Raw genomic sequence first — 115,343 nt, forward strand, 5'->3', positions numbered from 1 at the left:
GACACAAAACCAGCGTGCTGGTGTTAGACATACATTTAGAAGGATTGGGGGCGATAAACCGTCGTTTGGGCTATGAAGCTGGCGATACCTTACTACAAAACTTCGCATTCATTGCACAAGAGCTCATTCGTCAGTCTGATTTGATTGCCAGAGGAACACGTGGAAACTTTTATTTCGTCTTGGAAGACACCACGAACAGGGATGGGAAAGCAATCTGTGAACGCCTCATTTCCGCCGTAGACGGCTCATCAGAATTACCGATTACGTTACAAATTGGCGGAGCGAGTTATTCATCAGATAGTGACATTGACGGTGATGAGTTGTTAGGTCTAGTTCATGAGCACATGGAACTGGCGAGAGCACGTTCACTCATCAACCATCGCCATGAATACAGCGTCCATTTTGATAGCAAAGATAATTTGATCCAATTGATAAAAGGATAAAGCCCGCAAGGTACGGGCTTTATTTTAGAGCATTTCTTTAGCGATCATATGTAGCAAAAACGTCTCGCGCTCAATACTCATGCCTTTCTTCGGGCTCTCTGCAATAGTCTTTTCATTGTGGGCAATCGCTTGATGGATGTTCATCCATACGGCCTTCATGCCATTTTTGATTTCATAATCTTCGTACGCAGTTTCACCTAACTCACGATCGACTTTACAGGTGTAGCAATAAGAGTGCATGTGCATGACATCAGCGTCGTCTTTGTACCAAGGGCGAAACTCTTCGTAGATACCATATGGCTTGATATTGTGAATGTTTTGCGCACCTGTTTCTTCCTGAAGCTCCCGTACCATACCTGCGATAATGTCCTCGCCATCATCAATACCACCACCGGGGATGGTGTAATCATGATAACGCTCGGTGTATAACAAAAGGATGTCTTCGCCATCTATAACAATGGCTCTTGCAGCATTACGTTGGAAGACCGTTTTGTCATCAAGATGGCTGATATCAGGGTGAATAGCAGTTTTTAGGTGTCGCATTCAATGTTCACGATTAAAAAATTTGCCGCGATTCTACCATATCACCCCGAGGCCTCAAGCTAAGCCAGTTTGAAACGATTAATCATGGCCATTAGGTCATCTGAAACTCGGCCAAGCTCCTTGCTAGAACTCGCCATCTGGGTAGACTCTCCAGACACCGTAGATGCCATATCACTCAGGCTCACCACATTGCGGTTAATATCATTCACCGTCACGGTTTGCTCTTCTGCAGCAGTAGCGATGTGCTGGTTCATTTCCTCAATGGTGTGAACCTCTTTGTTAATCTTGTTCAGAGCCTCACCGGCCTGACTTGAGAGCTCTGATGCATTAGTCGCTTTGGCTGTGCCCTGGTCCATAACTTTCACCACGTTTTCAGCGCCGACCTGAAGTTTCTCAACAATGTTCTGAATCTCTAAAGTAGACTCGTGAGTACGAAGAGAGAGGCTTCTTACTTCATCCGCAACCACTGCAAAGCCGCGTCCTTGTTCACCTGCCCTTGCCGCTTCAATTGCTGCATTTAGAGCGAGTAGATTGGTCTGTTCAGCAACGCCGCGAATAACTTCAAGAACCGTGTCAACGTTACGAGCATCTGATGCGAGCTTCTGAACAACCTGACTAGCAGACTGTATTTGCTCCGCAAGTTCATTGGCTTCTTGAACGTTTTTGTCAATGATCTTATGGCTGTGGTTGGCTTCCTGAGCAGCTAAACGACTAGCGTCATTCGCTTCGACAGTGCGAGCGGCTACTTCTTCAACCGTTGCTAGCATTTCGGTCATAGCCGTCGCGAGCATATCCACATCGCTTTGCTGTTGGTTAAGGCTGTCGTCGATATGATGAACAGAATTAGAAAGCTGATTAGCAGCACTAGAGACTTGGCTACCCGCATCGCTGATGCTGAGCATGATTCCTTGCACGGAAGCAACAAATTGGTTGAAGTAACGAGAGAGAAGTACGAGTTCTTTACTGCCCTCTTCTGGAAGCCTTTGGGTCAGATCACCTTCACCTTTAGATAAGGTTTGCATAGCTCGAACGGTACGCTTAATAGGAGATGTGATTGTTTTGATGAAAAAACCGATTGTGATAGAAAGAACAGCAAGAATACTAATGGCGTAACCCGCAGATGCAACCTCAGAGCGGTGCATGTCAGCCTGAAGCGCGACCATATTCATGCCAGAGCCAATCATCCAACCCCAAGGCTGAAACATTAACGCATAACTGGTTTTAGGATCCAATTTCTCACTATCTGGGTTCTTCCAGCTGTAGTCGACAAAGCCACCACCATTTCTGGCCACCTGATAAAGTTCCTGAACAAAAAACTTACCTTCGCTGTCTTTCAAACCAAGGATATTTTTTCCAAGTAAAGACAACACACCACTGGCTAACTGCACACCATCAGAATCACCGACAAATATATAGTTGTCACCATCAAATCGCATTGCGGAAATGGTTTGTAGCGCTCTACCTTGAGCTTCGCTTTCTGAGATTTGACCCGATTGATAGAGCTGGTAGTAGTGTTTAGCAACACCTGATGCAGATTCGACCAGAGTTGACACACCTCGCTCATAGTTTTCACGCATGTGCTCGCGGGACTGGGCAATGTTGAGGAGAGTATTCGCAAATAAACCAATAGCAAACAAGCCTAATATAGACCACGCTCGTGCTGCTATGGACACTTCAGAAAGCTTTTGTTTAATCATATCCATATTTCCTAGCCAGAGAACAAAATTCCATCTGCCCTTAGCCTCACCTCCACTTAAGTCGATGATTAATAAGCTAAGAGCTATTTAATTTATAAATACCACTTTAGCAGTAAAAAAGTGATCTTGAGATGAAAATTGAGCTAATTTTGCGAGGCACTTTATTAATAATAAAAACATCACTGTAAATAATTGAGGAATATAAGTGTTTAATTTTCCACAGCAAATTTGTGGTTTAATTTTTTCTTGAATCACGGTTCAATAGAGCCCGTTCTATTTCCTCCCGTAATATTTTGAGAGAGGCCTACCATGTTAGATGTCGCTGTGTTTAGTGCTAAGTCTTATGACGAAGCGTCCTTCGCGAAAGTAAATAAAGAGTATGGATTTGAACTGCATTTCCATGAATTCCAGTTAACCAAAAAGACCGCCAAAATGGCCCATGACTGCCAGGTGGTTTGTGCGTTTGTTAATGACGACTTATCTGCACCCGTGCTAGAAGCACTTGCAGAACAAGGCGTGAGACTGATTGCAATGCGTTGTGCTGGTTTTGATCGCGTAGATTTAGACGCGGCTAAGCGCCTTGGTCTTCAGGTGGTTCGTGTCCCCGCTTACTCACCAGAATCCGTCGCAGAGCACACTGTTGGCTTAATGATGAGCCTAAACCGCCGTTTTCATAAAGCTTATCAGCGTACCAGAGATGCAAACTTCTCGTTAGACGGTTTAGTTGGCTTTAACTTTCACGGTAAAACAGTGGGTGTAATCGGCACAGGTAAAATTGGTATCGCTACTATGCGTATCCTCAAAGGCCTAGGCATGAACATCCTTTGCTTTGATCCATTTGAGAACCCTCTAGCCATCGAGCTGGGAGCAATCTACTGCTCAAAAGAGGAGTTGTTTGAGAAAAGTGACATCATCACGCTGCACTGTCCGATGTCTGAAGAAAACTACCACCTCCTAGATGAAAAAGCCTTCAGTAAGATGAAAGATGGCGTAATGCTCATCAACACAAGCCGTGGCGGATTGTTGGATGCTGCCGCTGCCATTGAAGCCTTAAAAACTGGGCGAATCGGTGCCCTTGGGCTAGATGTCTATGAAAATGAGAAAGAACTCTTTTTCCGTGATAAGTCTAATGACGTCATTGTCGATGATGTATTCCGTCGCTTGTCCGCTTGTCACAATGTTCTCTTCACTGGTCACCAAGCTTTCTTAACCGATGAAGCACTTGGCAACATAGCTGACACTACCCTAGGCAATATTGACGCTTTTGGGAAAAGCCAAACATCTGGTAATGAACTGGTAGAACTATAAAATTAAAAAGGGCTTTCATCTGAAAGCCCTTTTTGGTTATTTTCTTAATGCATTGAGCTTGGCTTGAGCAATACCAAATACCGTATCAATTGGGTAACTGCCCTCATCACTTGGCTCACCCGCAGGTTTACCCATGAATAACTCAATGGCTTCAGTCACATGGTCAATAGCCCAGATTTGAAACTCGCCTCGTTCAACCGCCTTTACAACATCAGGGCGTAGCATGAGGTTGTGCATGTTGGCTCTTGGTATGATCACGCCTTGATTTTCACTTCGACCTTTAATCGTACACACATCGAAGAAGCCTTCAATTTTCTCGTTAACACCACCGATAGGCTGTGCTTCACCAAACTGGTTCATTGAGCCTGTAATTGCAATATCTTGACGGTTAGCTTGTTTAGAAAAGGCCGATACCACCGCACAGAACTCCGCCATACTTGCGCTATCACCATCAACACCACCGTAGGACTGCTCAAACGTGATGGTGGTTGTTAACGGCACTTTGGCCGTTTTACCAAATACTGAAGAGAGGTAAGCGGTTAAGATCATGACACCTTTTGAGTGAATGCTGCCACCTAAGTCAACACTACGCTCAATGTCGATCACTTCACCGCCACCATAACAAGTCGTCGCTGTAATACGGTTTGGGGCACCAAACATGTACTCACTGGTGCTCAAAACAGATAACGCGTTAACCTGGCCAATGGCTTCCCCTTCGGTTTGGATCAGGGTGGTTCCGTTGATGAAACCTTCCATCACACTATCTTTAAGGCGACTGACTCGCATCTCCTGATTAGCTAATGCCTCTTCAACATGGCTAGAGCGAATCATGTTCGAGTTTGCCTGACGAGCAACGTAATTTGACTCGCGGATCAGGTTAGCGATGTTGGCTGAGTGCAATGAGAGCTTGGTCTGATCGCCGGACAATCGAGAACTATGCTCGATAATCCGAGCGATGGCCTTCTTATCACAATGGAGCATATTGTTGTCGTTGACGACACTGGAAATAAAACGCGCATATTGCAGTTCAGACTGCGGACTACGTGTCATTTCATCTTCGAAGTCAGCCGTTACGCGGAACAGTTCGCTAAACTCCGGATCGTAATGTTGAAGTAGTTGATAGGTGCGGTAATCACCAAATAGGATAATCTTAACATCCAGTGGGATGGCTTCAGGGTCCAGCGAAACCGCACCTGTTAACGTGACTTCTTTCTCAAGCGAGGTAAAGCTTAGTTTGCGAGCTCGCAGTGCACGCTTCAATCCATCCCAGACATAAGGCTGTTCCAACACTTTTTGAGCGTCCATCAATAGCACGCCGCCATTAGCTTTATGCAGACTACCTGGGCGAATCAATGAGAAGTCCGTAAACACGGTACCTTTGAAAGTGGCTGTTTCAATGTAACCAAACAAACTGTGATAGTTCGGGTTCTCTTCAACCACAATAGGAAACTCATCATCTTTGCGGCTTACAAGAACGTTAACTTTGTACCGACGTGGCAGTTTCTTATCTAAAGATGCTGTAGCAACCTCTCCTTGCTCTGCACTTTGCTCTAAAAAGATGTCAGCGTTTTCAACAATATCTTGCTGAAGTTCTGTCAGATAAGCTTTGATTTCTGCGTAACCGGAGTAGTCCTTTTTCAGCTGTTTGATGAAGTGGGTGATGACATCCAATGTAACGTCGTCGTTCAGTTTCTTAATTTTTTCACTGTACGCTTCTTCCCACTCCGTCAACTGACGAACCATATCTCTCAACTTGATTTCAAGTTCATCAATGGTAGAGCCAAAATACTCTTGCTCTTTCTTTGTCAGCTCCTCAAAAGACTCTTCAGTGTGCATCTCCTCACCATTCATCGCGACAAACTGGTAGTCACCCTGAGTAGTAATCGTAAGACTGATGCCTTTGGTTTTTGCTTCTTTGGTGATGACGGCTAACTCTGCTTCCTGCTTTTGCGCCAGTTGGTTTTTAAGCTTATCGGCTCGGCTGTAGTAGAGCTCATTGTCGAATGCCAGAGGAATCGCATTGACCAGTTTTGACATCAATTTCTCGATGTCTTGTTTAAGTTGACTGCCGATACCGCATGGGAGTGCCAGTACTTTGGGCGTCCTGATATCTTCAAAATTTGCGACATAACACCAGTCGTAAAGTGCTTTCGCATCGTGCTGGTGGCGATTGAGGTAACGCAAAATCATTGTTCGCTTACCAAGGCCATTTTGGCCAATAGCATAGATGTTGTAGCCCTTCTCCTTAATGGACATAGCGAACTCTACTGCCTTTTGAGCACGTTCTTGACCGACGATTTCGTCAATGGGTGCCAGCTCTTTTGTAGACTTACTCGGTAGCATTTCCAGCTCCGCAGCATGATACAGCTGGCTCATTTCTAGCCGTTGAATTGCCATCTTTCTTTCCTTATTGTTATTTTCCATCAACTCTATAACGACCTAGTGTAGGCCAGTTTTGTTTATATTTTAGTGACTTAGGCATTATTCGGGTTCAACTGCCTAAATATTCACCAATTATGCTGTCAAATATCATTTAAATGATAATTATTTGCAATGGTTAATGAATTGCATTTAAATATGCATTGTTACGATTTTGGTGGAGTAATTGAACATGGATCTACAACAGTGCTGGACACATTACCTAAAAGCTGAGCAGTTATTAGAACAAGGTCATTGGCCAGAGGCACACTACTTGTACGATCAAGTTCTGCATCATTTACCGACGCATATCCAAAGCGCGCTAAGTGATGACCAAACCAAACCTTGCCAATTCAGCTGCTTATTAACTGGCTTACGTGATGCTGCTGTCTCTCAATCAGAGATCCTCAACAAGATGGGTCAGCATCAAAGTGCCTTCGACTTGCTCAACCAAAGCTATGCTTTGCTTCAGTTTATGTCGATTGAATCGGCAGAATTGGTTCAGGCTACTCACCACATTCTTGATAAAAACTGTGAGGATCTTTTGCGCCATATGGGCGCGTTTTGTAGTGCTCAACGTAATGCTCAGTGGATGCTAGAGTTTGAACAAGTTCAAAAAGCTCATCACCACTTCTCAGCATTGAAGAGCTATGGCAATGCAACGGAAAGCTCGCATCAAATAAATTAAAACAAGGAATGCAAATGTCACAGATGCCAATTTTAGAGGTTAAAAACCTTTCGGTCAGCTTTACAACAAACGACGGTATTGTAGACGCGGTAAAGGATGTTAACTTCGAACTCTTTCAGGGTGAAACGCTCGCTATCGTAGGTGAATCTGGTAGTGGTAAGTCCGTTTCGACCAACGCTCTGATGCAGTTACTACCAAATAATGCCATTGTTCACTCCCAGTCCAGCATCATCTTTGAAGGTGAGCAGCTGGTCGATAAACCTGAAAAAGATATGCAGTCCATTCGCGGCGACCGCATTGGTATGATTTTTCAGGAACCAATGACTTCTCTCAACCCATTTATGCGAGTGGGCATTCAGGTGGCAGAAGCCATCATGTGTCATCGCCCAGTATCGCGTTCTCAAGCGAAACAAAAAGTGCTTGAGCTGTTTAATCTGGTTCATCTTCCAAACCCGGAGCAAGCATACACTAAGTACCCACACGAATTCTCAGGCGGTCAGTTGCAACGTATTATGATTGCGATGGCGCTTATCAACGAACCTGACATTCTTATTGCTGACGAACCGACTACTGCACTTGATGTAACAGTACAAGCAGAAGTACTGAATCTGATCAAAGAGATTCAGGCTAAAATGGGCATGGCCATTCTGTTCATTACGCACGACTTAGGGGTCGTAAAACACCTTGCTGATCGCGTTATTGTTATGTGTAAAGGCGATGTGGTTGAGGAAGGCCAGTGTCAGGCATTGTTTAGAAACCCTCAGCATGATTACACAAAAATGCTGATCAACTCGATTCCGAAAGGCAGTAAAGATCCGGTAGAGGATGGCGCTCCGCCATTACTTAAAGCTGATAATATTCGAGTCAAGTTCCTGATAAAGTCTCATTTTATTCAGAGTAAAAATGAGTACTTTGAAGCGGTTAAAGGCATTTCACTTGAGCTTAAACAAGGCGAGACCTTAGGTATTGTCGGTGAGTCTGGCTCAGGAAAATCGACGCTCGGCCGTGCGCTTATCGGCCTACTGCCTTGTTCGGGTGGCATTGAGTTTAAAGGTCAGGATGTTAAAGCACTGAGCGAGAAAGAACGCTTTGAGCTTAAGAAAGACATTCAGATGGTTTTCCAAGACCCTTATGGTTCTCTCTCCCCACGTATGACTGTCGGCGACATCATCACTGAAGGTCTAACAGTGCATCAGCCTCAGATGGGTCGTGCTGAGCGTATGCAGCGTGCTCGTAAAGCATTGGAAGAGGTGAGACTCGACCCTCACTCAATTAACCGCTACCCACATGAGTTCTCTGGTGGTCAGCGTCAGCGTATCGCAATTGCTCGCGCTTTGATTCTAGAACCTTCATTTATTCTTCTGGATGAACCTACGTCTGCACTCGACCGCTCTGTACAGCTGACCGTTATCGACCTGCTTAAAGATATTCAGAAAAAGCACAACATCGGCTTCCTGTTCATCAGTCATGACTTGAGCGTAGTGAAAGCACTTTCTGATCGCGTATTAGTGATGCAGAAAGGCGAAGTGATGGAAGAAGGCACAGCCGATGAAATCTTCCACTCTCCGAAGAACGATTATACTAAGATGCTTATTGATGCGTCTTTCGATTTAGACGAAGAGATCGTCGCAGCGTAGTAAATAGAAATACATTGGTTTGGCCGCCAATCAAAGCCGATGCATGGATGCATCGGCTTTTCTATTTAAAAGTAGTGTGAAATAGCCAGATAACGCGCCCGAATGTGCTCAATCAGTAGCTTAACCTTATTGGGTGGCTGACGAGTAAACGGGTACACCGCGTAAATTCCCAGTCGCTTACCGACCAACTCAGGAAACAGATCCACCAGCTGACCATTGCGAATATCATGATAAACCAAGCATCGCGGTACATACGCAATCCCGTGCCCACCCAACGCTGCTTTCCTTAATGCCGTCGCATTGTCGGTCGAGAACGAGCCAGAGACCTTTACAATATAGTTGCCCGATTTTGACTTAAACTCCCACTCAGAGGCACCTGTTGTTTGATATGCGTATTGCAGGCAGTTGTGAGTGACAAGGTCTTCAGGTTTAATCGGTTTTCCGTTGCGTGCGATGTAAGAAGGTGATGCACAGACCACCCATTGAGAATCAAGAATATGACGAGCAATCAGGCTTGAATCTTCAAGATACCCCGTGCGAATCACTAAGTCATAACCGCCCTCGACTAAGTCGACAAAGCGATTATCGAGTGACATATCAACCGTTAAGCCTGGATGTAAGTTGCAAAACTCCGCCACTGCATCAGCCAAAATTAGGTCACCAGAGATTGAAGGAACCGACATTTTGATGTGGCCGCTGATACTCTCACCAAATCCTGACACCGCATCCATTGCTTCCTGAGCGGCTTGCTTCACATTTTTCGCGCCGTGGGTCAGCGCCTTGCCAGCCTCAGTTAACGTTAATTTACGCGTAGTTCGATATAATAGTTGAACGCCAATTTCTTCTTCTAATCGAGCAATTCTTTTGCTAACTACCGAATTTGTAAGGTTATTTATCTCTGCCACCTTACTAAAACTACCCAGTTCTACGACCTGAGAAAACAAGATTATATCGTCCGCACGCATACCATTATGTCATTTTTGGAATTAATTATTTTCATTATTTCCCTATATCAATAAAAAAGAAAGGGGTAAATTCACCTCGAATTAACACAAATATCACAATTATAAAATCCAAGAGATTCTAGAGAATCCTGATTTGTAAAAGTAAAAGCCTGTACGAGGATGTACCAATGAGTGAAACCTTACTGGCCTTAGTGGCCTTTTCGCCGATAGTTGTTGCGGCTATATTATTAGTCGGTCTCAACTGGCCAGCTAAACGCGCAATGCCTGTCGCTTTCGGATTGACGGTTATTATTGCCCTATTCTTCTGGGATATGTCTACTACCCGAGTTCTTGCGTCTATTTTCCAAGGATTAGGCATCACTGTCTCTGTTCTATGGATTGTTTTCGGCGCCATTTTCCTGCTCAACACGCTGAAGCATACTGGAGCGATATCAACCATCCGCAATGGATTTACCAATATTTCGCCAGACCGTCGAGTTCAGGCGATCATCATCGCTTGGTGTTTTGGCTCATTCATTGAAGGCGCCTCTGGCTTCGGTACCCCAGCTGCCATTGCTGCTCCGCTTCTGGTCGCGATTGGCTTCCCTGCTCTTGCTGCCGTTCTAATGGGCATGATGATTCAGTCTACACCCGTGTCTTTCGGTGCTGTAGGAACCCCGATCATTGTCGGCGTGAACAAAGGCCTAGACACACATAACATTACTGAAGCGCTTGTGGCTAACGGTTCAAACTGGGACGCATACCTCCAGCAGATAACGTCCAGCGTTGCGCTAATCCACGCTTCTGTGGGTACTCTGATTCCTGTACTGATGGCGATGATGCTAACGCGCTTCTTTGGCAAGAACAGAAGCTGGACAGAAGGCCTAGACATTCTTCCATTTGCCATTTTTGCAGGCCTTGCTTTTACTATTCCGTACGCATTAACGGGTGTGTTCTTGGGCGCAGAATTCCCATCACTTATCGGTGGTCTGGTTGGCTTAGCGATCGTGGTTTCAGCTGCTAAGCGTGGCTTCCTTGTTCCTAAATCAACGTGGGATTTTGAAGACGAGAAGAAATGGCCTGCAGAATGGCTAGGCTCTCTTAAGATTGATCTGGCGGATTCCAAAGACAAGCCAATGAGCATGGTTATGGCTTGGCTGCCATACGTGCTTCTAGCTGTAGTCCTGGTAGCGAGTCGTGTCAGCGCTGAATTCAAAGCCATGCTGCGTAGTGTGAGTTTGTCGTTTGGCAACATTCTTGGTGAAGCTGGTATCAGTACTGCTATCCAACCTTTATATCTGCCTGGTGGCATCTTAGTGTTTGTCGCTTTGATTGCAGTACTTCTTCAAGCACGCAGTGCTACCCCATTGACGAAAGCGTTTGGTGAATCGAGTAAGACACTAATTGGTGCAGGCTTCGTACTTGTGTTTACCATCCCAATGGTACGTATCTTTATCAACTCTGGAATCAACGGTGCTGATTTAGCAAGTATGCCTGTTACTACCGCAAACTTCGCTGCAGGTTTGGTGGGTGAAGCCTTCCCGGCACTCAGTGCAACAGTTGGCGCTTTGGGTGCATTCATCGCAGGCTCAAATACCGTCTCTAACATGATGTTTAGTCAGTTCCAGTTTGAAGTTGCTCAGACGTTGTCTATTTCAAGTGCAGTCGTCGTCGCTCTTCAAGCAGTCGGTGCGGCAGCAGGTAACATGATTGCGATTCACAACGTTGTAGCCGCTTCGGCAACTGTCGGCCTTCTGGGTCGTGAAGGTGCGACGCTACGCAAGACCGTTATCCCAACGTTCTACTATCTTGTAGTGACTGGCGTTATTGGTCTGGTTGCCATTTATGGTATCCAAATTACCGATGCTCTATTGAAGTAAACCTTTTCGCGTTAATACCTGTCCCTGACAAGACTGGACACTAGTGTCGAATAATTGCGGGTATTAACGCCTTTTTAATCTAAAAAAGATGTCGTTCCAGCCTTATCTAGGCCCCCAATATGTAAATGTAGGACTGAATTTATGATCATCTCAGCTTCAACAGACTACCGCAAAGCGGCTAAATCTAAACTTCCGCCGTTCTTATTCCACTATATTGATGGTGGTTCTTATGGAGAGCACACGTTGAGACGCAATACCGAAGATCTCGCGGATATTGCCCTCAAACAACGTGTTCTCAAAAACATGTCTGATCTGAATCTGGAAACCGAAATCTTTGGTGAAAAATTCGCTCTACCTATTGCTCTATCCCCAGTTGGTCTAACTGGTATGTACGCGAGACGTGGTGAAGTACAGGCCGCTATTGCAGCGGAAAACAAAGGCATCCCATTTACGATGTCGACCGTGTCCGTCTGCCCTATTGAAGAAGTCACACCAGAGCTCGCAAGACCTATGTGGTTTCAGCTCTACGTTTTGAAAGACCGCGGGTTCATGAAAAACGTACTTGAACGCGCGAAAGCAGCCGGAGTCACAACACTCGTTTTTACGGTTGATATGCCAGTGCCGGGGGCTCGCTATCGTGATATGCATTCTGGTATGAGCGGACCAAATGCCGCAATGCGACGAGTCTTTCAAGCAATGCGTCATCCTTCTTGGGCATTTGATGTCGGCCTGTTTGGTAAACCGCACGATCTAGGCAACATTTCAACCTACCGCGGTGAGCCAACGAAGCTCGAAGACTACATTGGCTGGTTAGGTGAAAACTTTGACCCTTCCATCTCATGGGAAGACCTAGAGTGGATTCGTGACTTCTGGGATGGCCCCATGGTCATCAAAGGAATTCTAGATGAGCAGGACGCAAAAGATGCCGTTAAATTTGGCGCTGATGGCATTGTGGTTTCCAACCACGGAGGTCGCCAGTTAGATGGTGTTATGTCATCAGCTAAAGCATTACCAAGCATTGCTGATGCCGTAAAAGGGGATCTGAAGATCTTTGTTGATTCTGGTATTCGCACTGGTCTGGATGTAGTCCGAATGCTCGCCTTGGGTGCAGATTGTGCCATGCTAGGCCGTTCTTACATCTATGCACTTGCAGCACAGGGACAGGCAGGCGTAGAAAACCTTCTCGATCTGTACGAAAAAGAAATGCGCGTTGCCATGACACTTACTGGCGCGAAAAACATTCAAGAACTGACTAGGGAATCTCTGGTTAACTTCAAATAACAACTTGGGCAGTACATTCATCATGCTGTGCTGCCTAACTTCCCCCCTCTCTAATTCTTGCGCCCGTCCCAGTTCCTATTAACAGCATGTAACAAAAGTATTATCCTTTGCGAAGGCACTCCCACTCACAGTGTGTAAACCGTTACAAAAGATCGACCATGAGAATATAGTTTCAAAACACATTCGCAAAAATGATTGGAGAGAAGTATGGAACTGGAGATGTTCACCTGCGATGCATTTACAACTCAACGCTTTAAAGGGAATTCCGCTGCAGTAGTTCCTTTAGCTGATTGGCTCAGCGATGAAATAATGCAAAACATTGCAGCCGAAAATAATCTTTCTGAAACTGCTTTTGTTAAACCCACAGGTGCTAACCGATATGAGATTCGCTGGTTTTCTCCCGTCGCAGAGGTCGACTTTTGTGGCCACGCGACACTCGCCACCTCGTATGTGCTTTATCAATTTTTCGCTCTGAATGGAAAAATCGAGTTTGAAACAAGACATGTAGGCTCACTAGAAGTTGAAAAAGACCTGTCTGGGCGAATATTAATGACATTCCCAAATCGGAAGCCAATCGAATCTGAAGTACCACCGGAAGTGATGGAAGCACTTTCTATTCAACCAAGCCAAGTACTAAAAAGCCCACAGGCCTATTTCGCTTTCTATGAGAGTGAACAAGATATCATTGAGGTTCAGGTTCGTCGTGAATATTTAGAAAAGCTGGCACCTTATGACTTAGTGGTTTCAGCCAAAAGCCAACAATATGATTTTGTCTCTCGCTACTTTTGGCCCGATGTTGGTGATTGTGAAGACCCTGTCACGGGTTCCATTCATGCCGGACTGACTCCCTACTGGGCTGAGCAACTTGGCAAACCCAATCTCGTGGCCTACCAAGCTTCAAAACGAGGTGGAACACTCTATTGCCATGTGCAAGACGAGTCTGTAATTGTGTCTGGCGACGCTGTCCTATACTCAAAAAGCAAAATCTATATTTAATACAAATACTTTTAGGGTAGGCACCTATTGTCTACCCTACTAAAGCCTACTTCCTGCCTATAAAAGAAACATCTCGACACACAATGGAACACTGTTCATAACCGTTTTCTGACATTTCATAGATAGTCTGTCCTAGTCATTTTGAACGATGTTTTTTAGGGCAGGTATTATGAATACATTTTTAAAGACCTCACTAGCTGCGGCAATCTCTCTACCTCTTTTAGCTGGTTGTGTCACCCCGGGCGAAGATGATCCAAACGCGCTCACAAAACAAGGGGCTGCTGGCGGTGCGCTTCTTGGTTTAACACTTGGGGCCTTAACGGGTGACGCTGAACTCGCAATGAAAGGCGCGGTGGCCGGAGGGGTCGCCGGTGGCGTTACTGGTGCATCAGCTGACATTCAAAACAACCGCGAAGGGATTCGTTCAGAAAGCAGGGATCAAGCCATCGCTAATATAGCCAACGGGAATAACGACAGCAGCCAAACACAAAATTGGGAGCAGTTGGATAACTTTGTTGGAAACTGGAATGTAAACATCCAAAACCATCATCAGGAACTTTCTGGTGTAGAGCCAATTAATGCAGAGGGCAAACTCGCAAGAACCACTCAAGCCGATGTGACCTTAGTTAATGAACAAGGCATCAACTTTACCGCGGAGTTCTCTTTCACTCCGGAAGCAGGCTACCAGTTAAACCTAGTTAATAACGCAAAATCCGTCGCAGTCAATTTTGCGGGAGAGTTTCAACCACAAGCAAACCGTTACAACTTCTATCCGACCAATGTAAATGACGTTATTTACGAGGGGATGAATTCAGCAGACATTCATGTTGAGCTTGGCTTCGCCGGAAACAATATCTGGACTATCGACAGCTACGCATTCATCGATGGTCAGCAAACCAAATTACAGACTTTCCGTTTCACTCGCACTTAATCAGGCGATCTAATCATTTGCCGCTAAACACCACGTTGTCGATTTAGCGGCTTATCACTGAGTACTCTCTCTAACTCACTGCGCGATTATTGTCAGATGAGCATCAAATATCCAATCTGTCGCTGGCTTACATTAAGCAGAGTTGGCAAAATAAAACATAGATTTTGTAGTGAGGAATCCGATGAAAATAATCATTCTTCATGGTCTGTACATGCACGGAATCGCGATGCAGCCACTTAGCCAAAAGTTGCGCTCTTATGGCTATAACACTCAAACCATTAGCTACAACAGTGTGTCTATTGATGAGCATAAAGTATTCAGCACAATAGATTCAGCACTCTCTCACACCGAGCCTAACGTTTTGGTCGGCCATAGCCTTGGTGGCCTAATAATCAAACATTACCTCGCGTCTCGACGACCAGACGAAAAACAGATTTCACACGTTGTGGCCGTCGGCTCCCCCTTACGGGGCGCATCAATTGTTAGCCGTATTCAAGATTTAGGGATGGGGGCTGTCTTGGGTAACGCAGCAGACTTTGGACTGCAAGAACACGAGGACGTCTGGCGCTTCCCACAAAAGCTGGGCAGCATTGCTGGTACTATGGCCGTAGGAGCCAGAGCCTTGTTAATGATGGGGAATCAGACATTATCGGATGGAACGGTGACAGTTGAAGAAACCACGATAGACGGCATGACCGATCATATTGAAGTTCATAGTGCTCACACGAGCATGATCTACACCTCTTTCGTGCCAAAACAAATTGATCTGTTTATTCGCACCGATAATTTCAGCCACTGAGGTTTAGCTCTAATGGCTAAGCTCAGATAACTTAGCCATTATTCATTCGTTTGAGTGTTCGCTGAACGGCACAGTTAACGAAGAGAAGAGCGGTAAGTTCATCACCGTGATTTGTGCGTTGTTCACCTACTCTTCTCTGCCCCCACCGTTACGCTGCTTGTGGCTTATGGTGCTTTCCCACCAAACCTGCGTAAAAATCGCTGTCGTCTAACACGCCAATTAGCTCACCGTTCTCAACTAGCAGGATTGGCTGACCACTTCGCTGTTTTAATTTGATCGCCTCGCGCATACCAATATCTGGGCTAGCGATCACCACAGATTCTTTATCGATATCGCTCAGTTTTATCTCATCATCACGCCAATCGACCAATTTAAGGTCGGCTTTGTTGTCTAGATGCAGTTGGTTGTTACGTTCTTCAACCCAGACTTTCTTCATTGGACAGATCTGCCATCTCGCGTCTTCCTGTTCCAACTCACTCGCGGGTTGCATCAGAGAGCGACCTTTTAGCACGTTAAGCGGGTTCGTGTGAGAAACAAAATCTTTAACGTAGTCGTTTTCTGGAGCTAGCACGATTTGCTCGGGCTTACCGTGCTGAATCAGTTTTCCCGATTCCATAATGGCAATGTTGTTGCCAATTTTAAGCGCTTCGTCGAGATCATGGCTGACAAACAGAATCGTCTTATTGAGCTTTTTCTGCAATTGGATTAGCTCATCTTGCAATTGTGCACGAATCAATGGGTCTAGCGCTGAAAACGGCTCGTCCATTAAGAGAATATCGGTGTCCATGGCGAACGCTCTTGCTAAGCCAACACGCTGCTGCATACCACCAGATAACTCATGCGGATACTTGTGCTCCCAGTCTGAAAGCTCGACCATTTCCAGCTGCTCACGTGCTTTCGCTCGTCGTTCAGCTTTCGGCATACCTCGCATTTCAAGACCAAACGCAACGTTGTCGAGCACGGTCAGCCATGGCATTAAGGCAAACTTCTGGAAGACCATAGATACTCTATGAGTGCGCAGGTGTCTTAACGTTTCTTCATTGCAAGAAGAGAGCTCGACCTGATTATCGCCATCCTTGATTTGCAACGAGCCGCGGCTGATTGAGTTCAAGCCATTCACCGCCCTAAGTAGGCTTGATTTACCTGAACCAGATAAGCCCATTAACACGCAGATTTCGCCTTCTTTTACACTCATAGTGACATTATCGACGCCCACGACTTGCCCTGTTTGATCGATAATTTCCTGACGTGCTTTTCCTTCATCCAGCAGAGATAAAGCCTTCTGCGGCTGATCACCAAATACAACATCAAGGTTCTGAATCTTAATCGCATCCATGATTACACTTCCTTCTGATTTGGAGATTTACACAAGCGATCTAGGATGATCGCAACCAGCACAATAGCGAGACCGGCTTCAAAGCCCTGAGAAATATTCACTGTATTCAAAGCACGAACAACTGGTTTACCCAGACCATCTGCCCCGACTAGAGCAGCAATCACCACCATAGAAAGCGACAACATAATACATTGGGTGATACCCGCCATAATACTTGGTAGCGCCGCAGGTAGTTCCACCTTGAATAACAGTTTCATTTTGCTGGCACCAAATGCCTGCCCTGCTTCGATCAACTCTTCCGGCACTTTGGTAATCCCCAGATAAGTCAGGCGGATAGGCGCAGCGATCGCAAAAATGATGGTCGAAATTAGCCCAGGAACGATGCCCAAACCAAACAACACCAAAGTAGGTATCAGGTACACAAAAGTAGGAACGGTTTGCATCAAGTCCAATATTGGCCTCAATAAGGTATATAACCACGGACGATGTGCTGCCATTACGCCAACTGGAACGCCAATTAATACGGAAATCGTTGTCGCAGCAAATACTAAGACAAAGGTTTCCAGCATTTCTTGCCAGTAGCCAAGGTTCAGAATCGTTAAAAGTGCACCGATAATAAACAGCACTAAAGGAATGCTGCGATGTAGATACCAAGCAATAGCCGCGGTAAGAAGAATAGGCAACGCCGGTGGCATCCATTTAAAAATATCGACAACAAAAAGAATGATGGTTTCAAGAAAATAAGAAACAGAGTCGAAAAAGCCTGCTGCATTCATTGTCAGCCAGTCGACGCCCGTTTCCATCCATTCACCCACAGGGATTTTGTTGTTGGTAATAAAATTCACAATAAAACCTTACATTGTTAGGTGGGCGAAAACGCCCACCTAGTCACTTTATGCATTTGATTTGACGTAGTTGTTTACAGCTTCAACTGCATCACTACCAGAAAGAGTCTTCACACCCTTAAGCCAAGATTTCACTTGCTCTGGGTTCGCTTGCAGCCACTTTAGAGCCGCTTTTGATGGTTTGATGTTTTGGTTAAGGATCGCTTCCATCAACTCGTTCTCCATCTCTAGGCTAAATTCTAGATTCTGAAGCAGCTGACCCACGTTTTGACATTCATTTAGATAGTTAGAACGTACGTTGGTGTATACATTCGCGCCACCGTAGTTCGGGCCGAAGAAGTCATCGCCACCGTCTAGGTATTCCATATCAACATTGCTGTTCATTGGGTGTGGAGCCCAACCGAGATACACAATCCACTGGTTGCGACGAGCCGCTCGTGATACCTGCGAAACCATACCCGCCTCACTTGACTCGACGAGGCTGAAACCTTTAAGGCCAAACGCATCACTATCAATCATTGACTGAATCAGGCGGTTGCCATCATTACCAGGCTCAATGCCGTAAATACGATCTTTAAATTTGTCGGCATTTTTTGCTATGTCAGCAAAGCTTTTAACGCCCGCGTCATAAACATATTTAGGTACGGCTAACGTGTATTTCGCACCTTCAAGGTTTGCTCGAACTGTCTCTACTGTTCCGGCTTCACGGTATTTAGCGATATCTCCCTCCATGGTTGGCATCCAGTTGCCAAGGAAGATATCGATATCACCGTTTGCCATTGATGAGTAAGTGACCGGTACAGATAGTAAATCTGTTTTCGTTTTGTAACCCATGCCTTTAAGTAGTTCGCTGGTGACTGCTGTTGTAGCGGTAATATCAGTCCAGCCTACGTCCGCAAATCGAACGGTTTCACACTGGTTGGCATATGCCGCTGTTGCCATCGTACTAAGAGCGATAGTCGACAGCGTTTTTGTCATCATAGACATAATAATTTCCTTGTAATATTTACTGACTTTACGAGATAGACGACACGCCTCTTTTCGGTGTCTTGGTTCTCTGTTTTTTTTCCCAGTCCGGAGCAATCCATACTGGTAATTCTTTCCCTTCAATCAGAGGCTTACCCAATATCAAATCAGCAGCACGTTCCGCGACCATGATGGTCGGTGCGTTGAGGTTGCCATTTGGAATCGTTGGGAAGATCGAAGAGTCCACAACTCGCAGTCCTTCGATACCACGGACTCGACATTGCTCATCTAATACTGACATCGGGTCATCTTCTGCCCCCATCTTGCAACTGCATGATGGGTGGTAGGCACTCTCCACGTTTTGTTTCACCCACTCATCTATCGCCTCATCAGAAACTATGGTTTCACCCGGCTGAATTTCGTTACCGCGATAGGCGTCCATGGCAGGTTGAGAAAGGATTTCACGGGTCAGACGAATACAGTCACGCCAGTCCTGACGATCTTGCTCCGTTGAAATGTAGTTAAACTCGATTTTTGGTTTGTCACTTGGATTAGCAGAGGTGATAGCTACACTTCCGCGGCTCTGTGGTTTGTTCGGACCGACATGAACCTGAAAGCCATGACCATCAAACGCCGCCTGACCATCGTAGCGCATCGCCGCTGGTAGGAAGTGATATTGAATGTTCGGCCACTTCAGTCCTTTGCGAGAACGGATAAATGCACATGACTCAAAGTGGTTGGTTGCACCTAAACCTTTACGGGTCAGGATCCACTCTGCACCGATCATCCCTTTGCTTACGAGACCTAGTTTACTGTTGAGCGTAATCGGTTTTTCACAGTGGTACTGGAAATACACCTCAAGGTGATCTTGAAGGTTCTCACCTACTCCCGGCAAATCATGTTTTACTTCAACACCAGCATTTTTCAGTACTGATTCTGGTCCAATGCCAGACAATTGCAACAGTTGAACCGAGCCGATTGAGCCTGCACTCGATACCACTTCCTTATTGGCATAACTCTTGACGACTTTTCCAGAGCGTTCGAACTCTACACCAATCGCTTTTTTGCCATCCAGTAACACCTTGTGGGCAACAACACCTTTAATCAGTGTCAGGTTAGAACGTTTCAGTGCACGCCTTAAGTAGGCATTAGAGGTGGAAGCACGGACACCTTTATCCACCGTCATGTGCATAGCGCCAAAACCTTCCTGCTGATAACCATTGTAATCCGAAGTTTCCGGATAACCCGCTTCTTTACCCGCTTCAATAAAGGCTTGGTACAGTGGATTAAGCTTCATGTCGTTACCATTACAGGTTCCGACCGGACCGTTTCCTCCACGATACTCATCTTCACCACCGTTCCATGATTCAGCGCGTCGGAAATAAGGTAAACAAGACTGGTAGTTCCAACCTTTTGCTCCTTGTTCTTCCCACTCGTCAAAATCACAGGCATGTCCACGGACATAAACCATTCCGTTGATTGAAGAGCTGCCACCCAACACTTTACCTCGAGGGCAATGTAGCTTGCGCCCATCCAAGCCCTCTTCAGCGATGGTCTCAAATTGCCACGCGTACTTTTCTGTATTCATCGGGTAAGACAGTGCGGTCGGCATTTGGATGAAAATACTTTTGTCCGTGCCACCAGCTTCAAGCAGAAGCACTTGATACTCGCCACTTTCAGACAACCGGTCAGCCAGTACACAACCAGCCGAACCCGCACCAACGATGATATAATCGTAGCGTTGCTCCATTTTCTATCTCCGTTGCTGCTTAAGCGTAAGGGCTGGCGTAATCGCCAAGTTCAATTAAGACACTCTTTGTCTGAGTGTAATGGCGAAGCGTTTCCGGTCCATTTTCACGGCCGATACCGGAATGCTTATAGCCACCTACCGGCATTTCAGCTGGAGAGTCACCCCAAGTGTTAACCCAGCAAATACCTGCTTGCAATTGGTGAATCACTCGGTGCGCGCGAGACAGGTCTTGTGTAAATACACCGGCAGCTAAGCCATAAGAGGTATCGTTAGCTCGCTCAATCACATCCGATTCCTCTGAGAATTTCAGAACAGACATAACGGGGCCAAAAATTTCATTTTGAACGTGTGGCATGTCATCGGTGCAATCGGTGAATACCGTCGGAATAACAAAGTTGCCATTCTCCAACCCATTGTCTTTGACTTGATAACCGCCCGTCAGTAGCGTCGCGCCGCTTTGTTTAGCTTCTTCAATAGCCCCTAAGACTTTGCCCAGATGCTCTTTGGAGATCAGGGCACCGATTTGGGTGTCCATATCCATTGGGTTACCCACAATGAGCTTTTCAGTTCGTTCTTTTAACTGACTAACAAACGCATCGTAAATCGCTTCATGAACGTAAACACGTGTGCCATGGGTACACACTTCGCCTTGGGTATAGAAGTTTGCAACCATCGCAGCAGAAACCGCATTGTCTAGCTTGGCATCATCAAAGATCACCATCGGAGATTTGCCGCCCAGCTCCATCGTGACTTGTTTTAATGTCTTGGCACTATCCGCCATAACAAGTTTGCCTGTGCCCGATTCACCCGTGAATGAGACTTTTGCAATCTCCGGGTGTGCCGTTAGCATTTGTCCGACACGGTGGTCTCCCTGCAAAACGTTAAACACGCCATCTGGTAGACCTGCTTCAGAGAAAATTTCCGCTAGTTTTAAAGCAGTCAGCGGTGTTTCTTCCGACGGTTTAAAGATCATGGCATTACCTGCCGCCAAAGCTGGCGCCGATTTCCACATTGCAATCTGGATTGGGTAATTCCATGCACCAATGCCAGCACAAATGCCGAGTGGCTCACGACGTGTATAGAAAAACTGATTCTCACTCAGCGGTTGCTGCTCACCCTGCATTCCAGGTACTAGACCAGCAAAGTATTCGATAACATCGGCGCCTGTAACGATATCTACTTCAATCGCTTCCTGAAGCGGCTTACCTGTATCAGCTACTTCCAAGGCGGCTAACTCATCATTGCGCTCACGCAAGATTGCAACAGCTTTAAGGAGAATGCGGCTTCGCTCCATTGGAGTCATTGCAGACCAAACTTTAAAGCCTTGCTTGGCTGATTCGATCGCTCGCTCTAAGTCTTGAGGGCTCGCCTGACCAATAGTAGCGAGCGGCTCGCCATTGGCAGGGTTGTAAGTTATAAAGCTTTCACCCGATGTTGCGTTACATGCGCTGCCATCGATGTATAGTGATTTCATATCCATTTGATAGTTCTGACTTTTCGTTATTTTTGAGAATAGAAAGTAAGTTGTTTGTCCAGATAATCATTGATGATCAATCTGGCTTTATCGGCATCTATGCCATCTGGGTTCATTGTCCCGCGAAGCCATATCCCATCGATCAAGGCAGCGATACCATGAGCAATAATTTCCGCCTGATCTTTTTCAAACAGCGCTTTCAACTCAATTCTCAAGTGAGAGAGAAGTCGCTTTTCATTGACGCGTTGAAGGCGTTTGAGCTCAGGTTCGTGAACAGAATAGGACCAGAATGCTAGCCATGTTTTGGCCACTTTGTTTTCAGCTTGATAGCCCACAAAGTTGCCATCAATGATGGCGTTAATACGCTGTTGATGGGCATGTTTTGGTAGCTTACTCAAACGCTCGGTCACGGTAGTAGAAAGCTGGCGAAGTACCTCTCTCATGGTTTCATGAAGTAAACCCTGCTTTCCGCCAAAGTAGTGATTAACAATGCCCGTCGATACGCCTGCTTCTTTGCTAATCAGTGAAATACTCGCAGCGTGCAAGCCGACTTTATCAATCACTGCCATGGTGGCTTGAACCAGTTGAGGCTTCCTGATGTCTGGCATCCCTACCTTAGGCATTACCGCATTTCCTTTTTTAATTGAACGTTCAATTAAATATAAAATGCCTGAAAATTAGTTAGTACTCAAACTATTTTTCACAAAACCGATACATTAAACCTAAATTTTAGAGAATTTTGATTAATAATTCGATCGATCATTTTAGTCAAAACCAATCAATCCACAAAGCAGAAAACACATCCAACCCGCAGAACAGCCAACAATTAAAATCATAAATATCAATCACATAAGAAAATTCCAAATACTTAAACACTTAGGCACAAGGCTCTAATTAAACGCACAAAAATCACTCATCCAACGCTATGACTTTTGCTATTCTCCAATTTATTATTTAGAGCACTAAAGATAAGAATTCTTTCGTTCTGTAAAAATCAAGCTGGTGAAATAGGCATCAACTTGAAACTAGTCAATCAACATTTTATTTACTATTTTAAGAACAGTTTACTCATTACATGGGGCTGAAAAGGTATGAGGTTGTTTTTACTGGCTTTTGTTCCATTTCTTGCACAGGGTTCCTTAATCACCGTAAAAGGGACACAAGACGTATGGCCACCTTACTTTCAAGAAGCGCCAGACACAGGAAAGGCACAGCTAATTCTGATTGATATTTTTGAACATTCAGGTTTTCAACTCGACATTAAGCTGCAACCTTGGAATCGAGCCTTGAAGAGCGTGCGAACAATGGAGAACGACGTCATTTTGGGTGCGTGGAGAACAAGAGAAAGAGAGCGCTTTCTTTATTTCAGCCAACCTTACTACTGGAATGAAATAGTGGTACTGAGTCGACATAAAAACCGACTGCAGTATAGTGGTCATAAAAGTTTAACTGGGCTCACCATTGGTGTTCAGAGAGGCTACCGATACAGTGACGATTTTGAACAACTTACCAATTTCAAAAAGTATGAAGTCAGCAGCGCAGAAGAAGGCATCGAAAAGCTGATAAAACAACGCGTTGACGCCATATTAGTCGACAAGAACGTGCTGACCTACACATTAGAAAAGGCTCGGCTAAACCGCGGCCTTTTCCATATCAGCACGATTCATTTCAGTTGTATTCCTTTACATGTTGCGACAAGCAAAGAAAATAGCGCAGCCAGAAAGCACATAGATAAAATCACATCACGCTATCAGAAAGACAGGTGACAAGCCCCTGCATGCAAGTGAGTCGTTGACTCAGCGCAAACGGCTTAATCTAACACTAAACTTCGTTGAATGTGAGAAGGCAATCTTCCAGAGTTATAGCGCCAATGAATCGCACCTAGTACAGAGACATCATAATATCTAGCGACCCAAGCTTTCCCTTTGATACTGTGTAGGAACGAGGTTGGTAACACTTCGACGTATGACCCAGGGTTGTAGTTTACAATCCCGGCCTTTTGGGCAATGGCCATAGACTCGTGAAAACTGTGCATCCCGCCTCCAATTAGATAGCCAACAATCGCCAGCATGTATTGTTTACATAGTTCAGCATTCCAAGTGTGCAAACCACCAAACGCGCACGCTGCTTGAAGCAATGTACCTGTTGTTCCCGAAATACCTGCCCCAAATAAGAGGTTACGAACATCAACATCATCATAGTAGCTATCCGCGGTAGCATGAGCTTCTCTATTAGGGTCTCGCTCAAACATATCGACACCTCGGTTGCGGCTCTGGGTAACGGTTCCGACAATATCCTGACTCGACGCAGGAACAATTCCCCCTACTGTGCTTGCTGGTGCTGCTGATCCAGATTTTTTACGACGGCCACGATAGCGGCTGTCATCAAACCAAGCTTCTCGAACTTTGTTAGCTAACACCGCGTATTTGACTTCTTCAGGCCCTTTGAGTTTTGGCAGAATTTTACGCCCAACCGCATCATGAATCGCGAGCTTCTGCTCCAGCGTTCCATTATCTAGTGCTAGGATCAGTTTTTCCCAAATGACCGAGGCGGAAATATCTTTGGCTTTTTCCTCACTGATTCGGCCAAATCCCATTCTTCCACCAGTAAAGAAATAATGACCAATCTGTGCTTTGACCATTTCAGTGACACCCTCAGAATCATTACGTTTATGAGCCTGAAGATACTGCTTAATACCAGTTGAAACCTTATTCACTGCATCTTCTGTATACTCTGCAACGTTCAGTGCCATTACACCAAGCACCGACTGGGCTTCTGCACGGCGTGCCTGGCTTATGTTTGTGTCATAAGGCTTTAATCGGAATTTTCCCTTACCCGCATTGAAGCCGGTGTGTTCACCTGTTTTGGCATAAACGACTTTAGAATCTAACGTTACTCCCCACGGTACATAGGATTCCTCTCGACTGCGTGGAAGCCTACCGTCCAGAGTCGTCTTTTTTATGTATCCACCTTCGCTATCGAAGTCTCGTACTAAAAATTCATACATGCTTTTTATTACTCCACTCTGGCATATCAATTTACCAATATACGAGTAGACCTTACCGACTGCCAAATGATTTCAGTCTTAAATCAATGATGAGAGATGCATTCAATAATTGGTTGAATTATTCGTGCTACTTACAGAGGCAACTATAGCTATGAGCTTACACCCTCCCTGAAAACCATAATAAAATTATAAAGTTAATAATTAGCACTCGGTATTTTGGGTATAGACTCACACCTCATCCCTTCTTGACATCACTCTGTCAAAACTTCAGCGCAGGTCGATAGGAAACTTGGCAACATTGCATATGGAACTCCATACCCAAAAACAATTGTTGTATAAGGACATAAAATGATAAAACACACTGCGTTGTTCGCAGCTATGTTGGTCGCAGGTTCTGTTGCGCCAACTCATGCAGAAACCGCACAAGTTGAAGCGTTGGCACCCCAATCTTGGGTCGTGACTGGATTTGTTTTCAAAAATGATGCATCTGAAAGTGACATTCAGAACGTTGAATCAAAATTGAATCACCAAGCTACTGTCTTGAATCATTTAAAAGGTTTTAAAAATTATACTGACCATGATCTTCTCTATACCCGCTACCAAGCGGCGGGCTACACATTTTTGGTGGGTCCGTTTCCTTCTGATTTTTCTTACATTAAGAGCTTCCAAAAACAAAATGCTAGCCTAGGCCTTATTGAACCGATAAAAGCAGGTGAGGAAGAGCTCGATATTAATGTGGAATCAATCCTATTGTCTCGTTCAGAAACACAACCCGGCGATGCCTATATCAACAGCTTCTGGGAGCACGGAATTACTGGCACTGGTTACACTGCGGCTGTGCTCGACAGTGGCACCGATATTGAGCACCCTGCATTTGTTGATAAAAATGTGTTGGTGATGGGGAGTGAAGGAATTAGCGGAGAAGATTATAACTGGCCAATGAAAAGAGAATGGCTAAAAACAGCAGGCAGTCGACATCTAAGGAGTACTCACGGCACCGCTGTAGCTGGCGCAATGGCAGGGAATTCTTCAATCAGCCCTCATGACGGTATCGCCAAAGACGCTGATGTGATTAGTGGCTATGCGGGTTCGGCCTCAGATACCCTCTTGCCAGACGGGGATGGCGAGTTCGCACAAATACTCAGGGAGCTAAAATCCGCTAATCTGACCATGTCGAGTTTGTCTTACTTAACAAACTATAATGCCGTATCACTTAATTACAGTTTTGGTAATGGGCGGATACTCGCACCTGTAGAACAAAGCTCACTAAACCAGTGGCAAACGTGGTCTTTTTGGGCAAGATACTTCGATGCGGTCAGTTACGAAAATGATTTTCTACTTTCAAAATCTGCCGGTAATGATGGCTCAAAGTACCCTGACGGTAGTAGTGCTGAAGCGCCACAACCTTATTCCATCAGTAAACCCGGAGATAACTATAACGGCTTAACAGTAGCCAACGTAGACACCACCTTAACAGATGGCCCAACTGAAAAGACGACAGATAGAAGCCAACATTCAATACGTGCAACAAGCAGCCGCGGGCCAACTACTGATGGTAGGCGTAAGCCAGATATCGCCGCTCCCGGTCATGACACTCGAACCGCAGCGCCAGATCCCAACGCATACACTTATGAAGGGCCTTACAAAGACCGATTTTTAGAGGACGAATACAAAGAATATGACGAAGATACAATTACACGACTTGCGACAGGAACAAGTCTCGCATCTCCGCACGTTGCTGGCGCCGCGGTACTTGTAAGACAAGCACTAGAAGAGTCAAACAACCGCCAATACCAAAAATTCTCTCCTTTGGTAAAAGCCGTGCTAATCAACAGTGCAGATAACAACTCACGCAATGTGTTATCTGAAGATCTTCCTCAGTACTGTGATTCTAATGGCAACTGGTGCCCTTCTCGCGGCTGGGGTTACATGGATTTGACTCAAGCATACAGTGAATACGAGAACACTAAACAATTTGAGCTGCGCCCGTGGTCTAGATCGAAATCATATCGAGTAGCCAGCAATGACAAGAACTTTAAGGCAACTCTAGTCTGGGAACACAAAAATTTCGATGATGCCAGTAAGTTACTCTCCGTCGATATGACTCTATATAAGGACAACAGCAGATATGAGATACAGTCAGACCACAGCGAAGGGATTCACAATGTCTTACAGGTCCAAACGAAGCGCCGAACAGATCTCTGCATTCAAATTGAAGCTAGCGAAAGTGGAACATTCACTCCCTACACAATGTCATTAGCATCAAATACAAGGTTGATACCTGTCCGGTCATGTGACTAGGTATCGTAGGTTATTTAAAACAGACAAAATGCCGAGCGTCAGAGTTCGGCATTTCGTTCATCAGAGCCAACAAAATGTCTAACCTTTAGTGAAGCATCAACTCATCATTTTCCATAACTTTGCTAACTAAGCCAGTCATCTGATATTTTGTACTAGTCAAAGATAATACCAACGATAGAAATTTAAGCACGATCGTTATTCCAGATTTGAACTCGTAGTTAAACAATCATAACGATCAAAGCCATTACTGCGGGAGCACATATTGCTGTAAAAATACCACACAATGCGAGAGCTAAAGAGCTATACGCTGCATCTTCATTTCTTTTATCTAAAGCTTGTGCAGTCCCCAATGCATGAGCAGCAGCCCCAATTGTAATGCCTCTCGCAATTTTCCCTTTAATCCTCAACAGATGAAAAATAGGGTAAGCGGTCATTGCTCCTATGAGACCAGCAAATAAAACAAGGACAGCACTGACAGCAGCATCGCCATCTAGTTGATAGGTTGTTGCCATCGCGATAGGGACTGTAACCGACTTAGTCAAGACACTAACCACTAATGGAATATCGGCACCGAGCGATAATGCTATGAGCCCTCCTGACAACATCGAGAATATTGCCCCAAGGAAGCATGCCCCAAGTATTAACCGAGCCTTTTTCTTTATTGTGCTTAGCTGAGAAAAGATTGGGTAAGCCATCACTACTATTGCCGGTTGCAACAAATAACCCAGTAGTCGATTATCTTCATAATACTCGGAATACGGAACATCCAATAAAAGTAAAACAGCAATAATGAATGAGACACCTAACAAAAGAGGATTAAGAAGTGGGTGCCCCAATTTCCTACATATCTGCTTAGCAGTTACATAGGTAATCAACGTCAAAATTAACCACATTAATCTTTATCTCGCTCAAAAGTATTGATTGAAATCGCCATAACCACGAGAGTCAGCATTGTTCCACCACACACGCTGGCTAACAGTATGCTCAAGTTAGACTCAATTAAGTCCCATTTGATCATTAATCCGACAGATACAGGTGTAATCAGTAATGGAATGTTTTTTACTAGCAAGTTACTAGTGAAGGATAGCCTAGCAGAGTCACATACCCCTGTAGCCAAGAAAGCTAGTAATACCATCATCCCAATAACGCCTTCAGGTATTGGTATACCACTAACTGAGGTAATGACATGACCGAGAAATAACGATATAGCTACCCAAACGATTGAATAAAGGATATTTTTCAAAACGACATTCCTGATGTTTGAATATTCGAAAGAGCAACTTTAACATCAATCCCACCCAAACTCATACGCAACATCATTAACTACCTAACAGGAATTACAAAAACCATATGCAATACAACTCACTCTGGACATATCCATCTTTTCCGACTCCAGTTTACACAGCTCGGGCTGCAGTTTTAGCTCAGATTTATCTCTGCTCGGTTTAATGATTCAATATACTGAGGTGTATTTGATAAAAAAACATAACCTGATTGCAAGATTGCGTTAAGTCCGTTAACTCCTACTCGTCTATCAAAAGCTCACACCACCACACGCTTTTTGGCCTTTAGATATCGCCACTTTACAATTTTCAGGCAAAAAAAAAGAGCCGCAAAATGCGGCTCTTGTTATTTTGAACTTTCCGAAGTGTTGAATTACTTCTCTTTACCGAAAACGTTGTTCTCTTGCTCTTGTACGCGGATGAAAGTCGTACGCTTGGTTAGCTCTTTAAGCTTTGCTGCGCCTACGTATGTACACGTTGAACGCACGCCACCAAGGATATCTGAGATAGTACCGTGAACACTGCCACGGAATGGCAATAGTACGGTTTTTCCTTCAGCTGCGCGGTACTTCGCAACACCGCCTGAGTGCTTGTCCATCGCTGACTGAGAAGACATGCCGTAGAACTTCATGAATGTCTCGCCATCTTTTTCGATAATTTCACCGCCTGACTCTTCATGACCAGCTAGCATACCGCCAAGCATAACGAAATCCGCACCGCCACCAAAAGCTTTAGCGACATCACCAGCACAAGAACAGCCACCGTCACCGATAATCATACCGCCTAAGCCGTGCGCAGCATCACCACATTCGATGATTGCAGAAAGCTGCGGATAACCAACACCAGTCTTAACGCGGGTAGTACATACAGAGCCTGGGCCGATACCTACCTTAACGATGTCTGCACCAGCTAGAATAAGCTCTTCACACATGTCGCCAGTCACAACGTTACCTGCAGAAATTACCTTGTCAGGGAATGCAGCACGTACTTTTTCTACGTATTCGACTAAATGCTCTGAGTAACCGTTGGCGATATCAATACAGATAAAGATAAGGTCATCACTCAGGTCCATGATGTCCTTTGTTTTTTGGAAATCAGCTTCTGAGGTGCCCGTTGAAACAAACACATTGTTCAGTGTGTTCTTGTCTGCTGATTTTACGAATTCAGCCCATTGCTCTACTGTGTAATGTTTATGGATAGCCGTCATTACGCCATGTTCAGCTAGCGCTTTCGCCATTGCGAAGCTGCCTACCGAGTCCATGTTTGCTGCAATTACTGGCGTGCCAGACCATTGACGACCGCTATGCTTAAATGTAAAATCGCGGGTTAATTCAACTTGAGAACGACTTTTAAGAGTAGAACGCTTCGGGCGAAATAGTACATCTTTAAAGCCTAACTTAAGTTCTTGTTCGATACGCATGATAAATTTTCCTGTAAGCAAATTTACGTGTCGTGCGTTTTCGGTAAACGTTGGCAGACGTTTTACTGAGTTTCGGACACAAAAAAACCGGAGCGTTGGCAGACGCTCCGGTTTTCAGCATTATAGGTCGTGATTTATTTCTCGCAAGACTGATAATTGCATTTTTTTTGTGATACCATTTTGAAGTCTTGCAAACCTAATTCCCTACCATACGCACCAAACCTCAAACAGTTCATAGTAAACAAAGACTTAACTACAATAGCCTCGATTATCAAAACCAGAAAGCAATCGTTTACCGAAACCGTTAACGTCGTTAATTTTTGTAAAACGTCTCTTAAAGGCATCTTAATATCTATTTTCCGTTAACCAAATGACGTATATGAGGAAGCAAATCACTTGCACAAAGTCCACGTTCGCCGTTTTTTTCAGCATCCACGTCAGCTGCCAGACTATGAACCATTACCCCTTTCACTGCCGAACTGGTTAAGCTTTCACCTTGAGCTAACAAACCAAGGATGACACCAGTGAGCACATCTCCCATTCCGGCGGTCGCCATTCCCGGATTTCCAGCGTTGCAAACATACGTTTGTTGACCATCGTAGATTAGCGTGCCTGCTCCTTTTAGCACGACGACTCCTCCGTACTTCTGCTGTAGCCTTTTTACTGCGAGGAATCGTTCAGACTCAATTTCACTGACTGAACAGTTAAGTAACCTCGCAGCTTCCCCCGGATGAGGCGTTAAAATTCGCTGCGCGTCTTTGTGGACATGGCTAGCGAGTAGATTCAGTGCATCAGCATCATATACCTTGGGGACTGGTTGTTGAGTTACCGAATGAAACATCTTCAGCGCGCTAGAATCAGTGCCAAGACCAGGGCCTATAGCAATGCAATCGCACCACTGTTCTAGCCTCTGCTCATTCACTAAACCCTCTTCCCATGACGACGCCATGACTTCAGGACAAACCGCCAAAGATGCCAGCGTATTTTCTGGATGTGTGAGCAATGCCGTGAGACCGGAACCACTCCTCAAGCATGCTTGAGCGGAAAGCAAAGCTGCACCGCCCATTCCTCTATTACCGCCAATGATTACGACTTTACCGTGTATGCCTTTATGTGAGGTTTTTAAACGCGGTACAAAAGGCTCACAATCGGATAAATTATTGAGAAGCAAAGCAGAAGGAGTATTTTGCTGATCAAAGATATCTTCTACGCCTAACCCGTTGAAGTGAATGACTCCGGTATAGTCGCGAGCTTGTCCAGTAAACAAGCCTTGTTTAAGCCCAATGAACGACACCGTGTGGTCGGCTTTTACGCACGCCCCCAATACCTGACCACTATTACTTGATAAACCAGAGGGTAGATCAACGGCAACAATTGGTGCGTTAACCCGATTTAACCTGTTAATGAGGTGGATTCCATCCGGTCTGACGGAACCACTCAACCCAGTTCCGAAAAGTGCATCGACAATGCAGTCATAATCGACCTCAGACGATAAGTCCGGTTCATTAGTATCGCCACCAGCAGCACAATAATCTTGATAAGCCGTTAAGGCATCACCTTTTAATTTTGTTTCCTCAACGACCTGCCAAAGTGTTACTTGCAGTCCAGCTTCCAACGCAAGTTTGCCGACAACATAGCCATCACCACCATTATTCCCACCACCACATACAATCAATACTTTTTGGCATTCCGGATACTGATGCATCATGACATCAAATACCGCCTGACCAGCACGAGTCATCAGCTCATACATGGGGATCGATTTGGCTCTCGCCGCATCAACCTCACCATTTTTGACTTGTTCTGCTGTGTAAAGAGGGGTTGGTGAAGGCATTGATTCTCCTAAGATAAAAATAAAGCCAGATAATTTCTGGCTTTATTGCTGAAGATTGACGTCGAACTATTTGTGCTGATTGAGTGATACCAGTGCTTCCGCAGTAGCATCCTGAATCGATAAAAACAGTGAACGAATTTCGCCTGTCGGCGTTCTCATTGGATTAAGTGTAATATTTTGGTACATGAATTCCGCCTGCTGAGTCACAGGTCGTACGTTTCGACACTTAAAAAGATATGGGCGCTGTTGCCACGTAATAAAGCTTCGACAACCTAAGTCATACACAGGTTTGGTTTTCAGTTTAAACCAATCTTCTGGGATCTCCGGAAACAGTTCAAATAGCGACTTATCTATCGCATCGTGAGCCTGAACGCCACTATGGTGAGTCATAAAGCCATTCCAGACCTGAACCTTGTATTCACGATCCACAACAATCAACCCTAGGTCAACATTTTGCACCATATCCACCATCCAGTGGAATTGCTCAAACTCTGCAGGAAGATTTATCATTAAAAGTCCTCCATCAAATAAGACAACTTGTTGTCGAGCAAAGGAAGGGACTCATCAACAAACATAAACAATAAATCGCATCGGATTGAGGTGCCATCGATGTTGTAGCTGACCTCAAATGTCATAGTCTTTTTAAACGACCCCGTTGTGGACTGAATCACTGAATCAATTGAAATATGCTGGCCCAAGAGCACGGGGGAGCTCTGGAAAAAACGGACTTCCGCTTGCTTACCTAAACCATTCAAAAATGAACCGACAAGAATATTTGAGACATCCATTAGAAGTTCCAGTTCTTCCAACTCCTCACTGTCTGCCGGAACCTTCATAAGCTTCTTAAGGTCGCAAACACTTGAATCACTCAACAGCACTAAAGCTTCACCAGCAATACCTTCACCACTGAACCCCTGACACACCCCTGAGACCTGATCATTTTCCGCTAAGTCACGCAGTGCCATGTGAAGCTCACTCACTTCAAAGATATTGACGTTCGGCAAGGGCAGATGAACAAATACATCAAAATGGCGAGCCAGAGCGTCGGCCGCACGGCCGATGGAAACGTTCGCCACCTCCATGTAAATATCGCGTCTGCGAAGTATGGGTAAATCGACAGTAACGGGCGTCACTATTTGCGGTTGGCTTGGTTTTTCAACCAATTCTTTCAGCACAGCGTTCAGAGCATCTTTATCAATCGGCTTTTGGATAAACGCTTTTGCACCGAGCGTCATCACTCGCTCTTTCGCTTTGGGTTGGATGTCACCAGACACTACGACAACTTGGATATCGATACCACGCGTGCCTATTTCTTCGAGGGTCCCAAAACCATCCAATTCTGGCATGGTTAAATCAAGGAACATTAATTTGAAATCATTTTGCTCTAACTGCTCTAAGGCATCCAAGCCATGAACAGCAAAAGTAATATCTGCATTCAATGAAGCAGGTAATGAACGCGCCATTTGCTTTCGAGCTAACGCGGAGTCGTCACAAATAAGGACAGGAAAAGACATGCATATACCTACTGCTATTCGTGTTGCTAATAATTTCAGTGTAACAGATAGTTAGCTCATCAGGCATGAATCTAAAGAGATTAAACGTATCTATTTTGAGAACTCCGAGCAGACACACTAATGCTGCCAAAAGACGCTGAACCTACTACCAACAAGTTAAACAAAACAACAACCAATAAAGCCTGAAATTATTCTTCTCCACTAGCTTTCAACTGAAACGAATCTTCATCAAAACCTTCATCTTTGTACTTAGAAGCAATCTCTTTGAAGGTACTTTCTATACTAAGAAAAACATCGACAATCACTGGCTCAAAATGCGTTCCAGAGCCCTCTGCGATAATTTCCACCGCCTCATCATGAGGAAATGCAGGCTTATAAACCCGCTCAGAAATCAATGCATCATATACATCAGCCAGCGCCATCAACCTCGCACTCAATGGGATATCTAACCCAGAAATACCCTCCGGATAACCGCTGCCATCCCATTTTTCCTGATGGCTATATGCGATTTCTTTGGCAATAGTTAGAAAGTCACATTTGAAGTCGATTGAGTCTTCAACGGTCATTAATACGGCTCGACCTAGCGTTGTGTGGTACTTCATTAAATCAAATTCTTCATCAGTCAATCGAGCAGGCTTGAGCAATACGCTGTCAGGGATACCTACTTTGCCAATATCATGAAGTGGTGCCGATTTGTACAACAGTTCAATCGCTTCTGGCGTCAAAGACTCCGTGTAATGACCTGTCCGTACCAACTCTTCCGCCAACGCTCTAACGTAGTGTTGTGTGCGGCGAATATGATTCCCTGTTTCGTTGTCACGCGTTTCGGCCAACGATGCCATTGCCCCAATCGTCGCATCTTGAAGCATTTCTAGCTCTCGAGTTCGCTTTCTAACTCGCTCTTCAAGCTCTTCATTTTGTTCTGCCAAGGCATCCATAGCTCCTCTCAGTCTCAAATGAGTATTGATGCGAGAGATAAGAATCGGTGGACTGATAGGCTTGAGAATGTAGTCAACGGCTCCGGCAGCAAAACCACGTTGTTCATCCTCTATTTGCGACTTAGCTGTCAAAAAAATCACCGGAATATCATGAGTTTCTGGGTCCGAAGTTAATCGTTCACAGACTTCATAGCCGTCCATTTCAGGCATCATGACATCCAGCAGAACAATATCAGGTTTCTTCTGCTTGCAAATATTTATCGCTTGAACGCCCCCCGTCGCGACCAATACGCGATGGTGAGGTTTAAGTAAGCCACTGAGTAACACTCGGTTCTCAGCATTATCATCGACAACTAAGACGCTGGTTAGGTGGTCATCCATTGTTCCCCCCAAACACTTTATCCATATCTAACGGATAAATGCTGGCTGCTTTTCTCAAGGCGACACTAGCAGACAAAAAATCACAATCGTGAATACACTTGCAGCAAGTGTCGAACTCCTCCGACCCTAGTAAAGTATTGAGGTACAAATAATGCTCGTCAAGGTAATCGATGGCGCGAGCGTCAAGCTCCTGAAGAAGCAAGTCTAATTGATGGATAACTTTTACACTGTCATTGTCGAGCTTGTCCTTGGTATTCAATGGTTGTGGGCGATTGAGTGCATCACAAATAGCGTTGAAAAACGGCATGAGATAGTCGGACATCTCACTCTTGAGTTGCTCCAGTGACTCTGTGCGTTCACCTCGGCCTAGCTCTTGCTCTAACCTTGACGCAATGTCGGACAAGCGAATTGCCCCAAGATTGGCGGCAGTCCCTTTAAGCGTATGGGTGATCAATGTTGCGTATTCAAAGTCTCCTTTGTCTAAAGCGATATCAAGCCGGTTATCATAATCGTACTCTTTGTCTACTAGCTGTGAGAGTAAACGATGATAGAGTGCTTCATTACTGGCAACCCGCAATAACCCATTTTTAGTATCAAGTGATTCAATCTCTTGGAGGCTTGAAGCGACCGATTTAGCGCCTTCTTTAACCAATGTTTCCTCCGTTCGCTCCGTACTTTCAATACTGATTGGAGTAAAATTTTGCGTGAAGTCATTTTGGCAACAACGCTTGATAGTAGAAAATAGGTGTTCAGGGTCGATGGGTTTAGATACATGATCATTCATGCCTATATTCAAACAGCGCTCTCGCTCTTCAACCATGGCGTGGGCAGTCATCGCAATCAGTGGAATGTCATCATAGCGCGCATCACTGCGAATGCGCGTGCTGGCTTCATAACCATCCATCACTGGCATTTGCAGATCCATAAAGATGATTTCAAACATCTCTGAAGTGCCAATCCTTTTTTCCAGAGTCTCTATCGCTTGGGCACCGTTATTTGCAACGGTAACCGTAATACCCTTCTCTTCCATTAGCTCAACAGCGATTTGCTGATTTATCTCATTATCTTCAACGAGCAACACTCTTAGTCCGTCCAGCTCTTTATCTCGTTTATGTCTTCGGGATTGCACACCAGGCGTTGAGTGGTTGTTGGTTGGCCCAAACAAATCCATAATCAAGTCAAACAGGTAAGACTGCCCAACTGGTTTTGAGAGAAAGCCCGCGATATCCAGTTCTTCCACTTCGCTTGAAATATCGTCTTTATCATAGGCTGTCACGATCACGATTTTTGGCTGATGCTCTCTGATGACTTGCTGACGAATTTGTTGGCTGGCCTCAATGCCACTCATAGTGGGCATCTTCCAGTCCATAAAGACCAGATCGTATGGCTGCCCTGCATCGGACGCTTTCTTAAGCTCTTCCAATGCAAGCTCACCACTACTGACAAACGTCGGCTTACACAGGAAGATGTCGAGCAAGTCTTCCATAATTAAGAGCGCGTGTTCATTGTCATCAACAACCAGCGCATGAACATGATTGAGCAAATCCGGAACAACGACTGGCGTGTAGCCACTATCCATCACTGCGCCAACCGAGATGTTGAAGCGAAAAGTACTACCCACATTGAGTTCGCTATCTACGGAAATCTCGCCGCCCATCAATTCGACTAATCGACGACAGATGGATAATCCGAGCCCCGTACCACCGTATTTTCGCGTTGTACTTCCATCCGCTTGCGTGAATGCATTGAACAACTTACTCGACTGTTCTTCACTCATACCAATGCCGGTGTCTTTAACCGAAAAACCTAACTCGATTTTGTCGTCTAGCGATCGGATCACTTTGACTGAAACCGAGATTTCGCCCTGCTCAGTAAACTTCACGGCATTGTTCACTAGGTTGATAATGATTTGCCCCAACCTTAGTGGATCGCCATACAGGGTTTTAGGCACATCTCTTGGTATGTCAAACAGCAGCTCCAGCCCCTTCTCAAATGCCTTTTGTCCGGTCACCATGGAGACATTATGAAGAACGTCATCAAGGTAAAACTCAATCTCTTCAATGGAGAGTTTGCCGGCCTCAATTTTGCTGAAATCAAGAATGTCATTAATGATTCCTAGCAATAGAGAAGCCGAGTTGTGGATTTTAGAGATGTAGTCGTGCTGCTTGGGCGTTAAATCGGTCTTTAGTGCCAGATGTGACATACCAATAATGGCGTTCATCGGTGTGCGAATTTCATGGCTCATGTTGGCAAGAAACATAGACTTAATCTCAACCGCTTCTTCTGCTTTTGCTCGAGCTTCGTTGAGTTCATCTTCGACCTGCTTTCTTGATGTGACGTCTCGAAGAAACATAGCAATCCGGCACTCGTCATCGAAGAGAAACACTGTCATACCAAGATCTATTGGAATCGGTTTATCTTCACGAGTGTAAGTCTGCACCTCAAAGAAAGCCCCGCTGACCTTGTCTTGGTCTTCAATCGTGATGTCTTGAGAAAGTAGCTCAGATAGCTCCAATGGAAGCTCTGCTCTTAACAGCTCAAACAAGTTCTGACCTGTCGCCTCTTCAACACTATAACCGTATGTTTCTATAGCCGTTTTATTCCACAAGACTATCTTTTTATGCGCATCTAAAATGACAACGCTAGAAGGTGCACCTTCAATGATAGTACGTGATAATGCTTCGCTAGCTTGCAGGTCCCGTGTCCGACGCTCAATCTCCTCCTCTAAACCTTCTTGATGAATCGCCAGCTCTCGGTTCTTAATTTGTAACTCATGCATGAGATCATCGCGTGTTTTCTCAGACAGCACATTTTTAATATTGAGGAAATCATTTTCGCTGAGCTGCTTGTTTGCATTTAACGTCCAAACAAGCTCATCTTCTGACTGAGAAATTGACAGTAAAGGGATCGAAACACGTGGCAGACACTCGCTACCCTCAGCGGACGACCACAAGGTCTGTATGCCGTTGTCGTGTATTTTCACTTTGAGCTCAATGGAGTCCAGTACAGAAAACAACTGAAACAGTATTTCACCACAGAGAAACACCACTTGGTCGCGGTAATGCCTGTCGTAGCCCATGATATCGAGTACTGAGATCAGCTTTCTCCGTAACGCGATGCGAGACTCGTCATCATTCGTAAAACGGAACGCGTGCGGGCTATTCATCTGTATACCTCACAGCAATCGCCGTCGCATCATCATAAGGCTTACTGAACGACTCAATGAACTTTGACGATAGATACTCGACCGTTTCATTACTAGCATTGGATAAGAGTTCAGAGTTGATATTTTCTTTGACTCCATCGGTTGTGAACATGAACACATCACCGTCGGCGAAGGCAAATTGGAAGGGATGAAGCGTAGGCAATAGCTCACCGACTATGCCCGGTTGAGCAGGGAACGAACGTTTTTCGTTGGCAATCTGGCGAACCAGCGTGTTGCCTATTCCAACACCAAAAGCTGACTTTTTAGCAGCGTCAAAGAAAACAATTGTGATTGCTGCACCTATTGAACCAAGAAACGATCTGTGAATCTCAGTAATAAGCCATTCCACATCTTCACATCCATGCCCTTCAAGGAAACCTTCTATGCCGCGTGCTAACTTCGCTGCTTTGCTTCCATGCCCGAGAGCATCAATGATGACGACAAGTAAATCATCGCTGAATTCCTGTATAAAAAAACCATCTCCAGTTTCTATTTCCCCGAAATACGGCACAGTTCGAGAGCTGTAAGCAAATCCCATCCTACTCTCTCCATTTCACTACTTGAACTCGGGTTCCTTTCCCAACGGCAGTTTCTATATCAAACTCATCCACCATTCTCTTTACGCCTGGTAAACCAAGACCTAGCGAGCGGCCAGTCGAATAGTTTTCTTCAAGTGCTTTAGCAATATCCTCAATCCCTGGACCGTTATCCTGTGCAATCACTTTGATGCCGAGTTCATCTTCGCCTTCTAACTTCCAAACAGATATCACCCCAGACTGCGCATATCGAATTATGTTAGTCCCCAGTTCAGAGACGACTGTGGAAACCTCGCTGACAGAAGGCGTACTAAACCCAAATTGTTTTGCCAATGTATAGACTGCAATTACCGAGCTCATCACATCGGATTCCGAACGCACCTCATAAGTTTCGATAATATCTTCAACTATATTAAAAGCCGTCATTTCCTAGCGCTCCAAAACTGCTAAACCATCATCAATATTGTTTACACAATTCAATTGCTCTGTTTTATATGAAATATTGACCAACGCCATCGCAATACCCGGTCGTATTCCAACGAACAGACAGATACGTCCCATCACCTCAACAGCACTGACAATCTCCATCAACGAATCCATGTCTTGCCTGTCGAGCGTTTTTACACCGGACAGATCAATCAAAACACCTTTCACCGTACTCGACATAACGATCGTATCAAGCAGCTCTTGTCGAAATTCATCCAATACCTTTTTACTCAGGTCTACTTGAATGGTGGCAATTAGCGCGTGCTTCAATCGGTTTATCGAAATCGACTTATGCATAGTTAGGCCTGTTAATTACTCATCTGAGAACTTCTTCAGACCTTCGACATTGAGGCCCACTATTTTGAATGCATTTTCAAGTGCATCACGCAAGGTAGCATTCGTTTTGACTTCGCCGACATTAATGCCTAGTTGAACCATGGTTTGCGCAATTGAAGGAGACACTCCTGACACAAGACAATCACACCCCATTAACTTGGTCGCCTTGGTGATTTTAATGAAGTGATTCGCCACTGCTGTATCAACGACAGCGACACCGGAAATATCCATGATGAATATCTTGGCTCTGTGTTCGGAAATCTTATTGAGCACAGCCGTCATGATGTCCTGAGCTCGTTTGGAATCGATAATACCGACAATAGGTAACATCAGAATATCGCGCCATATCATGGTAACAGGCGTCGACATGGCAAGGAGTGCTTCACTTTGTTCAGCAATGCGTTTATTGATCAGCCGAGAATAAGTATCGACTACAATCGTGGTATCTAGGTGAAGCAGCTTAGTAAAGGCAGTCACTAGCGAGCTGTATTCATCACTGTATAGGCTGCCGTCATACATACGTTTAGTAAAAATCACCATCGAGATATTCATGCCTGCGAAATACGTCGGCAGAGGCAACCCGACTCTCGCATGCACTTCACCTACATCACGACGCTGCTTGACATAAACATCGTCCACTTTAGCTTCAAAAAATGCGGTCCAATAATGCACCTGTGAATCTTGCACGCGCTTGAGCTTTTTCTCATCGCCAAAAAACTGTACGTATTCGGGCTGTTTATCAAGCCAGTCGTAGAAATGGCGTACATAATCGTCCAACTTGGGCACCATCATGCTGCCAAATTTTCTAATCAATGCTAGATCGGCCTCATTGAGATCATGAAGTTTGAGTAAACTTTGTGCGCTGGTATAACTTCCTGCCGAAGAGCTAAGCGACATTCCCGCCTCCTTGCGTTTAAGTACTTTTGTTCGAGAATGAGCCAAAACCACTAACCCAACCTATTAGTATTAGGGTAGTCAATAAAAACAACTTGTGAGCTACAAGTTGAATAAGAACATAAATTAATAACAAATCAGTCAATAAATGATTGAGTAATTCTCTCAAGTTTTAAAAATTGTACTTATACTGATTGAGAAGTAACGAGCCATTATCATTATCTTGTCGATGCGAGGTTAACTCGATGCGCGTAAATGAACCAGTGACCCAGAGAGAAGTCACCTACCCGCCGGAATACAATTTGTTGTCCGTCACCAAGACCAGCAGCCATATCACCTATGCCAGTAAGGAATTCTGTGATGTAGCTGGATATACCTTGGATGAACTTGTTGGACAACCTCACAATATCGTTCGCCACCCTGACATGCCTCCTGAGGCATTCAAGGACATGTGGGATTTTCTCAAGTCAGGTAAATCTTGGATGGGACTGGTTAAGAACCGTTGTAAAAATGGCGATCATTACTGGGTTGATGCGTTTGCCTCTCCCATTAAGGAAAATGGAAAAATCGTCGAATATCAATCAGTGCGCCTTAGCCCGAACCGTCAGCATGTTAAGAATGCAGAAAAGATCTACGCTCAGTTAAAAGCAGGAACAACACCCTTTCAGCTAAAAATGCCGCGCACCCGCCTATGGCAACGCTTAGGAGGTGCCTTTTTAGGCTCTGCGATCATTTCGTCAATCATTGGGGCATTTGCACCCGGTGCTGCTGTTTGGGCATTGTTTTTATTGGCCACCTTGTCTGGCTATGTTCTCACTCGTCGCTTAGAGGATTTATCAGAACAAGCGCGTAAAGTGTTTGATAACCCATTGATGGAGCTGGTTTATAATCAGAGAGTCGATGATATTTCTGAGATTTCGCTAGCTTTGAAAATGCGCCAATCAGAGATAAACGCTGTTGTCGGCCGGATTCAGGACTCCAACGAGCAAATCGCAACCGCAGCTCAGTCTTCTGCTAATAATTGTGATACCACAGCAGAGAACCTTGTGGGGCAAACCTCTGAAACCGAGCAAGTGGCGGCTGCAATCAACGAAATGCACTCAACCGCAAACGAAATTGCGCAAAATGCTCAGAGCGCCTCGGATGCGACTGAACGAGCTAACTCAGCCGTTGTGGAAGGCAAATCCTCAGTTGAACAAACAGTTTCATCCATGAACGAGCTTTCTCAGCAATTAGGTGTGGCTTCGGATGTTGTTCAGCAATTGTCAGAACATGGCCGAACCATAGGTGAAGTACTGGTGGTCATTCAAGGCGTAGCGGAGCAAACAAATCTGCTGGCACTGAATGCGGCGATAGAAGCAGCACGGGCCGGTGACCAAGGGCGAGGCTTTGCGGTAGTGGCTGACGAAGTTCGCAAGCTGGCTCAGCGAAGTCACGAATCAACAGAAGAAATTCAGAACATTATTAATCTCATTCAGACCAGCACCGATAAAGCGGTTCAAGCCATGGAAGAAGGAAACAAGTTGTCTGACATCTGTGTTGACTGCGCAAATACATCTGGTGATAAGCTGGACGCACTATTTGGCCAAGTCACAGATATTTCCGATAGAAATAGTCAAATAGCTACAGCGATTGAAGAAATGGCCAGGGTAACCGAAGACATGAACTCAAGCGTTCAATCTATCAGTGAAGTATGCTCCGCCACCAACATCCTAGCAAGCGACACACGTGATGAATGCGAAGGGTTAGTCAACAACCTGGACTCGCAAGGTAAGCTGGTCAATCAATTCCGTAAGCTCTAAACGCAAAAAGCCTTCCAATCGGAAGGCTTTTTAATACTGCAACGATATATTCGTTTACTTCGCCATGCGAACCAGTGACTTACCAATTAACCATTCTAGCTCTTTGGCACTGTCTGCACCGAATTGCGCTTCAGTCGTTTTGTAAAGACGCTCAATCCCGTTCATTGCAAACTCGTGCGTACTTTGAGATGTCACAATATGGTGGAATAGCAGACGTAGAATCGCTAGGAATTCAGCGTTGTCTAACGCTTTTACCCAGCTGTCTGAGAAATCTTGCAGACTGTTGTCAAAATTCAGATGTTCTACAAACATCTTAAAGATTCGACCATCTAACGCTGCCGTGAAATCTGTCTTTTTTGGAAAGTGGTGGCTGATACCTGTTCGCGATACACCTGTCTGTTGACTTAGGGTTGTGTATGACATCTTGTCATAACCCAGACGCAAAAGTTGATCCACTACTGCGTCCATAATCTTCTGAATCGTGATTTCAGTATCTTCTTTACTACGCTTTGGCATGTTCAGGCTCTTCTCTCTGTAAATCCATCTAACTCAAACGAGTCAATAATGACGCCTATTAGATATCTTACATGACACCTGCTTTGGCCTCAGAGGATCCCTATGGGAACCTAATGAAACCATCGTACCATATAATACGAACGGCGTCTTAGATGGAGCACACAATGTCGTGTAAGATAACTTTTCATAAATCACAACATCAGCTCGATTTATAAAAGCAATAAGCATTATCTTTCATTTATATAATTTGGCTCACGATAATCATACAAATCGAACTTGCTTACAACTAACTGCACACCATCCTGACTCGATAATGACATGATATTTCGCAACAACATGACTAACGTCACATTATTTGACAGGTTTATCAATTCTCACCCATTTGTTTAACGCTCTTATAACATAGCATCTTGTTCAGAGCCCATTTTGGGAGCTGATGTATTTTTATGGATCACCTTCAAATAACCCGATAAAATATCCATAATTTTTGTAAGAGGATTGTCGTAATGAGCACAGAACGAGAACAAGCTGACGTATGTGAAGCATGTGGTTGCGCTGGCGAAATGGGCTTTATTATCAAAGAAGGGGACGATGTCGCAGAAGTGACGATTTTTGCCCAAGGTAAAGCCCTTCTCGAAGCGGAGCTGAAAAAGTACATCGATTTAGCAAAACAGGTCTGCGAAGGCGTAGAGTATGAAATGTCTTCTATTGAAGAAGACTCGAGTGAACTAACAGCTCGATTCAAATTCGAAGTCAGCGCGGAAAAACTGATTTTTGAACTAAAGACTCGCTCCCTAGCTCGCTAAGCTAGTAAAAATCCACCTGCATAGCAGGTGGCTTTGGTTGGCCCCCTATAAGGGGGCTCACTGCTATTTATCTAACCCTAGAAGCATTTGTCGCTCCTCTTCTTCTTTCCCCACACGATCTTGGTGCCTGACATATCTACGTATAATTTCCTCGTTCATCCCTACCGAATCAACAAAGTAACCTCGTTGCCAGAACTTATTACCCCAGAGCTTTTTCTTTCTCAAATACGGAAATTTGTTAAACAACCTAATCGCTGTACGACCTTTAACAAACCCCATGTAATTTGAGATACTCATGCTCGGCGGAAGCCTCACGACTAAATGGACATGATCAATTTGGACGTTAAGCTCGACAACCTTGCATTTCTTCATATTGCTGTAAACGTAGATACTTCGATACAGCTCTTTGCCTAAATTTCCTTTCAGAATCTTTAGTCGATATTTAGGTGTCCAAACAATATGATATTGGCACCGATGATAAACGTGTGAAGCGGATTCATATCTGCTCATGTTCGTTATTTCCTTCATTTGTTGGTTGCAAACGAGGACATCTTGAACATGAGCGTTCTTCGGGCAAAGCCCAAAAGAACGATCACCACCTTCTAAAGAAGGTGGTTTAGGGCCAGAAAATAAAAAGCGGACATTCAGTCCGCTTTTTTGTTCACTCCATCATCTCTTTATTGACCCTAACCAAACTCCTAATTAATACTTAGAACAAATCATTGTCTGGATTGTCCTATGAAGCACTGGCTTCTGCCTTCTCTCGTTGTACTGCTGTCTGCACCTGCTCTCAGTGAGCCGATTGATCATTATCGTATTCTCAATCATCTGGATAACTACGGGAATCTAGACCTGCGTAATAAACCTTATAAAGAGCTGCCATCGGGTTTGGTTGTAAAAGGTAACCTCAATATTGCCAAAACCAGCATTAAAGAGATTCCTCAAGGAGTGGATATTCAAGGCAGTCTAGACGCTTCAAACAGTCAGCTAAAAAAGATAGCAAAAGGCGTCAATATTAAAGGCTATGCCAACTTACTTGCGTCACAAATCGTTCGATGGCCAGCAGGGATCAAAGTCGGTGGATACGTAAACCTAACAGATACCCCCTTAACCAAACTCCCTCCCCGCTTTAAAGTGAAAGGAGACTTAAGTGTGATTAGAACACCACTGGAATCGTTACCGGAGGGTTTAACAGTTGAGGGAGATCTCTATATTGGCGGGTCAAAAATTACTGAGTTTCCGGACAAGATGACAGTCAAAGGCAACATATTCTTAGGTGGAAACCGAATAACCAAGTGGCCTTCTCAACTCGACCTCGGCGGTGCAGTAGCACCTTAACCAATAGTAAAAAGGACGCTAATCGCGTCCTTTCTAATCTATTTAACTTTGGTTTTTAACCGGATTGGCGTAGCTTGCGACCAAATAAGACTGAGCGCCTTCCGGAAGCTGGTTAAGTTTACCTGCCAAAACGTCTTTAACCTGCTGTTCGACTTGCTCATCACCTGCCGCCAATTCATTAATTGGGAACAGCTTGTAGTTATCGTGTATCTGACGATCAATTTCTTCTGCCAGAGCTTCCGGTGATTCGAACTCATCACCAATCACGTCACCAAATGCGACATGGATACGGCCTTTGTCACCTACGATTCCCTGAATAATACTCTCAATATCTTCAAATTCGCCTTTTTCATACGTACCGCTTGTAGCTTTTTCAAAAAGCTCACGCGCTTTAGCAATATCACAAGGGTCATTCTCATAAGAGATAGCAACAGGGACAATTCTTAGCGACTTGATGTACTCAGCGAACTCTAACTTCTGCTTACGACCTTCAACGTGGAACATTTTTAGGATCGCCGGATCAGTAAAGTCATTGCCATCTTTAGCACGACCTTCTTTCTGCGCAATCCAGATAGAGTTCCCCGTATCCAACGAATGTTTGATGTAGCCCGACAAAGTACCTAGCGCCTTCATCATTTCACGAGGGCCTTTTGCAGAGCGCTTTACAATAAAGCTCTTGTTTAGCTTCATCAATTCAGTCGCACAAGGTTTTTTCAGTAGGTTGTCTCCAATAGCGATACGCACTGTTTTATGATCACTCTGGTGTAGACCGTAGTTGACCAACGCTGGGTCCATGGCGATATCACGGTGGTTGGAGACAAATAGATAAGACGTCTGCTTATCCAGCTTATCTAAACCTGAGTACGTTACGCCCTTAGTTGTTGAATTCAATGTCTGCTCAAGGTACTTCTTCACTTCCATCTGAATCGCTTCAACGGAGTTCAGTTTAGACCACTTCATCTTGAGGTAGACTTTAACGATTGGTGACATCAACGCTTTAAACCAACCTGCATGGTTTGCAAATCGATGTTGTAGAATCGCACTGATGAATTCTTCATCGTTAATCAGGCGGTCAATCGCCGCTGGAATTTCTTCGTCATTGTATGGACGAATTTCAACAAAAGGGTCGTTTTTAGAAGTCATTTCTTATTACATCTGAGAAAAAGCTGGCCTATTCTACGCGGAGATGGGGGGATTAACAGCTATACTTCTCTCATAATCAAAAAGGTCAGACCAGCATAAAATCACCGTTTCTGTAGAAAGTCGGAGTTAAGTTGGCTTTTTCTGCAAGAAACGTTAACCTTAGCGCCCCTTGAGCATACAAGAATATGAGCAATTTCATGCACTACGCAATCTCGCATAACAAGAGTGACTTTCAGTATCTAACCATGACTCCACGAAAAAAGAGTATCAAGCACATGTTACTCAAGGTGGAACAAGGTTTAGCACTAATGAAACTTGGAAAGTCTGAGTATGCGATTGAAGCAGGTCAGACAGTTTGGATTCCGTTTGACGTTTTGTGCGCATTGACCTTCTTCCCTCAAACTCAAGTTCAGCAAGTAGAAGTCTCTTGTCGCGTCACAACGTCTCTGCCAAAACAAGGTGGATTCGTTACCCTTAATGAGTTGACTAACGCTTTGTTAAATAGACTGAAGGTGATGGACGAAACTCATGATGCCCAACGAGATATTCTGACTGTATTACAGGCCGAGCTGTCCGCCTTAAAGCCTCAGTTAAAAGAGAGCAGGCTAACCCGATTAATTAGCCAGTGGTCACCGAATACCGACAGCAAACTATTGGCAGAGCAACAGCTCGTATTGACGGTTCGTGAAGCCTATAAGCGAATGAAGTCTGGTAAGAAGCGAGAGCAGATCATTTCAGACCTGTTCGACAACAATGAGGCGATGTACTCACAAATTGAACATGCAATTCTGGGTAAATAGCAGAAAACTTAACTAAGTTACTGGCTGATTGTCGATTTCGTAACTATAAATCTATAAATATCCTCTATATTTGTAGATAAAATAGGAAGGCGAATATGAAATTCAGCCATAAGATTGTGGCAGCATCCTCTCTCCTCTTACTGGCCACTGTAACGTTGCTCACCCTACAGCAGTACTACACCGTTCAATCCGAAATTAAATCTCAGGTTACATCGAGCGTAACGGAAATCGTTGATGGCGTTCGAGACACCACAGCCGCTGAGATTGATGGCCGAAAAGCCATCGCCAATTACGCGACCAGTATGCTGGAAGCCAACCTGTCTCCCGATGCTATTTCTACCGTCATCACTCGCCCCATAGTAAAGGACACATTCCTTTTGGTCGGTTTGGGATTCGAAAAGGATGGCTCTAATATAAACAATGACCCTTCTTGGAATCCCGGCTCCAGCTGGGACCCCCGAGCTCGACCTTGGTATATAGACGCCAAAAACGCAGGCAAACTCATTATCACTGCCCCTTATGCCGACTCTGCGACTGGCGAAATTCTGGTATCCATTGCGACTCCTGTAAACGACAACGGTAAGTTCATCGGCGCGATCTTCTACGATGTTAGCCTTGCGGGTTTGGCTGATGTTGTAAACAAGGTACAGCTCTTCGATGCAGGGTACGTATTTATCGTTGCAGGTGATGGCACAACCATCGCACACCCCCAAACCGACTTAAACGGCAAACCGATGAAGGATTTCTTGGGTGACGCCGGTATTCAGGATGACCCGCAACAGGTTTCTATTGATGGCAAAGACTACACGCTAGATTTCTCTAAAGTTCCAGGAGAAGACTGGTATATAGGTGTCGTTCTCGATGAGGAGATTGCATACCAATCCTTAGCAGATTTGCGTAACAGTTCAATTATTTACACTGTCGTTGCGTTAGCCATTAGTATCGTCATTCTCCTAGTATTGATGGCTGCGCTAATGCGCCCACTTGGTACACTAAACGCAGCGATTCAAGATGTTGCATCAGGTGAAGGGGATTTAACTCAGCGCTTAGATACGAGCACAGACCAAGAGTTTTCTTCACTTGCAGAAAATTTCAATACTTTCACCAGCACACTTCAACAGCAAATCACTCAGTCAAAAGCCATTGGTGAAGAGATCTTACGTGGCTCCGAAATGACATCCATGGGTCTACAAGAATCAGCGGCGGCAATGCAAGATCAATTGAGAGAGCTGGAACAACTTGCAACCGCGATGCATGAGATGGCAACAACCTCAGGTGATGTTGCCAATAACGCTCAGGGGGCAGCCTCTGCTGCGAAAGATGCCGACGAAGCTACGGAAGTGGGTACACGTGTTGTAGGCGATACGACGGCTTCAATTACAGAACTGTCGCAGCGCATTGATGAAGCAGTTGAAGAAGTGAAAACTCTGGAATCAGCGACAGACAACATCGAAACCATCTTGAAAGTGATCAATGACATCGCCGACCAAACCAACCTACTGGCACTTAACGCAGCAATTGAGGCAGCACGTGCTGGTGAATCTGGCCGAGGCTTCGCGGTCGTAGCTGATGAAGTTCGAACACTGGCTCAGAGAACTCAAGAATCCACCACAGAAATCCGCAATATGATTGAACAACTGCAGTCTGGTGCAACTGCAGTGGCAAATGCGATGAACATGAGTAAGGAGACTGCGAGCGGTGCCGTACTTCGTGCAGAAGAAGCCAACACCGCTCTAAACAGCATCCGCGATGCAATCCAGAGCATTAGCGATATGAACATTCAAATCGCTTCGGCCGCGGAAGAACAAAGCTTAGTCGCCGAGGAAATAAACAACAATACGGTCAAAATCAAAGACCTGTCTGTTCAGGTTGCCGATGCAGCAGAGAACGCTAACATTGCCATGCAGGCGCAAACTGAAAACATTCGCGAACAGGATGCCATTCTCAACAAGTTTAAAGTGTAAATGCTCTCGCCCTCCCAATTGGGAGGGCTTTTTTATTCCGCCACCAGCATCAAACTTTCCTCTCCGGGCACTGTGAGGTTTAGCGTCCCCTTCTGAGCTTGATGCTTCTCACAGGAAAGCAAATCTAACCATTCACCACTTACTGCTATTTGTACTTTCTGCGAACGTTTCGATTTATTGATCACCACTATACCTTCCTTTCCTCGAGCGAATATCAGTAAGTCTTCCGATGCCTCAATAACCTGCATCGTTTTACCATGCATTAAGTTATAAAAACGGATACGAGCAATCATTCGCTCATCGTTCCAAGCATCTACCCAGCGCGGCTTTCCATCCACTCCAGTCAAACCACTAGTATCAAGATCGGTATAAACCAATGGAACGCCACCATCTCTACCTAAGATGTAGCTGTACGCTAACCATTCTGTTTTGTCTGGCATCACTAAATTAGCAAACACATCGTTGTTAGGTATGTCGTGAGTGATTGCAAAAGTAATGGCTCGATTCTCAGAAAGTGCTTGGCCGAAACAATAAGGGTTGACCAAGCTCTTGAGACTTCCTTTGGCTTCAAATGCATCAAACATAGTCTGAAATAGAGGAAAATCATACGCGCCCAAACGTGTTTCAGCCAAAAACGGTTCAAGAAAAATGTCATACTCGGGCTTGGTAGCTCCACCGTCTGTGATGATTTCACCAAAGATATGAATACCTTCACAGATATCTTTGCTCCAAACCTTCTGCAAATGCTCTAGTGTCATGTGCTTAGCCGCATCGATTCGAAACCCTTTCACACCCAGTGCTTTCAGCGCCTTCAGGTAATGCTGTTGTTGTTCAACGACGCGTTTATGCACTCGCAGAGTTGGCAATCCCGGATCCGTTGGACCACCGGTAATGCGACCGTTTTGCACCTGCCACTTGTCTTGCCAATCTTCAATACCGAACGCTTCAACAAAATCATCCTCAATAAATAGAGGTTTGCTGAGATCGCCGAATAGTTTTATCTCTTCGTAGTAATCAGAGTCGCTTTGGTAGGATTCCAGAACGTCTTTCGCTGGATATTGAAGATCCAACCGTTGATGAGATTCGTTCGCCATGTGGTTAAACACCACATCCGCATACACATAGATAGAACGCTGATTCAGAACGTCGATCATGCGTGTAAAGTCTTGTGTGTTGCCCAACTGGTTATCAATTACACGATAATCTTGTGGCTGATAACGCTGCCACCACTTTGTACCTTGTGCTTGTTTTAAAGACTTCATTGGAGGAGAAACCAGCACAGATTTATAACCCGCCGCAACAATCTCATCAGCGCGTTGAGCAACTAATGCATACGGCCAGTCGAAGGCATGAAGAATGACGTTGGCTGTCTTAAAAGCGGTCATGTCATGTTCCTTAAATTCAATTTCCATAATCATCTGTTCATCCACAGATGAAGAGTTGAAACAATTATAATCACCCAAGACTTTTTTTCTTCACCCCTAGAAAGCGGAATGGGTGTAGTAGTTCTAAGGCGTAGAATTTGAACTATTTATAAATTTAATTATCCTCACTCGCTATAATGAAATATGAAGCAAGAAAAAGGCGTCAATCATGAAGAGTGTCCGCATAGACATAGTGTCAGATGTAGTTTGCCCGTGGTGTATCATAGGATACAAACGACTGGAGCAAGCTTTGATGACGCTATCAGACAGCATTGAGGCTGAAATACATTGGCATCCATTCGAATTGAACCCCGCAATGAAGCAAGAAGGCCAGAACCTCCGTGAACACTTAGCGGAGAAATACGGTACGTCACTAGAAGCTAGTATATCGGCTCGTCAAACTATCGCCTCGCTAGGTGAAGAACTCGGTTTTGAATTTAATTTCACCGATGAAATGCGCATCTACAACACACGTAAAGCCCACCAGCTTCTATTGTGGTCACAATCGCAGGATTTGCAGCTTGATCTCGAAATAGCCATGTTCCATGCATATTTTACCGATGGTAAAGACGTCAGTGACGAGAATGTGTTACTCGATATAGCAGAGTCATTTGGACTAGATCGAGAAACCTGTCAGGCTGTTCTGGAAGACAGCAGTTGGGAAGAGACGGTCGCCTCCACGGAACAACAGTGGCTAGAAGCTGGGATCAATGCGGTGCCTGCTATCATTATTGACCGCAAGCACCTGATTTCTGGCGCTCAGAATAGTGATATTTTGGTTGAAGCGCTAAGAGAAATCACTCATCAAAAGAGCGATATAGACTAAAACTAGCTGTGTTGGCGAATCTTACCGATAACACCCCAAGCCAGTACAATCAACACACCAGCTACAACGCCAATTAGACCGTTTAGTATCGATGGAAACAAGGCTTTCGCCAGCGTCAGGTTGGGTAGGTTTAGTAAAACTGGCTCAATCCAGTGGTGGATCGCTGGAACATTGTGTACCACTATGCCACCACCGACTAAAAACATGGCCGCTGTACCGACGACCGCGAGAAATTTCATTAACTTTGGTGCGAACACAATTAAACCTTTACCGATTGACGCCCTGATACCCTGCCCTTTTGAAATACGATTGAGATAAAAACCGAGATCATCCAGCTTAACAATGGCAGCAACTAAGCCATAAACACCGATTGTCATTAAGACTGCAATCAGGCTGACAACAATAATTTGCGTCAACATGGAGTGACCTTGAACGGTGCCGAGTGCAATCACAATGATTTCAGCGGATAAGATAAAGTCGGTGCGAATCGCACCAGCAACTTTCCTCTTCTCATAATCCTCAATGGAGCCTGTCGGTTCCTCCTCTTCGACTTCTATTTCTTCACCTGAATGGAACAACTTCTCCACTAGCTTTTCAGCACCTTCAAAACACAGAAACAATCCACCGAGTAGCAACAAAGGCATAATCAACCACGGCGCGAGTGAGCTCATTAATAATGCCGCAGGTACCAAAATTAATTTGTTGCGAAAAGAACCTTTAGCAACGCTCCAAACGATAGGGATTTCACGTTCCGCCGCCACACCAGAGACCTGCTGCGCATTAAGCGCTAAATCGTCACCCAGCACGCCAGCAGTTTTCTTTGCTGCGACTTTGGACATCAAAGCGACATCATCCAACACCGTAGCGATATCATCTAACAGGGTTAACAGACTCGCACCCGCCATTTGTTTTCTCTTAGAAATAAGACATGTAACCAAATGTAACATTGACCACATCGAACTTAAACCGAATTCTCGTCAGTAATGCGTCAATAACAACACTCCGGTTATTGGCTGAACTTATATTGATTGCTTCCCCAAAATGGGCGTTTTATGCTGTTGCGCACATCTCATAACAAACATAGGCAAAGTAATGCACAGCTCTTACTCTTACCCTATCGGAACACCTGGTCAAAAATGGCAAGACGCCGAGCGACTAGCCTGGCGCGAACAAACCACCATCAAACGTGAATACCAACAAGAAGTGGTTCCAAAGATTCAAGCCCTACAAGAAAGGTTCGATATCGAACAGTATGGTGCGCTGTCCTACGACCCAAGCCGCTACCCACTTTTTTGCATTAAAAGTAAGAATTGGGACAGTGCAAAACCCGTTGTTCTGGTGACAGGCGGTGTTCATGGCTACGAGACCAGCGGCGTTCATGGTGCACTCAAATTTGCTGACACTCAGATGGAAAAATACGCTGAGCACTTCAACATCATCGTCGCCCCATGTGTCAGCCCATGGGGTTACGAGACGATCAATCGCTGGAACCCGCTAGCGATTGACCCGAACCGCTCTTTCTATGAAAACAGCCCAGCAGAAGAATCCGCCAATCTAAGAGCACTTGTGGCATCAATAGGACAAGAAGTACTGGTTCATATTGATTTGCATGAAACTACAGACACGGATGAAACCGAGTTCAGACCTGCTCTGGCTGCCCGTGATGGCATTGAGTATATCGAAGGTATGATTCCTGATGGCTTCTACACGGTAGGTGATACTGAAAACCCTCAACCTGAGTTTCAGGCAGCGGTGATTGAGTCAGTTAGAAAAGTGACTCATATTGCTCCTGCTGATGAAAAAGGCGAAATCATCGGTTCAGCCGTTGTACAGGATGGCGTCATCAATTATCCGATGGTAAAACTTGGCCTGTGTGGCGGTGTAACCAACTGCACTTACGGCACCACTACTGAAGTCTACCCTGATAGTCCTAAAGTAACCGACGAAGAGTGTAACGATGCTCAAGTTGCGGCCATCGTAGGCGGGTTGGATTTCGTAATCAAAAAGCTATAACAGCTTACTCTTATACTGCTCCGGGGTCTGCCCGGAGTATTTCTTGAACATCGCGATAAACGGACTGGCTTGGTTGTAGCCTAACGTCAAAGCGACTTCTTTCACCGAATGACCCTTTCTCAGTAAATCCATTGAGTATAAATAGCGTACTCTCAGCCTCCACTCAGTAAAGCTCATCCCTAACTCAGACTGACAGTGCCTTGCCAAGGTGCGCTCTGTGGTATGTACCTTCTCAGCCCACTCGGATAGGCTGGTATTATCAATCGGGTTTTCTTCTACTTCGGCCAATATTCTTGCTAGGTATTTATTATCTGAAGATGGCAGAAAATGATGCTGAGTATCTCGTGTCGCCAGTTGATCCAATAAAACCTGTACTAAGCGTTTATCTTGCTCTGTTTGCGCCACATTGATCCCTCGCTGGCGAAAATCATCGATGATTGAGGACACAATAGGCGTAATTTTGATCAAACTGGTACAGTCGGGAAAGTGCGTGGTCAGATCTTGTGCTACGTTCAGTGAACAATACGACAGTGGTTTGCGATTGTAGCTGGTATGCATAACACCTGCGGGCACCCAGATAGCGAGATGCGGCGGCGCAAGAAATCGAGTGCCTTCCGCTTCCATTTCCAGAATACCACCACTAATCAGCTGAACTTGGCCCCACGGATGACTATGCATTCTCGTTTCCGTGTTCGATAGGAACGCTTCAAAATTCATAAACACATCTGATGGTGCCTTATCGATTGATAAGGAAGGATGAAGGTGTTTGACCGATTTTCTCAAATTTGTCTTCCTATCGCGTTCGATGTCTTTTAAGAGATATCTACAATCATACAGACCTGTCAAACTCACTTCCACTGTTCACTTTGAGATTGAGATCACATGATCTACTTACTTCCACTTTTTACTGTCTTTATCTGGGGAGGCAATGCCATCATCAACAAAATGGCCGCTTCAGTAATTGAACCCAGTGCAATGAGCTTCTTTCGGTGGTTTTTTGCCATGTTGGTACTCACCCCTTTCTGCTTACCTCAGGTCATCAAACAGTGGACTGTAATCAAGCCTCACTTGAACAAACTAGCCTTCCTCGCTTTACTTGGCATGGTATTAAATCAATCTCTGGGGTACTACGCCGGCGTAACCACCACGGCTTCCAACATGGCGTTAATCACCTCACTGGTTCCGCTCCTTAGTGTATTTATGAGCGTACCGCTCCTCGGAAAAAGCATCTCACCGCTCAGTATTATCGGTGGCATTATCTCTCTGGCTGGTCTCTCTTTCATGCTAGGACAAGGAGATATGGTTTTCTTCCTCCACCAAAGTGTCACTGAAGGCGACGCCCTGATGGTATTGGCAGCCATTTGCTACGCCACATATTGTGTGCTTATAAAGCGCTGGAAAATGCCTTTGTCTAACTGGATACTCATCTATATGCAAGGGCTGTTCGCTGTACTCATACTGACTCCACTTTGGCTATCGAGTGAGCATTTAGCCCCAACGCCAGGTTCTGTTTCTCTGATTGCTTATGCATCCTTGGCTGGCTCTCTCCTCGCGCCTTGGATGTGGGTCAAAGCGATTGATGCTATAGGTGCAGATTCGAGTGCGATGTTCATGAACCTGCTTCCTGTTGTAGCGGTGGCTCTGGCAGCAACTTTACTGGGAGAGAACATTGAGGGTTACCACGTCATGGGCGGAATTATGGTGATCTCTGGTGTCATACTCTCACAAATAAAACGTGTGCGAAGAACGGATGAAAGTCTGCAAAATGTTAAGCAGGTATAGGTGGAGTCCGGCAAAAGAGTATATGTTTATATTAAACAACATCAATAAGACGTCAGAATAAGGCTAGACCTCACACTACAGGGAGGTCTTATGATCGAATTGGAGCATATTGAAGAGATATACGAAGATAATAAGTTTGCACTACATGAAGAAGTACTCAATGAAATCGGCTCTTACGTCTTCGTTAAGAATCGCAAAGGAGAGTACCTCTACGCGAATCAACTCACTCTAGAACTGTTTAAAACCGATCTTGAGTCACTAAAAGGCAAAACTGACTACGACTACTTTCAGCCCGATCTTCTCAAAGATATTCTCCACACCGACCAATCTGTGTTCGAAACTGGTGAAACGGTGATCAATGAAGAACACGCTCGAGCTATTCCAGATGGCAAGTTAAGAGTTTACAGAGCTATTAAAAAGCCGATCATCAGCTCTGTAACTAACGAAGTTATTGGCTTGATCGGTGTTTCAACAGATATTACTGACATTGTTGAAATGCGTGAAAAGTTGGCTGAGCTGGCCAATACCGACGATCTTACTAAGTTGTACAATCGCCGGAAGTTGTGGCGCCAATTCTCAGAAGAGTTTGCTCATGCTCAAACCCACGATCTATCTCTTTCTTGCATCGTGATTGATATCGACCATTTCAAGCATATTAACGATACCTTCGGCCATGACCATGGTGACGAGGTCATCGTACAGTTGGCAGATATTGCTCGCTCTCATATACGTTCAACCGATTCCTGCGGGCGAATCGGCGGGGAAGAGTTCCTCATCGTTCTGCATCAAACGAACGCAGAGCAAGCACTCCAGATCGCCGAACGCCTGCGTTGTGACTTTTATTCTTTTCCCTTTTTTACTGACAACAACAATTTCAGCATCAGTTGCGGAGTCACCGAATTAACAGAAAAAGATAAGGATTTTTTTGATTTGTACCGTCGTGCTGATAAAGCGCTCTATGTATCGAAAAACAAAGGACGCAATCGCAGCCAGAAGCTCTAACCCTAATGATTAATGCTCGTTTATGTGAACATTTTCTTAAAACGAACTTTAACCAGCCAGTTTCGCTCACAAATCATTGCTTTGCCTCACGCAAACCGTAGAATTACTCCATTCCAACAGACAAGGACATTGTTAGTGAAAGCCATTAAGCGTCACCAGGAAATTATTGAACTGGTGCAAACTCAAGGTTTTGTCAGTACTGACGAATTGGTTGAACGATTTAACGTGAGCCCACAGACGATTCGTCGTGACCTCAATGAGCTAGCTGATGACAACAAGATTCGCCGCAACCACGGTGGAGCGACTATCACATCTAGTGCAGAGAACTCCTCGTATCAGACTCGCCAGATTTCCTATCAAAAGGAAAAAGGCCAGATCGCGCTGGAATTGGTCAAGCACATTCCAGATGGCGCGACTTTGTTCATTGATATCGGAACATCTCCAGAAGCCGTCGCAAGAGCACTACTAGGCAAACATCAGAATCTGCGTATCGTAACCAACAACATTAATGTCGCGACTATTTTGATGTCGAAGCCCGACTTCAAAGTGATCTTGGCAGGTGGAGAGGTTCGTGGCAAAGATGGCGGCGTCACTGGTGAAGCGACATTAGATTTTATTTCTCAATTCCGTCTCGATTTCGGCATTCTGGGTATTTCAGGGATCGATTATGACGGCTCACTGCTCGACTTTGACTATCATGAAGTTCGCGTCAAACGCGCCATCATAGAAAACAGTCGCTCCGTCTTCCTCGGTGTTGACCACAGTAAATTTGGTCGCAATGCTATGGTAAAACTTGGCACTATCGCTGACGTCGATCTAATTATTACTGATAGAAAACCACCTAAAGAAATTGAATCTTACGCAAAAGAAAATGACACCGTTCTTCAGGTGGTAAAATAGGAAAAGGCGCCATTGGGCGCCTTTTTCTATTTCGACTTATCAGTATGTTCAAAAATCCTTCAATCTCACTTTTAACATGAGAAAAATATTACATAACCCGATTGTAATTTGTTATAAGTAATAAAAAGTCGCGTTTATGGCACTCAATGAAAGAAATTTTACGTCTGATAGATGACTACCAAACCATTGATTCTATTGAATCAATGGGAAGGTTGCTTGAGCAGTTAAACCATATAGTTAACAGTGAGTATTTTGTACTTGGTGTATCGTTTGACCCGCATATTAAAAATGGTCGTTTTATCGTCGTAGACAACTTCCCCGCCGATTGCCGAGAAGATTCATGTAATTTGGGGCTGATGTACGTAGATCCTATTTGCAAGTTTGGCGCATCAAACTGTATGCCCAGTGTCTGGGAATCTTCCAAACAAATAGACATCCACAGTCAGGAGCTTTTTTCTTTGTCCCATATCCAGGGGATTGAACAAGGAATCAGCATTCCAATCCATGGATTAAATGGTGAAGTGGGTATGCTCAGTTTCGCGACATCAGATGTTATTGCCTACCCTACCCACACCGACGTATTGCTATTTGCTCAACTGATTGTTCCTCTTATTGTGCAAAACCTTTCGCGTTTATCTCACGCATCGCAGACCGAACATTCGCAAGCCATGCTGACTAACAGAGAGATTCAATGCCTAACTTGGGCGGCTGATGGAAAGAGCGCTTCTGAGATAGCTGATATTGTCGATTGCACTGAAAGAACCGTAAAATTCCATCTCAGTAATGCCTGTAAGAAGCTCGGAGCAACCAATCGCTGCCAAGCAGTGACGAGAGCGCTATTAGGTGGGCATATTAAACCGTACCAGTAACAGAAAATAGTATTTCTCAATTTCAACACAAATAATCGAAGTTAATTTGATTAGTTATGTCTATATTTTCTGCTTTAATCTACCAAATCGTATCAATTTTAACACAAAACCTGTCCGATCGGACAGTTACACTATCCTATTGTTTTTAATATCATTATGCGACTGAGTTACGACACGTCAGTTGGCTCAGACTGATGAATACGTCCTAAATACAAATTAAACAAAGTATTCACACTAAAAAAAGCCCCAGACCTTTGGTCTGGGGCTTTTACCTTTCAGATGACTTGTCCTAAGTTGTGTTTAATTCATCACTTCGATATCAGTTTCAGGGACACAACAACAAGCTAGAGCAATACCCATGTTCATTTCATGATCTTGTAATCCTGGTACATCTGGTTGGTGAACTTTTCCTGATTCAACCGTCACCTTACATGCACCACACAAACCAGCGCGGCAACTGTGCGCAATCGGAATACCTGCGTCCTCAGCTTGTTCCAACAGTGGCTTTTGGTTATTACCGACAAACGGTTGGCCGTTAACACTGATCTGTACTTCTTTAAAAGGTTGTGTACTGGTTTGCGAAACACCAAATGCTTCTTGGTGGTAACACTCTTCTGGCAGGCCTTTCTTCAACAAAAGATTCTTAGCTTTCTGCATAAAACCATCAGGCCCACATACGAACACCTGACGCTGTTCAAGATTTTCAATCTGTTTTAGGTGTGCGGTCGTTAAACGCCCTTTTAAACCAAACCAGTCGATAGGTGGCTGAGACAACGAAATCAGCACTCTCAAGCCAGGGTGTTTACGTTTGTAGGTATCTAACTCTTCTTTACAAGGTATATCTTCTACACTGCGGCACTGATGGTAAAAGATAACATCATCCGCTTGATCGTAATCAGATAAGTATCTCAGCATCGACAGCATTGGTGTCACGCCACTTCCCGCAGACAAAAGTAAAATGGGTTGGTCGTGTTTATCTCCAAGATGGAAACTGCCATCAGGGTTTTCGCAAGCTAACGTATCGCCGACTTTCAGATTGTCGTTGAGCCAGTTGGATACTCGCCCGCCGTCAATACGTTTGACAGAAATAGCCAACCGTCCAGGCCTTGAGGGACTAGAAGAAAGCGTATAACGACGCGCAACTTTTTCACCATCAATATCCAATGAAATCGGTAAGTGCTGGCCAGGTAGATAGACAGGAGCGGTGCCGTGTTCTGGTTCTAACCAAAATGTCACAAAGTCACGAGCAATCTCTTCACGTTCAACACACGTCATCACCAATTGTGCCGGAGTGTTGTCTGGATAAAATTCTTTCTCTTTGTATTCGAGAACTTCAACAACGTCTCCCTGACGAACCATGCCTTCGTTCTTAGCGACTAGATTTTGACCGAAGAAAACGCCACCTCGCTCGTTCGCGCGAAACTGAGACAGTGTGTTGAGTGGCTCTTTGCTTGGCCTGAATTCACCTTTATCGACATCAACCGTTGTCAGGATGCAGCGTTCACACGCTTTAACCGCTTCAAACTCCACTTCCCCAATACGGATTCGCTTCCAGCTGTCTTCCTCAAACGCCTCAGTCGTAGAAACAATCAGGTTGGCACGGAATTGGTCCATAGAGTGGTGTTCAGGGCTGCGACGGTTGAGCTCATCCAAAGAACCCTGACCAATCACAAGCATTGGGTAACCGTCGGCAAAACTGACGTTGTGCCCAACTTTCTCTCGCACACGGTTCGATTGTTCACCTGAAAACAACAACTCTACTCTCTGTTGTAAGACATCGCTGAACCAGTCGTCCGCTTCGTCCGTTGTGGTATACGCGGTGAAATTATCTTTCCATACCTGAGCAGGGGCTTCCTGCATTTTAAAATCTGAGTACTTTAAGCGAAGCGGCGGTTTGCCTTCAGCAACAAAAATTAAACCGTCTGGCGTCAAGCTTGACTGAACTTTAACCATATGCGGATACTTACGTGCCGTCACCATAGATCCATCGGACAAAGCAAGCATAAAGCGACGGTCAAACATCAGGCCTTGCTTTTCTACCCAAGCAGAAGATTGACTGATACCGCCTAAGGATTTAACTGGGAAAACGTTGATTTGAGAAAGAGTTGGAGATGACATTGCTAATCCTGAGCTTTGTTATTTGCTGCGATTATACCCGACTCTCTAACGAGATGTTTCATGAAGATGTCAGTTCCAATCATAAAATTCACTTCAAACTTTGTGAATCCGATAATTAACTCGAAACCTCATCATAAAGCGTATCGAAATATGTCTTTGTCTTGAAAACTGTTAACACCCTCCCCCCTTATGTAAGAATCCATTAAATTAACTTGTTCTAATATTCCAGCTCGCTAGTATGGATTTACCGCATTATCCCAGGTGCGGTACTCCAAACATTGTTGTGTTGTATAACGGAATATGAAAATCCGATATTTCAGGGTTAACGGATTAGCCCTTTTCTTTCATCCAACCCACTTCAAAAGTAAAAAACAGATGCATTAAAAGGCACTTTGCACTATCATCCTGTCGCCTAAGCGTAAGCGTTTGCCTTCACAGTTTTCGTTGATGCTTAGGCTCCAATCAGACAACTTATTATTATGGTGGGAGCAATAATGACAACACTTACGATCACTCGTCCTGACGACTGGCATGTTCACTTACGCGATGGTGATGTTCTAACAGATACCGTCCGCGACATCAGCCGCTACAATGGTCGAGCGCTAATCATGCCAAACACAGTCCCACCAGTTACCGACACTGAAATGGCACTCGCTTATCGTGAGCGCATCATGGCAGAAAAACCAAGCGAACAATTTGAGCCCTTGATGGCGTTGTATCTGACGGATAACACTTCACCCGATGAAATTCGCAAAGCGAAAGCTTCAGGCAAAGTGGTGGCAGCCAAGCTCTACCCTGCTGGCGCAACAACCAACTCTGACTCTGGTGTGACTTCTGCTAAAAACATCTACCATGTGCTTGAAGCAATGCAGGAAGTCGGCATGCTGCTTCTGGTCCACGGCGAAGTGACGACTCATGATGTCGATATTTTTGACCGTGAGAAAGAGTTTCTAGATACGGTTTTAGCGCCCATCGTCAATGATTTTCCAGAATTGAAGATCGTACTTGAGCACATCACAACGGCGGATGCGGCAACTTTTGTTAAAAACGCCAACGATAATGTTGCGGCAACTATCACAGCTCACCACCTGTTATACAACCGCAACCACATGTTGGTTGGTGGAATTAAACCTCACTTCTATTGCCTGCCGATTCTTAAGCGCAACACCCACCAAAAAGCGCTGATTGAAGCTGCAACCAGCGGTAGCAAGAAGTTTTTCCTAGGTACAGATTCCGCTCCGCATGCAAAAGGTATGAAGGAAGCAGCGTGTGGCTGCGCTGGTTCATATACTGCTCACGCAGCCTTAGAGCTTTATGCAGAAGTGTTTGAGCTTGAGGGTAAGTTAGAGAACCTTGAAGCATTTGCGAGCCACAATGGCCCAGACTTCTATGGTCTGCCGCGTAACTCAGATACCGTGACGCTCACTAAAGAAGAATGGGCAGTTGCAGAATCAATGCCATTTGGTCAGGACATTGTCGTGCCAATTCGCGCTGGTGAGACCATCGACTGGTCAGTAAAATAGCAGAACCATACGTGAATCAGGCCACCAATAGGTGGCCTTTTTTGTTGTTGTACTAGGCTGCTGACGTTTCCATTTTCTGCCGGAAAACAAACCAATCAATCACACCAAAGAGCACGATAGTCACCGCTGCTAGCGGGAAAAAGACTGCAACCATAGCGAGTGTAATTGCACCCACCTTCCAGATACCATCACTTTCAAAGCGAGGCGGAATACCGACTCGAGTCTTGCCTGACGGCCTTCTGATCCACCACATCACAATACCAGTAATGGAAATAACGATGAACGCCACACAAAACAAAACATTGAGTATCTTGTTAACCACGCTGACATCCCCTTGGTGCAAAGACACTCCTGCTGCCATAAATTTAGCGAACAAACTGTAGTCTTCCCATGTCACATCCACCAACACTTCACCTGTGTACTGGTCTATGTGAGTGGTTTTATCTTTTCTCGGGTCGCTAATGTCACCCGCCATAGAATTCGCTGCTAACGTATACACACCCGTTTCAGACTGAGGTAAAAAGAGATTAAACTGAGTAAAACCAAGGCGCTGGGCTTGCTCGACTATCGAATCGATACCAATACTCTGACTGATATCATACGAGCTATGTTCATGATGAGCATGATCTTCGCTGCCATGAACATGCCCCGCAGATTCAGGTAACGGAGCCTGTTCTAAGTTCCATGGCATTTCTTCCTCACTGCCGTGATTGAGATCAGCGTGAGTCAGCTGTGACTCTGGCTTATCACCCCAAGTATAGTAAGTGGGAAATGTATTCCACGTCTGAACCATCTTGCTACCCCAAACGCCAGCCCAAGCCAAACCTGAAATGACGAAAAACAGTAACACAACGGACAATACTCCCCCCAAGTTCGCGTGCAGATCGCGCATCAAGATACGTGTGCCCGATGTAACGCGCACTTTCAGAAATCCTGCTTTGCTTGCGTTGTCCCTTGGTAACCACAAATAGATACCCGTCACCAACAGTAAGATACTCAAGCTAGCAGAGACTTCGATTAAGTAATCACCCCATTGGCCAATCAACAAGGTTCCGTGGATTTCATTCGCAAGCTGATACCAGCTGTCACTGCGATCTATTTCACCTAATACCTGACCACTATAGGGATTCACGGTGACAAACACCGAAGTGCCATCCTCCAGACGCACACTGAACTTATTGACCAGGTTGGCTTCAGCGGCAGGGATATACTGAGTAACCTGCCCAGATGGGTAACTAGCTTGAACGCTCTCTAGTTGCTGCGAGACCGGAACTTTTGAAGATTCAGGCATGACAACCAATTCATCTTGGTATCGGGCTTGTTCGATTTCATCATCAAACAGCATGACAAGCCCTGTCAGGCTGAGCATAAGCATAAATGGGATGACATAAAGGCCAGCATAAAAATGCCAGCGCCACGTCATGAAGTAGCGTGATTTGGTTCGAGCCTTCTCTGAAGATAGGCGTGAAGATTCCTTAGGTGAAGTCTGAGTTTGACTACCCAACATTACAATTTCCTTTTTATTGCGCGCAGCAAAGCCCTTCGGATTCAACCCGAATTGATCGTTCAATGGTGTTTGCTGAGCGTAGACTTTACAGTGAGGCGCTATGCCTTATTTAATAATTTTATTTTTATATCAAGCAATAGACAGGGGTGGCGCACGTGGGAGTGCAAGCTGATAGCGAACGCTTAGAGCCAAAAAAGCATACGCTTCATCACTCACATACGACTGTCGTGTAAAGTAAGGTGGTGTTGGAAGTGAATCCTGATGGAAAGAGGAAAAGTGACTGAATGGACAAGGCTTGCCGTGCTGAGTTTCCGGTTTACCTTCTTCGACCTGAACCAGCTCGAAACCATTGATGGTACATAACGTAGCCCAAACTCCTGCGTTTGAGCCGTGCGCATTTATGACCGGCATCAGAGAAACGAGCAGCCAACTCAGGGCACTCGCCAATAACATCGTCCGGTTAAAATTCGTTGCGCGTAACATGATCACTCTCGATTTGTTAGCTGTAACTATATAACGTGAAGTTAACAAACTCAGCCAGTTGTGCTGCAAAACATTAGCTTAGTCATAACTTTTCTACAAAAAGAACAATAACTAACCGAAACGAGTCCAATCAATCATGTGACACTATTCACGAAACACTCACTAGCCAATTCGATCTAGGAAATTTTCCTAGTCCACCTAGGAGCATCTCTCAAGCCACAACGCACCGCGATGAATACACTTAGCGCCATCGATTTACTCCTGACTGCCTGTCAGCTAAATCAACCGAATTTTTTATTTGCTTTGCCCAACGGGCTAAGCTGGGCTCTAAGGATTCACTATGTTGAAATTTCTAGAACAAGTGCGCAAACCAACACTGGACCTGCCAGTCGAAGTTCGCCGAAAAATGTGGTTCAAACCCTTCTTGCAATCTTACTTGGTTGTATTCATCGGCTATATGACCATGTACCTGATTCGTAAGAACTTCAATATCGCTCAGAACGATATGATCTCTACTTACGGTCTATCAATGACTGAACTAGGTATGATTGGCCTTGGCTTTTCGATTACTTACGGCATTGGTAAAACTGTGGTGTCTTATTATGCCGACGGCAAAAACACCAAGCAGTTTCTGCCATTCATGCTGATCCTTTCGGGCCTTGCCATGCTGGGTTTCAGTATGAGCATGGGAGGCGGTAGCATCAGCCTATTCCTCATGGTTGCGTTTTACGCGTTAAGTGGTTTCTTCCAGAGTACGGGCGGCCCTTCTAGCTACTCAACCATCACCAAATGGACACCACGTAACAAGCGCGGCTCATACCTTGGTCTGTGGAACATGTCGCACAACGTTGGTGGTGCGGGCGCTGCAGGTGTCGCTCTATTTGGCGCGAATTACCTATTCGATGGTCACGTGATTGGTATGTTCATCTTCCCATCTATCATCGCTTTGATTGTAGGTTTTATCGGGATGCGTTTTGGTAGCGACTCTCCAGAGGCCTACGGCTTGGGTAAAGTGGAAGAGCTGTTCGATGAAGCTGTCAGTGAAGAAGACAATGCCGCGGAAGAGCAGCAAATGTCTAAGCGAGAAATCTTTGTTGAATATGTACTGAAAAACAAAGTGATCTGGCTACTGTGTTTCGCCAACATTTTCCTTTATATCGTGCGTATTGGTATCGACCAATGGTCAACGGTTTATGCCTACCAAGAGCTTGGTCTATCTAAAGAAGCGGCAATTTCTGGTTTCACCTTATTCGAAGTGGGTGCACTGGTCGGTACATTAATGTGGGGCTACTTGTCAGACTTAGCTAACGGTCGCCGTGCGCTGGTTGCTTGTGTATCACTTGGCTTGATTATTGTGTCACTCGAGTTCTACCAACATGCCACCAGCGAGTTCATGTACCTAGCGTCACTGTTCGTATTAGGCTTCCTTGTATTTGGTCCTCAGTTGCTGATTGGCGTTGCAGCCGTTGGCTTTGTACCGAAGAAAGCCATCAGTGTCGCTGACGGTGTGAAAGGCACATTTGCGTACCTGATCGGTGATAGCTTCGCGAAACTTGGTCTAGGTATGATTGCAGACGGCACGCCTATTTTTGGCCTGACGGGTTGGCAAGGCACTTTTGCTGCGCTGGATACTTCTGCGGCTATCTGTATCGGCTTACTTGCTTTTGTAGCCATCGCTGAAGAGAAGAAGATTCGTAAAGCTAAGAAACAGCTCGCTCAAGTAAACGCTTAATACCCCCAGTTAGCGCTATCTAATACTCGCTGTTCGCCTGAATCAGAGAGATATAGATAGCGCTTTTTTTAGTTCCAAACGCTATTTGCCTATTGATACACTTAACGGTACCTTACCCCGCATTCTGCCTTGCTTTGGATAATTGCCATGATTAATGTTGCTCTCGTTGATGATCACGTCATCGTCCGATCCGGTTTCGCCCAGCTTCTGAGCTTGGAAAGTGACATTAACGTTGTTGGTGAATTCAACTCTGTGTCCGATGCAAAACAAGGCTTGCCCGGTAGCGGCGCCAATGTGTGCATTACCGATATATCGATGCCCGATGAAAGTGGCCTCACTCTACTTGAGTCGCTACCTTCTGGCATCGCCTGCGTTATGCTGAGTGTCCATGATTCTCCCGCGATGGTAGAAAAAGCGCTTGAAGCAGGGGCTCTTGGGTATTTGACTAAACGATGCAGCCCGGAAGAACTGGTTCAAGCGGTACGAACCGCGTCCACTGGGGGCTGCTATTTAACCCCAGAAATCGCCTTGAAGTTGGCCTCTCCTAAAAAGTCGACCGCTTCATTAAGTCAGCTAACTAAGCGTGAGAAACAAGTCTGTGAACTGCTTGCGACAGGCATGGATGTTAAGTTAGTGGCTAGCCAGCTCGGTTTGAGCCACAAGACGGTTCACGTCCATCGCGCCAATGCCATGGACAAACTCGCGGTCAAAAACAACGTTGAGCTGGCTAAGCTGTTCAGTCAGGAAATCCCGCTCTAATGCGCAACTACCTGATCACTTCAACCTGTGCTTGGTTCATTACCCTGTGCAGCTGGTTTTGCTTATGGGTCATTTCTTATAATTTCGTTAATGACGCTGAGCTGGCTATTCTCTTTTTTCCCTTCGCTTTGCGACTGGGAGTCACCCTACACACAGCCAAGAAGCACTGGCCTGCAATTTATGCGGCCGAATGGCTGCTGACGATCTCTCTAGCGCTATTGCTAGACCAGCCTCAATGGCTTACCGTTTTAGCAGCCAGTGCCGCCAGTATTCCAGTTACTGCTATGGCGGTGCGATTTAACTACGGGGCGCAATCTCAACGATTGCTGGTTCAGGCAGCTGCAATTATAGTGTCGTCGCTGATCAATGTTGCTGCTGTAAGTAGTCACGTTGAGTCACCTAGCTTAGTTTGGCTGGTTAGCGTCACTGGTGGGCTCATGCTGGTTCCGACCTGTTATCTGGTCTGGAACTACCTGTTTCAAAGCACTTGGCTGCCGTTGACGTCCAATTTGATCAGCCAGCCCATTCAGTTCAATGTCAAACCGATTATTCTGTTCGTGATCGTGTTTTCTGTCAGCATCGCGCTACAAATTGGGCTTCCCGATGAACTGCGTCGTTTTGCCCCTTTCTGCCTTGCGATTCCTATCATCCTGCTCGCTTTTCGCTACGGCTGGCAAGGTGCCATGCTTGGTACCCTACTCAACAGTATCGCCTTGATTGCAGCACGCAGCGGCGTGTCACAAATCGAAGTCACCGACCTTCTATTGTCGATTACGGCACAGACCTTAACAGGGATATTGCTGGGCATGGCAGTCCAGCGCCAACGAGATTTGAACCAAAAATTGCGCCACGAGTTAAGTCGCAACCAAAACTTATCCCGTCAGTTGGTGAAGGCTGAAGAATCCGTGCGTCAGGAAGTCGCACGCGAATTACACGACGAAATCGGCCAGAATATTACGGCCATCCGCACTCAAGCCAGCATCATTAAGCGAGTTGAAAACCCAGAGATGAGCGCCAATTGCGCCACCACCATCGAATCTTTATCGCTGAATGTTTATGACACCACTAAAGGGCTGTTGACTCGCCTCAGACCCAAAGCACTGGATGACCTTGATCTGGTAGAAGCTCTGCAACAGTTAGTTCGCGAAATGGAGTTTGAGCAGCAAGGCGTTGACGTCTCGTTCAAACTGCAAGGTGGGCATGTATCTACGTTAAGCGATGCGACCAGTGCGACCTTGTATCGGATATGTCAGGAAGCTCTTAACAATGCGCAGAAGTACGCTCAGGCTAGCCGTTTAGAGATTGATATCAAACTGGGAGACGAAGTCGAACTCAAGATTCAAGACAACGGCATTGGATTCAAACTACAGGACAGCCAAAAAGGCTTTGGCTTAAAAGGCATGCAAGAGAGGGTGCAGGCCCTCGGTGGGCGATTTAATATTCGCAGCTATAGCCAGCATGAATCAGAGCAGCATGGTACTTCTATTCGTGTCGAATTGCCGGGAATTTGAGGTGTAACTTATGTCAGATTCTATCGCTCAACCTAATCACACTACCCACGAAGTGAAATCGACTTACCAGTACTGGCGGCTGCATATCATGGTCGGTATGTATCTCGGCTATGCTGGCTTTTACTTCACCCGCAAGACATTTAACTATGCGACACCTGCTTTGATCGCAGACTTAGGTTTAGACAAAAGTGACATAGGTTTGATGGGCACGTTCTTCTATCTGACCTACGGCTTGTCTAAGTTCGTTTCCGGTATCGTTTCCGATCGTTCTAATCCGCGCTACTTCATGGGGCTTGGATTAATTGCGACAGGCATCATTAACATTCTGTTTGGCTTATCCAGCTCACTCTACGCGCTGTTCACGCTTTGGGTACTCAATGCCTGGTTTCAGGGCTGGGGTTGGCCTTCCTGTTCAAAACTGCTGACGACATGGTATTCACGCTCTGAACGCGGTTTCTTCTGGGCTATCTGGAATACCGCCCACAACGTTGGCGGAGCCTTAATCCCTCTTGTCGTCGGTTACATGGTACTACATTACAGCTGGCGGGAAGGCTTTGTTATTCCGGGGATTATCGGTGTCATCATCGGGCTTTTCCTTTGCTGGAGGCTAAGAGATAAACCGATCACTATGGGGCTACCCACCATTGGCCGATGGAAAAACGACAAGCTTGAGCTGGCACAAGAGAACGACGGTATAGGACTGAAACCCCACCAAATTCTGCGTACTTATGTCCTAAACAACAAATATATATGGTTGTTGGCGTTTAGCTACGTGTTGGTGTACATCGTCAGAACAGCGGTCAATGACTGGGGTAATCTATACCTTACCGAACAGCACGGTTTCGACTTGATCAACGCAAATGCCGCTTTATCCTTGTTTGAAATCGGTGGCTTCATCGGTTCTTTGGTTGCGGGTTGGGGGTCAGATAAATTGTTCGGTGGAAATCGTGGTCCAATGAACCTGATTTTTGCGATGGGAGTTTTCTTGTCAGTGGCCGCTTTGTGGCTAATGCCAGTGACGAATTTTGCTTTTCAGGCCGCTGGATTTTTTGCCATTGGATTCTTTGTGTTTGGACCACAAATGCTAATCGGTATGGCCGCTGCAGAGTGTTCGCACAAAGACTCAGCGGGTGCAGCAACGGGTTTTGTCGGGCTATTTGCTTATATGGGGGCGGCGCTGGCAGGCTACCCTATGGCTATCATTATGGAGTATTTCCACTGGACTGGATTTTTCGTCACAATTTCGATCTGCTCAGCGGTTATTGGACTGTTACTCCTGCCTTTCTTGCAAGCTCAGTTCAGCAACAGTCCAAATCAAACACCAGTTTAGCCGAATAGCTTACTCCAGATGCTTGGGTTACGTTTGTCGTGATATTCAATGCGAAGTTCATCGACCTGACGCAAAGACTCTTTTGCCGACGCCATATCACCAGCGTCCAATTGCGCTTCTACTTTATCCAACGCACCTGATAGCTTATTGAAACCCTCAAAGTAGATATCAAACTTCTCTGGTGGGTAGTCACCACGCTTAGACTGCTCGACCAGTTCAGACAGATTAGTCACCGCTGTCTTCATATCAGTAATTTCAGTTGCTTCAGCAGCGTGTTTAAATTCAACTTTCATTTGCTTCATTGTTGCTTTCAGGTCGAAATCTGACGCAAAAGCTTGTACCGATACCATCAGTACCAGAGCTGGAATTAATTTTCTCATTGTATTGTTCTTATCTTGGAATAGGAGGAGAAAGTGTACTGAATTCAGTCAGCACACTTGAGATGAAAATTGTATCAACTTATAAATTGACGTAATCCTCGATCGGTGCTCGACCACGTAGTTCAAGGAAATCGAGGAATTGGCGAGCAGAATACGTGATAACCCGCGTACTGTCGATACCGACATCATCCATCAAATCAGACACTAAACTGAGATTACCAACATCCTGGCAGAAATGAGCATCACTACCCGTGGTAAAATACACTCCCAGCGTTTTACCAATCTGGGCGATTTCGTGGCAGCGTTCTACACTTCCCACTCTGCTGTTGCCTTTTAATGTGGTGTTGTTGATTTCGATTGCTACGTTATGCTCTCTGGCACACGTTAGAACCGATTCAAAATCAAAGTCGAAGTTCGGATTGCCTAGATGCCCCAGAGCATCAACTCGACCGCCACGAATAGTATTGATGAGGGCTTCAGTGTGCTCTTCTTTACTAGAAGGGCGAAATACAGGCTCGTGAAAACTGGCAATCGCCCAGTCTAGATTCTTATCTGTTGAGGGATGGATATCCACTTCCCCCTTCGTGTTTAGAATATTGGATTCAACACCACGAATGACGGCAACGCCTTCTATAAATCGAGGCAAGACCCGCTGATTAGAAAAAAACCAGTAGTGTGGCGCTCCCGGCATCGATTCTGCGTGATCAGTGGTGCAAAACATCTCCAGACCATGCTCTTTTGCCAGTTTAGCGTTTTCAATAAGTGTGCTGTAAGCGTGACCACTCGCATAAGTGTGAGTATGCGTGTCAACAACAAGCTTCATAATGTCAGCTTCCTAAATCTCCCAAAGTCTGGTCGATATTTTACCAGTCTAACTTCCTTGTTGCTCACATATTACTTTGATCAATGGCAGCGCCTTCTCCCATCCACTATTGAACATACTGACAAAGTCAGGATGAGTTTCAATTGTCACTTTAAGCAAGACTGAATTTTCCAGCGGCATGATCTGATAACTTTCCTTACTGCCAATCCACTTCTTAGCAGAATCACTGTCTATGTCTTGTATATGATCTGGGTTGAAGATAGCAATATGATGATATTCAATTACTTTGTGCTTCTCGATACGGTCAACAATAGCTCGAGTCCCACCTAGCTCTGGATCGAAGAAGGACACATTGCTCCCCTCCAACCATTCGCCTTCGAACTGGGATTGAGGTGAAAATACTCTCGCCCACTGTGAATACAGCTCAACTTCCGTAAGCACTTTCCAGATAGTTTCTGGCGTTGTCGCCACCTCAATCTGATAATTTAGCGTTAGCATCCTGTTTTTTCCTTTTCCCATCCTCTATTAGTTATAGTTGATTTAACGACATATTACTTTGTAAATCAGAAAACTAGCGCATTAGTCTTGCAAAGCTTAACGACAACTTTTGCATGATTCGTATATTGACCAATACTTATTAAGTAATTGGTTAATGGGCAAGACATGAAGAAACGTCGCTATTCGCTGAGTATCCATATAACAAGCTTGTTTTTAGTGCTGACTACCTTAGTCGGTACCGTGTTAATTGCGATTAGCTATCGACACTCTCAGGAATTGCTGACTGGCAGCGCTAAAGAACTTAGCAGTGAGAACAGTCGAAAACTTGAGTCCACATTCATGGTGCGAGCAGGCCCTATACTCACGACTCTCGATTTCATGGCACTGAGTGCCGTTATCGATGAACGTAAAGCTCCACTCAGAGCGAAACGATTCCTCTCTTCATTAGAGTTAATTTTTCAACGAAATCAGGGGCTAGTCGCCTTGTTCTATGCGAATGAGCACGGTGAGTTTACGATGCTTCGTCCACTGCGCGACAACAAATCTCGTGAACGATTTGGCGCACCACCCAAAGCCAGCATGATGATCAATTTCACAAAGGTCGATGGTTCAAATGAGTTCCATTATTTAGATGGCAATCACAAACGTATCGGATACAAAAAAACCAACGACAACGAATTCGACCCCAGAGTCAGGCCTTGGTTTACCAACGCCGATCCTGACGGAGATATCCGCCTCACCGAACCGTATTTTTTTTACTTTCTGAAAACCAACGGCGTGACCTTATCTCGCCGCTCAGTAGATGGCGGAAAAGTGGTAGCGGCCGATTTCACGCTATCTTCCTTATCACAACAAATTGGTGAGATTGGCTTTTCTGACAACACCAAGCTTATGCTCTTTGACAATCAATTCAGAGTGTTAGCTCAGCATCAGACAGGTGTCGATCTCGCTCTAGATAATGAACAAATTCAACAAAAACTTGAGAACAGTCTATTCTCCTCCATCCTCGATCGTCATAGCAGCCAGACACTTTATGAGCCCGTCGTCGACGATGGTAAAAACTGGGCGGTAACATTAACCCCAGTGGTGCTAAATGAACATGTGCGCCTTCTTCTCGCAGAGGCGACCCCACAAGATGATCTGTTAGCCAATTTACTTTCGATGCGTGACCGACAGATCACCGTTGCGATGGCTATGCTCGCTATTTGTTTTGTCGTTGTGTGGGTCGTGGCGAATAAATTGGCGACACCTTTGCAAAACCTTGTCTTGCTCACTGATAATATCGCTCGCTTTGATTTCAAAAAAACCCGCTACCCTAAAAGTGTCATCAAAGAAGTCGCCAATCTGACCGAGTCGATTGAGCTGATGGAGCATACTCTACATGATTTGCTGCGCTTGTTGCGCGACACGGCTAGTAATCAGGATTTCTCAGTTCTCGCTAAAACCATCACACACCAAAGTTACCTTGTCACAAAAGCAGAGACCATTGTTCTCTACACCTACTCGGAACAACATAAAACATTTGAGACTGCAGCGAACCACGCCATCATTCCATTTAAGATTGAACTAAATGAGTTTCTGACTGAGACGGCTTGGTTGGAGACCGATTTGCGTCGAGGCGAGATTATGCACCTCAATCGAAGTGATAATGCGCTCAACCGACATAAAGAGTATTTCTATAACTCTGACGTCTATTTCTTCCCGCTGCTCAACCGAGAGAAACGTTTAGTTGGTATTTTGCTGCTCGGGTATGAGCGCGCCATCACCAAAGAACAAAGCGACAAACATGCATTCCTCAAAGAGTTGCTCAGCTTTGCTGAAATCGCCAAAGAAAATATCGACCAGATGCAGCAACAAAAAGACATGTTAAATGCCTTCATTGAGCTGATTGCTTCAGCGATTGATACCAAGTCACCCTACACTGGTAGCCACTGCCAGCGTGTCCCTGAACTGACAAAAATGCTGACTCAGATCGCTCAGGACGATGACAATTACTTCCCGCAATTTGGTATGAATAAAAAACAGTGGGAAGAGCTTCACCTTGCTGCATGGCTCCACGACTGCGGTAAAGTCACTACCCCTGAGTATGTCATTGATAAAGCGACGAAACTTGAAACCATCTACGACAGAATCCATGAGATTCGAATGCGCTTTGAACTGCTAAAAACTCAAGCAGAAGTGGATTATTGGCAAGGTCTTTACCAAGGAGGTAGCGCGACCGAATTAAAACGCACCCTGACAGACACACACAAAACGTTAGATGAGGAATTTCAGTTTATCGCTCAATGTAATGTCGGTAGTGAACAAATGGAAGAATCTGCCATTGAGCGGCTCAACAACATAGCAAAAAGACAGTGGAAGAGAACCTTGGATGATCAAGCTGGTGTATCTTGGGTTGAAAAACAACGCGCTGGTGACGCATTGACGTTGCCAGTGATGGAGCCACTATTAAGTGATAAGCAGGTTCATCATATCCCATGGAAACAGGGAGAGAGTCCGCAGGATGTCTGGAAAGAACACTTTATCCTTCAACCCGGAAACCTTAAATATAATCGCGGAGAGCTGTACAACCTCTCAATTCGCTACGGCACTCTAAACGATGAAGAGCGGTTTATTATCAATGACCATATCATTCAAACGATTACGATGCTTGGTCGTCTTCCTTACCCTGAGCATTTGAAAAATATTCCGGAAATAGCAGGCGGACACCACGAACGCATGGATGGGAAAGGGTATCCAAGAGGGTTAAACGAGGACCAACTGTCTATCCCAGCCAGAGTCATGGCCATTGCGGATGTTTTTGAAGCACTCACTTCCAGTGACAGACCTTATAAAAAAGCGAAGAATCTGGAGGAGTCACTCAACATCATGACTCACATGGCCACTTCAGGTCATATCGATCCTAAGCTTTACTTGCTCTTCTTAGAGCACGAAATTGATCAGAAATACGCTGAGATGTTCTTATCGCCGCAGCAAATCGTTCCTGTCGAACGAGAAGAACATATGCAAACCGTCAAAGCACACCTCAAAACCTTATTCTAAACCCACCGTAAGCGTTTCAATTATGTAAACAAATAGAGTTTTAACTCCATACAGATGCGCTCATCAGAATTCTAAATAAATCTCATAGAATCAATGACCTGAAGTTTTCGCTAGTCAATATTTAATCGATTGCCTTCACAAAGGTTGATGTATATCAAATACTCATAGACAATACGCTGCCGAATTGAGATTTATCTCTATAGCTCAAGAAGATTAAGGTTTTGGCTATCAAAGTAATAGGCATCACCGATTATCAATTTTGAAGTCCCGTTGATAGGGTTGGCTCTTCCAAAGGCCAGCATTGACGGCACATGATAACTACCTCGTTTCTAAGGGAAAGATGATGGTAATACCAGAAAACAGCAGCATCGTTATTTTTGGTGCTTCGGGAGACTTAACGTATCGTAAGTTAATCCCTGCTCTATACCACCTTTATGCGAGTAAGCAGCTTCCACAAAACTTCGCCATTCTGGGTGTCAGTCGCACAGAATACAGCGACGAGTCTTACCGCGAGAAACTGAAGCACTCACTTCAGGAAATGGAAAAAACTGAGCCTGCAACGCTAGATGCATTCATTAATCACTTGCACTACCAAGCGATCAATACCTCTGATACCGCAGACTACAGCAAACTGGTTACCCGTCTTGACCAACTGTCCGAACAGTACAACTTCGAGCAACGTAACACGCTATTCTACTTAGCTACTCCACCAAGCCTATACAGCGTTATTCCTGCAAGCCTTGCTGCACACGGTCTAAGTAACGAAGAGGATGGTTGGAAACGCCTAATCATCGAAAAGCCGTTCGGTTACGATCTAGAGTCTGCTCAAAAACTCGATAAAGAAATTCACGAACACTTCCAAGAGCACCAAATCTACCGTATCGACCATTACCTTGGTAAAGAAACAGTACAGAACCTACTGGTTTTGCGTTTCTCAAATGCGATGTTTGAACCGCTTTGGAACCGCAACTTTATCGAATACGTTGAAATTACCGGTGCGGAATTCCTTGGCGTAGAGGAACGTGGCGGATATTACGACGGCTCTGGTGCAGTACGCGACATGTTCCAAAACCACCTACTGCAAGTTCTCGCAATGGTTGGCATGGAGCCACCAGCACAAATCAACGCAGATTCTATGCGTGACGAAGTCGTTAAGGTTCTACAGTGTTTGAAACCTCTGGACGAAGAGTCGCTACGTAAAGACCTAGTTCTAGGCCAATACACCGCATCTGACGTTCGTGGCGAGCATCTACTTGGCTACCGTGAAGAAAACGGCGTCGCTGACGATTCACGCACTGAGACCTACATCGGTTTAAAAGCTTATATAAACAACTGGCGTTGGAACGGTGTACCATTCTACGTACGTACCGGTAAGCGATTGCCAACACGCGTAACAGAAGTGGTTATCCACTTTAAGAACACGCCGCACCCAGTGTTTGGTCAGAACGCGCCTGAAAACAAACTCATCATTCGTATTCAGCCGGATGAAGGCATTCAGATGAGCTTTGGCCTAAAAGAGCCAGGCGCTGGTTTTAAAGCCAAAGAAGTGAAGATGAACTTCTCTTACAATGATTTGGAAGAGACTCAGATGCTAACCGCGTATGAGCGCTTACTACTTGATGCTTTGAATGGCGATGCTACTCTATTTGCACGTACTGATGCGGTAGAAGCTTGCTGGAAGTACGTTCAGCCAATTCTCGATTTCAAACAAGACCCACAAGCGCTATTTGGTTACGCCTGTGGCACATGGGGACCAAAAGAAGCAGACGATCTACTTCAGCGCGCAAACCGCGCTTGGCGTTTCCCATGTAAGAACCTAACAGACACGGACTACTGCGAACTATGATCAACCATAAGATCTTCCCAACAGCAGAACAGGTAGTAGAAAGCTTAGCGAACGACATGAAAGCGTTCAGCGAACTTGGTCGACCTGTTCACATTTCACTTTCGGGTGGTAGCACACCTAAAATGCTGTTTAAGCTGCTATCAACCGACAAATACGCTACATCTATCCAGTGGAACAACCTGCACTTCTGGTGGGGTGACGAGCGTTGTGTGGCACCTGACGATGCAGAAAGCAACTACGGTGAAGCGAACGCATTGCTATTTAGCAAAGTGAACCTACCAGCTGAAAACATCCATCGCATCCGTGGCGAAGAAGAGCCAAAAGCAGAAGCTGAGCGATTCGCACGAGAGATGGCGGATGTGATTCCAACGGAAAACGACACGCCTGTCTTCGATTGGATTCTGCTAGGCGTCGGTGCAGATGGACACACAGCATCACTGTTCCCAGGTCAAACTGATTATCAAGACGAGAACCTATCAGTATTGGCTTCTCACCCTGAATCAGGCCAGATTCGTGTTTCTAAAACAGCGAAAGTTTTAGAAGCCGCTAAACGTATCAGCTATCTTGTACTTGGTGCAGGCAAAGTTGAAATCGTAAACGAAATTCATACTACTACGGCAAGCGAGCTGCCTTATCCAGCTGCGAAAATCCAGTCTAAAGCTGGTGAGACCGAGTGGTACTTAGATTCAGACGCAGCAGCAAAAATCGCGTAATGCGAGCGTCCATTTTTAGAGAAATTGGAGAGAAATAATGAAAGGTGATATCGGTGTAATTGGCCTAGCAGTAATGGGTCAAAACCTTATCCTGAACATGAACGATCACGGCTTTAAAGTGGTTGCTCACAACCGTACTGCTGCGAAGGTAGACGAATTCCTAGAAGGCCCAGCAAAAGGCACTAACATCGTTGGTGCTTACTCTCTGGAAGAGCTTGTAGAGAAGCTAGAAGCACCACGTAAAGTGATGCTTATGGTTCGTGCTGGTGCTGTTGTAGATGCGTTCATTGACAACCTAATCCCGCTTTTAGACGAAGGCGACATCATCATCGATGGTGGTAACACTAACTACCCAGACACAAACCGTCGCGTTGCACATTGTCGTAAAAAAGGCATCCACTTCATCGGTACAGGCGTATCTGGTGGTGAAGAAGGAGCTCGTTTTGGTCCTTCAATCATGCCAGGTGGTTCTGCCGAAGCTTGGGAAGCGGTTAAGCCTATCTTCCAAGGTATCTCTGCCAAAACTGACGCTGGCGAACCTTGTTGTGACTGGGTTGGTAACGACGGTGCCGGCCACTTCGTTAAGATGGTTCACAACGGTATCGAATACGGCGACATGCAGCTGATCACTGAAGCGTACCAGTTCATGAAAGATGGCCTCGGTATGTCTGCAGACGAAATGCAGGCAGTATTCGCTGACTGGAACAAGACTGAGCTAGACAGCTACCTAGTAGAAATCACAGCGGATATCCTTGGCTACAAAGATGAAGACGGTGAGCCACTAGTAGAGAAAATCCTAGACACTGCCGGCCAAAAAGGTACAGGTAAATGGACAGGTATCAACGCGCTAGACCTAGGTATTCCACTGACGCTAATCTCTGAGTCTGTATTCTCTCGTTGCCTATCTGCACTGAAAGATCAACGTGTTGAAGCTGAATCTCTATTCGGCAAGACAATCACGCCAGTTGAAGGTGACAAGCAAGAGTGGGTTGATGCACTTCGCCAAGCTCTACTGGCTTCTAAGATCATCTCTTACGCTCAAGGCTTCATGCTAATGCGCGAAGCGTCTAACGAGAACGGTTGGGACCTAAACTACGGTAACGTAGCGCTAATGTGGCGTGGTGGTTGTATCATCCGCTCTGCATTCCTAGGTAACATCCGTGATGCGTACGAAGCAAACCCAGACATCGCGTTCCTAGGTTCAGATGACTACTTCAAAGGCATTCTGCAAAACAGCCTGAGCGCATGGCGTAAAGTCGCGGCTAAGTCGCTAGAAGCAGGTATCCCAATGCCTTGTACTATCTCTGCACTGTCGTTCCTAGATGGTTACACTACAGCGCGTTTGCCAGCTAACCTACTTCAAGCTCAGCGTGACTACTTCGGTGCTCACACTTACGAGCGTACTGATCGTCCACGTGGCGAATTCTTCCACACGAACTGGACTGGTACAGGCGGCGACACAGCGTCTACTACTTACGACGTATAAATCTGCTTAAAGGGGCTTAGTACGGTATTTTGTAATACCCGAAACTCCTACTACAATTAAGACGTTATGGAGGATGTTAGCCTAGCTCGCATCCTCTATTTTTTGAAACCTACAACAAGGAGTCGCGTGAATTATCACAACGGCATTGGTGAATAGCTTAACCTGGATGGTTTATAACAATCTAAATTGAGGTTCTTGAAATGACTATTAATAAGTACTTTGTCTTTGTTCCTTCTATTGAAGAAGCTAAAGCGAAAAAGGAAAGTGAAGTGGTAAAAACTAAGGAAGCTCAACGTCAGGCATTAGTAAAACAGGCGCAGCAACAGGGCGGACTGTAAAGGCTAGGTTTCAGTAAAAAGAGCGCCCGTTTTGGCGCTCTTTTTTTAATTCTGACTCGTAACGTATTTTAGGAGCTCGACGACATGTTCCGGTGACTCCGCCCACGCCATTGCCGCAGCATCGACTTCTTTAAGCGGGTGAATCAAAGACTCATCGTGAAGCGTTATATACGGCTTATCAAGTGCCGCTAACATACCTGCATCAAATGCGGCATTCCACTGGCGATATTTATCACCAAAGCGCACCACGCCAATATCACACTGTTTGATAAGAGTAGACGTTCGAATGGCGTTGACTTTGGACGATTGGTGGTCACGCCAAAAGCCTGACTCATTCTCTCTGAGTACGTCACCCGCCGCATCGCTGGAGTCGTGATCGGTATTCGCAGAATAGAATTCAATATTCAGATCCAGCTTCTGAGCACCTTCCACAATACGTTCGCGCCAATCGGTATGAATTTCACCGCTAAGATAGACTTTCCAAATCATCACATTGTTTCCTTTTGATTGTTATTTTGAATTTGTTGCTACGACATCCGCACGAATGACTGACTGTTCAACTACTATATCAGCTAACTGAACTCGACTTGCCAGATAGTGCTCAGTTTGTTTATGTTCAGCCAAAGCTTCTTGGCTTTGATAAATCTCGTACAGATGGAAGAGCTGCGGGTCGTTGAGATCTCTGATTACGTCAAATTGTACACAACCCAACTCATTCTGACAGGACGCTTTGGCGTTTTCATTCATGATAGTGATGTAGTCTTCTTCCCTACCTTTCTTTACTCGATTGGAGACGATTATGCAGTACATAATTAGTTACCTTCCTTGATAAGGTTCATCATCATTGCAAAACAATTGCTTTATTGTATACAATTTAATTCAAAATAAAATACAAGGAAGTGTAATTATGGACAGACCCGCTCCATTTAATGGTATGAGACATATTGCGTTAGTGGTTCAGAAATTCGAAGAGTGTGAGGCTTTTTACACTGACATCATGGGTATGACAGTGTTGAGACGAGCAAGTGATAATCTGGTTTACCTGACTAACGGCTGCGATAATCTCTCACTTGGTCGCGCCCACTCACAACGGGTATGCTCGCCTATCAGCGTCGATCACTTTGGTTTTATTGTTAGAAGTAAAGATGAGCTCCATCATTGGTATGAGTTCATGCAAGAGAAAGGAGTCACACTGCTCGACGCGCCTCATGATCACAGCGACGGTGCGAGAAGCTTCCATTGCCGCGATCCGGAAGGTCACGTCATCCAGCCTCTTTATCATCCCGAGATTTCACACCAGACCATCATTTAGTTTTGATCAACCCCAATGCTTTGAGCTTTCGATAAACGGTGTTCCGGCTGATTCCCAGCACTCGGGACACCTTGCTGACATTTCCGTTATGCGCATGGTAGGTGTCGACCAATGTGCTATTAAGCGTTGATTTCAAATCTTGTTCTACTACCTCATTTTCTACCAGAGTGTTTTCTAACAATGGCTGGGCAAAGTGAGTAGGTACGTGCTCAATGCTGATTTCTTCTACATCGCTAGCAATCAAGCTGGTGACTTTGAGAAGGTTATCCAACTCTCTCAGATTGCCTGGCCAACGATAATTGAGCATTAACTGCATTAGCGACGCCGAGATTTGTTGAGAGTTTTGTTGGTGTTTTGCGTGAATTTCCCGAATCAACGCGGCTTTGTCTTCGCGCTGATACAATGAAGGTAAAGTAATCACTAAGCCATTCAATCGATAATAGAGATCCTGCCTAAAGCGTCCCTGAGCGACCAGTTGGTTTAAATCCTGATGCGTTGCGGCAATCACCTGAATGTCCACTTGATAGGATTGAGCCGAACCCACAGGCATAACCACTTTGTCTTGCAGGACAGATAGCAAACGGCACTGCGCATCAAGCGGCATTTCCCCGATTTCATCCAGAAATAAGATGCCTTTATCCGCCTGTCTCACCCGCCCTGAATAGCCGTGCTTACTCGCCCCGGTGAACGCTCCAGACGCATGACCAAATAGCTCAGATTCAATCAAATCTTTAGGTAGTGCCCCACAATTTACGGTGACAAGCGGCTGCTTACATCGGGCACTGTGTTTGTGTAGCGCTTTGACGAATTCGCCTTTACCAACTCCCGTTTCTCCGAGAATTAACAGACTAATATCACAACCCAGTACTTTATTTGCCTGTTGCCACGCTTGTTCCACTTGGTGATCACCATAGTGAAGCTCACTTGATACGCTGAGCCATTTTTTCTGGACCTGCTTCTGGCCTAAGGTCCGTTTTTCAAAGACGAACTGCGCGCTCTGCTCTGGCTGCTTGAGAAGGCTCTCGACATGCTCTCCAACAAGTGCTGCCTTAGGGATAAGTTGAGTGGCGACCTGATTGTGTGCCACCACCTGACCATTTTCATCAGCAATCACTACGCCTTGCCAACCACTCTTCAAAACTGACTCATTGTGCGCAAGGTTGATTTGCAAAACCCCTTCAGGGATTTGCGTCAGCAGGTAGTTTTCAATCAGCTGCACCATGTTCTGGACCAACAGCTGCGTAGTCACATCATGTTTGCTTTGCTCACTGGTTATATCGAGAATGCCAACCAGCTCACCACGATGGTTAAATAACGGGCTCGCTGAGCAACTAATGAAGCGATGCTGTTTGATAAAGTGCTGCTCTCCAATAATAGACACTGCTTTCTTTTCGAACAGTGCAGTTCCAATCGCATTCGTCCCTTTTAGCCTTTCCTGCCAGCAACTGCCTGAATCCAGCGCTATCGACATCAACTTTTCTCGAAATCTTTCCTGCCCCCAACTCGCAAGAATGACCCCTTCATCATCCGTCAAAATCAACCGGCTATCTGTTCGAGAAAGAACTTGATTAAACAAAGGCAAAGCGCACTGCTCCACAGCCTCAATCACGCCTTGAGCCTTATAACGTCGCTCTTTGAGCAATGCGTTGGACACATTAATGTCTTCAGGCTTCTTTATCTGTTTGAGGCCCGCATTAGTACTTCTCTGCCATGAGGACATGAGCCAGCTGTCTGGTTGATGGGTTTGTAATTCCATACCTGTTCCACTCTTGAGCATTTGGGGTGTGCCATTTTGGAACAGGTGAACATTTTGTTAACACCCCATTCCATCTCCATGCGTTTAAAACAACACAGTCTAAGCCTTGAACACTCTAGCGCCAGAACAAAGTCACAACAAGTTTTTAACAATTGGTCTGTGATTTGCGTTAGTTAGATGAATGGTAACTGAAGTGTTCACCTGTTGGTGACAGCTTCAAACATAACTTGAACGAGAAAATAATAAGGATATTTCTATGATTTACGCACAACCAGGCAGTCAGGATTCGGTGGTTAACTTCAAAACCCATTACGACAACTACATTGGTGGAGAATGGGTGAAGCCTGTGTCTGGCCAATACTTTGACAACACTTCACCAGTCAATGGGCAAGCTTACTGTAAGGTGGCTCGTTCCGGTGAGGCAGACATCAACCTGGCACTTGATGCGGCGCATAATGTCAGAGCTAGCTGGGCAGCCACGAGCGTAACAGAGCGTTCCAATATTCTCCTCAAGATTGCCGATCGCATTGAGCAGCACCTTGAAGAACTTGCTGTGGCAGAAACATGGGAAAACGGCAAACCAGTGCGTGAAACCCTTGCGGCAGATCTTCCTCTTGTAGTCGACCATTTCCGCTATTTTGCGGGCTGTATCCGCGCTCAAGAAGGCAGCGCAGCCGAGCTTGATGTGAATACCGCGAGCTACCATTTCCCTGAACCTATTGGTGTTGTCGGCCAGATCATTCCGTGGAACTTCCCTATGCTGATGGCAGCATGGAAACTGGCTCCAGCGCTCGCGGCAGGTTGTTGTGTGATTTTGAAACCGGCTGAGCAAACCCCAACTTCTATCTTGCTTTTGATGGAAAAGATCGGTGATTTGATTCCAGCAGGCGTGGTAAACGTCGTCAACGGATTTGGTAGTGAAGCAGGCCAAGCGCTTGCCACCAGTAACCGTATTGCCAAGATCGCTTTCACAGGCTCGACTCAAGTCGGTAACCACATTCTTAAATGTGCAGCCGATAGCCTAATTCCTTCAACTGTGGAACTGGGCGGTAAGTCACCTAACATCTATTTCCCGGACATCTTCGACCATGAAGACGAATACTTGGAGAAGTGTATCGAAGGTACGCTATTGGCCTTCTTCAACCAAGGCGAAGTCTGTACCTGCCCTTCACGTGTATTGGTGCATGAGTCCGTGTACGACAAGTTCATCGCCAAAGTGGCCGAACGTGCAAAGAGCATCCAGCAAGGTAACCCGCTGGATACAGACACTCAGGTAGGTGCACAAGCTTCTCAGGAACAATTTGATAAGATCCTGAGCTACCTAGAGATAGGCCGCCAAGAAGGCGCGAAAGTTGTGTTCGGTGGTGAAGTCGCTCAGCAAAAAGACGATATCGAATCGGGTTACTACATTCAGCCAACACTTCTTGAAGGTAACAATAAGATGCGTGTCTTCCAGGAAGAGATCTTTGGCCCAGTCATCGCCATTACTAAGTTTAAAGACGAAGCCGAAGCACTGGCCATTGCGAACGATACCGAATATGGCTTAGGCGCAGGTGTCTGGACGCGAGATGCCAATCTAGCCTACCGCATGGGTCGCAACATCGAAGCGGGTCGTATTTGGGTGAACTGTTACCATGCCTACCCAGCACACGCTGCCTTCGGTGGTTATAAGAAGTCGGGTATTGGCCGTGAAACGCATAAGATGATGCTGGATCACTACCAGAACACCAAAAACTTACTTATTAGCTACGACGTTAACCCACTCGGTTTCTTCTAAACATAAAGAGCGCCCTAGGGCGCTCTTTTACTGTCAGGCTTCTTCGTGTTTGTCGCTTTCTTTACGCTTGTCATTCCAATACAACATGCCACTGGCGATCAACGCTACCACTGAAACGGTGAACAAAGCTGGCATCTTTAAAATCCAGGCAAAGGTTGCCGCCAGAAAAGCAATAAATGTTACCATTCTGCTGCCTGACATTACACGACCTAGTTTTCTGTCCATAACTCCTCCTACCAAGAGAAAAGAAAGGAAAAAAGTGAGGTAGGTAGAGCGCGCTTTTTCTACACAGTCATTGTGGCATTAACGGACAAAAATTAACCTAAATCCTTATCAAAACATCTAACAATGTGATTCATAATTGCGCTTCGATCACGAAGCTATAGCGTCTACCGCTTCAGCTCGATCAACGTAGGCCGCTCGAATATCAAGAAACAGTTCGAGGTTAGACACTAAAACCCTGACACACTGTGGATCGAATATAACGCCCTCATTTTCTTCGATATATTCCACTACTTGCTCCACAGACCACGCTGGCTTATAGGCTCTCTTACTGAGCAACGCATCAAAAACATCCGCCAGTGTGACAATCCGAGCTTCTAGCGGAATCGACTCACCTTTCAAGCCATCAGGGAGCCCTTTTCCATTAAAGTGTTCATGGTGATGACGGACAATATTCTTGATAAACGCGATTTCTTCACTCGAAACGGAGTTCACACTCGATAACGAGATTACATCGTCGATAATGCCTTCACCATAAACCGTGTGGCGGTTCATTATTTCTCGCTCCTGAGGTGTATATCGTCGATTGCTGTACAGAATCTCATCAGGAATCATATACTTGCCAATATCATGAAAGGGCGCATACAAACGGATACGATGAATAAATGGGTGTGTCACTTCAGCAACGGTTTCTGACAGTAAACGGGCAATCAGCTCACTGTACATTCCCATCCGCGTCAGATGCTCTTGCGTTTCGGGATCACGAGCGTGCCCCATATTCAACGCAACCGCCAAGGTAGACTGAAAATGTTTCTGGTTTTCATACAATTGGACAAACAAGCCTGCAATGAGCTGCGACAGGTAGGCAAAGTCTCGTTGACTGTCGCTAAGGCTGAAAAAACCATCTTCAGAAGCATTGAAAAATATGAAGCCAATCGTTTTTCCCTGATAAGAAATGGGAAAGGTGTAGCTGCTACTATGACCGAGTTTAATCAGCTCCTTGATTCGCTCTGTCTGAAGCATGTCGCGCAAACAGTCGACAATTCGAATATTAGCGGTAAATGCAATACTGGTAAGTGACGAGTTTTCTCTTAGTTCTTGCTCAAGATAATCATATCGACCGATGTCTGCCAGCTTGTCTCTGACATAATAATTAGACACGGTATTGTTACCAATCAAGGCGATGGAAAAACGGGAGAGCGGTGGGTAAGACTTCATTGCCAGAGCATAGATTTCGTTCAGCTTGGTGATGATGTCTTGATTTTGAGCAGCCGTCTGGTTGAACGCTGTGTAATCAAACATGTAATGAGTAACCTTTGTTGTTGTGATAATTTGAAGCAGTTTCTCAGTATAGAAACTAAACGTATCAAATATTTAACAACTTGCTTACCAACACATCAGCAAACTTAGAATTTCATCATAATTTATGTGGTTATTTATGAGACACAACATGACTAACTATGATCTGTCGATTCATTCACGCCCAATAAACATCGTAGAAAAAGTATGTGGTCATCAAAACGCTCGATATCGCCACAAAACCTTTGACGTACTGCTGAGGCACATTACGCGATACCCGTGCAGCGGCGTAACCTCCAGATAGCGTCCCTAGCATCACGACAATCCCTCTAGGCCAGTCAATTGAGCCATCCAGAACAAATACTAAGATGGCCGTTAGAGAAACGCAGGAAGACACCAAAAGCTTAAGGCCATTCATTTGGTTAATGTCTTTGTACCCAGCAAGAACCAAATAACTCAGTACGATGACCCCTAGCCCAGCGTTGAAGAAGCCTCCATATGCGGAGACCAAAACCAAAAACAAGGAAAGTGCGATGGTCGACCAAACGGGGCTTACAGAGCCCTTACGAACCAGTTTTCCAGACCACTCACTGATTTTGTTGCCGAATAAGAACAACACCGTCGCAAACAACAGCAACCAAGGGATCGCTTCTAGAAACAGAGATTCAGACACGCTCAGCAATAGGTAAGCCCCTAAAGCGCCACCGATTAAGCTCAGGATAACTGTAAACAAAATGGTTTGAGGATGTTTACCTATGTCTTGGCGAAACCCGTAAGCACCACTGACGTAACCAGCACAAGCAGCAAAAGTATTAGTTGCGTTGGCGATAACAGGAGGCACGCCAACAAACAGTAAACTAGGAAACGTGATGAAACTACCACCACCTGCAACGCTGTTAAGAATTCCGCCAAGCACTCCGGCTACAAACAATAGAATCCATTCCATCTTTTTGATTCAGTTGAGGATTATTAGCCCAATGTAGCGGCGTTCTCTCCTCAGGTAAACTAAAGGGGCAAATTTTTTGCCCCTTTGGAATACGATGAAATGGCTTACTACGCCAACTAGATCACTGAATATCGAGTGCGATGTTTTTCCAATCACGCAGCTCTTGTCGGTAATACGCGGTCTGCTTGTCCGTGACTGAGTTTATTATTTTAACCAAATACTTATCGGCGACCGCCTTGTTATGGCCGATCTTTTGCTCCAACTCCGTCGAATAAAAACTAGCGGGATTAAACATCAGTTGTTGGAAATGAGGTTGAAAATATCCGACTTGCATACGATTGGTAAGCAAAGCATTCATTTCCACTCGCATTTTGGTTTGATGGTCTATCCAATCATATGAAGTTACATAAAGTTGGGAAGTCCACTCCTGAATCATTCGTTCTTGTTCGGGCGTTACAGAACCTAGCCAGTCATCAAAATTCTCGGTGATTTTTTCTTCATAGTTTTCACGAATTTTGTCTTCAGTGAGCTTCTGATATTTCTTTTTATAACGTGTATGTCGAACACGAATATTATCCATTAGCTCTTCCGCTTGCTCATCAGACAGCTCACTCGCTAAAGCGAACATTTCTGGCGCTATCTGACTTACCAGTCTTTGAGTATGGTTCTGGAATTGCGCTTCTTGCTGCTTTAAGTCATCTTCAGTAAACGATTTAGGATCAAGCGCAATGAGCTGATCCAAATGCTGGATATAATTTGGAATCTCTTCCCGTCGATGCCAATCGCTGAGCACTTCAATTTTTTCACTGACCAGCTCTTCTTGCTCGTCATTTAATTCAACAAAATCTTCCAGATACTCAACCAACAACCAATCCATATTGTTATAAACAAACTTGGTACTACAGCCAGTTAAAGCAAAACAGAGCGCTGTTAATAATCCCCATTTCTTCATCATCCATTCCTCTGCCCAACACTGCTGAGAACATTATAATTATAGCTCTCACACCTGTAGAGAAGTGTGCACTGATTAAATTACCAGCAAATTAAATACCAGAATTTTAAAATGCGCTTTAGCTGGCTGATATTCCATAGAAACCTCTGACAACCATCTATCCTAACTTCACGCATTAGCTCGTATCGCACTTAAAAACGGCAACACCTTTCCTCATGCCCAACTCTGACCTAAATTTAACGTATTGAACGTCTAAATATCTATGATTAATTGAACGGAAGCCACGCACTCTAAGTAATAGATTGACCCAAGCTTCGCTTACATTCTTAACATCAAGGCACAATAATAATGAACAGAACTTTTGCTTCGTCAGTGATCTCCGTGTTGGTACTTGCAGGCTGTGCTACACAATCGCAGCCCGAGCCGGAACAGGAACTCGCTCAAAATCCAATATGCATTGAAAAAGGGTTGCCTGGTGGATGGTCGACCTCAAGCATAACGCCTGAAGTCATGAGGGCGATGGATACCATTCTGGGCCAGATGAACAACGAGTCACCCGTCAAACAAATCAATCAGGTCAGAACCCAAGTGGTCAGCGGGATGAATTACGCCATTGAATTTACCCTCGAAGATGGTGAAGTGTGGCATGCCGTGGTCAATCGGAATCTTCGGGATGATTATATGATTGAGCGAATTGCCAAGCCTGGGCCGCTTTGTCCATAACTTCATTACATAAATCAAAAAAGGCAGAGTCCATTACCGGCTCCGCCCTTTATGATTAATAGATAACCTGAAGCACTACTGCTTTACTCGAACTTCTCTTCTATTTTTTTGCAAATATATTCGCCAATCGGAATGGCTGAAGTAGCTGCAGGGCTAGGTGCGTTGCAGACGTGAAGGCTTCGAACACTTTCAGAAAACAAAAAATCATGAACCAGAGTACCGTCTTCTAGCACAGCCTGAGCACGCACACCTGCTGGATAGGGTTGCAAATCTTCCAATACCACTGCAGGACAATATTTATTGATTAACTTGAGATAGCCCGGCTTCCACCACGAGTTTTTAAACTCTTCTAGCCCAGTATTTAAGTGTTTCGCTGAGACACGCCAAAAACCTTTAAACAACAACATTTGCAACGTATCACGTAGGCTGAAGTTAAACCTCGAATACCCTTCTCTCTTCCAGCCTTGCACCGCATTGGGCCCTACCGTCACACTACCATCTATCATGCGAGTAAGGTGTACCCCAAGAAACGGTAACTCAGGGTCAGGAACGGGGTAAATCAGGTGATTAACGATTTGATTGTGTTTCTCAGGTAATTGGTAGTATTCGCCTCGATAGGGGATGATTTGAAAATCAGTTTTAATCCCCAACATTCGCGTCATTCTGTCTGCCATTAAACCACTGCAAGTGATCAGATGTCGGGTATTAAGCTGCATTGTTTGCCCATCTGCGACACACGTAAGCTGAATCTCCTCTTCAAGCTCTTGCGCGGCTACGACTCTCGTTCTCAACCCAATCAACCCACCAGAGGCCGTGAATTCTTCAACCATGCAATGAGCAACTTTCTTGTAATCGACAATGCTTGTCTGCTTAACGTAGATAGCACCTAAGCCCGTAATGTTGGGCTCTGCCAACTTCAGTTGAGCTTGGTCGAGCAATTCAACATCAATTTCGTTTTGCTGGCAACGTTCAAAAAGCGCTTCCATCCGCTCTAATTCAGCGTCTGTCGTTGCGACAATGAGCTTCCCGCAGTTTTCTACGTCGATACCGTGACGCTGACAGAAGTCGATGGTCGCCTGCACACCACGCTTACAGAAGTCCGCTTTGAGACTTCCGGGTTGATAGTAAACGCCAGCATGAATCACACCACTATTGTGCCCTGTCTGATGCTGCGCAAAATCAGCTTCTTTCTCTAGCAGAAGTATTCGTTTAGCTGGGTATTTTTGTTTTAGTTGCCATGCAGTAGACGCCCCCACTATGCCCCCACCAACAATAATATAATCGTGCACGACGTCCCTTTCTCTTAGCCCATATCAAGACAGCATCTTAATCACAATTGTGCCTAATTGCGCATAGGTGGAGCACAGTCACAGCAATGTCTAATAGTTAAGCCAGATTAATCGTGCGATTTGTGACTTGCTATCCAATATATTGGCAGAAGAAAAGTAATGAATGGATTGAAACATTTGACCAATAACGTAGGGGTTGGTCATCTTGAACGAAATGTGGGAATAGCAGAAACAAAAAAGGAGAGCCGAAGCTCCCCTTTTCTTAATCCTAATAACTAACTCTAATTAAAGAGCAGCTTTCGCTTTTTCAACTAGAACTGCGAATGCAGCTTTGTCGAATACCGCGATGTCAGCAAGGATCTTACGGTCGATCTCGATAGATGCTTTCTTAAGACCGTTGATGAAACGGCTGTAAGATAGACCATTCTGACGAGATGCCGCGTTGATACGTGCAATCCATAGTTGACGGAATTGACGTTTCTTGTTGCGACGGTCACGGTAAGCGTATTGACCAGCTTTAGTAACTGCTTGGAAAGCTACGCGGTAAACACGTGAACGTGCACCGTAGTAACCTTTAGCTTGTTTTAGAACTTTCTTATGACGTGCACGAGCTTGTACACCACGTTTTACGCGAGGCATTATGCTTCTCCTAAACTAAACGATAAATAAACTAAAAAGAATTAAGCGTATGGCATCATACGAACAACTGCAGCCACTTCACACTTAGGAAAGGATTGCGTTTGGACGTAGTTGACGCTTGTTCTTAGTAGTACGCTTAGTCAGGATGTGACGTTTAGTAGCGTGCTTGAACTTAATACCACCAGCAGTTTTCTTGAAACGCTTAGCAGCACCTTTGTTGGTTTTCATCTTAGGCATGATGAATAACTCCGCATTGTAGTAGTTTAATAAACATGTAATCAGGGCGAATAAAACCCCGCCGTTTAAAAACGGCAGGGTTTAATTACTTGTAAGCCGTTAATTACTTCTTTTTAGGGGCAAGAACCATGATCATCTGACGACCTTCGATCTTCTTAGGGAAAGATTCCACTACTGCTAAATCAACAGTGTCTTCCTTAAGACGATTTAGAACGTCAACACCGATCTCTTGGTGTGCCATTTCTCGGCCACGGAAGCGAATTGTTACCTTCACTTTGTTGCCTTCTTCAAGGAAACGCGTCAGGTTGCGTAGTTTTACCTGATAGTCTCCAATATCAGTTCCAGGACGGAATTTTACTTCCTTAATCTGAACCTGTTTTTGCTTCTTCTTCTGCTCTTTAGCAGATTTGCTCTTCTCAAAGAGGAATTTACCGTAGTCCATTACTCGACATACTGGTGGCTCAGCGTTTGGACTGATTTCTACTAGATCCATACCCGCTTCTTCAGCTGCTGCTACTGCTTCTTGAATAGAAACAACGCCAACTGACTCGCCATCAGCGCCAGTCAAACGAACTTCACGAACGCCACGAATTTCACCGTTTAAACGATGAGCATTTTGTTTGGCCGGTACTTGGCCGCGTCTTCCGCCTTTAATAGTTTATTCCTCCAGATTGAGCTTACGGCTTGAAATCTCGTCTTGGATGTATGAAATAAAGTCATCCACTTTAAACTTGCCGAGATCCTTACCTTTACGAGTACGTACTGCAATCTCTCCAGCTTCCATCTCTTGGTCGCCACAAACCAGCATATACGGTACACGCTTCAAAGTGTGTTCGCGGATTTTAAAGCCAATCTTCTCATTTCTCAAGTCTGCTTTAGCTCTAATTCCACATTTTTGTAGTTTTTGGGCCACTTCCTGAGCATAATCCGATTGCTTATCAGTAATATTCATAATTACTGCTTGCTCCGGAGATAGCCAAGTCGGGAAGAAACCGAAGTATTCTTCAATCAGAATACCAATGAATCGTTCTAGTGAACCTAGGATAGCACGGTGAATCATTACAGGAACTTGACGTTCGTTGTTTTCATCCACATAAGTCGCACCTAGACGGCCTGGTAGGTTGAAGTCTAGCTGAACCGTACCACACTGCCATGCACGGTCTAAACAGTCATGCAGCGTAAATTCAATTTTAGGGCCGTAGAATGCACCTTCGCCTTCCTGAAGCTCATATTCAATATTCATTGCTTCAAGAGACTGCTTAAGCGCTTCTTCAGATTGGTCCCAGATCTCATCTGAGCCCACACGCTTCTCAGGGCGAGTCGATAGCTTAACGACGATGTTATCGAAACCAAATGTTTGATACGTATCGTAAACCATCTTGATACAACTAGTCACTTCCTCTTGGATTTGACTCTCAGTACAGAAGATGTGTGCATCATCCTGAGTGAAGCCACGTACACGCATAATACCGTGTAGCGCACCAGAAGGTTCGTTACGGTGACAAGAACCAAATTCCGCCATACGTAGCGGTAGATCACGGTATGATTTAAGACCTTGGTTAAAGATCTGAACGTGACCTGGGCAGTTCATTGGCTTGATCGCGTATTCACGGTTCTCAGAAGAAGTCGTGAACATCGCATCTGCGTATTTGTCCCAGTGACCAGAACGTTCCCAAAGCACTCGGTCCATCATCAATGGGCCTTTTACTTCTTGGTAACCATATTCATCTAGCTTAGCGCGGATGAAGACTTCCAGATCACGGAAGATAGACCAACCATTGTGGTGCCAGAACACCATACCCGGTGCTTCTTGCTGCATGTGGAATAGGTCTAACTGCTTACCAATCTTACGGTGGTCACGCTTCGCCGCTTCTTCTAAACGAGTTAGGTGCGCTTTCAGCGCTTTTTTGTCGTGGAATGCAGTACCGTAGATACGCTGAAGCATCTTGTTATCGCTGTTACCACGCCAGTAAGCACCAGCTACGTTAAGTAGTGTGAAGTGCTGACAGAAACCCATATGTGGTACGTGAGGACCACGACACATATCGATATATTCTTCATGATGGTACAAGCCTGGACGATCGTCACGCGATACGTTTTCGTCAAGGATTTCAATCTTGTACGTTTCACCGCGAGCTTCAAATGCATCGCGAGCTTCCTGCCAGCTAACCTTTTTCTTGATTACTTGGTATTTGGTCTTAGCCAGCTCTTTCATGCGCTTTTCGATCTTATCCAGATCTTCTTGCGTTAGAGAGTGCTCTAGATCGATATCGTAGTAGAAACCATTGTCGATAGTTGGACCAATCGCCATTTTCGCTTCAGGGAAAAGCTGCTTGATCGCGTGACCAAGTAGGTGAGCACAAGAGTGGCGAACGATTTCTAGACCATCTACTTCGTCTTTAACTGTGATGATTTCTAGGCTTGCATCTTGTTCGATAAGATCACATGCATCAACACGGTTACCATCTACACGACCAGCGATGGTTGCTTTCGCAAGACCAGGACCGATAGATTGAGCGACTTCAAGAGTAGAAACTGGGTTGTCAAATTGACGCTGACTGCCGTCAGGAAGAGTAATAATAGGCATTTAACTGTCCTTTACAGTGGTGTTGCACACCAAGCAACACATGCAATTTAAAATCATGTCATTAACTGAGAAAACAAAAGGTTAAAGACGAGAGTTTTGTCCTTTTCTGCACAAATACGAATGCACAATTCAGGAGCGAACGAGCATTGTAACCAAATCAAATAAAATAACAATCCATGTCACAGAAATGTCTTAAATAAGAAGAAGGGCTGATGATCGCTCAACAGCCCTTTGGAATGAAAACAATGACAACTTAAAGCTTGAAGAACGAAAGCTGCGCTTTTTGTTTTTCTGCCAATTGTGACAGCTCCGAGCTAGCACTCGCGCTTTGGCTAATGCCCGTTACGTTTTGGTTAACCAACTCAGACATGTTGACCACGTTTCGGTTGATATCCTGAGTGACCTGAGACTGCTGTTCGGCTGCCGTGGCCACCTGAGTATTGGTGTCATTAATATTAACCACTGACTCGGTAATACCGACCAACGCTTCGTTAGCTTGTTTCGCCAGTTGATTGTTTTTATCTAACATTTCCAAGCTCACCTGCATGCTGTCGTTTGCTAAGCCGGATTGCTTCTGCAACTCTTCAATGATCGCTTGAATTTCGCCAGTCGATTCTTGAGTGCGAGCTGCCAACATTCGGACTTCATCCGCGACTACAGCAAATCCTCGGCCTGACTCCCCTGCTCGCGCCGCTTCAATAGCTGCGTTCAGCGCTAGCAAGTTTGTCTGTTCAGAGACGCCACGGATCACTTCAATCACATCACTGATTTGCTCTGATTGCTCTTTAAGAGTCAGTACAACCTGAGCCGCATTATTCAGTGCATGACTCATCTGTGCGCTGGCTTCACTACTCTCTTTGAAGATTTGTAGCCCAGATTTTGCCAGTTGATCAGCTTCACGTGCCGTGGAGTCAGCGAGCTGAGCATTGTCACTGACATTATCTGCTGTGCTAGCCAGTTCGTTGACAGCAGAAGCCACTTGCTCAATCTCCGCCAGCTCTTGCTGAGCATTACCTTCAGCTTGCGTCATCACTGCCGCTAGTTCAGTAGATGCCGATGCTACTTCTTCACTAATACGCATCAACTCGTCTACAGTCATGTGCAGTTGCTCAGCCGTGGAATTAACATCTTTGCTTAGCTGAGCGACTTCGTTTTCACCTTCAGAATCCGCACGAGCGCTCAAGTTACCTTGAGCAATTTCGCGCATCACCGATTGTAACTTTTGGATAGGCGTTACGATCATTCCTGACAGCAGCCAAGCGACAAAAAGAGAAGCCGCCAAAACAGCCAATACCGTATACATCGCAGTGTTCTGAACTTTCTCGTTATTACGAGTGCTCTGTTCCATTGCTTTACCAGCAAATTCATTCACTTTTTGAGATAATGTATTGATTGCACCGACCATTTCATTACCAGCGTTACGGTACTGAGCAATGAAGTTGTTGTATTCCTGCTCACTGACCGCACCGTTATCACGACGAGTAAACAATTCAACCGAGCGATTGGAAAAACTGACGTAATTCTCAATGGCACGGCGTACCACATTCACATCATCACGAAATGTTTTTCTTGATGCCATCATGTCGAGGTCTTTTTGAATCTGAGCCATTCCAGCTCTCAATTCGTTCAGGAAGACTTCGCGACGAGAAGCATCATAAATCGCATACACGGCACTGATTCTCAGCGGGTATACCTGATCATCGATATTTGCCAGCGTATCTTTATAAAAGATTAGAGAATCTGTGTTAGAGGCAGTCGTTGCTTGCTCTTCTTGCAAGTTGTTCTTTGTAATCCAAAGGGCAACGAGCAGAGTAATCGTTGTTAGTAAGACAGGTAATAAAACCTGACGGCGAATAGACAAGTTCTTTAATGATTGTTGCATTGAATTAATCTCAATCAATTAGTTAGCGTCTTCCTTGATTCGGGAATATTCCCATATAAAATCAGGCGGCAATTCTAGAGATAAAATGTGACCAAGTCCACACTATTATTTGTTTAATTTCATATAGTTACAGACATATAAATCAATGATATTTAATTAACAAAACAAATATATCTAGTTAAAGAAAACGCCGAGATTAATTAATGTTTATTTAAATTATCTGCAATAAAAAAAGCCAAGCTAATGCCTGGCTTCGATTCAGATGAAGACGTCTGATTCGTGACAATAAAAATAGCCAACTCATAGCATTAGCTCTTCATGGGGTGACTTTTACAGCTTAATGAAATTGGTGAGTGGTATTATTCGGAAAAACTGATGTTATTAGCGTTCATCTTTAGGTGTATCCATCACCACCATAGTGGTAATAGAGTTCACCTGTCGGCACTCACCAAGCACATCGGCGTGAAACTTCTTGTAGCTAGGAAGATCCTTAGTCTCAACTCTAAGCAGGTACTCGTTTGAGCCAGTAATGTTGTGGCACTCTACGACTTCGTCAACAAATCTGACATGCTCTTCAAACTCTAACTGAGCTTGTTTTCTGTGACTCGCCAAACCAATGGAAACATAGGCAGCAAATCCAACACCCAGTTGGCTGCTATCCAATACAGCACGATAGCCTTTAATAACGCCTTGTTTTTCTAATTCCTGCACTCTTCGCAATGTTGCTGAAGGTGATAAACCAATCCGTTCAGCGAGCTCAACATTGGAGATCCTTCCGTCCAATTTCAGCTCGTGCAATATTCTTTCGTCAAACTTATCCATGTCGCCTCTATATTGTGCAATTTCAGGTTAGCCTTCGAATAAAAACACAAAATTGCGCCCTAATCCACCTAATATAGAACTCGACCGGTCAGACAATTCATTCAACGCAATAATCTTGCTTCTCCAAGCAAGAACAGGAGTCCATCATGGAATTAGAACAACTTGGCGCTCTGGTGCTTTTTGCCTTTGTCTCGACTTTCACTCCGGGGCCTAACAACATTATGCTGATGACCTCAGGAGCAAATGTAGGTTACAGACGAACTCTACCTCATATGTCAGGAGTAGCCTTTGGGTTTGCTTTTATGGTGATGTTGGTCGGTATTGGTCTGACGGGCATTTTTGAAGCTTATCCAGTGACTCACCAAATTCTCAAATATGTTAGCCTAACTTACCTTGGCTATCTGGCTATTAAAATTGCCCTTAGTGGTAAAGCGAAAGACGTCGAAGACTTCAAGCCAATGACCTTTTTGGGTGCAGCCAGTTTCCAGTGGGTAAATCCCAAAGGCTGGTCAATGGCGCTAAGCTCAGTCACTTTGTACAGTAACGGCGGCGGTTGGTTTGAGCTCTCGATCATCGCTTGTACCTTCTTATTGGTAAATTTTCCATCGGGAAGCTTCTGGATCATTGCTGGTCGTGAGCTCCAGCGCTGGTTAACAAGCAATATTAGAGTGAGAAGTTTTAATGTGCTTATGGCGGCATTGTTGGTCGGTTCAACCTTGCCGATGCTGTGATCAGGCGCTTCAATGTAAATAATGTTAAAGATGCTGTCTCGCTGACGAAAGTGCTGTTAATCTAAATGCGAAAGAGAATAGTTATCGAGTAGAAGTATGAAGAAGCCATCAGCAAAATCACTTACCGTCCAGTCAACACAAGCAATCACTCCGAACATGCAACGTATTTCGCTGCATGGCTCAGAGTTAGCTGAATTTCCAGCCGATTGCACTGGCGGCTACATCAAGCTCCTGTTTAATCGAGAAGGTGGTACAGATTTAAGTCAACTAGGTGAAGAAGAACGCCCCGTGATGCGAACTTACACAATTCGCCATTTTGACCCAGTAGCCTGTACAGTTGAAGTCGATTTTGTTCGCCACATCACTCAGGATTTACAGTGTGGTTTCGCTGCACGTTGGGCAATGCAAGCTCAGGTTAATGACAACATCGCTATTGCAGGGCCAGGTTCCATTTCGGCCTTAAATCTGGAAGCAGATTGGTTCTTTATGGTCGCCGACATGACGGCTCTGCCAGCTTTAAGTGTTAAAGTTCGAAGCCTACCTGAACAGGCAAAAGGTTACGCTGTTATTCAGGTTGAATCAGAAGCAGATGTTCAGCCAATTGAGGCTCCAGAAAACGTCAAGGTTATCTGGCTCACTGCGTCACAATCTCTTGAAGAGCAGGTACGAAGCCTGCCTTGGTTAGAGGGCAACGCTTCCGTTTGGTGTGCATGTGAATTTGATTCAATGCGCAAACTAAGGAAGTACTTCCGTAATGAAAAGGAAGTGGCTCGCGAGAATATCTACATCAGCAGTTACTGGAAACAAGGTGTGTCAGAAGATGGCCATAAGGTAGTCAAGCGACAAGACGCCGACGAAAATCAATAATCAAAAAAGCGAAGCTCGATAGCTTCGCTTTTTCGTTTTATTAGATTTCGTAACTCAGACCGAAATTGATTTTGTAGTCGTCTTTTTCTGGTACGACGCCATCCGAATCAGCCTTGGTTTGCGAGACGTGATCCCAAGTGGCTTTGATACTGAATTCCAGATCGCCGACTAAGTCGATATCAAATCCAAGATCATTTTTATGGCGCATACCACCCGCGTCATCACTTGCCCAATCTAGGTTATAGGTGTAGCTAAAGTCGATGTCCTTGGTCAACTCGTATTCGAAGTTTGATTCTAAGGTCAAAATCGTACTGCTGGCACTTGAGTCCTCGCCCTCTTCTACTGTTGAAAACTCACTGTACTGCATACCCGGACCAATCGATACATCCCACTCTGTATCAGAGTTGGCGATAAAGAAGTAACCCACCTGCATCGAAGCGTTTACCTGATAATCCAAGTTCTGAAATTCGTCACTCAACGCTGAGAACTTGATCGGTCTGAAAAACAGTCGATTGTTGATATAAATATCGTAAGAGCCGTCAAACTGACTCTTCTGAGCCGTTTTCTCTTTGTTGGATTCAGACACTTCATGGCGTGCATTAAGCTTGGTTCTAGACTCCACCGTATTTCGCTCAGCCTCGACTTCACCCAACATCGAAAACTCATCAGTGTTCCCTTTGCTGATATCTAGACCAAAGAATAAATCCGCAGTCCAATAATCTGAATCTTTCTCAGAGCCTCGGTAAATAGAAACCACCTGAGTAACCGGGAATGATTGTTCCTGATCGCCTTTTTTCAGATAGAGCTTGTTATCTCGGATTGATAAATAGCCGTCATGAATCTCTCCGCTAGCCGTGCGGATGGTGAAATAACTTGCTGTCTCAAGGACAGAGACATCTTCAAGTTCAATTTCCTGATCGCCAAGGTCATCGCTGTCGAATTCGATTTCCTGATCGTATGAGTTAGATTCCTTTTTAACAGTTCCAGTCAATTCACCTTTTAGCACTTCACCGGATTTCAATTTCACCCAATCGTCACTTTCATCGATGTAAACAGTTTGGCTATTAAGCTCTTCTGTCACTTCTTCGGCCGCAAAGGCATTTGGCTGGGCAACAACAGTGGCAATACAAAAAGCCGTTACTTTAAGTTTCATCTGTACCTTTTCTGTCTGGTAGGAACCAATCGCATTGCGCATAAGATAATGAGGCAATAAACACTCAATGTCAGAAGCGAGACAGGCGATTGTCAATGTTAATTGGCATGATAATTAAACAAGATGATGTAAAAAAGCGAAGTAGTGCAATCTCGATATGCGATATTAGTCATACAATCATCGAGCCAATAAAGAAACCAAACCATAACAATCCATTTACAACCCTCTTGTAAATGGCTCTTTTTTGCTTTTAAATCAATTGTTATGACTATCGCAGCGACACTCCGGCCACTAGCACTTCTTTTCATCAGCTCATTCTTGCTGATGAGTAGTCATGGCTTGAGCGGTATCCTACTCCCGGTTTCACTTGCGGAAGCGAATATCAGCATCCAGTCGATAGGTTTCGTCCTCTCAATGTATTCCGTCGGATTTCTGCTCGGTGCAATCCTAGGAAAACGTATTCTACGTAACATAGGCTTAGTGCGGACTTTTGCTATGTGCGGCAGCCTCGGAGCCAGTGCGATTCTTATCATGGGGCTAAATTCCGATGTCTGGATGTGGGCAATAATGCGGGCTGTGATGGGCTTTTGTATCGCTTGTGCAACGACCACTTTAGACACTTGGTTCAATAGTGTGTCGACCGAATCCAACCGCGGGAAAATTCTTGCGGTCAATCAGGTGGTTATTCTCAGCGCAATTACACTCGGCCAGTTTGGCCTCGCCATTGCACCGCCAAATGAAACCACTCTGTTTATTGTATGCGGTGTGCTTTTCAGTATTTCAGTCACCCCAGTGGTCTTCATTTCCCAGTTCGAGCCACAGATCGAGCAATCGGACTCCATCCCCCTCAAGTCCATTTACATTCTTTCTCCGCTGGGCTTTGTCACCTGTTTCGTGTGTGGCATCTTATACTCCACCATTGCCAACATGCTGCCGATATACGCAGACGGCATAGGTATCACTGGCTTCCAGCTTTCTGTCTTTATGGGCGCAGCGACAGCCGGCGGGATCTTATTGCAGCTGCCAATGGGGTATTTATCTGATCGATTTGAGCGGCGCAAAGTTATTCTTGGCAGCTGTTTTGTACTCGCTATTGTCAGTTTTGCGCTGCCTGTTTCGATTGAATGGCAATGGTCGATCACTCCACTGATTTTGGTCGCGCTGACCATGGGCCTCATTGCCTGTCTCTATCCTTTGAGTATTTCCGAAACCTTTGACCGAGCTACGAAAGCGCAACTTGTGCCAGTATTGTCAGGCCTACTTTGTATCTATGCGATCGGCTCGATTGCAGGCCCCTACACTGCCTCCATACTAATGGAGCGACTCGATAACAGTGCACTATTTACGTTCCTAATCATGGTGGACTTAGGCCTTATCGTATTCACTATTTATCGGATGTCAGTTCGCGAGGCACTGCCAGTGGAAGAACAAGAAAGCTTTGTCATGCATACACCCGCCTCTATTCATGGTGAACTAGATCCTCGAACTGAGTATCAGGAACACTCGTTGTATGTAGAAGAGGCTTTAGAACAGGTAGAAGAACTAGCAGCATCACACCCTTCCAATGCAATTACTTTTATTCGCAGCCTTGCTAACAAGCAACCCGAATGGGCTGTGACAATTGCAGAACGCGCAGCACAAATCGAAAGTATAGATACCGTCCTGCTTTTCAGAGCCATGACTCTGACCAACCCAGAGCTTTCAGTCGATATAGCAAAGCGCCTGGCTGAGTCTGACGACAACCAGATAGAAGAGCTCGTAGAATGGCTGGTTGAGAAAGAACCTGAAAATGCAATGTCGATCATCGCGGCTATCACTGAATCAATGGAATCAGACCCAACCAAGGTAATTGAAACGCTCGCAGAGCATGACCCTGACAAACTAGTCGAAGTGAGTCAGGAGCTGGTGGCCAACATGGTAGAAAACAGCAGCAATTTGAGACCCGCTGACCGTGACGACGCTAACCTGACGGAATCGGTTGAAGAATGGGTCAATGCAGTATCTGAAACTGCCCCTGAACAGGCCGAGGAAATAGCCGAAATGGTCGAGCAATCCATTCAAGGTGCAGACTTAGATTCCAGTACTCCTACCTAGCTTTTCGGCCAAAAAATCAATCAACAGACGAACTTTAGGTGACAGGTTTCTGTTTTGAGGGTACAAAGCCCAGATCCCTTCTCGATCATCCCGATAGTCAGACAACACTTCAATCAGCTCACCAGAATCCAAGCCTTCTCGCACGTAATAATCGGGAAGCTGCACTAGCCCCAACCCTCGTTTTGCAGCATCCAATAAAGCGGAGCCAGAATTGCAATGAATACGGCCGGAAACTCGTAGAGATTTTTCACGCTTGCTCTCTTTGAAACGCCAATAATCAATAGAGCCAACTAAACACTGGTGACTCTCCAGTTCAGATAAAGTATGCGGTTCGCCATAGCGCGCTAAGTAATCAGGACTGCCACAAACATACAATTGGCGACTGGATAATCTCTTGGCTACCAAACTAGAATCTTGCAAACGACCCAATCGAATCGCCACATCCACACCCATTTCTATCAGATCGATTTTTTGGTTCGTCAGGTTAAGGTCCAAATCAACCTGAGGGTAAGACTCTAGAAAATCGAGCAGTAACGGCGCTAAATGCGTTTCACCATATGTCACCGGAGCGGTCACTTTAAGCAGCCCTTTGGGAGTAGATTGCATTTGAGTCACAGCCAGCTCCGCCAACTCTAAGCCTTCGACCAAATGCTTACACTGTTGGTAGTAAACCTGCCCCGCTTCGGTGACCGACACTTTCCGCGTCGTCCGGTTAAGCAGTTTAACGGCCAGCCTTTCTTCCAACGCAGAAACCCGCCTACTGATCTGCGCAACGGAGGTATCAAGTTTCTTTGCTGCTGCGGTAAATGACTGCGTTTCCGCGACTGCGACAAACTCACTCACTCCGTCCCAATTGGCCATACTGTTTCCCTTAGTAAATCTAACCGTGACACTCTACCATTATTACATATACGTAAAAATCATTTTCAAATTAAAGGGATTATCAAATTTTAAGAAATATTTAGAATAGTCACCAACCAAGCGAAACAGCGAGAAGAGAGTTCCTCGTCTACGCTTAGAACGTCAAAAACAATTACATATAAAGGAACATCCAATGGCACTTGATATCCAACCAGGTCAAACATCTATCAAATCAAAAGCAATGGTGGCATGGGCTGCTGGCGAGCCACTAAAAATGGAAGAAGTTGATGTACAACTTCCAAAAGCAGGTGAAGTGCTAGTACGCATCGTAGCAACCGGTGTTTGTCACACGGACGCATTCACACTATCAGGTGACGATCCAGAAGGTATCTTCCCTTCAATCCTTGGTCACGAAGGTGGTGGTATTGTTGAAATGGTTGGTGAAGGTGTAACAAGCGTTGAAGTTGGCGACCACGTTATTCCTCTATACACCGCTGAGTGTGGCGAGTGTAAGTTCTGTACTTCAGGTAAAACTAACCTGTGCCAAGCAGTGCGTGAAACTCAAGGTAAAGGCCTGATGCCAGATGGAACAAGCCGCTTCTCCATCAATGGAGAAACTATATTCCACTACATGGGCTGTTCGACTTTCTCTGAGTACACAGTTCTCCCAGAAATCTCACTAGCGAAAGTAAACAAAGAAGCACCGCTTGAAGAAGTATGTCTTCTAGGTTGTGGGGTAACAACCGGTATGGGCGCAGTTCTTAACACTGCTAAAGTAGAAAAAGGCGATACGGTTGCTATCTTCGGTCTTGGCGGTATTGGTCTATCTGCAATCATCGGTGCTCGTATGGCTGGTGCAAGTCGCATCATTGGCATAGACATCAATGAAAGCAAATTCGATCTAGCGAAGCAGCTTGGCGCGACTGACTGTATCAACCCGCAAAAATTCGACAAACCAATCCAAGAAGTTATCGTTGAGATGACAGACGGTGGCGTAGATTACTCATTTGAATGTATCGGTAACGTTAACGTAATGCGTCAAGCGCTTGAATGTTGCCACAAAGGTTGGGGTGAATCGGTAATCATCGGTGTTGCGGGTGCAGGTCAAGAGATTTCAACTCGTCCATTCCAGCTGGTAACCGGTCGTGTATGGCGTGGCAGTGCTTTTGGTGGTGTTAAAGGCCGCTCTGAACTTCCTGAAATTGTTGAACGCTACATGGCGGGTGAGTTTGGTCTTCAGGAATTCATTACCCACACTATGGGTCTTGATGCCGTCAATGATGCCTTTGATTTAATGCATGAAGGTAAGAGCATCCGTACTGTTATCCATATGGATCAGTAATCCTAGATTAAGCCATTAATAAGTCGCCACATCATCCGATGTGGCGACTTTATCTGAGAGAGTATCAATGAGTTTATCCAACATCAGTCAGAATAAAGTCGCAGGCGGTTGGCACAAGCAGTACACCCATGATTCTGCAACACTAAACTGCACTATGCGTTTTGCTATCTTCCTGCCACCAAACGCAAGCAAGGAGTCTCCCGTTCCTGTGTTGTATTGGTTATCCGGCTTGACTTGTAGCGATGAAAACTTCATGCAAAAAGCAGGAGCTTTCAAAAAGGCCGCAGAACTAGGCATAGCAATCGTTGCTCCTGACACTAGCCCACGTGGTGACGACGTTGCTGACGACGAAGGCTATGATCTGGGCAAAGGCGCAGGGTTCTACCTCAATGCGACCCAGAAGCCGTGGTCTACGCACTACCGTATGTACGACTATATCATTCAAGAGCTACCTAGCGTCATTGAAGCTAACTTCCCAGTCTCAACTGTCAAGGCCATCTCTGGTCACAGCATGGGCGGGCATGGTGCGCTAACTATCGGCCTGAAAAACGCAGAGCAATTCACGTCAATTTCTGCCTTCAGTCCAATCTGCAATCCAATCCAATGCCCATGGGGTCAGAAAGCCTTCAATGCTTATCTGGGGAACGATTTTGAAAGCTGGAAAGAATACGACTCTAGCGAGCTTCTCAAACTAGCCAAGTCACCTTTACCAATTCTTGTCGATCAAGGTGATGCAGATAACTTTCTTGTTGAGCAGCTAAAGCCCGAAAATCTGGTAGTCGCATCGGAAACCCACGGTTCAGACTTAGAACTGCGTATGCAGACTGGGTACGACCACAGCTATTATTTCATCTCTACTTTTATTGATGAACACCTGATGTTCCACGCGAAACACATGTTCAAATAAACATAAATCACCAAATAAAAATCCCCTCAACCTTCTAAGTTGAGGGGATTTTTCTATTCATATCGCTATATCACCAAATTTAGCTTTGACGGTGACACGTAGCTGAACGTGAATGATACGTCTAAATACCGAGCTTTCCACCATCATAACGAGAGATAACCACAGTACTTGAACGCGCTCGCCACGTACGACCGTCTTGTGGCGTCTCAACCGAAGCGTTCATTGCTTCATGCGGCCAGTTCGCGGGATGCTGAACATTGGTGAACATATGACGGTAATCTGGAGTGAACGTAATCCCCGTCGACTCTGCTCCTTTTGGTACCACTGCAAACCGTTTTAGATGGTCTTGGTTACTCACATTGAGCACGGGTGCCCCATCAACCGATTGACCCAGGCCATCTGGAACGACAGCAAGAATCTGGTTGTCCACACCAATATCAGGTTTGCTACTGGAATCGGTCTGTAGCCATAAGATACCTCGTTGATCAAAGCAAATACCATCAGCTGACGAAAATTCATTCTCATCCGTTAACCCTGACATATTGATACTAGAAGCATCCGCTTCTGCGGACGAACCAAAGACAAAGAACTCCCACTCAAACTCCGTCACGACTGCGCCCTCCTTCCAACGAATGATATGGCCGAACTCATTGTAAGGACGCGGGTTGGCGGCATTCACATCTTGGTCAGTGCGATCGGTATTGTTGGTCAGAGCCAAGTAGACTAGCCCTGTGTCATAATCAACTGCCGTCCATTCTGGGCGATCCATCGGCGTAGCGCCCATAGCGTCAGCCGCCCCAAGCGTGTTTCTGATAATGTTAGCCTGATTACCAATAGTGTCACCAAGGCGATTTCCACTTAAATCTATCGAGTCTTCCGTTAGTGGCAACCACTCACCTTTCCCCTGCTCATCAAAACGCGCAACGTAAAGTGTGCCATGGTCCATATATTTAGCACCAATCGCCATGCGATCGGTACCAACAGGCAAGTTTTCGCTCGCGTCGTTCTCGTCCCACAAAGCATCAGAAACAAATTTGTATACGTACTCATATCGACCATCATGCCCACTGTAGAATACAACGGGTTTACCTGGTTCGATTGCACCATAAGTACAATCTTCATGACGGAAACGCCCTAATGACGAACGCTTAGCGGGTTTAGCATTTGGCGAGTACGGGTCGATTTCAATAATGTAGCCAAAGCCATTATCGTAGTTGCGAAAGTCCTCTTCAGGGGCAAGTCCAGTTGCTGAAATATCCCAGCGTTTAAACTCACCAGTAAAGGCTTCTTCACCCTCATCAGGCGTATCCCAGTCGTTAAAAGCCTCATCTGTAGTCGTGCCATAACGAGATTGAACATCATCAGGTTCCGACGTAATTTTAAAGTGTCCCGGCCAGTTTTCTTCACAAGTTAGGTACGTGCCCCATGGAGTAAAACCATTACCACAGTTGTTGTAAGTACCGTGCGTCACGTTAGATTTATTGTTTTCAGTAGTAAACTTAGTTGTGAGTAAATCACCGTCGGTAATAGCGCCTGTTACGTCCATTTCGGTAGATAAATGAATTCTTCTGTTGTATGGACTATCAATTACTACCTGCCAAATACTTTGCTCAAGTTTAATATGAACAACCGAAACACCATGAGCATAATATTCTTTACGAACATAATCAGGCAATCGGCGACCTTGCGCATCTACCTCTGGATAACCATCTTCATGGAGAATATCATTTTTTATGAATTCGTGATTCATACATAAAATACCTTGGGTATCATCCAGCGGGAAATAATGCATTCCATCGTGCATTTGGCCAACCGAGTGAAGCTGATCAATATGACTGTTCGTCCCGTCCTGTTTAAAGGGATGAATAATGTCACCATGTGAGGAAACTGAAAATAATCGAGTTCCCCATGGCGCTAATACCTGTGCAAAGTGGCCTTCCGGCACAGTAAACGCATCCTTACTTTCTGCGCTTATGGAATCGAAACCCAGAGAGTTAACACGATCAGACACATCTACTGTAGCTTCGTCTGTACCACAACCCGTCAAGCCTATAGAGCTCATGGCGCCAAATGCTGCTACCCCGCCAGTCCCTTTTAGCATGGTTCGTCTTGATAACGCTTTCGACATAATTTCAGAAAGTGGTGTCTGCTTACTTTTATTAAAAATTTCATCGGTAGTTGTACAACGACTCATAACACTGCCTTTTATTTGCTATCTATTACTCGAGCATTTGCTCCCTATGTGGCAATTATTAATAGGCATGAATTGTTAAATTTGTGTTTAATTTAAAAGAAAGAAATAAAAACCAATGAGTCTTTGGAACCAAAGTGAATATTTAATTTATTAATTATTTTTTAGATAAACTCAACCAATAAATAAAGATAATCAATTTAATTAAACCAATCGAAAAATAAACTACATTCATCATATATAATATAGCTCTTAGTTTAATATAATAAATAATATAAATCCGAATAAGAAATTTAACTTACCTTCTCCAACTGATTTTGAATGCTAACTCTACTTGATTTAATCAATATCAACTTAGAAAATAGAGTTTCAAGCTACTATCCACGCTTTGCGATTGCCTGTGATAAGCTATCACTTCATATTGGATAAAGAACAACACCATGTCTAAAGTCAAACTTTCACTACTCTCTCTTATCGCTGTTCTGGGTATTCTCCTTGCCTACGTTTTTATCCCTACGCACGTTCGCCTCGGGCAAGAGATCATTAATCAACCCATTGGCGACGGATTTCAATTGGTCGGATACAAAGCCATCTCTACTGAGCCAACAGATGGCAAACTCAACCACTACTATCTCGTCGCACAGGGTGAATCAGTGAAAGAAGCACAACCTTTCCTTATTTCTTCGGATCCATTTATCCGCGTGGAAAATGTTGTCGACAATAAGCTGGACGTCACCATCGTTGGTCGCGTAAAAACCTTCGACAACGACTTATGGATCACCAAAGCTGACGGCACAGCACATCACTGGTTGATCAGCGCCACCATCAAGTACGTTCGATAGCCTTTCAGTGTTTTAGCTTCAGCCTGAGTTGGGCTGAAGCTTCTTCCCCTTTCCACACTGGTAATCACACTCCAAACAGGTACAATCTCGCCTTCTGTTTTTTCGTCACGACGGCAAGCTGAAATGCATCAACCTGAAAATTTGTTTACTCCGTTCAACACCCCAATTGATGGTTATAGCTTGCCTGACAAGTTCACCTTCCCGTTTTTCTATCAGCCGCATCCCCTGTGTGAACTTGCTGCACAAGAATTGCAGCAACACTTAGTAGAGCAGACTGATTGGCAGCATGACTTCGGTATCGATGGAAACCAAAGTGGTACAGGCAAAATGTTCGGCGTATTGCTAGTCGAGTCCCCTCAGGGTGAAGTGGGTTACCTTTCAGCATTCTCGGGCAAGATAGCAGACCAAAACTTACTACCTGGCTTTGTCCCACCCGTTTTCGATATGCTGGCAGAAGAAAGTTTCTTTCGGGCAGAAACCGCTGAGATCATGGCGGCAAATCAGAAGTTCAATCAATTAAAAAACAACCCTCGCATTGCCGAGCTGACCGACAAGATAAGCTTGCTGAACTCTGAGTATCAGCAGCAGGAACAGTTACAACGCGAGACTATGATTGCAGGCAGAGCAGAGCGCAAAGCACAACGTAAACTCGCTGAATCATCATTGGCAGGAGAAGCGCTAAAAAGCAGGCTCGATGAACTGGCGAAGCAGAGCGTTGCGGAAAAAAACGTACTTAAATATCTCAAGCTCGAGTGGGACGAAAAAATCGCCGTCTTACAACGCGAGCTAGACGAATTAAATACCAACTTAAATGCATTGAAAGAGCAGCGTAAAACCCTGTCTAATACGTTGCAAAATAAGCTGTTTGATAACTACCGCTTTCTGAATATCAGAGGGGAAGAGAAATCCCTCAATGCAATATTCAAACCGACCAGTGCTCCCGTACCACCAGCAGGCGCTGGCGAATGTGCCGCGCCAAAGCTGCTGCACTTTGCCTTTAAACATGGCTTTAAGCCGCTGGCATTAGCCGAGTTCTGGTGGGGTGTCTCGCCTAAATCAGAAGTTCGCCAGCACGGAAAATTCTACCCTTCCTGCCATAGTAAGTGCTTCCCTATTTTGGGCCACATGCTGGAAGGAATGGCCGTTGATGATAATCCGCTGGAAGAAAACTGGGCAGAAGATAAAGAGCTAGAGATCTTATTTGAAGATGAAGCGATGGTGGTCGTCAACAAACCTTCAGGGCTATTGTCAGTCCCTGGCAAAACCATCAAGGACTCGGCGTACACACGCCTGCAGCAACGCTACCCAGATGTAGAAGGCCCCTTCGTGATTCATCGACTGGATATGGCGACATCAGGGTTGCTGGTTTTCGCTCTGACAAAACGTGCGAACAAGAGCCTACAGAAACAATTCATTTCGCGTTCAGTGCAAAAGCGCTATGTAGCATTGCTTGAAGGAGAGGTAAACCAAACCAGTGGTCAGATAGAGTTACCAATGCGTGGCGATCCTGATGATCGCCCCCGACAGCTCGTCTGTTTTGAACATGGGAAACCAGCTGAAACCTATTGGGAACTGATTGAATCTCGTGATGGTCGCTCCAAGCTCTACCTTTACCCAAAAACAGGTCGAACGCATCAGCTAAGAGTGCACTGTGCTCATCGTCTTGGGCTTAATTTACCTATGGTTGGCGATGGTCTCTATGGTCAACGTTCCGATAGATTGCACTTACACGCACAGCGATTAGAGATCGAACATCCTTACAGTAAACAGCCCATGACTTTCGAAGCGGAATGCGAGTTCTGAACCTTCCAAAAGCGTCATATAGTGGCGCTTTTTTGGTTTGCCTTCCTTAATAGACCTTAGGTTTACCAGCACAAATACCCTTAAACTTTTTGGTGATATCTTTATCAGCAACTATTCTTTTATTGAATCTATTTGCATGTTTAAGGAAGAAAAAATGCGCAGCTTAATTAAAACCTTTTTATGTCTGACCGTTTCTCTGCTCTTTGCCAGCCTTGCTCAAGCTAACACCGTTAAACTCGCCAATGGTGAGTGGGCGCCGTATCAATCCAAATCACTTAAAAACGGCGGCTTCATGACTCAAATTGTCAGAGAAGCCTTTGAAGCAGAGGGCTATCAAGTTGAGTTTACTTATATGCCGTGGAAGCGTGGCTTCGAAGAATCCAAAGCTGGTAACTTTGATGGCTCATTGATATGGAGTAAAAACCCTGACAGAGAGCAGTTTTTCCACTATACCGACTCCGTTATTACGTTAAGTACTGGCTTGTTCCAACAAAAAAGTAAACCTGTAAGCTGGAGCAGCAAAGAAGACCTTAAGAACTTCAAAATCGGTGGCGTAACAGGTTATGCCTATGGGGTCGAGGATATGGAAAAAGCCGGAGAAATCAACATACAGCGTATCGCCAGTGCTGAAAACAACTACAAAAAACTCAGCGCAGGCCGACTAGACATTGTATTGGAAGATATGGATGTTGGTATGGAGACCATCACCAAACTCAATTTAACCGATAAAATTGAGCCGAATGCCAAAACACTGTCCGCAAGAGACTACTTCGTTATCATTTCGAAAAAATCCCCTCGTTCACAAGAGCTGGTTGATGCCTTCAACCGAGGACTAGCGAAACTCAAAGCGGAAGGCAAACTGGATGCTTACCGCGAAGCCTCAATCCGAGGCGAGTATAAATAGTGCTTATTGACTGCAATACGAATCGATATTTCTAAAAAGGGATGGCTAGTGCCATCCCTTTTAGTTTTCTTTACCTTTCACCCAAAAACTCGTTTTTGACTATTTATTCACCTGATACAGCTTTCAATTTCCTTGATGCATCAAGCGTAAACAAACACGATAAATGTCAGCAGTCCTGACGCCTCGCCTCAAATCTCCAAAAACAATCTCAAGCCCACTTAATGATTATTAATCATCTAGAAAACAATTTATATGCAACTAGATTTAAACGCATGTTCGACGCGTCCTGAACTAACACTCAATTTTAATCAACTTTTTAAACGAGGAACTAATGAAACCTACACTACGAACTCTCTCCGCTTTAGCGCTTATTACTTTAAGCTACAACGCTCTCGCGAAAGACCTTTACTTAGTCAGCAGTTATGATGATAAGCCTTACAATGAGCTGCAGATACTCGATCTCGATACCAAAGAAACGAGTAAGTTAGCAGATATTAATTATGGCGGTCGTTTGGCAGTCACAGAGAATTCAATCTATGTGACGACAAGTTCTCCGAGTACTCAAGCCTTGTCGCGTGTCACTTTGGACGGTCAAAAATACCGGATGGTGAACAGAATTCCTATGACTGGTGACATTCCGGTTGTGGTCGATAAAGAAACTGGGCAAGTGTATACCTCCAGTATCACTCAAGACACTGTGGTTGAGGTTTATCCGGACTACACAGACTCGCCAGGAGCGCCAATTGAGGGAGAAGATTTCCGGTTTATATTCGGAGATACGATGGAAGAGTGTGGTATTGCCTACTGTGCGAACAACACTGCATTGGCTATCGATAACGCTAACGAGCGGATGTACATGGCACTAGGCGTTAACCAAGAAACGGAAGTCATCAGCTTTCCATTAGGTGAACACTCAACTGTAGACAGACGCCAAGAATTATCGGTTGAAGACGGTATCGACCACTACGAGGATTGGCACAAAATCATCGCAATGCATTTAGATCCGAAAGACAAGTTCCTTTACTTTGCTAATGAACATGGCATTTATCGCGCAAACATCAAAGGAGAGTCGAGAAAGGTCGAAAAAATCCTTTCAATTGACGAAAGTAACGGATTTGAAGGCGTTGTAGATATGGAAGTCGATTTCGATGCAGGTAAGCTTTACTGGGTACAGATCGGAAAGCCAGAAATCTACTCTGCTGATCTCTCAGGCGAAAACGTAAAAGTTGAGTACGTTACTCAAGGTGGAACCACATTTGAATTAGCCTTTATGGACTAGTACTTTCACACAAACCAAAAGGCCTAACATATGTTAGGCCTTTGATTGTTTCGGTTAGTCTCCCCAAACCATGTTGACGAACTCTGGGTGGTCAACATATGGGTTACGGTTACCTTGGAAATTGTACACCGCGTTGTTGCGATCAATTTCCTTCTGGTCGACTGGGTCATTGGCATGCCAACGTTTTAACATAGCCAAAACCCAAGGTTCAAATACCGTCGTATTAGTACCGTTGAGCACAGCGTTGGAGTTATCACTATTCCCTTCCCAATTAGCGATTTCGTTTTCGTAGCGTGTCGCCATGTAGAAGTACGCACGGGCCAAATCACCTTTGAACTCATCAATAGGTTCAAACACAGTACCAGAGTACCCTAGACTAGAAGCTGCAGAACCAACTTTTGAGCCGTTAGAAGACGTGTACGTCGCGCTGCCAACTTCACCGAATGGCCAGTTGCTGCGTTTCGCATTCACGTAACCATCTGTCGCATACAAGTGGTGACCATCCGAGTTCATTGGTTCCACTTTTCCACCAAACCAACTCTTAGGGAAAGAGTGTTCGCGGTTGTAACAGTCACCTTCTTTACTGTACTGGCCGCATTGGTCTGTCACTTTAGTAAAGTTAATCGAATCACTGCCAGATACCTTCTCTGAGTAGATATCGAGAATCGTCCCGTCCTTCTCATAGTAGTTGTCGATATCAGCGGTTTTGACTAAATCCCAAACAGCAGAGTAGCCTTGCGAGTTGTGGTTATTGATGATGTTATACAGCGCAGTCTTCAACGTATAGCCTGTCTTACCTTCGGCTGATTTGTAGTAGTCACCGAGCACTGGTGGTTCTGGATCAGGGTCGCTACCACCAAGCGTAAAGGAGTGCTGAGAAGAGTTGGTAAAGTCGCCACCAGACGCAAGAGTTTGACCGTTAGACGTTAGCGTGTAAGACCCATTTCCAGAGCTACAGCAGATGCCATCGCCATAGGAATCAACTATTTCAAACACATACGGGCCTGATTCAACACACATCGCCTTTTCATAGCTGGTGTTATTACCGTAGTCAGAGCCAGAGAATAGAGTCTGATTGCTGCTGTTTTTCAACGTCCAGCTTGTTTCAGATCCATAACTGTCCGTCGTCAGGTTGAGTGTGACTTCATGATTGCTACAAGTTGTCGGAGGCGGTGTTACAGCACCATCAGATGGCTGGAAGTTATCTATGTAGACGACTTCGGAACCATCAAATCCAGACTCGTCATAGAAGCGCAGCCCAACGTTTATGCTCTTGGTGCTGCTGGCCGTGTACGAATAAGCAATATCCTGCCATTGACCGGTTTGGCTAGGTACGCTGTAATTTTGGTATCCATCCACATACAGGCGTGCTTTAACATTGCCTTCAGTGTGATAAACAGACACAGAAAAATTATACGTCTGCCCTGATACCACACTTACAGACTGCTGAAAGTCCGTGTTGCTTTGCGTACCGGTATTGACCGTCACTTTTGCTGCATTGCTACCACTTTTTACAATGCTGGTTTCCTGTGACACCGAAATGCCACTATCGATTGTGTTCCACCCTGTTGGAGAGGAACTGCTCCATTGTTCGAAATCACCATTGGTCATTTCAGCCAGAGCAAGCGTAGGGGTAAGAAATAGAGACGCCAGTAAGACGCTTTTATTCAACGGAGAACTCATCTTGTTTCCTTTTTATTTTATAAGTCCGAAATATAGATTAAATTTTATCCATTGAAATACTAAAACCTGTGTCGCAATTTTAAGCAATAGCACTAATAAGAATTCAAGAAAGTTTAATATTCCGCCCACTTTCAACAGATTTAACAATAAAATCCAATGAGAGATTAATTCCAAAAAAATAGGGATAGAAAAAGAGAGATATAAACAGTTGGTTAAAATATTTAGATTCCCATGGGGAAAATAAAAAACCACCAGCGTGATGCTGATGGTTTTATTGTTTATAAAGTGTAAAGATGGCAGTAGCTATTCTATTGTCTGCTAATCAGTAAATTGGCTCCTGAAAAAGCAAGAAACGCAGCACACGCTCGATTAAATCGTTTCGCCATCGCTGGTCGTGAAAACCAATTTCTCAAATACAAACCAAATAATGCATAGATACTGATTGCTGCAAGCTCTAGAGTTAAGAACGTAATACCTAACGTAAAGAATTGCTGATCCACGTTCGCCGTCACATCGACAAACTGAGGCAAAAACGCAGTAAAGATAAGAATCGCTTTCGGGTTTCCTGCTGCCAGTGCAAACTCCTGCTTCGCGAGACCAAAGTGGCTACGCGTCTTATCCAACTCTGCGACTGGGCTGGCTTCAGAGCGCCATAGGTTAAACGCAATCCAGAGTAGATACAGAGCGCCCACCAGCTTGATGATGAAGAATAACGCCTCAGAGGTGTAGAGAATCACGGCTAACCCAGACGCCGCCAGAGCAATCATAAACGAGAAAGCGACAATGCGCCCAAACCCAGCAACCAACGCTGCTTTAAAACCATAACAACGGGCATTGTTCATCGACAATAAGTTATTTGGCCCTGGTGTCATATTGAGTGCAAAGCACGCAGGGATAAATAGCAGTAACTTCCAAAATTCCATGTCGTATCTCTTTCCAGTTATCTCTTCTATACGCTCGAAACATGCGCATATCGAGAGAACTTAAATTCTTCCGGTTTATTCTTATTCGCCCAAAATGCAGGGCCACCAAAGTTTTCTACTGCTCGATAATACAATCTTGCACGACGTAAACGAAGCTTTCTCAGAAGACAGAACCCGCCCTCATCTTCGATAGTGCGAATCATGTTATTCAGAAAAACTCTATCTGCTGTATTTTTGTCGTTAATATCTTTGCCATGATGGTACATCCAATCATGGATATTGCAGCTCTCGGATACCGACAATCCATATAAGGTCTCCGGTACTAGCTTCCCTTTCCAACCGGACGTACCACATCCATTCACAATTTGCCCGAGCTCATCTTGTGTTGCCGCCCAGTAGCTTTCAGGGGCATACAATTCCAAGTTTTCTCTATTGCTTTTATTACTCATTTCAAATCCTTTTTAGTCTCTAATCTTAGCTGATTAAGCAGGCCTTAAAATACAGCCTTAATCACTCAAAGCTACGGTTGCCTCTATCTCTATCTTCAAATCGGGATGAATCAATTTGGAGACTTCAACCAGCGAGCAAGCGGGTAGCTGCCCTTCATAGAAGGTAAAGAGCTGCTCACGAATTGAAGGGAGTAAGCTGATGTCAGTCACGAAGATTGTTAGCTTAATTAAATCGCTTTTAGTACACCGCTCGTGATCCAGTATCCGCGAGATCTGGTCTAATACTTCAGCACTTTGCTCAATTAAGCCTCCAGATTGCGATTCAGTGCCAAATGCCGTCAGTCCGGAAATGTACAACGTCTTATTGTGTTTGACTGCATGAACATAGGGACCAGAAATCGGCGGCAGAAAATCATAATTAAGTTTTTGGGTCATAAAAGGAACATCCTGAGTAACCGGCTAGAAAGGAAGATCTAGATAAATGGAGAAGCACTAAGACCGCTAAACATACTCAACGCACTGAATTGAATCTATCAAAATACAACAGCTAACAAGCCAGTGTTTCACTTAAAGTGCCAAAGGAAAGGTGCGTTAGCTGTTGGTTTAAACGGTTAACTAAGTTTTGATCTAATAATGCTTGCTAACGGCTTAATCACGCCTTTATCACCCCAATACTGGCCATGGCTGAATGGGTTCCATGATGCAATAAGGCCTCCAGCATTGATCGGATGATCCCTAACTAACAAATTGTAGGAATCACCTAATTGTCTCAAAGGCCAGCCAAGTACATCGTCTGGGTCATAGTAGTTATCCCATCGGAATGAAGGGTGTGGACTTGGGAAACATTTTCTTTCTTGTAATCCAGCGTTAAACAGAGGGATGTTACAACCTGTGGTGACGAGGTTCTCGCAAGTTTTCAATTTCATGAATGATTCCTTGCGTTCTTCGTCACTGTAATCCTTGAAAATATTGAGACCATGCTCTGCGTCCCATATGTAGTTTGAGATAACCTGACAACCAAGAGACTGAGCAATAATGATGACTGGCCTATCTTGATTCCCGCCGATATCAAGATAGGCGTGTTCAAGGGTTTTGAAGATTTCCTTCTGAACTGCAAGATACTTATCTTTCCGTCTGTGTGAGCTGTGTTCAAGCGAACCAGCATCACCAAATCCATAAAGGAAAAACTGCCTCAATCGAGTCGCATCCAAATCGTTACTCGGCTCTGACATCATTGCTTGCCATAGTTCATCTTCTGGCTGCTGCAAAATAGGCGCGTATTGAACATTCTGAAATGACACCTTCGTCCATTCAGAACCCAATTCCTTTTTCAGTTCTTTCTCTAGCTCATCATAATAATCTGGTTTTACCTTTCCCATTCCATGTAATGTTATTAACGCTACTTCTTTCATTATGATTTCCTTCTATAAAGAGCCATTAACAACAGCAATTCAACTGGCAAGGTTGATCGCTACTACTGCTAAGAATAACGTCTATGTGAAACTATGCGTCTGGTGACGGCCCACTTACTTCAAAACACCGAGTGTATGTAGTCAGCACTTTCCAGCTAGCTGCAATGTGAGCTCTTTTGCTGAAATCTCTTTGCATCCTTGCGTATTCTGGCCACACCATAGTGGCGAAAAGTCATTAAGCCCCTGCTTTTCTGCGCGGCTACGTAATTGAGACATTTCGATTGAAGCGTATGGGAACTCTGGTGCTAGCTCTGTCATACATCCCAGCTCATCCATAACGCGGTTCATAATCCCTCTAGCGGGTTTACCCGAAAAGATATTCGTTAATGCAGTATGAGAAGACTTTTCGCTCTTTATTGCCCGCTTATGAAGATCTGATGTGTTAGCTTCTGTGCATAGCATGTAAGAAGTACCAATTTGTACTGCCGACGCGCCTAATTGCATGCAAGCAAGTACTGAGTTGCGGTCACTAATGCCGCCAGCGGCGATAACGGGCACCTTCACATGATCAACCACTTGCGATACAAGTGACACTAGCCCCATTTGAGTAGAGATATCACTGGATAAGAACATGCCTCTGTGCCCTCCAGCTTCTACACCTTGAGCGATGATTCCATCCACGCCATGTGAATCCAGCCATATCGCTTCTTCTACTGTGGTTGCAGATGAAACAACTTTGGTTCCCCAGCTTTTCACACGTTGTAATAAGTCTTTGTCTGGAAGGCCAAAATGAAAGCTAATGAACTCTGGCGAAAAAGGCTCAATTGCATCAGCGATATCATGGCTAAAAGGCACTCGACTGCCACCAACGGAATGTTCTATTTGTAATTCCAGTTCTTCAAAGTAAGGCTGAAGTGCATTTCGCCACACCACCTGGCGACCTTCATCGTAAGGTTTAGGATCATGACAGAAGAAGTTCAGGTTAAAAGGTTTGCTCGTGGATGCTTTGATTAACTCAATTTCACTGACTATGCTTTCAGTCGTCAACATACCGCAAGGTAGGGAACCTAGCCCACCAGCCTCACTAACCGCAATAGCAAGGGCACTTCCTTGTACCCCTGCCATCGGAGCCTGAATGATCGGCAGCTCGGTTCCTAAAAGTTCTTTAAAATCTCTATTCATCGTCATCCTTTGCTGAATTTGAGTTTTAAGATTAGGCCTTGGGAATCAATCTTAGACGCTTTGTTAGATGCTAGTTTCAAACTCTTCAATTAACCCCTGCTTTTTTAATTCAGAAGTAATTGCACCGCTTGTACGACCATGAATTTCAGACAGTTCGTCGATTGACTTGTTTGCATCAAATGCGTGCACTAGCCTTTCTCGCTCTTCTTCTGACCAAGGAAGTCCAGCATTCTTAGGAAGACCTTTCAAAATATTTTCTTCCTGTTTTTGCTCAATTGATTTTTTACCTTTCTTTGGTTGCTTTACTGCTCCAATAACTGTAAACAAAGACCGTATAACTTCTGGGTTATTATAAAGTGAGCACTCAGGTAAGGCTTCACCTGAAGTCGGGTCGATTCCATTTGCTAGTGCTTCAACATTTTTTAACGCAGCCAAAATATCCATATACACTCCAATTTGTTATTCGCATTTAACGCCTATTCAAGGTGTGAGCAACGCTATACAAAAGCCTCCGCAGATCACCTTAAACACTAAACACAACGTATAGTAAAAATGCCATGCGTTGCGTGCCCCTCTTGAGCAGGTTGTTACGTATATGTTGCATAAATCTCGGAGCACAGAGCATCAGCCCACATAAAACATTTGCTACCACTCTCTAAGCCTTCAGATTCAGCAATATCTCGCCCCATATTTGTAAGCTGAATTAAACTAGACTCAAGAGAAAGGTATAAGTCTCGCCAAATTTGATATTCCATTTTGGATGGTCGTGACTTATTTGGTTCAGGTTCTTTGTAAAGAGCCAACTCTTCATTAGCTAAAGATATGTTCCCTTTATGCTTGATGATTAGATGAGTGTAAATTGTCCTCACATTCCCAACCCAAAATTCATTTGGATTAAGCATCATTGCGATCTCAGAGCCAACACTAATACG

At 44.9% G+C, this 115,343-nt stretch carries 103 protein-coding genes and 1 pseudogene (2 of these 104 cut by a window edge); 44 read left to right on the forward strand and 60 right to left on the reverse strand.

The genetic code is table 11. From position 1 onward, the window contains the following. Window positions 1-443: the 3' end of a GGDEF domain-containing protein gene (locus tag VIC_RS16520; RefSeq protein WP_006961191.1), read on the forward strand. It extends 592 nt beyond the left edge of the window; 443 of the gene's 1,035 nt are visible here — the last part of the coding sequence; the start codon falls outside the window, past its left edge; the stop codon is at window positions 441-443. A 24-nt stretch (window positions 444-467) separates the two neighbouring features. Here the strand turns inward: VIC_RS16520 and VIC_RS16525 are convergent, their stop codons facing one another. Together VIC_RS16525 and VIC_RS16530 are read right to left on the reverse strand one after the other, a co-directional pair. Further along, a complete protein-coding gene (locus tag VIC_RS16525; protein ID WP_006961192.1) occupies window positions 468-986 on the reverse strand; it encodes an NUDIX hydrolase in 519 nt (172 codons plus the stop codon). Between the two features lie 59 nt (window positions 987-1,045). After that, window positions 1,046-2,683: a methyl-accepting chemotaxis protein gene (locus tag VIC_RS16530; protein ID WP_006961193.1), complete on the reverse strand. Its 1,638-nt coding sequence runs from the start codon at window positions 2,681-2,683 to the stop codon at window positions 1,046-1,048. A 309-nt stretch (window positions 2,684-2,992) separates the two neighbouring features. Here VIC_RS16530 and VIC_RS16535 point away from each other — a divergent pair, with 309 nt between their 5' ends. After that, the gene (locus tag VIC_RS16535; protein WP_006961194.1) at window positions 2,993-3,991 is read left to right on the forward strand and encodes a 2-hydroxyacid dehydrogenase; all 999 of its coding nucleotides are present in this window, start codon (window positions 2,993-2,995) and stop codon (window positions 3,989-3,991) included. A 36-nt stretch (window positions 3,992-4,027) separates the two neighbouring features. On the opposite strand, the gene VIC_RS16540 is transcribed toward VIC_RS16535, so the two are convergent. Next, complete coding sequence (locus VIC_RS16540; RefSeq protein ID WP_006961195.1) at window positions 4,028-6,388, reverse strand: ATP-binding protein; 2,361 nt, start codon at window positions 6,386-6,388, stop codon at window positions 4,028-4,030. A 214-nt stretch (window positions 6,389-6,602) separates the two neighbouring features. On the opposite strand from VIC_RS16540, the gene VIC_RS16545 reads away from it, so the two are divergent. Both VIC_RS16545 and VIC_RS16550 read left to right on the forward strand, forming a co-directional pair. Continuing rightward, window positions 6,603-7,097 (forward strand): hypothetical protein, encoded by a 495-nt coding sequence (locus VIC_RS16545; RefSeq protein ID WP_006961196.1) that lies wholly within the window; start codon window positions 6,603-6,605, stop codon window positions 7,095-7,097. 14 nt (window positions 7,098-7,111) lie between these two features. Beyond that, the gene (locus VIC_RS16550; RefSeq protein WP_039952126.1) at window positions 7,112-8,734 is read left to right on the forward strand and encodes an ABC transporter ATP-binding protein; all 1,623 of its coding nucleotides are present in this window, start codon (window positions 7,112-7,114) and stop codon (window positions 8,732-8,734) included. 65 nt (window positions 8,735-8,799) lie between these two features. Here VIC_RS16550 and VIC_RS16555 read toward each other — a convergent pair whose 3' ends face one another. Next, a complete protein-coding gene (locus tag VIC_RS16555) occupies window positions 8,800-9,699 on the reverse strand; it encodes a LysR family transcriptional regulator (protein WP_006961198.1) in 900 nt (299 codons plus the stop codon). Window positions 9,700-9,866: 167 nt separating this feature from the next. Here VIC_RS16555 and VIC_RS16560 point away from each other — a divergent pair, with 167 nt between their 5' ends. The 5 genes from VIC_RS16560 (at window position 9,867) to VIC_RS16580 (ending at window position 15,565) form a co-directional block, all read left to right on the forward strand. Further along, complete coding sequence (locus VIC_RS16560) at window positions 9,867-11,558, forward strand: L-lactate permease (protein WP_006961199.1); 1,692 nt, start codon at window positions 9,867-9,869, stop codon at window positions 11,556-11,558. Window positions 11,559-11,699: 141 nt separating this feature from the next. Then, window positions 11,700-12,839 carry an FMN-dependent L-lactate dehydrogenase LldD gene (lldD, locus tag VIC_RS16565; protein ID WP_006961200.1) on the forward strand — a complete coding sequence of 380 codons (1,140 nt, stop codon included), beginning with the start codon at window positions 11,700-11,702 and terminating at the stop codon, window positions 12,837-12,839. Window positions 12,840-13,046: 207 nt separating this feature from the next. Next, window positions 13,047-13,835, forward strand: a complete 789-nt coding sequence (locus VIC_RS16570; protein ID WP_006961202.1) for a PhzF family phenazine biosynthesis protein — start codon at window positions 13,047-13,049, stop codon at window positions 13,833-13,835. A gap of 169 nt (window positions 13,836-14,004) precedes the next feature. After that, window positions 14,005-14,766, forward strand: a complete 762-nt coding sequence (locus tag VIC_RS16575) for a hypothetical protein (RefSeq protein WP_006961204.1) — start codon at window positions 14,005-14,007, stop codon at window positions 14,764-14,766. Between the two features lie 181 nt (window positions 14,767-14,947). After that, window positions 14,948-15,565 (forward strand): esterase/lipase family protein, encoded by a 618-nt coding sequence (locus VIC_RS16580; protein ID WP_006961206.1) that lies wholly within the window; start codon window positions 14,948-14,950, stop codon window positions 15,563-15,565. A gap of 148 nt (window positions 15,566-15,713) precedes the next feature. On the opposite strand, the gene choV is transcribed toward VIC_RS16580, so the two are convergent. From choV to betI, 6 genes are read right to left on the reverse strand one after another with little or no spacing between them, the layout of a single operon-like run. Next, window positions 15,714-16,901, reverse strand: a complete 1,188-nt coding sequence (gene choV, locus VIC_RS16585; protein ID WP_006961208.1) for a choline ABC transporter ATP-binding protein — start codon at window positions 16,899-16,901, stop codon at window positions 15,714-15,716. Window positions 16,902-16,903: 2 nt separating this feature from the next. Then, the gene (choW, locus tag VIC_RS16590; protein ID WP_006961210.1) at window positions 16,904-17,746 is read right to left on the reverse strand and encodes a choline ABC transporter permease subunit; all 843 of its coding nucleotides are present in this window, start codon (window positions 17,744-17,746) and stop codon (window positions 16,904-16,906) included. A gap of 48 nt (window positions 17,747-17,794) precedes the next feature. Further along, window positions 17,795-18,733 (reverse strand): choline ABC transporter substrate-binding protein, encoded by a 939-nt coding sequence (locus VIC_RS16595; RefSeq protein WP_006961211.1) that lies wholly within the window; start codon window positions 18,731-18,733, stop codon window positions 17,795-17,797. 28 nt (window positions 18,734-18,761) lie between these two features. After that, window positions 18,762-20,462, reverse strand: coding sequence for a choline dehydrogenase (betA, locus tag VIC_RS16600; protein ID WP_006961212.1), 1,701 nt, complete (start codon window positions 20,460-20,462; stop codon window positions 18,762-18,764). Window positions 20,463-20,481: 19 nt separating this feature from the next. After that, window positions 20,482-21,942 carry a betaine-aldehyde dehydrogenase gene (gene betB, locus VIC_RS16605; RefSeq protein WP_006961213.1) on the reverse strand — a complete coding sequence of 487 codons (1,461 nt, stop codon included), beginning with the start codon at window positions 21,940-21,942 and terminating at the stop codon, window positions 20,482-20,484. A 20-nt stretch (window positions 21,943-21,962) separates the two neighbouring features. After that, window positions 21,963-22,559 (reverse strand): transcriptional regulator BetI, encoded by a 597-nt coding sequence (gene betI / locus VIC_RS16610; RefSeq protein WP_006961215.1) that lies wholly within the window; start codon window positions 22,557-22,559, stop codon window positions 21,963-21,965. Between the two features lie 468 nt (window positions 22,560-23,027). Between betI and VIC_RS16615 the strand changes: the two genes are divergently transcribed. Then, the gene (locus VIC_RS16615) at window positions 23,028-23,702 is read left to right on the forward strand and encodes a substrate-binding periplasmic protein (RefSeq protein WP_006961216.1); all 675 of its coding nucleotides are present in this window, start codon (window positions 23,028-23,030) and stop codon (window positions 23,700-23,702) included. A 44-nt stretch (window positions 23,703-23,746) separates the two neighbouring features. Here the strand turns inward: VIC_RS16615 and VIC_RS16620 are convergent, their stop codons facing one another. Next, the gene (locus VIC_RS16620; protein WP_006961218.1) at window positions 23,747-24,943 is read right to left on the reverse strand and encodes a hypothetical protein; all 1,197 of its coding nucleotides are present in this window, start codon (window positions 24,941-24,943) and stop codon (window positions 23,747-23,749) included. Window positions 24,944-25,291: 348 nt separating this feature from the next. On the opposite strand from VIC_RS16620, the gene VIC_RS16625 reads away from it, so the two are divergent. Then, window positions 25,292-27,244, forward strand: coding sequence for a S8 family serine peptidase (locus VIC_RS16625; RefSeq protein WP_006961220.1), 1,953 nt, complete (start codon window positions 25,292-25,294; stop codon window positions 27,242-27,244). Window positions 27,245-27,462: 218 nt separating this feature from the next. On the opposite strand, the gene VIC_RS16630 is transcribed toward VIC_RS16625, so the two are convergent. The 12 genes from VIC_RS16630 to VIC_RS16685 form a co-directional block, all read right to left on the reverse strand. Further along, window positions 27,463-28,137, reverse strand: a complete 675-nt coding sequence (locus VIC_RS16630; protein ID WP_006961222.1) for an LrgB family protein — start codon at window positions 28,135-28,137, stop codon at window positions 27,463-27,465. Beyond that, window positions 28,137-28,487: a CidA/LrgA family protein gene (locus VIC_RS16635; protein ID WP_157622143.1), complete on the reverse strand. Its 351-nt coding sequence runs from the start codon at window positions 28,485-28,487 to the stop codon at window positions 28,137-28,139. Before VIC_RS16635 ends, VIC_RS16630 begins: the two co-directional genes overlap by 1 nt. 413 nt (window positions 28,488-28,900) lie before the next feature. Further along, window positions 28,901-29,947: a GMP reductase gene (locus tag VIC_RS16640; protein ID WP_006961226.1), complete on the reverse strand. Its 1,047-nt coding sequence runs from the start codon at window positions 29,945-29,947 to the stop codon at window positions 28,901-28,903. A gap of 352 nt (window positions 29,948-30,299) precedes the next feature. Beyond that, the gene (locus VIC_RS16645) at window positions 30,300-31,781 is read right to left on the reverse strand and encodes a bifunctional ADP-dependent NAD(P)H-hydrate dehydratase/NAD(P)H-hydrate epimerase (RefSeq protein ID WP_006961228.1); all 1,482 of its coding nucleotides are present in this window, start codon (window positions 31,779-31,781) and stop codon (window positions 30,300-30,302) included. 66 nt (window positions 31,782-31,847) lie between these two features. After that, window positions 31,848-32,291, reverse strand: coding sequence for a PAS domain-containing protein (locus VIC_RS16650; RefSeq protein ID WP_006961230.1), 444 nt, complete (start codon window positions 32,289-32,291; stop codon window positions 31,848-31,850). Then, window positions 32,291-33,295: a response regulator gene (locus VIC_RS16655; RefSeq protein WP_006961232.1), complete on the reverse strand. Its 1,005-nt coding sequence runs from the start codon at window positions 33,293-33,295 to the stop codon at window positions 32,291-32,293. The genes VIC_RS16650 and VIC_RS16655 overlap by 1 nt, the downstream gene beginning before the upstream one ends. Window positions 33,296-33,483: 188 nt before the next feature. Beyond that, a complete protein-coding gene (locus VIC_RS16660; RefSeq protein ID WP_006961235.1) occupies window positions 33,484-34,614 on the reverse strand; it encodes a response regulator in 1,131 nt (376 codons plus the stop codon). Continuing rightward, window positions 34,607-37,780: a PAS domain-containing hybrid sensor histidine kinase/response regulator gene (locus VIC_RS16665; protein ID WP_006961237.1), complete on the reverse strand. Its 3,174-nt coding sequence runs from the start codon at window positions 37,778-37,780 to the stop codon at window positions 34,607-34,609. Before VIC_RS16665 ends, VIC_RS16660 begins: the two co-directional genes overlap by 8 nt. Then, the gene (locus VIC_RS16670) at window positions 37,773-38,357 is read right to left on the reverse strand and encodes a PP2C family serine/threonine-protein phosphatase (RefSeq protein WP_006961239.1); all 585 of its coding nucleotides are present in this window, start codon (window positions 38,355-38,357) and stop codon (window positions 37,773-37,775) included. Before VIC_RS16670 ends, VIC_RS16665 begins: the two co-directional genes overlap by 8 nt. Window position 38,358: 1 nt before the next feature. Further along, complete coding sequence (locus VIC_RS16675; RefSeq protein WP_006961240.1) at window positions 38,359-38,781, reverse strand: ATP-binding protein; 423 nt, start codon at window positions 38,779-38,781, stop codon at window positions 38,359-38,361. 3 nt (window positions 38,782-38,784) lie between these two features. After that, window positions 38,785-39,138: an STAS domain-containing protein gene (locus tag VIC_RS16680; RefSeq protein ID WP_006961241.1), complete on the reverse strand. Its 354-nt coding sequence runs from the start codon at window positions 39,136-39,138 to the stop codon at window positions 38,785-38,787. A gap of 15 nt (window positions 39,139-39,153) precedes the next feature. Then, the gene (locus VIC_RS16685; protein ID WP_006961242.1) at window positions 39,154-40,074 is read right to left on the reverse strand and encodes a protoglobin domain-containing protein; all 921 of its coding nucleotides are present in this window, start codon (window positions 40,072-40,074) and stop codon (window positions 39,154-39,156) included. 242 nt (window positions 40,075-40,316) lie between these two features. On the opposite strand from VIC_RS16685, the gene VIC_RS16690 reads away from it, so the two are divergent. Then, complete coding sequence (locus tag VIC_RS16690; protein WP_039952130.1) at window positions 40,317-41,873, forward strand: methyl-accepting chemotaxis protein; 1,557 nt, start codon at window positions 40,317-40,319, stop codon at window positions 41,871-41,873. A gap of 54 nt (window positions 41,874-41,927) precedes the next feature. Here the strand turns inward: VIC_RS16690 and VIC_RS16695 are convergent, their stop codons facing one another. Beyond that, complete coding sequence (locus VIC_RS16695) at window positions 41,928-42,389, reverse strand: TetR/AcrR family transcriptional regulator (RefSeq protein WP_006961245.1); 462 nt, start codon at window positions 42,387-42,389, stop codon at window positions 41,928-41,930. 506 nt (window positions 42,390-42,895) lie between these two features. Here VIC_RS16695 and VIC_RS16700 point away from each other — a divergent pair. Then, window positions 42,896-43,195, forward strand: coding sequence for a YfcZ/YiiS family protein (locus VIC_RS16700; RefSeq protein ID WP_006961246.1), 300 nt, complete (start codon window positions 42,896-42,898; stop codon window positions 43,193-43,195). Between the two features lie 63 nt (window positions 43,196-43,258). Here the strand turns inward: VIC_RS16700 and tnpA are convergent, their stop codons facing one another. Further along, window positions 43,259-43,705 carry an IS200/IS605 family transposase gene (tnpA, locus tag VIC_RS16705; RefSeq protein ID WP_039951144.1) on the reverse strand — a complete coding sequence of 149 codons (447 nt, stop codon included), beginning with the start codon at window positions 43,703-43,705 and terminating at the stop codon, window positions 43,259-43,261. A gap of 228 nt (window positions 43,706-43,933) precedes the next feature. On the opposite strand from tnpA, the gene VIC_RS16710 reads away from it, so the two are divergent. Beyond that, a complete protein-coding gene (locus VIC_RS16710; RefSeq protein ID WP_006961247.1) occupies window positions 43,934-44,533 on the forward strand; it encodes a hypothetical protein in 600 nt (199 codons plus the stop codon). A gap of 42 nt (window positions 44,534-44,575) precedes the next feature. Here the strand turns inward: VIC_RS16710 and VIC_RS16715 are convergent, their stop codons facing one another. Then, window positions 44,576-45,676: a 1-acyl-sn-glycerol-3-phosphate acyltransferase gene (locus VIC_RS16715; RefSeq protein WP_006961248.1), complete on the reverse strand. Its 1,101-nt coding sequence runs from the start codon at window positions 45,674-45,676 to the stop codon at window positions 44,576-44,578. Window positions 45,677-45,873: 197 nt separating this feature from the next. Here VIC_RS16715 and VIC_RS16720 point away from each other — a divergent pair, with 197 nt between their 5' ends. Both VIC_RS16720 and VIC_RS16725 read left to right on the forward strand, forming a co-directional pair. Then, window positions 45,874-46,476, forward strand: a complete 603-nt coding sequence (locus tag VIC_RS16720; protein WP_039952132.1) for an AraC family transcriptional regulator — start codon at window positions 45,874-45,876, stop codon at window positions 46,474-46,476. Between the two features lie 95 nt (window positions 46,477-46,571). Beyond that, the gene (locus VIC_RS16725; RefSeq protein ID WP_006961251.1) at window positions 46,572-48,440 is read left to right on the forward strand and encodes a methyl-accepting chemotaxis protein; all 1,869 of its coding nucleotides are present in this window, start codon (window positions 46,572-46,574) and stop codon (window positions 48,438-48,440) included. Window positions 48,441-48,472: 32 nt separating this feature from the next. On the opposite strand, the gene VIC_RS16730 is transcribed toward VIC_RS16725, so the two are convergent. Continuing rightward, window positions 48,473-49,825, reverse strand: a complete 1,353-nt coding sequence (locus VIC_RS16730; RefSeq protein ID WP_006961252.1) for an alpha-amylase family protein — start codon at window positions 49,823-49,825, stop codon at window positions 48,473-48,475. Between the two features lie 208 nt (window positions 49,826-50,033). Here VIC_RS16730 and VIC_RS16735 point away from each other — a divergent pair, with 208 nt between their 5' ends. Further along, window positions 50,034-50,690 carry a DsbA family oxidoreductase gene (locus VIC_RS16735; protein WP_039952134.1) on the forward strand — a complete coding sequence of 219 codons (657 nt, stop codon included), beginning with the start codon at window positions 50,034-50,036 and terminating at the stop codon, window positions 50,688-50,690. A gap of 2 nt (window positions 50,691-50,692) precedes the next feature. Here VIC_RS16735 and VIC_RS16740 read toward each other — a convergent pair whose 3' ends face one another. Beyond that, on the reverse strand, window positions 50,693-51,595 hold the full coding sequence (locus VIC_RS16740) for a DUF808 domain-containing protein (RefSeq protein WP_006961254.1): 903 nt from the start codon (window positions 51,593-51,595) through the stop codon (window positions 50,693-50,695). Between the two features lie 187 nt (window positions 51,596-51,782). Between VIC_RS16740 and VIC_RS16745 the strand changes: the two genes are divergently transcribed. Then, entirely contained in the window at window positions 51,783-52,703 is a 921-nt protein-coding gene (locus tag VIC_RS16745) for a M14 family metallopeptidase (protein WP_006961255.1), read from the forward strand. Here the strand turns inward: VIC_RS16745 and VIC_RS16750 are convergent. Continuing rightward, window positions 52,698-53,486 (reverse strand): AraC family transcriptional regulator, encoded by a 789-nt coding sequence (locus VIC_RS16750; RefSeq protein WP_039952136.1) that lies wholly within the window; start codon window positions 53,484-53,486, stop codon window positions 52,698-52,700. The two genes, VIC_RS16745 and VIC_RS16750, sit on opposite strands and share 6 nt — an antisense overlap. A gap of 99 nt (window positions 53,487-53,585) precedes the next feature. On the opposite strand from VIC_RS16750, the gene VIC_RS16755 reads away from it, so the two are divergent. The 4 genes from VIC_RS16755 (at window position 53,586) to VIC_RS16770 (ending at window position 57,256) form a co-directional block, all read left to right on the forward strand. Continuing rightward, entirely contained in the window at window positions 53,586-54,485 is a 900-nt protein-coding gene (locus VIC_RS16755) for a DMT family transporter (protein ID WP_006961257.1), read from the forward strand. A 90-nt stretch (window positions 54,486-54,575) separates the two neighbouring features. Beyond that, window positions 54,576-55,487, forward strand: coding sequence for a sensor domain-containing diguanylate cyclase (locus VIC_RS16760; RefSeq protein WP_006961258.1), 912 nt, complete (start codon window positions 54,576-54,578; stop codon window positions 55,485-55,487). 135 nt (window positions 55,488-55,622) lie between these two features. After that, window positions 55,623-56,387, forward strand: coding sequence for a DeoR/GlpR family transcriptional regulator (locus VIC_RS16765; RefSeq protein WP_006961259.1), 765 nt, complete (start codon window positions 55,623-55,625; stop codon window positions 56,385-56,387). 146 nt (window positions 56,388-56,533) lie between these two features. Further along, complete coding sequence (locus VIC_RS16770) at window positions 56,534-57,256, forward strand: helix-turn-helix transcriptional regulator (RefSeq protein ID WP_006961260.1); 723 nt, start codon at window positions 56,534-56,536, stop codon at window positions 57,254-57,256. A 300-nt stretch (window positions 57,257-57,556) separates the two neighbouring features. Here the strand turns inward: VIC_RS16770 and VIC_RS16775 are convergent, their stop codons facing one another. Next, window positions 57,557-59,374, reverse strand: a complete 1,818-nt coding sequence (locus VIC_RS16775) for a hybrid-cluster NAD(P)-dependent oxidoreductase (protein WP_006961261.1) — start codon at window positions 59,372-59,374, stop codon at window positions 57,557-57,559. A gap of 494 nt (window positions 59,375-59,868) precedes the next feature. On the opposite strand from VIC_RS16775, the gene pyrC reads away from it, so the two are divergent. Continuing rightward, window positions 59,869-60,897, forward strand: a complete 1,029-nt coding sequence (gene pyrC / locus VIC_RS16780) for a dihydroorotase (protein WP_006961262.1) — start codon at window positions 59,869-59,871, stop codon at window positions 60,895-60,897. A gap of 52 nt (window positions 60,898-60,949) precedes the next feature. Here the strand turns inward: pyrC and VIC_RS16785 are convergent, their stop codons facing one another. Together VIC_RS16785 and VIC_RS16790 are read right to left on the reverse strand one after the other, a co-directional pair. After that, on the reverse strand, window positions 60,950-62,404 hold the full coding sequence (locus tag VIC_RS16785; RefSeq protein WP_006961263.1) for a PepSY-associated TM helix domain-containing protein: 1,455 nt from the start codon (window positions 62,402-62,404) through the stop codon (window positions 60,950-60,952). Between the two features lie 129 nt (window positions 62,405-62,533). Beyond that, the gene (locus VIC_RS16790) at window positions 62,534-62,887 is read right to left on the reverse strand and encodes a hypothetical protein (RefSeq protein ID WP_021456747.1); all 354 of its coding nucleotides are present in this window, start codon (window positions 62,885-62,887) and stop codon (window positions 62,534-62,536) included. Window positions 62,888-63,227: 340 nt separating this feature from the next. Between VIC_RS16790 and uhpT the strand changes: the two genes are divergently transcribed. The 4 genes from uhpT to uhpC all read left to right on the forward strand — a co-directional run bounded on the left by uhpT (window position 63,228) and on the right by uhpC (window position 68,219). Further along, window positions 63,228-64,619 carry a hexose-6-phosphate:phosphate antiporter gene (uhpT, locus tag VIC_RS16795; RefSeq protein ID WP_006961265.1) on the forward strand — a complete coding sequence of 464 codons (1,392 nt, stop codon included), beginning with the start codon at window positions 63,228-63,230 and terminating at the stop codon, window positions 64,617-64,619. A gap of 147 nt (window positions 64,620-64,766) precedes the next feature. Continuing rightward, a complete protein-coding gene (gene uhpA / locus VIC_RS16800; RefSeq protein ID WP_006961266.1) occupies window positions 64,767-65,378 on the forward strand; it encodes a transcriptional regulator UhpA in 612 nt (203 codons plus the stop codon). Further along, on the forward strand, window positions 65,378-66,889 hold the full coding sequence (gene uhpB / locus VIC_RS16805; RefSeq protein WP_006961267.1) for a signal transduction histidine-protein kinase/phosphatase UhpB: 1,512 nt from the start codon (window positions 65,378-65,380) through the stop codon (window positions 66,887-66,889). Before uhpA ends, uhpB begins: the two co-directional genes overlap by 1 nt. 10 nt (window positions 66,890-66,899) lie before the next feature. Beyond that, a complete protein-coding gene (gene uhpC / locus VIC_RS16810; protein ID WP_006961268.1) occupies window positions 66,900-68,219 on the forward strand; it encodes an MFS transporter in 1,320 nt (439 codons plus the stop codon). Here the strand turns inward: uhpC and VIC_RS16815 are convergent. The 3 genes from VIC_RS16815 to VIC_RS16825 form a co-directional block, all read right to left on the reverse strand. After that, window positions 68,216-68,599 carry a cytochrome b562 gene (locus VIC_RS16815; protein ID WP_006961269.1) on the reverse strand — a complete coding sequence of 128 codons (384 nt, stop codon included), beginning with the start codon at window positions 68,597-68,599 and terminating at the stop codon, window positions 68,216-68,218. The genes uhpC and VIC_RS16815 overlap by 4 nt on opposite strands. A gap of 79 nt (window positions 68,600-68,678) precedes the next feature. Further along, entirely contained in the window at window positions 68,679-69,422 is a 744-nt protein-coding gene (locus tag VIC_RS16820) for a phosphatase (RefSeq protein WP_006961270.1), read from the reverse strand. A gap of 48 nt (window positions 69,423-69,470) precedes the next feature. Further along, entirely contained in the window at window positions 69,471-69,920 is a 450-nt protein-coding gene (locus VIC_RS16825) for an SRPBCC family protein (protein WP_006961271.1), read from the reverse strand. Window positions 69,921-70,085: 165 nt separating this feature from the next. Here VIC_RS16825 and VIC_RS16830 point away from each other — a divergent pair, with 165 nt between their 5' ends. The 5 genes from VIC_RS16830 (at window position 70,086) to VIC_RS26875 (ending at window position 77,345) form a co-directional block, all read left to right on the forward strand. After that, on the forward strand, window positions 70,086-72,962 hold the full coding sequence (locus tag VIC_RS16830) for an HD domain-containing phosphohydrolase (RefSeq protein WP_006961272.1): 2,877 nt from the start codon (window positions 70,086-70,088) through the stop codon (window positions 72,960-72,962). A gap of 343 nt (window positions 72,963-73,305) precedes the next feature. Beyond that, on the forward strand, window positions 73,306-74,808 hold the full coding sequence (gene zwf / locus VIC_RS16835; protein ID WP_006961274.1) for a glucose-6-phosphate dehydrogenase: 1,503 nt from the start codon (window positions 73,306-73,308) through the stop codon (window positions 74,806-74,808). Next, on the forward strand, window positions 74,805-75,521 hold the full coding sequence (gene pgl, locus VIC_RS16840) for a 6-phosphogluconolactonase (protein ID WP_006961275.1): 717 nt from the start codon (window positions 74,805-74,807) through the stop codon (window positions 75,519-75,521). The genes zwf and pgl overlap by 4 nt, the downstream gene beginning before the upstream one ends. Window positions 75,522-75,558: 37 nt before the next feature. Then, complete coding sequence (gene gnd, locus VIC_RS16845) at window positions 75,559-77,007, forward strand: decarboxylating NADP(+)-dependent phosphogluconate dehydrogenase (protein WP_006961276.1); 1,449 nt, start codon at window positions 75,559-75,561, stop codon at window positions 77,005-77,007. A 200-nt stretch (window positions 77,008-77,207) separates the two neighbouring features. After that, on the forward strand, window positions 77,208-77,345 hold the full coding sequence (locus tag VIC_RS26875; protein ID WP_006961277.1) for a hypothetical protein: 138 nt from the start codon (window positions 77,208-77,210) through the stop codon (window positions 77,343-77,345). A gap of 45 nt (window positions 77,346-77,390) precedes the next feature. On the opposite strand, the gene VIC_RS16850 is transcribed toward VIC_RS26875, so the two are convergent. Beyond that, window positions 77,391-77,834 carry a YtoQ family protein gene (locus VIC_RS16850; protein ID WP_006961278.1) on the reverse strand — a complete coding sequence of 148 codons (444 nt, stop codon included), beginning with the start codon at window positions 77,832-77,834 and terminating at the stop codon, window positions 77,391-77,393. Between the two features lie 21 nt (window positions 77,835-77,855). Continuing rightward, window positions 77,856-78,155 (reverse strand): putative quinol monooxygenase, encoded by a 300-nt coding sequence (locus VIC_RS16855; protein WP_006961279.1) that lies wholly within the window; start codon window positions 78,153-78,155, stop codon window positions 77,856-77,858. 97 nt (window positions 78,156-78,252) lie between these two features. Between VIC_RS16855 and VIC_RS16860 the strand changes: the two genes are divergently transcribed. Beyond that, a complete protein-coding gene (locus VIC_RS16860) occupies window positions 78,253-78,657 on the forward strand; it encodes a VOC family protein (RefSeq protein ID WP_006961280.1) in 405 nt (134 codons plus the stop codon). Here VIC_RS16860 and VIC_RS16865 read toward each other — a convergent pair. Further along, window positions 78,650-80,413 (reverse strand): sigma-54-dependent Fis family transcriptional regulator, encoded by a 1,764-nt coding sequence (locus VIC_RS16865; protein WP_006961281.1) that lies wholly within the window; start codon window positions 80,411-80,413, stop codon window positions 78,650-78,652. The two genes, VIC_RS16860 and VIC_RS16865, sit on opposite strands and share 8 nt — an antisense overlap. Window positions 80,414-80,669: 256 nt before the next feature. Here VIC_RS16865 and exaC point away from each other — a divergent pair, with 256 nt between their 5' ends. Beyond that, on the forward strand, window positions 80,670-82,190 hold the full coding sequence (gene exaC, locus VIC_RS16870) for an acetaldehyde dehydrogenase ExaC (RefSeq protein WP_006961282.1): 1,521 nt from the start codon (window positions 80,670-80,672) through the stop codon (window positions 82,188-82,190). Window positions 82,191-82,223: 33 nt separating this feature from the next. Here the strand turns inward: exaC and VIC_RS16875 are convergent, their stop codons facing one another. The 4 genes from VIC_RS16875 to VIC_RS16890 all read right to left on the reverse strand — a co-directional run bounded on the left by VIC_RS16875 (window position 82,224) and on the right by VIC_RS16890 (window position 85,612). Further along, window positions 82,224-82,415 carry a hypothetical protein gene (locus tag VIC_RS16875; protein ID WP_006961283.1) on the reverse strand — a complete coding sequence of 64 codons (192 nt, stop codon included), beginning with the start codon at window positions 82,413-82,415 and terminating at the stop codon, window positions 82,224-82,226. A gap of 147 nt (window positions 82,416-82,562) precedes the next feature. Next, on the reverse strand, window positions 82,563-83,714 hold the full coding sequence (locus VIC_RS16880) for an HD-GYP domain-containing protein (RefSeq protein WP_006961284.1): 1,152 nt from the start codon (window positions 83,712-83,714) through the stop codon (window positions 82,563-82,565). 175 nt (window positions 83,715-83,889) lie between these two features. Next, window positions 83,890-84,657, reverse strand: a complete 768-nt coding sequence (locus VIC_RS16885; RefSeq protein ID WP_006961285.1) for a sulfite exporter TauE/SafE family protein — start codon at window positions 84,655-84,657, stop codon at window positions 83,890-83,892. Between the two features lie 121 nt (window positions 84,658-84,778). Next, window positions 84,779-85,612, reverse strand: coding sequence for a DUF6279 family lipoprotein (locus VIC_RS16890; protein ID WP_236612184.1), 834 nt, complete (start codon window positions 85,610-85,612; stop codon window positions 84,779-84,781). 345 nt (window positions 85,613-85,957) lie between these two features. Here VIC_RS16890 and VIC_RS16895 point away from each other — a divergent pair, with 345 nt between their 5' ends. Beyond that, window positions 85,958-86,332: a cystatin family protein gene (locus VIC_RS16895; RefSeq protein WP_039952140.1), complete on the forward strand. Its 375-nt coding sequence runs from the start codon at window positions 85,958-85,960 to the stop codon at window positions 86,330-86,332. A gap of 83 nt (window positions 86,333-86,415) precedes the next feature. Here VIC_RS16895 and lhgO read toward each other — a convergent pair whose 3' ends face one another. The 7 genes and pseudogenes from lhgO to VIC_RS16930 form a co-directional block, all read right to left on the reverse strand. Further along, a complete protein-coding gene (gene lhgO / locus VIC_RS16900; RefSeq protein WP_039952141.1) occupies window positions 86,416-87,621 on the reverse strand; it encodes an L-2-hydroxyglutarate oxidase in 1,206 nt (401 codons plus the stop codon). 285 nt (window positions 87,622-87,906) lie between these two features. Next, the gene (gene rplT, locus VIC_RS16905) at window positions 87,907-88,260 is read right to left on the reverse strand and encodes a 50S ribosomal protein L20 (RefSeq protein ID WP_004401084.1); all 354 of its coding nucleotides are present in this window, start codon (window positions 88,258-88,260) and stop codon (window positions 87,907-87,909) included. A gap of 41 nt (window positions 88,261-88,301) precedes the next feature. Then, window positions 88,302-88,497 (reverse strand): annotated as a pseudogene (gene rpmI, locus VIC_RS16910) (50S ribosomal protein L35). Window positions 88,498-88,600: 103 nt separating this feature from the next. Next, window positions 88,601-89,152, reverse strand: a complete 552-nt coding sequence (infC, locus tag VIC_RS16915; RefSeq protein WP_071881323.1) for a translation initiation factor IF-3 — start codon at window positions 89,150-89,152, stop codon at window positions 88,601-88,603. 3 nt (window positions 89,153-89,155) lie between these two features. Further along, window positions 89,156-91,084, reverse strand: coding sequence for a threonine--tRNA ligase (gene thrS / locus VIC_RS16920; protein ID WP_006961291.1), 1,929 nt, complete (start codon window positions 91,082-91,084; stop codon window positions 89,156-89,158). A gap of 253 nt (window positions 91,085-91,337) precedes the next feature. Continuing rightward, window positions 91,338-92,966: a methyl-accepting chemotaxis protein gene (locus VIC_RS16925; protein WP_006961292.1), complete on the reverse strand. Its 1,629-nt coding sequence runs from the start codon at window positions 92,964-92,966 to the stop codon at window positions 91,338-91,340. A 381-nt stretch (window positions 92,967-93,347) separates the two neighbouring features. After that, window positions 93,348-93,788 (reverse strand): Lrp/AsnC family transcriptional regulator, encoded by a 441-nt coding sequence (locus VIC_RS16930; RefSeq protein WP_006961293.1) that lies wholly within the window; start codon window positions 93,786-93,788, stop codon window positions 93,348-93,350. 146 nt (window positions 93,789-93,934) lie between these two features. On the opposite strand from VIC_RS16930, the gene VIC_RS16935 reads away from it, so the two are divergent. Further along, the gene (locus VIC_RS16935) at window positions 93,935-94,519 is read left to right on the forward strand and encodes a LysE family translocator (protein ID WP_006961294.1); all 585 of its coding nucleotides are present in this window, start codon (window positions 93,935-93,937) and stop codon (window positions 94,517-94,519) included. Between the two features lie 96 nt (window positions 94,520-94,615). Then, a complete protein-coding gene (locus tag VIC_RS16940; RefSeq protein ID WP_006961295.1) occupies window positions 94,616-95,386 on the forward strand; it encodes a siderophore-interacting protein in 771 nt (256 codons plus the stop codon). A 40-nt stretch (window positions 95,387-95,426) separates the two neighbouring features. On the opposite strand, the gene VIC_RS16945 is transcribed toward VIC_RS16940, so the two are convergent. Next, window positions 95,427-96,539, reverse strand: a complete 1,113-nt coding sequence (locus tag VIC_RS16945) for a DUF481 domain-containing protein (RefSeq protein WP_172845118.1) — start codon at window positions 96,537-96,539, stop codon at window positions 95,427-95,429. Window positions 96,540-96,803: 264 nt separating this feature from the next. Here VIC_RS16945 and VIC_RS16950 point away from each other — a divergent pair, with 264 nt between their 5' ends. Beyond that, window positions 96,804-98,633 carry an MFS transporter gene (locus tag VIC_RS16950; protein ID WP_039952143.1) on the forward strand — a complete coding sequence of 610 codons (1,830 nt, stop codon included), beginning with the start codon at window positions 96,804-96,806 and terminating at the stop codon, window positions 98,631-98,633. Here the strand turns inward: VIC_RS16950 and VIC_RS16955 are convergent. Then, window positions 98,610-99,494 (reverse strand): LysR family transcriptional regulator, encoded by an 885-nt coding sequence (locus tag VIC_RS16955; protein ID WP_006961298.1) that lies wholly within the window; start codon window positions 99,492-99,494, stop codon window positions 98,610-98,612. The two genes, VIC_RS16950 and VIC_RS16955, sit on opposite strands and share 24 nt — an antisense overlap. 193 nt (window positions 99,495-99,687) lie before the next feature. Here VIC_RS16955 and VIC_RS16960 point away from each other — a divergent pair, with 193 nt between their 5' ends. Together VIC_RS16960 and fghA are read left to right on the forward strand one after the other, a co-directional pair. Then, window positions 99,688-100,836 carry an S-(hydroxymethyl)glutathione dehydrogenase/class III alcohol dehydrogenase gene (locus VIC_RS16960; protein ID WP_006961299.1) on the forward strand — a complete coding sequence of 383 codons (1,149 nt, stop codon included), beginning with the start codon at window positions 99,688-99,690 and terminating at the stop codon, window positions 100,834-100,836. A 67-nt stretch (window positions 100,837-100,903) separates the two neighbouring features. Further along, complete coding sequence (gene fghA / locus VIC_RS16965; RefSeq protein ID WP_006961300.1) at window positions 100,904-101,743, forward strand: S-formylglutathione hydrolase; 840 nt, start codon at window positions 100,904-100,906, stop codon at window positions 101,741-101,743. Window positions 101,744-101,864: 121 nt separating this feature from the next. Here the strand turns inward: fghA and VIC_RS16970 are convergent, their stop codons facing one another. Continuing rightward, window positions 101,865-103,937 (reverse strand): PhoX family protein, encoded by a 2,073-nt coding sequence (locus VIC_RS16970; protein WP_006961301.1) that lies wholly within the window; start codon window positions 103,935-103,937, stop codon window positions 101,865-101,867. A gap of 437 nt (window positions 103,938-104,374) precedes the next feature. Here VIC_RS16970 and VIC_RS16975 point away from each other — a divergent pair, with 437 nt between their 5' ends. From VIC_RS16975 to VIC_RS16990, 4 genes are all read left to right on the forward strand, one after another. After that, window positions 104,375-104,776 carry a hypothetical protein gene (locus tag VIC_RS16975; protein WP_006961302.1) on the forward strand — a complete coding sequence of 134 codons (402 nt, stop codon included), beginning with the start codon at window positions 104,375-104,377 and terminating at the stop codon, window positions 104,774-104,776. A 123-nt stretch (window positions 104,777-104,899) separates the two neighbouring features. After that, entirely contained in the window at window positions 104,900-106,579 is a 1,680-nt protein-coding gene (locus tag VIC_RS16980) for an RluA family pseudouridine synthase (protein WP_006961304.1), read from the forward strand. A gap of 154 nt (window positions 106,580-106,733) precedes the next feature. Beyond that, a complete protein-coding gene (locus VIC_RS16985) occupies window positions 106,734-107,483 on the forward strand; it encodes a substrate-binding periplasmic protein (protein ID WP_006961306.1) in 750 nt (249 codons plus the stop codon). A 331-nt stretch (window positions 107,484-107,814) separates the two neighbouring features. Beyond that, window positions 107,815-108,762, forward strand: coding sequence for a hypothetical protein (locus VIC_RS16990; protein WP_006961308.1), 948 nt, complete (start codon window positions 107,815-107,817; stop codon window positions 108,760-108,762). Between the two features lie 54 nt (window positions 108,763-108,816). On the opposite strand, the gene VIC_RS16995 is transcribed toward VIC_RS16990, so the two are convergent. The 8 genes from VIC_RS16995 to VIC_RS17030 all read right to left on the reverse strand — a co-directional run. Continuing rightward, entirely contained in the window at window positions 108,817-110,445 is a 1,629-nt protein-coding gene (locus tag VIC_RS16995) for an endonuclease (protein WP_006961309.1), read from the reverse strand. A 308-nt stretch (window positions 110,446-110,753) separates the two neighbouring features. Then, window positions 110,754-111,368: a LysE family translocator gene (locus VIC_RS17000; RefSeq protein ID WP_006961310.1), complete on the reverse strand. Its 615-nt coding sequence runs from the start codon at window positions 111,366-111,368 to the stop codon at window positions 110,754-110,756. Between the two features lie 26 nt (window positions 111,369-111,394). Continuing rightward, window positions 111,395-111,817, reverse strand: a complete 423-nt coding sequence (locus VIC_RS17005; RefSeq protein ID WP_050778633.1) for a hypothetical protein — start codon at window positions 111,815-111,817, stop codon at window positions 111,395-111,397. A gap of 57 nt (window positions 111,818-111,874) precedes the next feature. Beyond that, window positions 111,875-112,252: a RidA family protein gene (locus VIC_RS17010; protein WP_039952146.1), complete on the reverse strand. Its 378-nt coding sequence runs from the start codon at window positions 112,250-112,252 to the stop codon at window positions 111,875-111,877. Between the two features lie 176 nt (window positions 112,253-112,428). Further along, window positions 112,429-113,229 (reverse strand): hypothetical protein, encoded by an 801-nt coding sequence (locus VIC_RS17015; RefSeq protein WP_006961313.1) that lies wholly within the window; start codon window positions 113,227-113,229, stop codon window positions 112,429-112,431. 141 nt (window positions 113,230-113,370) lie between these two features. Next, window positions 113,371-114,411, reverse strand: a complete 1,041-nt coding sequence (locus VIC_RS17020; protein ID WP_006961314.1) for an NAD(P)H-dependent flavin oxidoreductase — start codon at window positions 114,409-114,411, stop codon at window positions 113,371-113,373. A 63-nt stretch (window positions 114,412-114,474) separates the two neighbouring features. Next, entirely contained in the window at window positions 114,475-114,855 is a 381-nt protein-coding gene (locus VIC_RS17025) for a hypothetical protein (protein ID WP_006961315.1), read from the reverse strand. A gap of 143 nt (window positions 114,856-114,998) precedes the next feature. Next, on the reverse strand, window positions 114,999-115,343 hold the 3' portion of the coding sequence (locus VIC_RS17030) for a hypothetical protein (RefSeq protein ID WP_006961316.1). Its footprint extends 294 nt past the window's final position; only the last 345 of its 639 coding nucleotides appear in the window; its start codon lies off the right edge, out of view — the gene reads right to left on this strand; the stop codon is at window positions 114,999-115,001.

The sequence above is a fragment of the Vibrio coralliilyticus ATCC BAA-450 genome (genome assembly GCF_000176135.1).
In the GTDB taxonomy this organism is placed as follows: domain Bacteria; phylum Pseudomonadota; class Gammaproteobacteria; order Enterobacterales; family Vibrionaceae; genus Vibrio; species Vibrio coralliilyticus.

What these genes read in the sequence shown, in the direction of transcription:
- VIC_RS16525 (WP_006961192.1), bottom strand. Translation starts at nt 986, where the DNA reads ATGCGACACCTAAAAACTGCTATTCACCCTGATATCAGCCATCTTGAT.
- VIC_RS16530 (WP_006961193.1), bottom strand. Translation starts at nt 2,683, where the DNA reads ATGATTAAACAAAAGCTTTCTGAAGTGTCCATAGCAGCACGAGCGTGG.
- VIC_RS16535 (WP_006961194.1), top strand. Translation starts at nt 2,993, where the DNA reads ATGTTAGATGTCGCTGTGTTTAGTGCTAAGTCTTATGACGAAGCGTCC.
- VIC_RS16540 (WP_006961195.1), bottom strand. Translation starts at nt 6,388, where the DNA reads ATGGCAATTCAACGGCTAGAAATGAGCCAGCTGTATCATGCTGCGGAG.
- VIC_RS16545 (WP_006961196.1), top strand. Translation starts at nt 6,603, where the DNA reads ATGGATCTACAACAGTGCTGGACACATTACCTAAAAGCTGAGCAGTTA.
- VIC_RS16550 (WP_039952126.1), top strand. Translation starts at nt 7,112, where the DNA reads ATGTCACAGATGCCAATTTTAGAGGTTAAAAACCTTTCGGTCAGCTTT.
- VIC_RS16555 (WP_006961198.1), bottom strand. Translation starts at nt 9,699, where the DNA reads ATGCGTGCGGACGATATAATCTTGTTTTCTCAGGTCGTAGAACTGGGT.
- VIC_RS16560 (WP_006961199.1), top strand. Translation starts at nt 9,867, where the DNA reads ATGAGTGAAACCTTACTGGCCTTAGTGGCCTTTTCGCCGATAGTTGTT.
- lldD (WP_006961200.1), top strand. Translation starts at nt 11,700, where the DNA reads ATGATCATCTCAGCTTCAACAGACTACCGCAAAGCGGCTAAATCTAAA.
- VIC_RS16570 (WP_006961202.1), top strand. Translation starts at nt 13,047, where the DNA reads ATGGAACTGGAGATGTTCACCTGCGATGCATTTACAACTCAACGCTTT.
- VIC_RS16575 (WP_006961204.1), top strand. Translation starts at nt 14,005, where the DNA reads ATGAATACATTTTTAAAGACCTCACTAGCTGCGGCAATCTCTCTACCT.
- VIC_RS16580 (WP_006961206.1), top strand. Translation starts at nt 14,948, where the DNA reads ATGAAAATAATCATTCTTCATGGTCTGTACATGCACGGAATCGCGATG.
- choV (WP_006961208.1), bottom strand. Translation starts at nt 16,901, where the DNA reads ATGGATGCGATTAAGATTCAGAACCTTGATGTTGTATTTGGTGATCAG.
- VIC_RS16595 (WP_006961211.1), bottom strand. Translation starts at nt 18,733, where the DNA reads ATGTCTATGATGACAAAAACGCTGTCGACTATCGCTCTTAGTACGATG.
- betA (WP_006961212.1), bottom strand. Translation starts at nt 20,462, where the DNA reads ATGGAGCAACGCTACGATTATATCATCGTTGGTGCGGGTTCGGCTGGT.
- betB (WP_006961213.1), bottom strand. Translation starts at nt 21,942, where the DNA reads ATGGATATGAAATCACTATACATCGATGGCAGCGCATGTAACGCAACA.
- betI (WP_006961215.1), bottom strand. Translation starts at nt 22,559, where the DNA reads ATGCCTAAGGTAGGGATGCCAGACATCAGGAAGCCTCAACTGGTTCAA.
- VIC_RS16615 (WP_006961216.1), top strand. Translation starts at nt 23,028, where the DNA reads ATGAGGTTGTTTTTACTGGCTTTTGTTCCATTTCTTGCACAGGGTTCC.
- VIC_RS16620 (WP_006961218.1), bottom strand. Translation starts at nt 24,943, where the DNA reads ATGTATGAATTTTTAGTACGAGACTTCGATAGCGAAGGTGGATACATA.
- VIC_RS16625 (WP_006961220.1), top strand. Translation starts at nt 25,292, where the DNA reads ATGATAAAACACACTGCGTTGTTCGCAGCTATGTTGGTCGCAGGTTCT.
- VIC_RS16630 (WP_006961222.1), bottom strand. Translation starts at nt 28,137, where the DNA reads ATGTGGTTAATTTTGACGTTGATTACCTATGTAACTGCTAAGCAGATA.
- VIC_RS16640 (WP_006961226.1), bottom strand. Translation starts at nt 29,947, where the DNA reads ATGCGTATCGAACAAGAACTTAAGTTAGGCTTTAAAGATGTACTATTT.
- VIC_RS16645 (WP_006961228.1), bottom strand. Translation starts at nt 31,781, where the DNA reads ATGCCTTCACCAACCCCTCTTTACACAGCAGAACAAGTCAAAAATGGT.
- VIC_RS16650 (WP_006961230.1), bottom strand. Translation starts at nt 32,291, where the DNA reads ATGATAAATCTTCCTGCAGAGTTTGAGCAATTCCACTGGATGGTGGAT.
- VIC_RS16655 (WP_006961232.1), bottom strand. Translation starts at nt 33,295, where the DNA reads ATGTCTTTTCCTGTCCTTATTTGTGACGACTCCGCGTTAGCTCGAAAG.
- VIC_RS16660 (WP_006961235.1), bottom strand. Translation starts at nt 34,614, where the DNA reads ATGGATGACCACCTAACCAGCGTCTTAGTTGTCGATGATAATGCTGAG.
- VIC_RS16665 (WP_006961237.1), bottom strand. Translation starts at nt 37,780, where the DNA reads ATGAATAGCCCGCACGCGTTCCGTTTTACGAATGATGACGAGTCTCGC.
- VIC_RS16670 (WP_006961239.1), bottom strand. Translation starts at nt 38,357, where the DNA reads ATGGGATTTGCTTACAGCTCTCGAACTGTGCCGTATTTCGGGGAAATA.
- VIC_RS16675 (WP_006961240.1), bottom strand. Translation starts at nt 38,781, where the DNA reads ATGACGGCTTTTAATATAGTTGAAGATATTATCGAAACTTATGAGGTG.
- VIC_RS16680 (WP_006961241.1), bottom strand. Translation starts at nt 39,138, where the DNA reads ATGCATAAGTCGATTTCGATAAACCGATTGAAGCACGCGCTAATTGCC.
- VIC_RS16685 (WP_006961242.1), bottom strand. Translation starts at nt 40,074, where the DNA reads ATGTCGCTTAGCTCTTCGGCAGGAAGTTATACCAGCGCACAAAGTTTA.
- VIC_RS16690 (WP_039952130.1), top strand. Translation starts at nt 40,317, where the DNA reads ATGCGCGTAAATGAACCAGTGACCCAGAGAGAAGTCACCTACCCGCCG.
- VIC_RS16695 (WP_006961245.1), bottom strand. Translation starts at nt 42,389, where the DNA reads ATGCCAAAGCGTAGTAAAGAAGATACTGAAATCACGATTCAGAAGATT.
- VIC_RS16700 (WP_006961246.1), top strand. Translation starts at nt 42,896, where the DNA reads ATGAGCACAGAACGAGAACAAGCTGACGTATGTGAAGCATGTGGTTGC.
- tnpA (WP_039951144.1), bottom strand. Translation starts at nt 43,705, where the DNA reads ATGAGCAGATATGAATCCGCTTCACACGTTTATCATCGGTGCCAATAT.
- VIC_RS16710 (WP_006961247.1), top strand. Translation starts at nt 43,934, where the DNA reads ATGAAGCACTGGCTTCTGCCTTCTCTCGTTGTACTGCTGTCTGCACCT.
- VIC_RS16715 (WP_006961248.1), bottom strand. Translation starts at nt 45,676, where the DNA reads ATGACTTCTAAAAACGACCCTTTTGTTGAAATTCGTCCATACAATGAC.
- VIC_RS16720 (WP_039952132.1), top strand. Translation starts at nt 45,874, where the DNA reads ATGCACTACGCAATCTCGCATAACAAGAGTGACTTTCAGTATCTAACC.
- VIC_RS16725 (WP_006961251.1), top strand. Translation starts at nt 46,572, where the DNA reads ATGAAATTCAGCCATAAGATTGTGGCAGCATCCTCTCTCCTCTTACTG.
- VIC_RS16730 (WP_006961252.1), bottom strand. Translation starts at nt 49,825, where the DNA reads ATGACCGCTTTTAAGACAGCCAACGTCATTCTTCATGCCTTCGACTGG.
- VIC_RS16735 (WP_039952134.1), top strand. Translation starts at nt 50,034, where the DNA reads ATGAAGAGTGTCCGCATAGACATAGTGTCAGATGTAGTTTGCCCGTGG.
- VIC_RS16740 (WP_006961254.1), bottom strand. Translation starts at nt 51,595, where the DNA reads ATGGCGGGTGCGAGTCTGTTAACCCTGTTAGATGATATCGCTACGGTG.
- VIC_RS16745 (WP_006961255.1), top strand. Translation starts at nt 51,783, where the DNA reads ATGCACAGCTCTTACTCTTACCCTATCGGAACACCTGGTCAAAAATGG.
- VIC_RS16755 (WP_006961257.1), top strand. Translation starts at nt 53,586, where the DNA reads ATGATCTACTTACTTCCACTTTTTACTGTCTTTATCTGGGGAGGCAAT.
- VIC_RS16760 (WP_006961258.1), top strand. Translation starts at nt 54,576, where the DNA reads ATGATCGAATTGGAGCATATTGAAGAGATATACGAAGATAATAAGTTT.
- VIC_RS16770 (WP_006961260.1), top strand. Translation starts at nt 56,534, where the DNA reads ATGAAAGAAATTTTACGTCTGATAGATGACTACCAAACCATTGATTCT.
- VIC_RS16775 (WP_006961261.1), bottom strand. Translation starts at nt 59,374, where the DNA reads ATGTCATCTCCAACTCTTTCTCAAATCAACGTTTTCCCAGTTAAATCC.
- pyrC (WP_006961262.1), top strand. Translation starts at nt 59,869, where the DNA reads ATGACAACACTTACGATCACTCGTCCTGACGACTGGCATGTTCACTTA.
- VIC_RS16785 (WP_006961263.1), bottom strand. Translation starts at nt 62,404, where the DNA reads ATGTTGGGTAGTCAAACTCAGACTTCACCTAAGGAATCTTCACGCCTA.
- VIC_RS16790 (WP_021456747.1), bottom strand. Translation starts at nt 62,887, where the DNA reads ATGTTACGCGCAACGAATTTTAACCGGACGATGTTATTGGCGAGTGCC.
- uhpT (WP_006961265.1), top strand. Translation starts at nt 63,228, where the DNA reads ATGTTGAAATTTCTAGAACAAGTGCGCAAACCAACACTGGACCTGCCA.
- uhpA (WP_006961266.1), top strand. Translation starts at nt 64,767, where the DNA reads ATGATTAATGTTGCTCTCGTTGATGATCACGTCATCGTCCGATCCGGT.
- uhpB (WP_006961267.1), top strand. Translation starts at nt 65,378, where the DNA reads ATGCGCAACTACCTGATCACTTCAACCTGTGCTTGGTTCATTACCCTG.
- uhpC (WP_006961268.1), top strand. Translation starts at nt 66,900, where the DNA reads ATGTCAGATTCTATCGCTCAACCTAATCACACTACCCACGAAGTGAAA.
- VIC_RS16815 (WP_006961269.1), bottom strand. Translation starts at nt 68,599, where the DNA reads ATGAGAAAATTAATTCCAGCTCTGGTACTGATGGTATCGGTACAAGCT.
- VIC_RS16820 (WP_006961270.1), bottom strand. Translation starts at nt 69,422, where the DNA reads ATGAAGCTTGTTGTTGACACGCATACTCACACTTATGCGAGTGGTCAC.
- VIC_RS16825 (WP_006961271.1), bottom strand. Translation starts at nt 69,920, where the DNA reads ATGCTAACGCTAAATTATCAGATTGAGGTGGCGACAACGCCAGAAACT.
- VIC_RS16830 (WP_006961272.1), top strand. Translation starts at nt 70,086, where the DNA reads ATGAAGAAACGTCGCTATTCGCTGAGTATCCATATAACAAGCTTGTTT.
- zwf (WP_006961274.1), top strand. Translation starts at nt 73,306, where the DNA reads ATGGTAATACCAGAAAACAGCAGCATCGTTATTTTTGGTGCTTCGGGA.
- pgl (WP_006961275.1), top strand. Translation starts at nt 74,805, where the DNA reads ATGATCAACCATAAGATCTTCCCAACAGCAGAACAGGTAGTAGAAAGC.
- gnd (WP_006961276.1), top strand. Translation starts at nt 75,559, where the DNA reads ATGAAAGGTGATATCGGTGTAATTGGCCTAGCAGTAATGGGTCAAAAC.
- VIC_RS26875 (WP_006961277.1), top strand. Translation starts at nt 77,208, where the DNA reads ATGACTATTAATAAGTACTTTGTCTTTGTTCCTTCTATTGAAGAAGCT.
- VIC_RS16850 (WP_006961278.1), bottom strand. Translation starts at nt 77,834, where the DNA reads ATGATTTGGAAAGTCTATCTTAGCGGTGAAATTCATACCGATTGGCGC.
- VIC_RS16855 (WP_006961279.1), bottom strand. Translation starts at nt 78,155, where the DNA reads ATGTACTGCATAATCGTCTCCAATCGAGTAAAGAAAGGTAGGGAAGAA.
- VIC_RS16860 (WP_006961280.1), top strand. Translation starts at nt 78,253, where the DNA reads ATGGACAGACCCGCTCCATTTAATGGTATGAGACATATTGCGTTAGTG.
- VIC_RS16865 (WP_006961281.1), bottom strand. Translation starts at nt 80,413, where the DNA reads ATGGAATTACAAACCCATCAACCAGACAGCTGGCTCATGTCCTCATGG.
- exaC (WP_006961282.1), top strand. Translation starts at nt 80,670, where the DNA reads ATGATTTACGCACAACCAGGCAGTCAGGATTCGGTGGTTAACTTCAAA.
- VIC_RS16875 (WP_006961283.1), bottom strand. Translation starts at nt 82,415, where the DNA reads ATGGACAGAAAACTAGGTCGTGTAATGTCAGGCAGCAGAATGGTAACA.
- VIC_RS16880 (WP_006961284.1), bottom strand. Translation starts at nt 83,714, where the DNA reads ATGTTTGATTACACAGCGTTCAACCAGACGGCTGCTCAAAATCAAGAC.
- VIC_RS16885 (WP_006961285.1), bottom strand. Translation starts at nt 84,657, where the DNA reads ATGGAATGGATTCTATTGTTTGTAGCCGGAGTGCTTGGCGGAATTCTT.
- VIC_RS16890 (WP_236612184.1), bottom strand. Translation starts at nt 85,612, where the DNA reads ATGATGAAGAAATGGGGATTATTAACAGCGCTCTGTTTTGCTTTAACT.
- VIC_RS16895 (WP_039952140.1), top strand. Translation starts at nt 85,958, where the DNA reads ATGAACAGAACTTTTGCTTCGTCAGTGATCTCCGTGTTGGTACTTGCA.
- rplT (WP_004401084.1), bottom strand. Translation starts at nt 88,260, where the DNA reads ATGCCTCGCGTAAAACGTGGTGTACAAGCTCGTGCACGTCATAAGAAA.
- thrS (WP_006961291.1), bottom strand. Translation starts at nt 91,084, where the DNA reads ATGCCTATTATTACTCTTCCTGACGGCAGTCAGCGTCAATTTGACAAC.
- VIC_RS16925 (WP_006961292.1), bottom strand. Translation starts at nt 92,966, where the DNA reads ATGCAACAATCATTAAAGAACTTGTCTATTCGCCGTCAGGTTTTATTA.
- VIC_RS16930 (WP_006961293.1), bottom strand. Translation starts at nt 93,788, where the DNA reads ATGGATAAGTTTGACGAAAGAATATTGCACGAGCTGAAATTGGACGGA.
- VIC_RS16935 (WP_006961294.1), top strand. Translation starts at nt 93,935, where the DNA reads ATGGAATTAGAACAACTTGGCGCTCTGGTGCTTTTTGCCTTTGTCTCG.
- VIC_RS16940 (WP_006961295.1), top strand. Translation starts at nt 94,616, where the DNA reads ATGAAGAAGCCATCAGCAAAATCACTTACCGTCCAGTCAACACAAGCA.
- VIC_RS16945 (WP_172845118.1), bottom strand. Translation starts at nt 96,539, where the DNA reads ATGAAACTTAAAGTAACGGCTTTTTGTATTGCCACTGTTGTTGCCCAG.
- VIC_RS16950 (WP_039952143.1), top strand. Translation starts at nt 96,804, where the DNA reads ATGACTATCGCAGCGACACTCCGGCCACTAGCACTTCTTTTCATCAGC.
- VIC_RS16955 (WP_006961298.1), bottom strand. Translation starts at nt 99,494, where the DNA reads ATGGCCAATTGGGACGGAGTGAGTGAGTTTGTCGCAGTCGCGGAAACG.
- VIC_RS16960 (WP_006961299.1), top strand. Translation starts at nt 99,688, where the DNA reads ATGGCACTTGATATCCAACCAGGTCAAACATCTATCAAATCAAAAGCA.
- fghA (WP_006961300.1), top strand. Translation starts at nt 100,904, where the DNA reads ATGAGTTTATCCAACATCAGTCAGAATAAAGTCGCAGGCGGTTGGCAC.
- VIC_RS16970 (WP_006961301.1), bottom strand. Translation starts at nt 103,937, where the DNA reads ATGAGTCGTTGTACAACTACCGATGAAATTTTTAATAAAAGTAAGCAG.
- VIC_RS16975 (WP_006961302.1), top strand. Translation starts at nt 104,375, where the DNA reads ATGTCTAAAGTCAAACTTTCACTACTCTCTCTTATCGCTGTTCTGGGT.
- VIC_RS16980 (WP_006961304.1), top strand. Translation starts at nt 104,900, where the DNA reads ATGCATCAACCTGAAAATTTGTTTACTCCGTTCAACACCCCAATTGAT.
- VIC_RS16985 (WP_006961306.1), top strand. Translation starts at nt 106,734, where the DNA reads ATGCGCAGCTTAATTAAAACCTTTTTATGTCTGACCGTTTCTCTGCTC.
- VIC_RS16990 (WP_006961308.1), top strand. Translation starts at nt 107,815, where the DNA reads ATGAAACCTACACTACGAACTCTCTCCGCTTTAGCGCTTATTACTTTA.
- VIC_RS16995 (WP_006961309.1), bottom strand. Translation starts at nt 110,445, where the DNA reads ATGAGTTCTCCGTTGAATAAAAGCGTCTTACTGGCGTCTCTATTTCTT.
- VIC_RS17000 (WP_006961310.1), bottom strand. Translation starts at nt 111,368, where the DNA reads ATGGAATTTTGGAAGTTACTGCTATTTATCCCTGCGTGCTTTGCACTC.
- VIC_RS17005 (WP_050778633.1), bottom strand. Translation starts at nt 111,817, where the DNA reads ATGAGTAATAAAAGCAATAGAGAAAACTTGGAATTGTATGCCCCTGAA.
- VIC_RS17010 (WP_039952146.1), bottom strand. Translation starts at nt 112,252, where the DNA reads ATGACCCAAAAACTTAATTATGATTTTCTGCCGCCGATTTCTGGTCCC.
- VIC_RS17015 (WP_006961313.1), bottom strand. Translation starts at nt 113,229, where the DNA reads ATGAAAGAAGTAGCGTTAATAACATTACATGGAATGGGAAAGGTAAAA.
- VIC_RS17020 (WP_006961314.1), bottom strand. Translation starts at nt 114,411, where the DNA reads ATGAATAGAGATTTTAAAGAACTTTTAGGAACCGAGCTGCCGATCATT.
- VIC_RS17025 (WP_006961315.1), bottom strand. Translation starts at nt 114,855, where the DNA reads ATGGATATTTTGGCTGCGTTAAAAAATGTTGAAGCACTAGCAAATGGA.